The sequence below is a fragment of the Streptomyces gobitricini genome (genome assembly GCF_039532985.1).
GTDB lineage: Bacteria > Actinomycetota > Actinomycetes > Streptomycetales > Streptomycetaceae > Streptomyces > Streptomyces gobitricini.
On the sequence record NZ_BAAASR010000026.1, the window covers coordinates 1 to 91,685 of the forward strand.

85 protein-coding genes, 1 pseudogene and 1 riboswitch are annotated in these 91,685 nt (G+C 72.8%); of the genes and pseudogenes, 48 read left to right on the forward strand and 38 right to left on the reverse strand.

Translation table 11 applies throughout. From position 1 onward, the window contains the following. Nucleotides 1-184: 184 nt before the first annotated feature. From clsA to ABD347_RS22675, 10 genes are all read left to right on the forward strand, one after another. Nucleotides 185-793, forward strand: coding sequence for a cardiolipin synthase ClsA (gene clsA / locus ABD347_RS22630; RefSeq protein WP_344364275.1), 609 nt, complete (start codon nt 185-187; stop codon nt 791-793). Between the two features lie 122 nt (nt 794-915). Continuing rightward, nucleotides 916-3,411, forward strand: a complete 2,496-nt coding sequence (locus ABD347_RS22635) for a sugar phosphate nucleotidyltransferase (protein ID WP_344364277.1) — start codon at nt 916-918, stop codon at nt 3,409-3,411. Nucleotides 3,412-3,514: 103 nt separating this feature from the next. After that, nucleotides 3,515-4,444 (forward strand): DUF881 domain-containing protein, encoded by a 930-nt coding sequence (locus ABD347_RS22640; RefSeq protein WP_344364280.1) that lies wholly within the window; start codon nt 3,515-3,517, stop codon nt 4,442-4,444. After that, the gene (locus ABD347_RS22645; RefSeq protein ID WP_064068997.1) at nt 4,441-4,773 is read left to right on the forward strand and encodes a small basic family protein; all 333 of its coding nucleotides are present in this window, start codon (nt 4,441-4,443) and stop codon (nt 4,771-4,773) included. The genes ABD347_RS22640 and ABD347_RS22645 overlap by 4 nt, the downstream gene beginning before the upstream one ends. 5 nt (nt 4,774-4,778) lie before the next feature. Continuing rightward, nucleotides 4,779-5,621 (forward strand): DUF881 domain-containing protein, encoded by an 843-nt coding sequence (locus tag ABD347_RS22650; protein ID WP_344364283.1) that lies wholly within the window; start codon nt 4,779-4,781, stop codon nt 5,619-5,621. A gap of 172 nt (nt 5,622-5,793) precedes the next feature. Then, nucleotides 5,794-6,735 (forward strand): double zinc ribbon and FHA domain-containing protein, encoded by a 942-nt coding sequence (locus ABD347_RS22655; RefSeq protein ID WP_425575745.1) that lies wholly within the window; start codon nt 5,794-5,796, stop codon nt 6,733-6,735. A gap of 17 nt (nt 6,736-6,752) precedes the next feature. After that, nucleotides 6,753-7,493 carry a transcriptional regulator FtsR gene (gene ftsR, locus ABD347_RS22660; RefSeq protein ID WP_344364285.1) on the forward strand — a complete coding sequence of 247 codons (741 nt, stop codon included), beginning with the start codon at nt 6,753-6,755 and terminating at the stop codon, nt 7,491-7,493. Nucleotides 7,494-7,546: 53 nt separating this feature from the next. After that, nucleotides 7,547-8,020 carry a bifunctional nuclease family protein gene (locus ABD347_RS22665; protein ID WP_026281837.1) on the forward strand — a complete coding sequence of 158 codons (474 nt, stop codon included), beginning with the start codon at nt 7,547-7,549 and terminating at the stop codon, nt 8,018-8,020. A 348-nt stretch (nt 8,021-8,368) separates the two neighbouring features. Next, nucleotides 8,369-9,022 carry a MerR family transcriptional regulator gene (locus tag ABD347_RS22670; protein ID WP_344364295.1) on the forward strand — a complete coding sequence of 218 codons (654 nt, stop codon included), beginning with the start codon at nt 8,369-8,371 and terminating at the stop codon, nt 9,020-9,022. Between the two features lie 56 nt (nt 9,023-9,078). Beyond that, nucleotides 9,079-10,662 (forward strand): DNA polymerase IV, encoded by a 1,584-nt coding sequence (locus ABD347_RS22675; protein WP_344364298.1) that lies wholly within the window; start codon nt 9,079-9,081, stop codon nt 10,660-10,662. Here ABD347_RS22675 and ABD347_RS22680 read toward each other — a convergent pair. After that, nucleotides 10,590-10,955 (reverse strand): PRC-barrel domain-containing protein, encoded by a 366-nt coding sequence (locus ABD347_RS22680; protein WP_344364299.1) that lies wholly within the window; start codon nt 10,953-10,955, stop codon nt 10,590-10,592. The two genes, ABD347_RS22675 and ABD347_RS22680, sit on opposite strands and share 73 nt — an antisense overlap. A 114-nt stretch (nt 10,956-11,069) precedes the next feature. Continuing rightward, a riboswitch (glycine riboswitch) is annotated at nt 11,070-11,169 on the forward strand. Nucleotides 11,170-11,352: 183 nt separating this feature from the next. Between ABD347_RS22680 and gcvP the strand changes: the two genes are divergently transcribed. Further along, complete coding sequence (gene gcvP, locus ABD347_RS22685) at nt 11,353-14,238, forward strand: aminomethyl-transferring glycine dehydrogenase (RefSeq protein WP_344364301.1); 2,886 nt, start codon at nt 11,353-11,355, stop codon at nt 14,236-14,238. Between the two features lie 121 nt (nt 14,239-14,359). On the opposite strand, the gene ABD347_RS22690 is transcribed toward gcvP, so the two are convergent. Further along, nucleotides 14,360-14,566: a DUF5999 family protein gene (locus ABD347_RS22690; RefSeq protein ID WP_344364304.1), complete on the reverse strand. Its 207-nt coding sequence runs from the start codon at nt 14,564-14,566 to the stop codon at nt 14,360-14,362. 249 nt (nt 14,567-14,815) lie between these two features. Further along, nucleotides 14,816-15,409, reverse strand: coding sequence for a hypothetical protein (locus ABD347_RS22695; RefSeq protein ID WP_344364510.1), 594 nt, complete (start codon nt 15,407-15,409; stop codon nt 14,816-14,818). Nucleotides 15,410-15,929: 520 nt separating this feature from the next. On the opposite strand from ABD347_RS22695, the gene ABD347_RS22700 reads away from it, so the two are divergent. Together ABD347_RS22700 and ABD347_RS22705 are read left to right on the forward strand one after the other, a co-directional pair. Beyond that, nucleotides 15,930-17,456: a glutamate-cysteine ligase family protein gene (locus ABD347_RS22700; protein ID WP_344364307.1), complete on the forward strand. Its 1,527-nt coding sequence runs from the start codon at nt 15,930-15,932 to the stop codon at nt 17,454-17,456. A 133-nt stretch (nt 17,457-17,589) separates the two neighbouring features. Next, nucleotides 17,590-18,369 carry a CPBP family intramembrane glutamic endopeptidase gene (locus ABD347_RS22705; protein ID WP_344364310.1) on the forward strand — a complete coding sequence of 260 codons (780 nt, stop codon included), beginning with the start codon at nt 17,590-17,592 and terminating at the stop codon, nt 18,367-18,369. Nucleotides 18,370-18,462: 93 nt separating this feature from the next. On the opposite strand, the gene ABD347_RS22710 is transcribed toward ABD347_RS22705, so the two are convergent. Beyond that, complete coding sequence (locus tag ABD347_RS22710) at nt 18,463-19,272, reverse strand: PhzF family phenazine biosynthesis protein (protein ID WP_344364311.1); 810 nt, start codon at nt 19,270-19,272, stop codon at nt 18,463-18,465. A gap of 260 nt (nt 19,273-19,532) precedes the next feature. Here ABD347_RS22710 and ABD347_RS22715 point away from each other — a divergent pair, with 260 nt between their 5' ends. Beyond that, nucleotides 19,533-20,516: an EamA family transporter gene (locus ABD347_RS22715; protein WP_344364312.1), complete on the forward strand. Its 984-nt coding sequence runs from the start codon at nt 19,533-19,535 to the stop codon at nt 20,514-20,516. A 166-nt stretch (nt 20,517-20,682) separates the two neighbouring features. Beyond that, nucleotides 20,683-21,633, forward strand: a complete 951-nt coding sequence (locus ABD347_RS22720; protein WP_344364315.1) for a DMT family transporter — start codon at nt 20,683-20,685, stop codon at nt 21,631-21,633. A gap of 231 nt (nt 21,634-21,864) precedes the next feature. Here the strand turns inward: ABD347_RS22720 and ABD347_RS22725 are convergent, their stop codons facing one another. Continuing rightward, nucleotides 21,865-22,542 (reverse strand): pyridoxamine 5'-phosphate oxidase family protein, encoded by a 678-nt coding sequence (locus ABD347_RS22725; protein WP_344364317.1) that lies wholly within the window; start codon nt 22,540-22,542, stop codon nt 21,865-21,867. 23 nt (nt 22,543-22,565) lie between these two features. On the opposite strand from ABD347_RS22725, the gene ABD347_RS22730 reads away from it, so the two are divergent. After that, nucleotides 22,566-23,900: an aminotransferase class I/II-fold pyridoxal phosphate-dependent enzyme gene (locus tag ABD347_RS22730; RefSeq protein WP_344364318.1), complete on the forward strand. Its 1,335-nt coding sequence runs from the start codon at nt 22,566-22,568 to the stop codon at nt 23,898-23,900. Here ABD347_RS22730 and ABD347_RS22735 read toward each other — a convergent pair. Further along, on the reverse strand, nt 23,891-24,937 hold the full coding sequence (locus ABD347_RS22735) for a DMT family transporter (RefSeq protein WP_425575741.1): 1,047 nt from the start codon (nt 24,935-24,937) through the stop codon (nt 23,891-23,893). The genes ABD347_RS22730 and ABD347_RS22735 overlap by 10 nt on opposite strands. 26 nt (nt 24,938-24,963) lie before the next feature. Between ABD347_RS22735 and ABD347_RS22740 the strand changes: the two genes are divergently transcribed. Then, a complete protein-coding gene (locus tag ABD347_RS22740) occupies nt 24,964-25,869 on the forward strand; it encodes a LysR family transcriptional regulator (protein WP_344364319.1) in 906 nt (301 codons plus the stop codon). A gap of 234 nt (nt 25,870-26,103) precedes the next feature. On the opposite strand, the gene ABD347_RS22745 is transcribed toward ABD347_RS22740, so the two are convergent. Beyond that, nucleotides 26,104-26,586 carry a Rieske (2Fe-2S) protein gene (locus tag ABD347_RS22745; RefSeq protein WP_344364322.1) on the reverse strand — a complete coding sequence of 161 codons (483 nt, stop codon included), beginning with the start codon at nt 26,584-26,586 and terminating at the stop codon, nt 26,104-26,106. A gap of 319 nt (nt 26,587-26,905) precedes the next feature. On the opposite strand from ABD347_RS22745, the gene ABD347_RS22750 reads away from it, so the two are divergent. Further along, nucleotides 26,906-27,883 carry a DMT family transporter gene (locus ABD347_RS22750; protein ID WP_344364325.1) on the forward strand — a complete coding sequence of 326 codons (978 nt, stop codon included), beginning with the start codon at nt 26,906-26,908 and terminating at the stop codon, nt 27,881-27,883. An 81-nt stretch (nt 27,884-27,964) separates the two neighbouring features. On the opposite strand, the gene ABD347_RS22755 is transcribed toward ABD347_RS22750, so the two are convergent. Both ABD347_RS22755 and ABD347_RS22760 read right to left on the reverse strand, forming a co-directional pair. Continuing rightward, the gene (locus ABD347_RS22755) at nt 27,965-28,099 is read right to left on the reverse strand and encodes a LuxR C-terminal-related transcriptional regulator (RefSeq protein WP_344364513.1); all 135 of its coding nucleotides are present in this window, start codon (nt 28,097-28,099) and stop codon (nt 27,965-27,967) included. Between the two features lie 13 nt (nt 28,100-28,112). Next, the gene (locus ABD347_RS22760) at nt 28,113-28,247 is read right to left on the reverse strand and encodes a hypothetical protein (RefSeq protein ID WP_344364521.1); all 135 of its coding nucleotides are present in this window, start codon (nt 28,245-28,247) and stop codon (nt 28,113-28,115) included. A 368-nt stretch (nt 28,248-28,615) separates the two neighbouring features. Here ABD347_RS22760 and ABD347_RS22765 point away from each other — a divergent pair, with 368 nt between their 5' ends. Continuing rightward, complete coding sequence (locus tag ABD347_RS22765; RefSeq protein ID WP_344364328.1) at nt 28,616-28,930, forward strand: hypothetical protein; 315 nt, start codon at nt 28,616-28,618, stop codon at nt 28,928-28,930. Beyond that, complete coding sequence (locus tag ABD347_RS22770; protein ID WP_344364331.1) at nt 28,927-29,763, forward strand: isocitrate lyase/PEP mutase family protein; 837 nt, start codon at nt 28,927-28,929, stop codon at nt 29,761-29,763. Before ABD347_RS22765 ends, ABD347_RS22770 begins: the two co-directional genes overlap by 4 nt. A gap of 267 nt (nt 29,764-30,030) precedes the next feature. Here the strand turns inward: ABD347_RS22770 and ABD347_RS22775 are convergent, their stop codons facing one another. Then, nucleotides 30,031-30,195 carry a hypothetical protein gene (locus ABD347_RS22775; RefSeq protein WP_344364334.1) on the reverse strand — a complete coding sequence of 55 codons (165 nt, stop codon included), beginning with the start codon at nt 30,193-30,195 and terminating at the stop codon, nt 30,031-30,033. A gap of 308 nt (nt 30,196-30,503) precedes the next feature. Here ABD347_RS22775 and nhaA point away from each other — a divergent pair, with 308 nt between their 5' ends. The 4 genes from nhaA to ABD347_RS22795 all read left to right on the forward strand — a co-directional run bounded on the left by nhaA (nt 30,504) and on the right by ABD347_RS22795 (nt 34,647). Beyond that, the gene (gene nhaA, locus ABD347_RS22780) at nt 30,504-31,901 is read left to right on the forward strand and encodes a Na+/H+ antiporter NhaA (protein ID WP_344364337.1); all 1,398 of its coding nucleotides are present in this window, start codon (nt 30,504-30,506) and stop codon (nt 31,899-31,901) included. Between the two features lie 65 nt (nt 31,902-31,966). Then, nucleotides 31,967-32,989 carry a TerC family protein gene (locus ABD347_RS22785; RefSeq protein WP_344364340.1) on the forward strand — a complete coding sequence of 341 codons (1,023 nt, stop codon included), beginning with the start codon at nt 31,967-31,969 and terminating at the stop codon, nt 32,987-32,989. Nucleotides 32,990-33,318: 329 nt separating this feature from the next. Then, nucleotides 33,319-33,708 (forward strand): BlaI/MecI/CopY family transcriptional regulator, encoded by a 390-nt coding sequence (locus ABD347_RS22790; RefSeq protein WP_344364343.1) that lies wholly within the window; start codon nt 33,319-33,321, stop codon nt 33,706-33,708. Nucleotides 33,709-33,714: 6 nt separating this feature from the next. Further along, entirely contained in the window at nt 33,715-34,647 is a 933-nt protein-coding gene (locus tag ABD347_RS22795; RefSeq protein WP_344364345.1) for a M56 family metallopeptidase, read from the forward strand. Nucleotides 34,648-34,845: 198 nt separating this feature from the next. On the opposite strand, the gene ABD347_RS22800 is transcribed toward ABD347_RS22795, so the two are convergent. The 7 genes from ABD347_RS22800 to ABD347_RS22830 form a co-directional block, all read right to left on the reverse strand. Continuing rightward, nucleotides 34,846-35,064: a hypothetical protein gene (locus ABD347_RS22800; RefSeq protein ID WP_344364346.1), complete on the reverse strand. Its 219-nt coding sequence runs from the start codon at nt 35,062-35,064 to the stop codon at nt 34,846-34,848. 262 nt (nt 35,065-35,326) lie between these two features. Further along, a complete protein-coding gene (locus tag ABD347_RS22805; protein ID WP_344364348.1) occupies nt 35,327-35,617 on the reverse strand; it encodes a barstar family protein in 291 nt (96 codons plus the stop codon). Between the two features lie 5 nt (nt 35,618-35,622). Further along, nucleotides 35,623-40,002 (reverse strand): polymorphic toxin-type HINT domain-containing protein, encoded by a 4,380-nt coding sequence (locus ABD347_RS22810; RefSeq protein WP_344364350.1) that lies wholly within the window; start codon nt 40,000-40,002, stop codon nt 35,623-35,625. Between the two features lie 256 nt (nt 40,003-40,258). Continuing rightward, a complete protein-coding gene (locus ABD347_RS22815; protein WP_344364353.1) occupies nt 40,259-41,365 on the reverse strand; it encodes a hypothetical protein in 1,107 nt (368 codons plus the stop codon). Between the two features lie 145 nt (nt 41,366-41,510). Further along, nucleotides 41,511-42,140 carry an RICIN domain-containing protein gene (locus ABD347_RS22820; protein ID WP_344364354.1) on the reverse strand — a complete coding sequence of 210 codons (630 nt, stop codon included), beginning with the start codon at nt 42,138-42,140 and terminating at the stop codon, nt 41,511-41,513. 33 nt (nt 42,141-42,173) lie between these two features. Continuing rightward, nucleotides 42,174-42,806, reverse strand: a complete 633-nt coding sequence (locus ABD347_RS22825) for an RICIN domain-containing protein (protein WP_344364356.1) — start codon at nt 42,804-42,806, stop codon at nt 42,174-42,176. An 88-nt stretch (nt 42,807-42,894) separates the two neighbouring features. Continuing rightward, a complete protein-coding gene (locus ABD347_RS22830) occupies nt 42,895-44,475 on the reverse strand; it encodes an AbfB domain-containing protein (protein WP_344364359.1) in 1,581 nt (526 codons plus the stop codon). Between the two features lie 883 nt (nt 44,476-45,358). On the opposite strand from ABD347_RS22830, the gene ABD347_RS22835 reads away from it, so the two are divergent. The 7 genes from ABD347_RS22835 (at nt 45,359) to ABD347_RS22865 (ending at nt 51,421) form a co-directional block, all read left to right on the forward strand. Continuing rightward, the gene (locus ABD347_RS22835; RefSeq protein WP_344364361.1) at nt 45,359-46,210 is read left to right on the forward strand and encodes a HipA family kinase; all 852 of its coding nucleotides are present in this window, start codon (nt 45,359-45,361) and stop codon (nt 46,208-46,210) included. Beyond that, nucleotides 46,207-46,590, forward strand: a complete 384-nt coding sequence (locus tag ABD347_RS22840; RefSeq protein ID WP_344364363.1) for a DUF3037 domain-containing protein — start codon at nt 46,207-46,209, stop codon at nt 46,588-46,590. Before ABD347_RS22835 ends, ABD347_RS22840 begins: the two co-directional genes overlap by 4 nt. A gap of 146 nt (nt 46,591-46,736) precedes the next feature. After that, complete coding sequence (fabG, locus tag ABD347_RS22845) at nt 46,737-47,498, forward strand: 3-oxoacyl-ACP reductase FabG (RefSeq protein WP_344364365.1); 762 nt, start codon at nt 46,737-46,739, stop codon at nt 47,496-47,498. A 17-nt stretch (nt 47,499-47,515) separates the two neighbouring features. Then, nucleotides 47,516-48,283, forward strand: a complete 768-nt coding sequence (locus ABD347_RS22850; RefSeq protein ID WP_344364367.1) for an SDR family oxidoreductase — start codon at nt 47,516-47,518, stop codon at nt 48,281-48,283. Between the two features lie 119 nt (nt 48,284-48,402). Then, nucleotides 48,403-49,980 carry an ABC transporter substrate-binding protein gene (locus ABD347_RS22855; RefSeq protein WP_344364370.1) on the forward strand — a complete coding sequence of 526 codons (1,578 nt, stop codon included), beginning with the start codon at nt 48,403-48,405 and terminating at the stop codon, nt 49,978-49,980. A gap of 116 nt (nt 49,981-50,096) precedes the next feature. Continuing rightward, the gene (ung, locus tag ABD347_RS22860; protein ID WP_344364372.1) at nt 50,097-50,780 is read left to right on the forward strand and encodes a uracil-DNA glycosylase; all 684 of its coding nucleotides are present in this window, start codon (nt 50,097-50,099) and stop codon (nt 50,778-50,780) included. A 176-nt stretch (nt 50,781-50,956) separates the two neighbouring features. Further along, a complete protein-coding gene (locus ABD347_RS22865; RefSeq protein WP_425575742.1) occupies nt 50,957-51,421 on the forward strand; it encodes a hypothetical protein in 465 nt (154 codons plus the stop codon). A 296-nt stretch (nt 51,422-51,717) separates the two neighbouring features. Here the strand turns inward: ABD347_RS22865 and ABD347_RS22870 are convergent, their stop codons facing one another. Together ABD347_RS22870 and ABD347_RS22875 are read right to left on the reverse strand one after the other, a co-directional pair. After that, entirely contained in the window at nt 51,718-52,209 is a 492-nt protein-coding gene (locus tag ABD347_RS22870; RefSeq protein WP_344364374.1) for a hypothetical protein, read from the reverse strand. Nucleotides 52,210-52,297: 88 nt separating this feature from the next. Then, on the reverse strand, nt 52,298-52,888 hold the full coding sequence (locus ABD347_RS22875; protein ID WP_344364377.1) for a TetR/AcrR family transcriptional regulator: 591 nt from the start codon (nt 52,886-52,888) through the stop codon (nt 52,298-52,300). Nucleotides 52,889-52,976: 88 nt separating this feature from the next. On the opposite strand from ABD347_RS22875, the gene ABD347_RS22880 reads away from it, so the two are divergent. Further along, nucleotides 52,977-54,224 (forward strand): FAD-dependent monooxygenase, encoded by a 1,248-nt coding sequence (locus ABD347_RS22880; protein WP_344364379.1) that lies wholly within the window; start codon nt 52,977-52,979, stop codon nt 54,222-54,224. Between the two features lie 10 nt (nt 54,225-54,234). Then, nucleotides 54,235-55,143 (forward strand): Gfo/Idh/MocA family protein, encoded by a 909-nt coding sequence (locus tag ABD347_RS22885; RefSeq protein WP_344364380.1) that lies wholly within the window; start codon nt 54,235-54,237, stop codon nt 55,141-55,143. On the opposite strand, the gene lnt is transcribed toward ABD347_RS22885, so the two are convergent. From lnt to ABD347_RS22915, 6 genes are all read right to left on the reverse strand, one after another. Further along, nucleotides 55,064-56,662 (reverse strand): apolipoprotein N-acyltransferase, encoded by a 1,599-nt coding sequence (lnt, locus tag ABD347_RS22890; protein ID WP_344364382.1) that lies wholly within the window; start codon nt 56,660-56,662, stop codon nt 55,064-55,066. The two genes, ABD347_RS22885 and lnt, sit on opposite strands and share 80 nt — an antisense overlap. 56 nt (nt 56,663-56,718) lie before the next feature. Then, on the reverse strand, nt 56,719-57,177 hold the full coding sequence (locus tag ABD347_RS22895; RefSeq protein WP_344364385.1) for a nuclear transport factor 2 family protein: 459 nt from the start codon (nt 57,175-57,177) through the stop codon (nt 56,719-56,721). A 68-nt stretch (nt 57,178-57,245) separates the two neighbouring features. Beyond that, a complete protein-coding gene (locus ABD347_RS22900; protein ID WP_344364387.1) occupies nt 57,246-57,461 on the reverse strand; it encodes a hypothetical protein in 216 nt (71 codons plus the stop codon). 347 nt (nt 57,462-57,808) lie between these two features. Beyond that, nucleotides 57,809-57,988: a hypothetical protein gene (locus ABD347_RS22905; RefSeq protein ID WP_344364390.1), complete on the reverse strand. Its 180-nt coding sequence runs from the start codon at nt 57,986-57,988 to the stop codon at nt 57,809-57,811. Nucleotides 57,989-58,116: 128 nt separating this feature from the next. Further along, nucleotides 58,117-58,992 carry an undecaprenyl-diphosphate phosphatase gene (locus ABD347_RS22910; protein ID WP_344364393.1) on the reverse strand — a complete coding sequence of 292 codons (876 nt, stop codon included), beginning with the start codon at nt 58,990-58,992 and terminating at the stop codon, nt 58,117-58,119. 339 nt (nt 58,993-59,331) lie between these two features. Then, nucleotides 59,332-60,063, reverse strand: coding sequence for a TVP38/TMEM64 family protein (locus tag ABD347_RS22915; protein ID WP_344364395.1), 732 nt, complete (start codon nt 60,061-60,063; stop codon nt 59,332-59,334). A 351-nt stretch (nt 60,064-60,414) separates the two neighbouring features. Between ABD347_RS22915 and tuf the strand changes: the two genes are divergently transcribed. The 3 genes from tuf (at nt 60,415) to ABD347_RS22930 (ending at nt 62,691) form a co-directional block, all read left to right on the forward strand. Further along, the gene (gene tuf, locus ABD347_RS22920) at nt 60,415-61,596 is read left to right on the forward strand and encodes an elongation factor Tu (protein WP_344364397.1); all 1,182 of its coding nucleotides are present in this window, start codon (nt 60,415-60,417) and stop codon (nt 61,594-61,596) included. Next, the gene (locus ABD347_RS22925; protein ID WP_344364400.1) at nt 61,593-61,829 is read left to right on the forward strand and encodes a hypothetical protein; all 237 of its coding nucleotides are present in this window, start codon (nt 61,593-61,595) and stop codon (nt 61,827-61,829) included. Before tuf ends, ABD347_RS22925 begins: the two co-directional genes overlap by 4 nt. Before the next feature lie 70 nt (nt 61,830-61,899). Then, on the forward strand, nt 61,900-62,691 hold the full coding sequence (locus ABD347_RS22930; protein WP_344364518.1) for a spermidine synthase: 792 nt from the start codon (nt 61,900-61,902) through the stop codon (nt 62,689-62,691). Here ABD347_RS22930 and ABD347_RS22935 read toward each other — a convergent pair. Then, entirely contained in the window at nt 62,653-63,969 is a 1,317-nt protein-coding gene (locus ABD347_RS22935; RefSeq protein WP_344364402.1) for an MFS transporter, read from the reverse strand. The two genes, ABD347_RS22930 and ABD347_RS22935, sit on opposite strands and share 39 nt — an antisense overlap. Before the next feature lie 75 nt (nt 63,970-64,044). Next, entirely contained in the window at nt 64,045-65,124 is a 1,080-nt protein-coding gene (locus ABD347_RS22940; protein ID WP_344364403.1) for a DUF8017 domain-containing protein, read from the reverse strand. Between the two features lie 106 nt (nt 65,125-65,230). Here ABD347_RS22940 and ABD347_RS22945 point away from each other — a divergent pair, with 106 nt between their 5' ends. After that, nucleotides 65,231-65,683 (forward strand): DUF4442 domain-containing protein, encoded by a 453-nt coding sequence (locus ABD347_RS22945; RefSeq protein ID WP_344364405.1) that lies wholly within the window; start codon nt 65,231-65,233, stop codon nt 65,681-65,683. A gap of 138 nt (nt 65,684-65,821) precedes the next feature. Further along, nucleotides 65,822-68,287: a beta-glucosidase family protein gene (locus tag ABD347_RS22950; RefSeq protein ID WP_344364407.1), complete on the forward strand. Its 2,466-nt coding sequence runs from the start codon at nt 65,822-65,824 to the stop codon at nt 68,285-68,287. A 184-nt stretch (nt 68,288-68,471) separates the two neighbouring features. Here ABD347_RS22950 and ABD347_RS22955 read toward each other — a convergent pair whose 3' ends face one another. Further along, nucleotides 68,472-69,002, reverse strand: a complete 531-nt coding sequence (locus ABD347_RS22955; RefSeq protein WP_344364409.1) for a gamma carbonic anhydrase family protein — start codon at nt 69,000-69,002, stop codon at nt 68,472-68,474. Between the two features lie 130 nt (nt 69,003-69,132). Between ABD347_RS22955 and ABD347_RS22960 the strand changes: the two genes are divergently transcribed. Both ABD347_RS22960 and ABD347_RS22965 read left to right on the forward strand, forming a co-directional pair. Beyond that, nucleotides 69,133-69,870 carry an acyltransferase gene (locus tag ABD347_RS22960; RefSeq protein ID WP_344364411.1) on the forward strand — a complete coding sequence of 246 codons (738 nt, stop codon included), beginning with the start codon at nt 69,133-69,135 and terminating at the stop codon, nt 69,868-69,870. Nucleotides 69,871-70,039: 169 nt separating this feature from the next. Further along, a complete protein-coding gene (locus tag ABD347_RS22965; protein ID WP_344364413.1) occupies nt 70,040-70,612 on the forward strand; it encodes a helix-turn-helix domain-containing protein in 573 nt (190 codons plus the stop codon). 280 nt (nt 70,613-70,892) lie between these two features. Here the strand turns inward: ABD347_RS22965 and ABD347_RS22970 are convergent, their stop codons facing one another. Then, on the reverse strand, nt 70,893-71,306 hold the full coding sequence (locus tag ABD347_RS22970; RefSeq protein ID WP_344364416.1) for a CoA-binding protein: 414 nt from the start codon (nt 71,304-71,306) through the stop codon (nt 70,893-70,895). Between the two features lie 94 nt (nt 71,307-71,400). Here ABD347_RS22970 and ABD347_RS22975 point away from each other — a divergent pair, with 94 nt between their 5' ends. The 3 genes from ABD347_RS22975 (at nt 71,401) to ABD347_RS22985 (ending at nt 76,460) form a co-directional block, all read left to right on the forward strand. Next, a complete protein-coding gene (locus tag ABD347_RS22975) occupies nt 71,401-72,027 on the forward strand; it encodes a YigZ family protein (protein ID WP_344364418.1) in 627 nt (208 codons plus the stop codon). Between the two features lie 150 nt (nt 72,028-72,177). Then, nucleotides 72,178-73,344, forward strand: coding sequence for an exonuclease SbcCD subunit D (locus ABD347_RS22980; protein ID WP_344364420.1), 1,167 nt, complete (start codon nt 72,178-72,180; stop codon nt 73,342-73,344). Beyond that, complete coding sequence (locus ABD347_RS22985) at nt 73,341-76,460, forward strand: AAA family ATPase (protein WP_344364422.1); 3,120 nt, start codon at nt 73,341-73,343, stop codon at nt 76,458-76,460. The genes ABD347_RS22980 and ABD347_RS22985 overlap by 4 nt, the downstream gene beginning before the upstream one ends. On the opposite strand, the gene ABD347_RS22990 is transcribed toward ABD347_RS22985, so the two are convergent. Beyond that, entirely contained in the window at nt 76,450-76,896 is a 447-nt protein-coding gene (locus tag ABD347_RS22990) for an Lrp/AsnC family transcriptional regulator (RefSeq protein ID WP_344364424.1), read from the reverse strand. The two genes, ABD347_RS22985 and ABD347_RS22990, sit on opposite strands and share 11 nt — an antisense overlap. A 95-nt stretch (nt 76,897-76,991) precedes the next feature. Between ABD347_RS22990 and ABD347_RS22995 the strand changes: the two genes are divergently transcribed. Next, the gene (locus ABD347_RS22995; protein WP_344364426.1) at nt 76,992-77,489 is read left to right on the forward strand and encodes a rhodanese-like domain-containing protein; all 498 of its coding nucleotides are present in this window, start codon (nt 76,992-76,994) and stop codon (nt 77,487-77,489) included. A gap of 98 nt (nt 77,490-77,587) precedes the next feature. On the opposite strand, the gene ABD347_RS23000 is transcribed toward ABD347_RS22995, so the two are convergent. Continuing rightward, nucleotides 77,588-79,279, reverse strand: a complete 1,692-nt coding sequence (locus ABD347_RS23000; protein WP_344364427.1) for a DUF885 domain-containing protein — start codon at nt 79,277-79,279, stop codon at nt 77,588-77,590. Nucleotides 79,280-79,317: 38 nt separating this feature from the next. Beyond that, entirely contained in the window at nt 79,318-79,824 is a 507-nt protein-coding gene (locus ABD347_RS23005; RefSeq protein WP_344364429.1) for an Lrp/AsnC family transcriptional regulator, read from the reverse strand. Nucleotides 79,825-79,884: 60 nt separating this feature from the next. On the opposite strand from ABD347_RS23005, the gene ABD347_RS23010 reads away from it, so the two are divergent. Beyond that, nucleotides 79,885-81,099: a trans-sulfuration enzyme family protein gene (locus tag ABD347_RS23010; protein ID WP_344364431.1), complete on the forward strand. Its 1,215-nt coding sequence runs from the start codon at nt 79,885-79,887 to the stop codon at nt 81,097-81,099. On the opposite strand, the gene ABD347_RS23015 is transcribed toward ABD347_RS23010, so the two are convergent. Together ABD347_RS23015 and pdxR are read right to left on the reverse strand one after the other, a co-directional pair. Then, nucleotides 81,032-82,426 carry a GNAT family N-acetyltransferase gene (locus ABD347_RS23015; RefSeq protein ID WP_344364434.1) on the reverse strand — a complete coding sequence of 465 codons (1,395 nt, stop codon included), beginning with the start codon at nt 82,424-82,426 and terminating at the stop codon, nt 81,032-81,034. The genes ABD347_RS23010 and ABD347_RS23015 overlap by 68 nt on opposite strands. 160 nt (nt 82,427-82,586) lie before the next feature. After that, a pseudogene (pdxR, locus tag ABD347_RS23020) lies at nt 82,587-84,040 on the reverse strand (MocR-like pyridoxine biosynthesis transcription factor PdxR). Nucleotides 84,041-84,780: 740 nt separating this feature from the next. Between pdxR and ABD347_RS23030 the strand changes: the two are divergent. Continuing rightward, the gene (locus ABD347_RS23030; RefSeq protein ID WP_344364437.1) at nt 84,781-85,692 is read left to right on the forward strand and encodes an RNA polymerase sigma-70 factor; all 912 of its coding nucleotides are present in this window, start codon (nt 84,781-84,783) and stop codon (nt 85,690-85,692) included. Nucleotides 85,693-85,939: 247 nt separating this feature from the next. After that, a complete protein-coding gene (locus ABD347_RS23035; protein WP_344364439.1) occupies nt 85,940-86,686 on the forward strand; it encodes a GntR family transcriptional regulator in 747 nt (248 codons plus the stop codon). A 27-nt stretch (nt 86,687-86,713) separates the two neighbouring features. Here the strand turns inward: ABD347_RS23035 and ABD347_RS23040 are convergent, their stop codons facing one another. Continuing rightward, nucleotides 86,714-87,871 (reverse strand): ROK family transcriptional regulator, encoded by a 1,158-nt coding sequence (locus tag ABD347_RS23040; RefSeq protein ID WP_344364442.1) that lies wholly within the window; start codon nt 87,869-87,871, stop codon nt 86,714-86,716. A 279-nt stretch (nt 87,872-88,150) separates the two neighbouring features. Between ABD347_RS23040 and ABD347_RS23045 the strand changes: the two genes are divergently transcribed. Next, nucleotides 88,151-88,588 (forward strand): hypothetical protein, encoded by a 438-nt coding sequence (locus ABD347_RS23045; protein WP_344364444.1) that lies wholly within the window; start codon nt 88,151-88,153, stop codon nt 88,586-88,588. Here ABD347_RS23045 and mug read toward each other — a convergent pair. From mug to ABD347_RS23060, 3 genes are read right to left on the reverse strand one after another with little or no spacing between them, the layout of a single operon-like run. Further along, nucleotides 88,585-89,127 (reverse strand): G/U mismatch-specific DNA glycosylase, encoded by a 543-nt coding sequence (gene mug, locus ABD347_RS23050; RefSeq protein WP_344364447.1) that lies wholly within the window; start codon nt 89,125-89,127, stop codon nt 88,585-88,587. The two genes, ABD347_RS23045 and mug, sit on opposite strands and share 4 nt — an antisense overlap. 20 nt (nt 89,128-89,147) lie before the next feature. Next, entirely contained in the window at nt 89,148-90,581 is a 1,434-nt protein-coding gene (purB, locus tag ABD347_RS23055; RefSeq protein ID WP_344364449.1) for an adenylosuccinate lyase, read from the reverse strand. 59 nt (nt 90,582-90,640) lie between these two features. After that, nucleotides 90,641-91,447, reverse strand: coding sequence for an SGNH/GDSL hydrolase family protein (locus ABD347_RS23060; protein ID WP_344364450.1), 807 nt, complete (start codon nt 91,445-91,447; stop codon nt 90,641-90,643). Between the last annotated feature and the right edge of the window lie 238 nt (nt 91,448-91,685).

Below are 91,685 nucleotides of genomic sequence, written 5' to 3' on the forward strand. Positions count from 1 at the left end.
TACTGCAGGGGGGACCCTGTGGGAGAGTAGGACACCGCCGAACAAGTTTTGGGAAAGCCCCGCACCTTCTGGTGCGGGGCTTTTCTGCGTTCCCGGAGCAGCCGGCACCCCTGTGCCTCGGCCGGTCCGCGCTGACGGTAAAGTCAGGGGGCATCGTTGGCACGTTTCCACAGGAGGCACCCGGGTGGAGGTTCAGGAGACTCGTGTTCAGACGGACCGGGTCCTCACCATCCCCAACATCCTGAGCATGGCTCGCCTTGCCGGCGTGCCACTGTTCCTGTGGCTGATTCTGCGCCCCGAGTTCGGTGGGCCCAAGAGCGACGGCTGGGCGTTGCTCGTCCTCATGCTCAGCGGTGTCAGCGACTACCTCGACGGCAAGCTCGCCCGGCGCTGGAACCAGATCAGCAGCCTGGGGCGGCTCCTCGACCCGGCGGCCGACCGGCTGTACATCCTTTCCACCCTTCTCGGTCTGACATGGCGTGAGATCCTGCCGCTCTGGGTCACCGCAGCCCTTTTGGCCCGTGAGCTGATGCTGCTGGTGATGGTGGGAATCCTCCGTCGGCACGGGTATCCCCCGCCACAGGTCAACTTCCTGGGGAAGGCCGCGACGTTCAACTTGATGTACGCCTTCCCGCTCCTCCTGCTCAGTGACGGTAGCGGTTGGCTTTCGTCACTCGCTGAAGTTTTCGGGTGGGCGTTCGCCGGATGGGGTACAACTCTGTATTGGTGGGCAGGGATCCTCTATGTGGTCCAGGTCCGCCGACTTGTCAAGGCGGATACCGCGGCCGATTGAGCCCGTCTGTCCGGTGCCATGTGGCGAGAGACAGTGTCCGTGTTCGTACCGGAGCACCGTTGTCACGCACGGACGGGTGAAGTCGGCTTGACCCTTATCGCTGCAAGGAGGACGCTTCCGACATGAAGGCCGTCGTAATGGCCGGTGGCGAGGGAACCCGCCTTCGCCCAATGACCTCGAGCATGCCCAAGCCGCTCCTGCCGGTGGCCAACCGGCCGATCATGGAGCATGTGCTGCGGCTGCTCAAGCGGCACGGGCTCAATGAGACCGTGGTGACCGTGCAGTTCCTCGCCTCGCTCGTAAAGAACTACTTCGGTGACGGCGAAGAGCTCGGCATGGAACTCACCTATGCCAATGAGGAGAAGCCACTCGGTACCGCGGGAAGCGTCAAGAATGCCGAGGAGGCACTCAAGGACGACGCCTTCGTCGTCATTTCCGGTGACGCGCTCACTGATTTCGACCTGACCGACCTCATCGCGTTCCACAAGGAAAAGGGCGCGATGGTCACGGTGTGCCTGACCCGTGTACCGAACCCTCTGGAGTTCGGTATCACCATCGTGGACGAGGAAGGAAAGGTGGAGCGCTTCCTGGAGAAGCCCACCTGGGGACAGGTCTTCTCGGACACGGTCAACACCGGCATCTACGTCATGGAGCCCGAGGTCTTCGACTATGTCGAAGCGGACGTTCCGGTCGACTGGTCCGGGGACGTCTTCCCGCAGCTCATGAAGGAGGGCAAGCCGATCTACGGCTATGTCGCCGAGGGCTACTGGGAGGACGTCGGCACCCATGAGAGCTACGTGAAGGCCCAGGCCGACGTGCTCGAGGGCAAGGTCGACGTCGAACTCGACGGTTTCGAGATCTCGCCCGGCGTCTGGGTGGCGGAGGGCGCGGAGGTGCACCCCGACGCGGTGCTTCGCGGGCCCCTCTACATCGGGGACTACGCCAAGGTCGAGGCCGGTGTGGAGATCCGCGAACACACTGTCGTCGGTTCCAACGTGGTCGTGAAGAGCGGCGCGTTCCTGCACAAGGCGGTCGTCCACGACAATGTCTACATCGGACCGCACAGCAATCTCCGCGGCTGTGTGATCGGCAAGAACACCGACATCATGCGGGCCGCTCGGATCGAGGACGGGGCTGTCATCGGTGACGAGTGCCTCGTCGGTGAAGAATCGATCGTCCAGGGCAATGTCCGGGTGTATCCGTTCAAGACCATCGAGGCCGGCGCCTTCGTCAACACCTCGGTGATCTGGGAGTCGCGCGGACAGGCACACCTGTTCGGCGCGCGTGGCGTCTCGGGCATCCTGAACGTGGAGATCACGCCCGAGCTGGCCGTACGGCTGGCCGGGGCGTACGCGACGACGCTGAAGAAGGGTGCCACGGTCACTACGGCACGTGACCACTCCCGAGGCGCGCGAGCGCTCAAGCGAGCGGTGATCTCGGCGCTCCAGGCCAGCGCCATCGATGTCCGCGACCTGGAGAACGTACCGCTGCCCGTCGCGCGGCAGCAGACTGCCCGGGGCAGCGCCGGCGGCATCATGATCCGTACGACGCCGGGCGTGCCGGACTCCGTCGACATCATGTTCTTCGACGAGCGGGGCGCCGACCTGTCCCAGGCGGGGCAGCGGAAGCTCGACCGGGTCTTCGCGCGCCAGGAGTACCGGCGGGCGTTCCCGGGCGAGATCGGTGACCTGAGCTTCCCGTCGAGCGTCTTCGACTCGTACACCGGTTCACTGCTGCGGAACGTCGATACGACGGGCATCGCCGACGCCGGCCTCAAGGTCGTCGTCGACGCGTCGAACGGCAGCGCCGGTCTCGTCCTGCCCAGCCTGTTGGGACGGCTCGGAGTGGACTCGCTGACGATCAACCCCGGCCTGGACGAGTCGCGGCCCACCGAGTCGGCGGAGTCCCGCCGTGCGGGGCTCGTACGCCTCGGCGAGATAGTGGCGTCGGCGCGCGCGGCGTTCGGCGTGCGATTCGACACCGTCGGCGAGCGGCTGTCGCTTGTCGACGAGCGCGGCCGGATCATCGAGGACGACCGGGCGCTCCTCGTGATGCTGGACCTGGTGGCCGCCGAGCGGCGCAGTGGGCGCGTGGCACTGCCCGTGACGACCACGCGGATCGCCGAGCAGGTCGCGGCGTACCACGGAACGCAGGTGGACTGGACGACGACCTCTCCGGACGACCTGACGAGGGTCGGCCGCGAGGAGTCGACGATCTTCGGCGGTGACGGTCGTGGTGGCTTCATCGTGCCGGAGTTCAGCAGCGTCTTCGACGGCACGGCGGCGTTCGTGCGGCTGATCGGCCTGGTGGCGCGTACGCAGCTCACCCTGAGCCAGATCGACGCGCGCATTCCGCGGGCGCACGTGCTCAAGCGGGACCTGGCGACGCCGTGGGCCGTCAAGGGCCTGGTGATGCGCAGGGTCGTGGAGGCGGCCGGTGACCGGCACGTGGACACCACGGACGGCGTGCGCGTGGTGGAGGCCGACGGCCGGTGGGTGATGGTGCTGCCCGACCCCGCCGAGGCCGTCACCCACCTCTGGGCGGAAGGCCCGGACGACGCGTCGGCGCAGGCCCTGCTGGACGAGTGGGCCGCCGTGGTGGACAGCGCGGGCCGCTGACACCGCGCGTGGAGAGCTGAGCCGGGAGGCGTCCTTGGGCGCCTCCCGGCTCACTGGTGGGGCCATTCGGCGGTAGCCGCTCCGACGTGCGACGATGTGCGGCATGTCGCAGCAGCCCCCCGTTCGGAGCACCGGCTCCCCGCCTCCGCGTCCCGATGCGTCCATGTCGCTGCTGACCAATGTGATGGACCACGCGCTCGATGACGGCTACGCGGAGGCCTCGGCCCGCAGGGCCTCCGAGGGCGGCGGCCTGCCCCGTACGCTCCGCGCCAAGCTGGGACTGGCGGCCGGGCTCGTACTGGCCGCGCTCGTGGTCACGCTGGGAGCCGCGCAGGCGCAGATATCGGCACCGGTGGTGGCCAAGGAGCGCGAGGAGCTCATCGACCGCATCGAGTCGGAGACCTCCGCGGCGGACGGTCTCGAGAAGCGGATCGAGTCCCTGCGCGCCGAGGTGGGGGAGCGGCAGCGCAAGGCGCTGGAGCAGCACGGCGGGGACCAGGGGCAGCTCGTCGCGCTCCTCTCGGGGGCGACGCCGGTCCACGGGCCGGGCGTCAAGCTCGTCATCGACGACGCCAAGGACACCGGCGGGGGCGGCGGGGGACCGCGGGAAAGCAGCGGTTTCGCCGACACGGGCCGGGTCCGGGACCGTGACATGCAGCGGGTCGTCAACGGGCTCTGGCAGGCCGGCGCGGAAGCCGTCGCGATCAACGGGCAGCGCCTGACCGCCCTGTCGGCGATCCGGGCGGCGGGCGACGCCATACTGGTCGACAACAAGCCGCTGGTGCCGCCGTACACGGTGCTGGCGGTAGGGGACGGAAAAAAGCTGAGCGCCACGTTCCGGGACAGCGCCGATGGGCAGTACCTGGACGTGCTGCGGGAGAACTTCGGTATCCGCACCAGCATTTCGGCCCAGGGTGAGGTGCGTCTGCCGGCCGCGCCGAGCCTGATCGTACGTACAGCACAGCCGAGCGAGGCCGGAGCCGGGACGGGTGACGGGCGGGGCACGGCCGAAACAGGGAAGGGCACATCTTGATCGCCGTACTGGGCCTCGTCGTGGGAGTCGTGGTCGGACTGTTCATCCGGCCCGAGGTGCCCGCGGTGGTCGAGCCCTATCTCCCGATCGCCGTGGTGGCCGCTCTGGACGCCGTTTTCGGGGGCTTGCGGGCCATGCTCGACGGGATCTTCGTCGACAAGGTCTTCGTCGTCTCCTTCCTGTCGAACGTCGTCGTGGCCGCGCTCATCGTCTTCCTCGGTGACAAGCTGGGCGTCGGCGCTCAGCTGTCCACCGGTGTGGTCGTCGTGCTCGGCATCCGGATCTTCTCCAACGCCGCCGCCATCCGGCGGCACGTGTTCCGGGCGTGAGGCCGATGAGCAACGAAGAGACACCCGAGCCGACTCCCGCACAGTCCCCGCACCGGGATTCCGCCGCGAAGCCGGCCCCGGGCCCGCAGCCGGAACCGACGCCGGGAGCGGAGCCGCAGGCGTCCGCGCCGACCGGCCGGCAGCGGCTGCTGGCGGGGCTGTGGCCGCCGCGCGTCACCCGGGCGCAACTCATCGTGGCCGTCCTGCTGTTCGGCCTGGGGCTGGGCCTGGCCATCCAGGTCCGTTCGACCAGCGACACCGGTGCGCTGCGCGGGGCGCGCCAGGAGGACCTGGTGCGCATCCTCGACGAGCTCGACGACCGTACCCAGCGCCTGGAGGACGAGAAGGCGCGCCTGGAGGCCCAGCGCACGGAGCTGGAGAACAGCTCCGACCAGGCGGAGGAGGCCCGCAGGCAGACGCTGGAGAAGGAGCGGCAGCTGGGGATCCTGGCCGGTACCGTGGCGGCCCAGGGACCCGGCATCACGCTCACCATCGACGACGGCGCCGGAGCGGTCGAGTCGGACATGCTCCTCGACGCGATCCAGGAGCTGCGGGCGGCCGGGGCCGAGGCGATCCAGGTCAATGGCGTCAGGGTCGTCGCCGACTCGTACTTCTCCGGCGACGCCGGGGACATAGAGGTGGACGGCCGGAAGATCAAGGCGCCGTACCGCTTCAAGGTGATCGGCAAACCGCAGGACCTCGAACCGGCGCTGAACATCCCGGGAGGCGTCGTACAGACGCTGGAGAAGGAACAGGCCACCGCCACGGTCACCCGGTCGAAGAAGATCGTCGTGGACGCCTTGCGACCGGCGGAGCGGCCTGACTACGCTCGGTCGTCATCGCAGTGAGGCGGGGGTGCATGGGGGTCACGCGGCAGGAGCCTGTCGTCGGTGGGCGGCCGGAACGGAGCGCGGGAACGGGGTCCGGTGTGTGCGCACGCGTGACGGGAACCGGAAGAGGGGCGCCGGGTCGCGGGGTTGCGGGGGGTCGGCGCATCACATACGTGGTGCGTGATGGAAACTGTCCGGAGGTTACGGACGTTGTGATGATGTCCGGGTCGGCAGGTGTGTTCATTCAGGGTTCGTCCTGCCCCACGGGCGGGTCTGTTTCGTTCAAGGGGAATCGCCCGTGAAGTTGTTTGCGAAGTTGTTCGGCAAGAGCGCACGCGAGGACGGCGGCAACGCCGCCAAGCATCGCGCGCCGCGCCATGACCAGAGCGAGGAGCAGGGTGGCGAGCGCCCGCTCTTCCGTGACGAGGTTGCGCGTCCGGGTGGTGACATTCCGGGGGGCCAGGGCGCGTCTGTTGACCCTGCCGGTTCCGGCCGCATAGGTTTCGGGGACCCATCAACCTCGAGTACGGGTGGAGGGTTTACGCCCGACCCGTACGCGACGAGTGCCCACGCGGGCCAGCCGCGGCAGGAGGATTCGTCCATGCCGGTGTGTACGAGGTGCGGACACCGCAACGCCGAGGCGAGCCGGTTCTGCTCCAACTGCGGTGCGCCGCTGCGCGGAGGTGCTCCGGCGGAGCGCGCGTCGGAGACGACGTCGACGATCTCGATCTCCGGCCTGGAGGCGTACGACTCCGAGGTCACCGGCCAGACGCAGCTGCCGTCGCTGTCCCCGGAGGCGCAGGCGGCGGTCGAGGCGCTGCCGCTGGGTTCGGCGCTCCTGGTGGTTCGGCGCGGTCCGAACTCGGGCAGCCGTTTCCTGCTGGACAGCGATCTCACCACGGCCGGGCGGCACCCGCAGAGCGACATCTTCCTTGACGACGTGACCGTGTCGCGTCGCCACGTGGAGTTCCGCAGGGCGCCCGACGGCAGTTTCACCGTGTCGGACGTCGGCAGTCTCAACGGCACCTACGTCAACCGTGAGCGGATCGACTCGGTTCCGCTGTCGAACGGTGACGAGGTGCAGATCGGCAAGTACCGGCTGGTCTTCTACGCGAGCCAGCGGGGCGTGTGACCCGGCAGGGGAGGCCCATGCTGCGAACCACGACGGGCGGCGCCGGCAACGGCGCCGCCGAGCAGCTGGTGAGCATCGGGACGGTGCTCAACCAGCTGCGCGAGGAGTTTCCCGAAGTTACGATCTCCAAGATCAGGTTTCTGGAGGCGGAGGGGCTCGTCGAGCCGCAGAGGACGGCTTCCGGATACCGGAAGTTCAGCACGCGCGATGTGGAGCGGCTGGCGCGCATTCTGCGGATGCAGAGGGACCACTACCTGCCGCTGAAGGTGATCCGGGAGCATCTGGACGCGGTCGAGCGGGGCGAGCAGGTGGAGCTGCCGACCCCTCCTGGGCCCCAGCGCGACTCGCTGGACGGTGATCCGTGGGACGCGGCGCAGGACCGTCCGACCGCTGCCAGGGTCGGCCGGGCGGAGCTCCTGGCCGCCGCGGGCGCCGGTGAGGAGGAGCTCGCCGAGTGGGAGGCGTACGGCCTTGTGGTGCAGGGTGTCGACGGCGGGTACGACGCCGAGGCGGTGACCGTGGCGAAACTCGTCGCGGATCTGGGAAGATTCGGTCTGGAACCGCGCCATCTGCGGGCGGTGAAGGCCGCCGCCGAGCGTGAGGCGGGACTGGTCGAGCAGGTCGTCGCTCCCTTGCGCAGGCACCGTAATCCGCAGACCAGGGCCCATGCCGAGGCGACCGCGAAGGAGCTGGCGGCACTGTCCGTGCGACTGCACGCGGCGCTGGTCCAGACGGCTCTCGGCGTCCGCTTGCCCTGATCTTGACAGGGCCCGACTATCCAAACCGGTCCGGCACGTCCTAGGGTTGCAATGTGAACGAGCTCGATGTTGTCGGTGTCCGGGTGGAAATGCCGTCCAACCAGCCGATCGTGCTCCTGCGTGAAGTGGGAGGCGACCGGTACCTCCCGATCTGGATCGGTCCGGGTGAGGCGACGGCGATCGCCTTCGCCCAGCAGGGCATGGCTCCCGCCCGGCCGCTCACTCATGACCTTTTCAAGGATGTGCTCGAGGCCGTCGGCCAGGAGCTGACCGAGGTCCGCATCACGGACCTGCGGGAAGGGGTCTTCTACGCGGAGCTGGTCTTCGCCAGCGGTGTGGAGGTGAGCGCCAGGCCCTCCGACGCCATAGCGCTGGCCCTGCGCACCGGGACCCCGATCTACGGGAGCGACGGCGTGCTCGACGACGCCGGAATCGCCATCCCGGACGAGCAGGAGGACGAAGTGGAGAAGTTCCGCGAGTTCCTCGACCAGATCTCGCCCGAGGACTTCGGTTCCAGCAGTCAGTGAGACCGATGGGCCCGTCTGCGGTGGAGCCGCAGGCGGGCACCGTGCTGTCGGTGAGGTCCGCGCACCACGGTCGTCCGGCGAGGAGGGACCGGTGCCGCGCTGTCCGCCTCCGCGGCACTGACTCCGCTTCTCCGCCACTGTCTCCGTGCGGCACCGGGGTCGGCCGTCGTGGAAGACCGTCATAGAAGGGGTGTTTCAGCCCATTCGAGTAGCCTTTCCCGGTTTTGGGATACGGGAAACCACTCTCAGGGTGATTATCACTCGGCGTGCCGAGTGTGGCGATCGTTGACGCACCCCTGGTGACTGCCTACCGTCGAGATGGCAGGTCAAGGACGGAGGGTCGGCGTGATGAGCAGCGGCGACGGTGCGACTGGGGGCCTCCCCGGACGAAGTCTGGGGCAGAGCGGGCCGTATCCGCTTCACGGGGGTGCGGCCGACCCGCTCCACGCGGGCGTGGCCGGTGTGGGTGCCGGCGCGGGGCAGGGGCACGAGGACGATCCGGAGACCGACACGATCGGATACCGGGGGCCCACCGCCTGCGCGGCCGCGGGTATCACGTACCGGCAGCTGGACTACTGGGCGCGGACCGGGCTGGTCGAGCCGAGTGTGCGGCCCGCGTACGGATCCGGGACGCAGCGGCTCTACAGCTTTCGCGACGTGGTCGTCCTGAAGATCGTCAAGCGCTTCCTGGACACGGGTGTCGCGTTGCAGAACATTCGCACGGCCGTCCAGCACCTGCGGGCGCGGGGCTTTCGCGACCTGGAGCGGATGACGCTGATGAGCGACGGCGCGACGGTCTACGAGTGCTCGTCGCCCGCTGAGGTCGTCGATCTGCTCCAGGGCGGCCAGGGGGTCTTCGGGATCGCCGTGGGCGTGGTGTGGCGGGATGTCGAAGCGGCGCTCTCGCAGCTGCACGGGGAACGTGTCGACACCGGAGAGACGCTCGTGGGGCAGAACCCGTCGGACGAGCTGGCGCGCCGGAGGCGTGACAGGGCCGTCTGATGGCCCCGCCCCCGCGTGCGGGGCGATTGTCAGTGGCGTAGGGCAGCATCGATGGTGTGAGAGCCGCGCCGACGATCCTGCATCTGGACATGGATGCCTTCTACGCGGCCGCCGAGCAGGCGGCGAAGCCCAGTCTGCGCGGGAAGCCGGTGGTCGTCGGAGGGCTGGGGCCGCGCGGGGTCGTCGCCACCGCGTCGTACGAGGCGAGGCGTTTCGGGGTGCACTCGGCGATGCCGATGGCGCAGGCGCGGCGGCTGGCGCCGAACGCCGCGTACCTGGTGCCGCGCTTCTCGCTGTACCGGGCGGTGAGCGAACAGGTCATGGAGCTGTTGCGGCGGCTGTCGCCCCTCGTGGAGCCGCTCAGCCTCGACGAGGCCTTCGTGGATCTGGAGGCCGGGGGCTCGGCAACGGACGCGGTCACCGCGCGCGCGGCCGGCGAGCGGCTGCGCGGGGACATCAGGGCGGTCACGGGGCTCACCGGGTCGGTGGGACTGGCCGGCTCCAAGATGATCGCGAAGATCGCGTCCGAGGAGGCCAAGCCGGACGGGCTGGTGCTGATCGAGCCGGGGACGGAGCGGGAGCTGCTGGGCCCCAAGTCGGTACGGATCCTGCCGGGGGTGGGGCCCGCCACGGGTGAGCACCTGAGACGGGCCGGGATGACGACGGTGGCGGACCTGGCCGGGGCGGGTGAGGACGAGCTCGTACGGCTGCTGGGAAAGGCGCACGGGGAGTCGCTGTACCGGATGGCGATGGGGTACGACGACCGGCCGGTGGTGGCGGAGCGGGACGCCAAGTCCGTGTCGGTGGAGGACACCTTCGACGTGGACCTGCACGACCGGGTGCGGGTGCGGATGGAGGTGGAGGGGCTGGCCGAGCGGTGCGTGCAGCGGTTGCGGGGCGCGGGGCGGTCGGGGCGCACGGTGGTGCTGAAGGTGCGGAGGTACGACTTCTCGACGCTGACCCGGTCGGAGACGCTGCGGGGACCGACCGACGACCCCGTGGTGGTGCGGGAGGCGGCGGCGCGGCTGCTGGAGGGGGTGGACACGACCGGTGGCGTGCGGTTGCTGGGCGTCGGTGTCACGGGTCTCGCGGACTACACGCAGGAGGACCTGTTCGCCCAGGCCGCGGCGGAGCGTGCGGATGCGCGGGCGGACGGGGCGGAGGTGGAGCGGCCGGCCGGGGTCGCCGGGGGCGCGGTGTCGGCGGGGCGGGGCGGGGAGGGCGGCTCGGGGGCCGGCGGGCCGGGTGTGCCGGCGGCGGAGGTGGTCGCGCCGGCCGCGCCCGGTGACCGCGAGGGCGGCCGGCTCTGGGCGGGTGGCGCGGAGGGGGCGGCGGGCCCTGCCCGAGGGGTGGCGGGTGCGGCGGAGGCGGGCAGGGAGGAGCGGCGGTGGGTCGCCGGGCAGGACGTGCGGCATGCCGGCTACGGGGCCGGGTGGGTCCAGGGCAGCGGGCTCGGGAGAGTGACCGTGCGCTTCGAGGAGCCCTGGTCGGAGCCCGGGAGGGTGCGGACGTTCCGGTCCGACGACCCGGACCTGGAGCCGTCCGATCCGCTGCCTCTGGTGCCGGATCAGTCCTCCTGGCCGGCGAGCCTGCCGAAGTCCCGGTCGGTGGACGGGGGCGGCGGAATCGCCAGGCCGTAGTGGTGGTAGAGCTGGAGCTCCTGCTCGGGCGAGAGGTGACGGCCGACGCCGAAGTCCGGCGCGTCCTTGATCAGGGCGCGCTCGAAGGGGACGTGCAGGCCGTCCTCGGCCACGTCGCTGGGTTCGAGGGGGACGAAGGCGTCGCGGCTGAACAGGCCCGTCCGTACGGCCGCCCACTCGGGCACGCCCGTCGCGTCGTCCAGGTAGACCTCGTCGATTGTTCCGATCTTGTGGCCGTCGCGGTCGAAGGCCTTGCGGCCGATCAGGCTGCGCGGATCGATGTCGGTCTGCACGGTTCCTCCAGATGGTCGCAACCGCTCCTCACGTACTACCAAAGTGCACATCGGTGACGTCGGCCACTCGAGGGATCGGGCGCGGACCGCGCTGGTAGGCTGGCAGACGGCCGCTGACCCCGTGCGGGAGAGTCCTCCGGAGAATCCTTTCGGAGGCGCCGAAGGAGCAAATCCTCCCCGGAATCTCTCAGGCACCCGGTACCGCACGGACGAGGTCACTCTGGAAAGCAGGGCGGGCGTCGGACGGCATCCGCTCTCACCGACGGTGAAAGCCGGTCCGTCCCGTTCCCGGGAGGTGCCGGTGAAGCTCTCAGGTCGAGATGACAGAGGGGGAGGCCGTCCGGGCACCCGCGCCGTGGTGCCCCTCGCAGGTCGTATCGACCAGGAGGCCTCCGCAATGACCGCCAACCGCATTCCGCTCTCCGTACTCGAACAGGGCATCCCGTTCGAGCAGCGGCACATCGGGCCCGACGAGGAGGCCCGCGCCAAGATGCTGGCGCAGGTCGGCTACGGTTCGCTCGACGAGCTCACGGCCGCCGCGGTGCCGGACGTGATCAAGAGCGCCGAGGCCCTCGGTCTGCCCGACGCGCGTACCGAGGCCGAGGTCCTGGCCGAGCTCCGCTCGCTCGCCGACCGCAACCAGGTGCTCGCCCCCATGATCGGCCTCGGCTACTACGGCACCTTCACGCCGCCGGTCGTCCTGCGCAACGTCATGGAGAACCCCGCCTGGTACACCGCGTACACGCCGTACCAGCCGGAGATCTCGCAGGGCCGCCTGGAGGCGCTGCTCAACTTCCAGACGATGGTCGCCGACCTGACCGGTCTGCCCACGTCCGGCGCCTCGCTGCTCGACGAGGGCACCGCCGCGGCCGAGGCGATGTCGCTGGCCCGTCGCGTCGGCAAGGTCAAGAACGGTGTCTTCCTGGTCGACGCCGACGCCCTGCCGCAGACCATCGCCGTCATCGAGACCCGCGCGGAGCCGACCGGTGTCGAGGTCGTCGTCGCCGACCTGAGCGAGGGCATCCCGGCGGAGGTCGCCGAGCGCGGTGTCTTCGGCGTGCTGTTGCAGTACCCCGGTGCCTCCGGTGCCGTGCGGGACATCAAGGCCGTCATCGACCAGGCGCACGAGCTCGGCGCGGTCGTCACCGTCGCCGCCGACCTGCTGGCGCTGACCCTGCTCACGTCGCCCGGCGAACTGGGTGCCGACATCGCGGTGGGCACCACCCAGCGTTTCGGCGTGCCGATGGGCTTCGGCGGTCCGCACGCCGGTTACATGGCCGTGCGCGACACGTTCGCCCGCAGCCTGCCGGGCCGGCTCGTCGGCGTCTCCGTCGACGCCGACGGCAACAAGGCGTACCGCCTGGCGCTGCAGACCCGTGAGCAGCACATCCGCCGCGAGAAGGCCACCAGCAACATCTGCACCGCACAGGTGCTGCTCGCCGTCATGGCCGGCATGTACGCCGTCTACCACGGTCCCGAGGGACTGCGGCAGATCGCCCGGCGTGTCCACCGCTACGCGGTCGTCCTCGCCGAGGGCCTGCGAGCCGGGGGCGTGGAGGTCGTGCACGGCACGTTCTTCGACACCGTGACCGTACGCGTGCCCGGCAAGGCGGCCCAGGCCGTCGCCGCCGCCCGCGAGAACGGGGTGAACGTGCGCCTCGTCGACGCCGACCACGTCTCCGTGGCCTGCGACGAGACGACCGGCCGCGCCCAGATCGCCGCCGTGTGGGACGCCTTCGGCGCGCGCGGTGACATCGAGGCGCTGGACGCCGCCACCGCCGACGTCCTGCCCGAGGCGTGCCTGCGCTCCGACGAGTACCTCACGCACCCCGTCTTCCACGCGCACCGCTCCGAGACGGCGATGCTGCGCTACCTGCGCAGGCTGGCCGACCGTGACTACGCGCTGGACCGCGGGATGATCCCGCTCGGCTCCTGCACCATGAAGCTGAACGCGACCACCGAGATGGAGCCGGTGACCTGGCCGGAGTTCGGCCACATGCACCCCTTCGCGCCGGTCGACCAGGCGCAGGGCTACCTGACCCTCATCCGTGAGCTGGAGGAGCGCCTCGCCGAGGTGACCGGCTACGACAAGGTCTCCATCCAGCCGAACGCCGGTTCGCAGGGCGAGCTGGCCGGTCTGCTCGCCGTCCGCGCGTACCACCGTGCCAACGGCGACTCGCAGCGCACGGTCTGCCTGATCCCCTCCTCCGCGCACGGCACCAACGCGGCCAGCGCCGTCATGGCCGGGATGAAGGTCGTGGTCGTCAAGACCGCCGACGACGGTGAGATCGACGTCGAGGACCTGCGCGCCAAGATCGAGCAGTACCGCGACGAACTGTCCGTGCTGATGATCACCTACCCGTCCACGCACGGCGTGTTCGAGGAGCACGTCGCGGACATCTGCGCCCAGGTCCACGAGGCCGGCGGTCAGGTGTACGTGGACGGTGCCAACCTCAACGCCCTGGTGGGGCTGGCGAAGCCCGGCCAGTTCGGTGGCGACGTCTCGCACCTGAACCTGCACAAGACGTTCTGCATCCCGCACGGCGGCGGCGGCCCCGGTGTCGGCCCGGTCGGCGTCCGGGAGCACCTCGCCCCGTACCTGCCCAACCACCCGCTCCAGCCCAGCGCGGGACCGGACACGGGCGTCGGCCCGATCTCGGCCGCCCCGTGGGGCTCGGCGGGCATCCTGCCGATCTCCTGGGCGTACGTACGGCTGATGGGTGGCGAGGGCCTCAAGCGGGCGACGCAGGTCGCCGTCCTCGCGGCCAACTACATCGCCAAGCGCCTGGAGCCGCACTACCCCGTGCTCTACACCGGCCCGGCCGGGCTCGTCGCCCACGAGTGCATCGTGGACCTGCGGCCCATCTCCAAGACGACCGGCGTCAGCGTCGACGACATCGCCAAGCGGCTGATCGACTACGGCTTCCATGCCCCGACCATGTCGTTCCCGGTGGCCGGCACGCTGATGATCGAGCCGACCGAGAGCGAGGACCTGGCCGAGCTGGACCGGTTCTGCGACACGATGATCGCCATCCGCGCGGAGATCGAGAAGGTCGCGTCGGGCGAGTGGCCCGCGGACGACAACCCGCTGCGCAACGCCCCCCACACGGCGGCCGCGCTGGGCGGCGAGTGGTCGCACGCGTACAGCCGTGAGGAGGCGGTCTTCCCGGCCGGTGTCTCGGCGGCGGACAAGTACTGGCCGCCGGTGCGCCGCATCGACGGAGCGTTCGGCGACCGCAACCTGGTCTGCTCCTGCCCGCCGCTGGACGAGTACGACAACTGACGGCGACGGCGAAGGGCCGGTGCGGAGGTGATGGACTCCGTACCGGCCCTTCGCCGTGCGGTGGGTGGTTCTGTGCGGTGCGGGTGGTGTTCTCGCGGTGCCGGTGGTGCTGTGCGGTGCCTCAGGCGGCCGTCACGACCTTGGAGGCGCTCAGCGGTCGGTGCGGCGCGATGATCTGGCCGTCCGGCAGCAGTTCACCGGTGTCCTCGAAGAGCAGGACGCCGTTGCACAGCAGGCTCCAGCCCTGTTCCGGGTGGTGAGCCACCAAGCGGGCCGCCTCCCTGTCGGCGGAGTCGGCGGACGGACAGGCTGGCTGGTGCTGGCACATGGGTTGGTTCTTTCGCTGCGGTGTGGTGTGTGTCCTGCGGCTCGATGCGGTGTTCATCGCCGCCCCCCCGTTTGTCGGTCGGTCCGTTCCCAGTGTTGCCCCACCGGCGTCAATCCGCAGGGATTTCGCGGCAGCGCTTCCTACTGCTTAATGACGTGTCACCCGCGCGGATGGTTCAGCTCAACCGCACTGTCCCTTCGGGTGGTTCGGGATGGCCTTACCGGGCTAGTCCGAACGGACCGGCGGGCGTCACGCGGTTGACTCCAGCAGCGGCGGAGGGATCAGCCGCAGTGTCAGGACCGGCAGGAGGTCGGCGACCCGGTACGGCAGGTGCGAGGCGATCCCGGGGGGTGCGGGAGCCAGCGGGATCAGGAGATCCGCCGGGGCCGGCGCGCCGGTGGCCGGATCGGCCTCCGTGTCCCCGTGCAGCCAGAGCGTCAGCATGTACAGGTCGGGTACGGACAGCAGGCGCGGCTGGTGGCGGGTCGCCATGGACTCCGCCTGGCGCACGGCCCGCTCCGTCGAAGCGAGGTACGGCCCTTCGAAGAAGTGGGAGAAGGACCAGCCGCCCGGGGTGAGGACGGTGTCCGCGGCGGCCACCGGGCGGTCGCCGCCGCGGATCAGGAACCGCCAGCCGGCCAGCCGGGTCCGCGGTGAGCCGGCGGGCGGAGCGATCGGGTCACGGACGTCCAGGACGTGCAGGGGCAGCGGGAGTTCCGGGCTCAATGGTCCCTGGACGGACCGGAGAGCGGGGGTGTGGGCCTCGCGGACGGCGGGGGAGCCGAGTGCCGCGAGGACACTGCGCAGGGCAGGCGCGGGGGCAGGGGAGACGTGCAGCGGCATGGTGGGTCGCCTCTCAGTCAAGAGACAGGGTGATGCGGGGGAGGTGCGGACGGCGGTGTCAGCTTCGGGGTCAGAGGGTGCCGGAGGGACCGTTGGGCCGTGGCCGGGCTCGACTCTCTGCCTCGTCCGGAGTTTATACGACACGTGTTCACACAATGTTTCCGCTAGCCGTCGGCGATATTACCGTCAAGGCTGAAACGGGTCTTTGATTTGCGGCGTTTCTGTGTATTTCCCGTGATGGCCGAGCCGCTGCCTGCGGTGTTGCCCGGGGCGCGGTAGGCCGAATGGCGCCACCGTTTCCACCGGCGGGGTGCGGCGCTCCGGGCGGTCGCGGCCGGTGTCGGCCGCCGGTAACTGCGCGCTGCCTCATGCCTCCGGTATGTGCCGGACAAACAATGTATCCAGCCTACCGCCCAAGCCCTTGTCCGCGCGGGCGTTACAGATCAGCCCGGCTGGGCATTATCGTCCGTGACGCGGGCGGACGATGCCGCGCGCCGCCCACTCGAGGAGGGACCCTTCGATGGGGGAGAAGATCGCGGCAGGCGGCTTCGACCTGTCCGATCGGCAGAGGTACCGCAGGAAACTCCAGGAGTGCCTGACGGGACTGGAGCGACTCCTTGCCGACAAGAGGTTCGATCGGCCGCGGAATCTCGTGGGTCTGGAGATCGAGCTGAATCTGGCCGGCGCCGACGGCATGCCCCGGATGATGAATGCCGAGGTGCTGGAGCGCATCGCGAGCCGGGATTTCCAGACGGAACTCGGAATGTTCAATCTGGAAGTGAACATTGCCCCGCACCGGCTCGGCGGGCGGGTCTTCGACCAGCTCGCCGAGGAGCTGCGCACCGGATTGGCGTACGCGCACCGCAAGGCGCAGGAGGTCGACGCCGGCATTGTGATGATCGGAATTCTTCCGACCCTCTCGCAGGAGGACCTGGTCTCCACGAACCTCTCCGACGTCGACCGCTACCGACTGCTGAACGACGAGATCGTGGCCGCGCGGGGCGAGGACTTCACCCTCGACATCGAGGGGGTGGAGCGGCTGAGCTGCACGGCGAGCTCCATCGTCCCCGAAGCGGCGTGCACCTCCGTACAGCTCCACCTCCAGGTGACGCCCGAGCGGTTCGCCGACGTCTGGAACGCCGCGCAGGCCGTCGCGGCCGTACAGATCGCGGTGGGTGCCAACGCGCCCTTCCTCTTCGGCCGCGAGCTGTGGCGCGAGTCGCGTCCACCGCTGTTCACCCAGGCCACGGACACCCGCCCGCCCGAACTGCAGGCGCAGGGGGTGCGGCCGCGTACCTGGTTCGGGGAGCGCTGGGTCTCCTCGGCGTACGAACTCTTCGAGGAGAACGTCCGGTACTTCCCCGCCCTGCTGCCGATCTGCGACGACGAGGAGCCGCTGCGCGTCCTCGACGAGGGCGGGATCCCGAGCCTCGGGGAGCTGGCCCTGCACAACGGCACCGTCTACCGCTGGAACCGGCCGGTGTACGGAGTGGTGGACGGCGTCCCGCACCTGCGCGTCGAGAACCGGGTGCTCCCGGCCGGACCCACGGTCGACGACGTCCTGGCCAACGCCGCCTTCTACTACGGTCTGGTCCGCGCGCTCGCCGAGGAGACCCGGCCGGTGTGGAGGCGGCTGTCGTTCGAGGACGCCGCCGCGAACTTCGACGCGGCCTGCCGGCACGGCATCGACGCGGAGCTGCGCTGGCCGCGCCCAGGGAGGGGCGGCGGGGTCACCACGGTGCCGGCGGTGAAACTGGTCCGGGACGAACTGCTGCCGCTCGCCGCCGCGGGCCTCGACGCCTGGGGCGTGGAGCGCACCGACCGCAAGCGGTACCTCGGCATCATCGAGGAGCGGTGCAAGCGGCGGGTGAACGGAGCGTCCTGGCAGGTGGACACCTTTCACCGGGCGCTGGAGGCGGGACTGGGGAGGGAGGCCGCGCTGGCCGCGACCACCCGCCAGTACTGCCGACTGATGCGCCAGGGCAACCCGGTGCACACCTGGCCGGTCGGGTTCCCGGGACGGCCCGAGGCGCAGCTGGAGGCCTGAGGGGAGCGCCTGGGCGGGGAGCCTGGGCGGGGAGCGCCGGGGCGGGAGCCGTCCGCCCCGGCTGGGTTCCCGGTGCGATCGTCGGGCAAGCTGTGACACCCATGGCGGTCGACCGAGGCAGGTGTGCGCGTACGTGGCCGGATCTCTTCCCGCGGAGGGCGTGGGGACGCGGACCCTGCGGTCCGAGACGCTGCTCGTCCTGGCGCTCTCCCTGGGGGCGAGCGGGGTCTCGGCGCTGATCAGCTTCGTCGGTTCGCTGACGAGACCGGGCGGGCTCAAGGAACAGGCGGCGACGCTCAACGGCTCTTACGCGCCCGGGCGCCCCTGGCTCGACCTGGCCTGGCAGCTCTTCGGGATCGCCTCCGCGCTGGTGCCGGTCCTGCTGGTGGCGCACCTGCTGACGCGCGAGGGCGCGGGGCTGCGGACGATCGGGTTCGACCGCGGCCGCCCGTGGCCGGACCTGGGGCGCGGGGCACTGGTCGCGGCCGGCATCGGCAGCGCGGGGCTCGCCTTCTACCTGGCCGCGCGGGCCGGCGGGGCGAACCTGACGGTGGTGCCGGAGGCGCTGCCCGACGTGTGGTGGAAGTACCCGGTGCTGATCCTGTCGGCGGTGCAGAACTCCGTGCTGGAGGAGGTCATCGTCGTCGGGTACCTGTTGCGCAGACTGGACCAGTTGGGATGGAGCCCCATGGCGGCGCTGGTGACGAGTTCGGTGCTGCGGGGGTCGTACCACCTGTACCAGGGCGTGGGCGGGTTCATCGGGAACATGGTGATGGGCGCGGTCTTCGTGCTGCTATACCGGCGGTGGGGGCGGGTGGGCCCGCTGGTGGTGGCGCACGCGCTGCTCGACATCGTGGCGTTCGTCGGTTACGCGCTGCTCGCGGGCCGGGTGGGGTGGCTGCCCACGGCGTGAGGCGGTCGGGCGGTGAGGCGGTCGGGCGGTGAGGCGGTGAGGACGGCGAAGGGGGCGTACGGGGAGTTCCGTACGCCCCCTTCGCCGTCGTCGTCACGCCAGCAGGTCGCCCTCGATGACCGTCACCGCGTTGCCGGTCAGCAGCGTCCGCCCGCCGGACAGAGCCGTCCGCACCAGCCCGGTGCGGGCGCCGCCCTGGAGACCGGTCAGCCGGTCGCGGCCGAGGCGGGCCGACCAGAAGGGCGCGAGCGCGGTGTGCGCGCTGCCCGTCACCGGGTCCTCGTCGATGCCGAGGGCCGGGAAGAAGCAGCGCGAGACGAAGTCGTACCCGCGCTCCGGGTTCTCGGCGGCGGCGGTGGCGATGACGCCGCGCTCCGACATGGACGCCAGGGCGGCGAGGTCCGGCGCGAGGCACCGTACGGACCGTTCGTCCGGCAGCTCGACCAGAAGGTCGCCGATGTGCGGCGCCGTGTCGTGAACGCCGAGGACGGCGGAGCCGAGTGCCTCGGCGAGGCCGTCGGGGGCCGGGACGGGATCCAGCGTCGAGGTCGGGAAGTCCAGCGTGATGGAGCCGTCCTCGGCCGCGGTGGCGGAGAGGATGCCGCACCGCGCCGTGAAGCGGACGGTGCCGGTCGCGCGTGCGGTGGTGTGCAGGACGTGTGCGGTGGCGAGTGTGGCGTGGCCGCACATGTCGACCTCGGCGACCGGCGTGAGCCAGCGCAGCGCCCAGTCGGCCTCGCCGCCCGGGGGCAGGGGGTGGGCGAAGGCCGTCTCGGAGAGGTTGACCTCCGCGGCGACCTTCTGGAGCCACTGGTCGTCCGGGAAGGCGTCCAGCAGTACGACACCTGCCGGATTGCCGGAGAAGGGACGGTCGGTGAAGGCGTCGACGATTCGAATCCGCATGCCCCGACCGTAGGGGCGGGCGTGTCCCGGGCACCAAGGCCAATTCCGCCCGGCTGGACCGATGACCTGTCGCACCGAGGATTCCGTGGACGCGTGGACGCGTGGACGCGTGGATCCCTGGGTTTTGGCGAACTGCCGGCCGCCGGAGCACCGGCCCGGGCGGGGACCGGAGCACCGTCGTCGGGCGCCCGGACCGGCGAGCCGTCTCAACAGGTGTCACGGGGTTTACGCTCCTGACGGGCCACTGTCATGATGTGCCGATGCACGCGTCTCAGGGGAGAAGCGCCGGCCTGGGACTCGCCCTGGCCTCGGCCTTCGCATTCGGTGGATCAGGTGTAGCGGCCAAGCCGCTGATCGAGGCGGGGCTCGACCCGCTGCACGTGGTGTGGCTGCGGGTGACCGGCGCCGCGCTCCTCATGCTGCCCGTCGCCTGGCGCCACCGCGCGCTGCTGCGCCGCAAGCCCGCACTGCTCGCCGGCTTCGGACTGCTCGCCGTCGCCGGTGTCCAGGCCTGCTACTTCGCGGCCATCTCCCGCATTCCCGTCGGGGTCGCACTCCTCATCGAGTACCTCGCCCCCGCGCTGGTGCTCGGGTGGGTGCGCTTCGTGCAGCGCCGGCCGGTGACGCGCGCCGCCGGGGTCGGGGTGGTCCTCGCCGTCGGTGGACTGGCCTGCGTGGTGGAGGTGTGGTCCGGGCTGAGCTTCGATCTCCTCGGGCTGGCGCTCGCGCTGGGCGCCGCGTGCTGCCAGGTCGGCTACTTCGTCCTCTCCGACCAGGGCAGCGACGAGGCGGAACCGGTCGACCCCTTCGGCGTGATCGCCTACGGGCTGCTCGTCGGCTCCGTCGTCCTCACCGTCGTGGCGCGCCCCTGGGGCATGGACTGGCAGGTCCTCGCCGGCACCGCCGACATGGGGGGCACCACGGCTCCGGCGTGGCTGCTGCTCGGGTGGATCGTGCTGATCGCCACCGTCCTCGCGTACGTCACCGGCATCGTCGCCGTCCGCAGGCTCTCCCCGCAGGTGGCCGGCGTGGTCGCCTGCCTGGAAGCGGTCATCGCGACCGTACTGGCCTGGGTGCTGCTCGCGGAGCACCTCTCCGGGCCGCAGATCCTGGGTGGTGCGGTGGTGCTGGTGGGCGCCTTCATCGCCCAGTCGTCCACGCCCAGGGCTCCGTCGGGGCCGGTGGCCGGGTCGGACCCCGCGCCGGCCGAGGACGAGTTGTCGGCCGGGCGTACCGCCACGTAAGGTCTCGGCCATGCATTCGACCGTACTTCCGCCGCCTGCCGCGTAACGCGGGCGGCGGCACAACTTCTGACGCGGACCGGCTCGGGCAGTCCCCGAGCGGCTCGTGGCTGCCCGCGTGCGCAGTCGAGCGGCCCATCGTCCGTCTGTTGTCGTACGGAGAAGTCACGTGTCGAACGTTTCCGCTGTGCCCGTGGGGCGGAGCCTTTTCTACCTGATCGTCGCCGGGATCGCCTGGGGGACCGCCGGGGCGGCGGCCTCACTGGTGTTCCTGGTCAGCGACCTCGGCCCACTCGCGCTGTCCTTCTGGCGCTGCGTCGGCGGCCTGGTGCTGCTGCTCGGCGCGCTGGCGGTACGCCGTCGCCGCGCCGCGCGGGCGGTCGAGTCCGGCCGGCGGAGGGCGCTGCGCGTCCTCGGTACCGGGGTCGGGCTCGCCCTCTTCCAGAGCGCCTACTTCGCCGCCGTCGACGCGACCGGCCTCGCGGTCGGGACGGTCGTCACCCTGGGCGCCGGGCCGGTGCTCATCGCGCTCGGCGCGCGGCTGACCATGGGCGAGCGGCTCGGACGCGGCGGGGCGGTCGCGGTCGCGGGTGCGCTGGCCGGGCTCGTCGTGCTGGTGCTCGGCGGCGGCGCTGTCTCCGTCCGGCCCGCCGGAGTGGCCCTGGCGGTGCTGTCGGCCGCCGGTTACGCCGGGATCACGCTGCTGACGCGGTGGCTCGGACGGGACGGCGGTGGCGGTGACGCGCTGGCCACGAGCACCTGGGCCTTCGCCGTCGGCGCGGTCGGGTTGCTGCCGATGGCGGCCTTCGAGGGGCTGGTCCCGCACACCGCCGAACTGGCCAAGGTGGTGGGGCTGCTGGTGTACGTGGCGGCCGTGCCGACCGCGCTCGCCTACGCGCTGTACTTCGCCGGTGCTGCCGTGGTGCGCGCCGCGACCGTCTCCGTGATCATGCTTCTGGAGCCGGTGAGCGCGGCCGTCATCGCGGTCACGGTGCTCGGCGAGCGGCTGACCGGTGCGACGGTGTGCGGGACGCTGCTCCTGCTCGCCGCCGTCACCGGGCTGGCGGCCTCGGAGGCGCGGGGCGCGGTGGGCAGGGGCCGGGCGGAGGCGCCGGCCTGAGCGGCCGGGCGCGCCCGTCGCCGGTGCCGGTGCCGGCGACGGGCCCTCGGCCGGTGCCGGGAGCCCCGGGTGCTCCCGGGTGTCGCGGGGTGCTCCAAGGTGCTCCGGGTTCCCGGGTGTTCCCGGAGGGTCGTCCCGAGGCGTTCCCGGGTGTTCCGGGGTGCTCCCGGAGGGGCCGGGGTGCTCCCGGGGGCTCTCGCTCGGCCGGTCGCCGTGTTGCCGCGCCGTTCGTCAGAGTGCGGTGAGGTAGCCGGGTACGGGGATCGACGGCTCCAGGTCCGAGGCGGGGACGGGCGTGCCGTAGGTCGGCCGGACCGGCACGACGCCCGTCCAGTGAGGGAGCCCGAGGTCCTCCGGATCGTCGTTGGGGCCGCCGGTGCGGAGCTTGGCGGACACCTCGTCGAGGTCCAGGCGGAGGACGGCCGTCGCGGCCAGCTCCTTGGCGTTGGCAGGGCGCGAGTCGGCGGAGCGGCCGGGCACGACATGGTCGACGAGGGCGTCGAGCGCCGTGCGCTTCTCGGCGGGGTCGGTCACCTGGTGGGCGACGCCGTGGACGACGACCGAGCGGTAGTTGATGGAGTGGTGGAAGGCGGAACGGGCCAGCACCAGGCCGTCGACGTGGGTGACGGTCAGGCAGACGGGCAGGCCCGGGTCCGCCTGCCCCGCCATGCGCAGCGGGCGGGAGCCGGTGGACCCGTGGACGTAGAGGCGCTCGCCCACCCGGCCGTACAGCGTGGGCAGGACGACCGGCGCGCCGTCGCGGACGAAACCGAGGTGGCAGACGTAGGCCCCGTCGAGTATCGCGTGCACCAGTTCCCGGTCGTAGGCGGCGCGGTCCCGGGAACGGGTCGGCACGGTGCGTTCGGTGGGCTGGTAGGCGGTCTCGGTCACCGACATTGCGTTCTCCATTGCACTAGTGCATAATCTAGTTTGTGCTAGGAGAGTATCGGATCGTGGGGCGTCGCGCATCGGAAATCGCCGCGAGCGTCGAGCGGGGCGTGGGGTCGGGAGAGCTGGTGCCCGGCCAACTGCTGCCGCCCATGAGGGAGTTGGCGACCCGCCTGGGGGTCAACCCCAACACGGTCGCGGCCGCCTACCGCACCCTCCGCGAGCGCGGGGTGATCGAGACAGCCGGGCGCAGGGGCAGCCGGGTGCGTCCGCGCCCGGCCACCACCGCGCGCGGGTCCCTCCGGATCGACGCGCCGGCGGGCGTACGGGACGTGGGGCAGGGCAACCCCGACCCGGCCCTGCTGCCGCCGCTCGGCGAGGCGCTGGCGGCCGCCGCGCGGCGCGAGGCCGAGGGGCCCGGGCTGTACGGGCAGGCGCCGGTGGACCCGGACTTCGCGCGGCTCGCGCGGGCGGCGCTGGACGCGGACGGGGTGCCGGACGGGCCGATCGCCGTCACGTCCGGCTCACTGGACGCCGTCGAGCGCGTGCTCGCCGCCCATCTGCGCCCCGGCGACGCCGTAGCGGTGGAGGACCCCGGCTGGGACGCCTACCTCGACCTCGTACCGGCGCTCGGGCTGAAGCCCGTGCCGGTCGCACTCGACGACGACGGCCCGCTGCCCGGCGCGGTGGAGCGGGCGGTCCGCGATGCCGGGGCGCGGGCCCTGATCGTGACCGGCCGGGCGCAGAACCCGACCGGTGCGGCGGTGGGCGCGGCGCGGGCGGTGGAGCTGCGGCGGGTGCTGGCCGCGCATCCGGACGTCCTGCTGATCGAGGACGACCACGGGCACGGGTTCGTGGACGTGCCGCTGCACCCGCTCGCGGGAGTGACGGACCACTGGGCGCTGGTGCGGTCGGTGGGCAAGGCGTACGGACCCGACCTCCGGGTCGCCGCGCTCACCGGCGACGCGGTCACCATCGACCGGGTGCTGGGCCGGCAGAACCTCGGGCCCGGTTGGGTGAGCCGCCTGCTGCAACGTGCCGTCGCCCACCTGTGGCGGACCGGCGCGGTGGACGCGCGCGCGGTGGCGGCGGCGTACGCGGAGCGGCGCGACACGCTGCTGGCGGCCCTGGTGCGGCGGGGCGTCGAGGCGCACGGGCGCAGCGGCGTGAACGTGTGGGTGCCGGTGGCCGACGAGACCGGGACGGTGGCCCGCCTGCTGCACGCCGGGTGGGCGGTGGCGCCCGGCGCCCGGTTCCGGATGGCTGCCGGACCGGGCGTGCGGATCACCGTCTCGGGACTGCCGCCGGCCGACCTGGAGTCGCTCGCCGACGCGGTGGCGGCGGCCGCCGCCCCGGTGGAGCCGCGCAGCTACGGCTGACGAGCCGCTCCGGCCCTGGGGCGGCTCTGCGTGAGGGCCGCCCCGGCCAGCACGATCAGCGCCCCGGCCGGGGTGTTCCAGGTCAGCGCCTCGTCCAGGAGCGTGACGCCGGCGGCGGTGGCGATGACCGGGATGAAGTAGGTGACCATCTGGCCGGTCGTCGGACCCACCTCGGCGACGATCCCGTACTGGATCAGGACCGCCAGGCCGGTGCCCAGTGCCCCGAGCGCGACCACCGCGAGCAGCGGCACGACCGGGAAGGCGGCCGGCCAGGTGGTGAACAGCGGTGTGACCACGGCGAGTTGCAGCATGGCCAGGAAGAGCTGCGCCCCGGTGAGCGACAGGTGCGACTCGTCGCGGCCCGCGAGCGTACGCCGCACGTAGATCCAGCCGATGGGGTAACTGAGCGAGGCCAGCAGCGCCATCGCGGTGCCCGTGACGTCCAGCCCGGAGAAGCCCTGCCACGCCCCGAGCACGGTGAGGACGCCGATGAAACCGATGCCGAGCCCCGCCACCCGGCGGCGCGTCGGGCGGTCCTCCGACAGCGCGACCAGGGACAGGGCCATGCCCCACAACGGGGACGTGGCGTTGCAGATGCCGGCCAGCGTCGAGGGGATCGTGAGCTCGGCGTACGCGAAGAGGGAGAACGGCAGGGCGTTGAGGAAGAACGCCGCCACCGCGAGGTGTCCCCATGTGCGGGCGCCGCGCGGCGGCTTCACGCGCTTCACCGTCATGGCGACGGCGAGCACCGCCGTACCGAACAGCAGGCGGCCGAAGGTCACTTGGAAGGGGGCGTAGGCCGTGGTGCCCACCTTGATGAGCAGGAAGCTGAAGCCCCAGACGAGGGAGAGCAGGGCGAAGCGGACGCGCCAGTCGACCGCGCGGCGGCGCGCGGGCGTTGGGGCGTCGGCGATGGGAGAGCCGGGGGAGGCGTGAGAGGCCGGCGGAGTGGGGGGCGACTGGTCGGAGGGCGCGGTGGCGGTGCTCATGACGAACACCATGGCTCCCGGAACGTCGTAGAACAAGCGAGATTTCATGGCGGCATTCACTTAGCATTGCTTACATGTTGAACTTGGAGCGTCTGCGGACCCTCGACGCCCTCGCCCGCCACGGCTCGGTGAGCGGTGCGGCGGACGCGCTGCACGTGACGACCTCGGCGGTCTCGCAGCAACTCGCCAAGCTGGAGCGGGAGGTCGGACAGCAGCTCGTCGCCAAGAACGGACGCGGTGTGCGGCTGACCGACGCGGGTGTGCTGCTGGCCGATCACGCGGCGCGGATCCTCTCCCAGGTCGAGCTGGCACAGGCGGACATCGAGGCACAGCGCGGCCAGGTGGTGGGCGAGGTGCGGCTGGCCGGGTTCCCGACGGCGGCGCGCGGACTGTTCCCGGCGGCCATCACCGCACTGCGCAGGGACCACCCCGACCTGGTCGTACGGACCAGTGAGCTGGAGCCCGAGCACGGTGTACGCCAGGTGCTGCGCGGCGACATGGACCTGGCGGTCGTGCTCGACTGGAGCAACAAGCGGCTCCCCGTGCCCGCCGGGCTGGCCGGGGCGGAGCTGCTGGACGACGCCGCCGACGTGGCCATGCCGGCGGACCACCCCCTCGCCGGACGGGCCGAGCTGGACCTCGAGGAGCTCGCGGACGAGGAGTGGGTGTCCTGGCCGGAAGGCGAGTTCTGCTACGAGTGGCTGATGTTCACGCTGCGCTCGAAGGGCGTCGAGCCGCGCATCGCGCACCTGGCGGGGGAGCACCACACGCAGCTGGCGCTCATCCAGGCGGGCCTCGGCGTGTGCGTCACGCCCCGGCTGGGGCGGGGAACCGTGCCGGAGGGCGTCGCCCTCGTGCCCGTACGCCATCAGATGCGGCGGCACATCTACGCGGTCTGGCGCACGGACGCGGATCGCAGGCCCTCGATCCGGGCCGCCGTGGAGGCGCTGCGCGAGGTGGGCCGGACGGTCGGCAGCTGACGGGTGCCGAAAGGGAGCGCGGCGGGGCGGCCGTGTCCGGGAAGGCTCCGGGGGCCGGGAAGGGCGGGGGCGCGGTCGGCCGCTGGCCCGCCACCGCGCTCGTACCGGTCGCCACGATCACCGGCACCGTCACCGTCTCCCGTCACCCGCGCCCCCGTCACCGACGACGTGCCGGGCCGGGCCGGTGAGGCCGACCGCGTCGCACGTCCGTCGGTGCCGGTGCCGGTGCCGGTGTCACGCCAGTTTGATCGCATCACCCTCGACCGTGACAGCGGCGGCCGGGAGCGGGGTGGTGGCCGGGCCCGCCTTGACGCTGCCGTCCCCCGCGTCGAACTTGCTGCCGTGACAGGGGCAGGTGATGATCCCGTCGGCCACGTCCTTGACCGCGCAGCCCGCGTGCGTGCACTTCGACGAGAACGCCTTGAACTCGCCCGCCCTCGGCTGCGTCACGACGACATCGCCGATGACCTTGCCCCCGCCCTCCGGGATGTCCGTCGTCCTCGCCAGCACCTTGCCCCCGCCACCGGCTCCGGACCCGTCACTGCCCCCGGCGGCCGGGCCCGTGGGGCTCCCGCCCGCCGGCGCGTCACCGACGGAGGACGCCGGTGAGCCCGATCCTCCGCAGGCGGTGAGGACGGTGGCCAGACCCGCCCCGCTCGCCGCCGCGACGACGGCCCGGCGCGCCACCGCCCTGCTGGTCCCCTGCGATCCGGTCATTCCGGCACCCCTTCCGTGGCGGTCGACCCGATGTCAACGCCTCGCGGGGGAGTACGGGAGGGCGGCAGGGGGTGTTCAGCTGCTCCGGGCCCTTTCCCGTGGCGCGCCGCCCCTGCGGCGCCGCTCGGCGGCCGGGTGCGGCGCGTCGCCGCTCCTCGCCCTGCTCATACCGCCACAGCCGTGCGCGCGAGCCGGGAACCGGAGCGTTCCCAGGCTCCGTCCCCGCTCCGGCGGACGTACATCAGGAGAGCGGCCGGAAGTCGCTTCTGGTGCTCTGCTTGTCATGTTATGGTCACGGCCGCTCGCTACTGTGCTTGTTATGGATCTTACGACCAACGGTCCCCGAACCGATCGTCGCGCCCTCCTGGCGGCCTCCGTGACCGTGGTGTTGTGGGCGTCGGCGTTCGTCTCCATTCGTGCTTCGGCGGAACACTTCCATCCGGGGGTGCTGGCGCTGGGGCGGCTGCTGACCGCTTCGATCGTTCTCGGCTTCGTCTTCCTGCTCAAGGGCGGCACCCTGCCGGACCGCAGGGCGTGGCCCGGCATCCTCGCCTCCGGCGTGTTGTGGTTCGGCGTCTACATGGTCGCCCTGAACTGGGGTGAGCAGCAGGTGGACGCGGGGACGGCCGCGATGGTGGTCAACATCGGTCCCGTCGTGATCGCGCTGCTCGGCGGCTGGCTGCTGAAGGAGGGCTTCCCCCCGCTGCTGATCGCGGGCATGGGCGTGTCGTTCCTCGGCGCGGCCGTGGTGGGCTGGTCCATGTCGGGTCACGGGGCCTCGTCCGTCACGGGCGTGCTGCTGTGCCTGCTCGCCGCGGTCACGTACGCGGGCGGGGTCGTGGCGCAGAAGCCGGCGCTGCGGTACGCGAGTCCGTTGCAGGTGACGACCTTCGGCTGCTTCGTGGGCACCGTCGCGTGTCTGCCGTTCAGCGGTCTGATGCTGGAGGAGCTGCCGAAGGCCCCGTGGTCGGCGACGCTGAACCTGATCTACCTGGGCGTCTTTCCGACGGCGCTGGCGTTCAGCACCTGGGCGTACGCGCTCGCGCGGACCAGTGCGGGGAAGCTCGGTGCGACGACGTACGCGGTGCCGGCCGTCGTGGTGCTGATCTCCTGGGTGTGGCTGGCCGAGGTGCCGGGCCGGATGACGTTGCTCGGCGGTGTCATCTGCCTGGTGGGCGTGGCCGTTTCCCGGCTGCCGGGGCGGCGCGAGGCCGCACCGGAAGGACCGGAAGGAACCACCGGGGCTGCTCAGCGGCCCGGCAAGGAACGGACACCCTCGGGCACGGCGTCGGACTGAGCGCCGGACACATCCCCGCGGCGACGAGGGCCGGCCGTCCCGCCACGGCCGGCCCCTGCGCGTCGCGGGCACCGGGCTCGCTCAGACGATGTACGTGGTCTTGTTCCGGCCGAGCAGGTAGCCGAGCTGGAGGCGGTTGTGGGCGCCGAGTTCCTGCTTCATGGCGGCGATGTGGGCCTGCAGTGACCGCTCGCTGATACCCATGCGGCGTGCGATCCGCTTGTCGGAGTTAGCCCTCGACGAGGAGTCGGCCGATCGACTCGCGCAGGGCGGGCACGACCTGGTCGGCCGCCTTGGCCGCGTGGACGAGCACGAAGGGGAACGGGCGCGCACGGTCCCAGGCCCGACGTATTCGTCGCCTCATCGAACCGAGTGGTGCGCTGATACAGCGCCCGCATCGCGACCCCGGCCGCGATATGGCGGCGTACGGCTTCGAGCGCGTCTTTCCGTACGGCACCGGGGCGGGGGCAGTCGGGCTGTGCGGTGAGAATCTCCCGCTGGGCTCCGTCGAGCATCTCGTCGATGGCCTCGGAGATGGCCGAGAGCCCGTGGACGTAGCGAATCCCGGAACGGCGGGAGTTTCCTCTTGAGCGGGATCATCGGCCATTGCCCCCTTCTTCATGCTGTGAAGCATTCACGCCGTCGGCTTCTTCGGCGGTCTGCCACCCGAGGTGGCCGCCGACGAGGCCCTGGCCGAGCTGCTGCGGCCCACCCCTACGAGCCGACTTCCGCATGGTCGCTCGCTACGAGTACCGCGAGGACACTCCCCTCACCGTGCCCGTCACCCTGGTCAACGGCGTCGACGACCCGCAGGTCAAGAAGGCGGCCGTAGAGCCCTGGGCGCGGGAGTGCGTCGGCGAGCCCGCCCAACACTGGGTGGACGGCGGCCACTTCTCCTTCGAGGGAGACCCCGGCGCCGTGACCGGTCTTCTCGGATCGCTCGTCCGTGTGTGGCGTGTGGCGACGGCCTCGACACGGCCGGCCACGTTGAACTTATCTGAGCCGGGTCATGCCACCGTCACACGACCACGAGGGGAACCACCATGAGCAACGCCACCGCCGACCAGCGCCGCAAGGCAGAGGAGTTCCGCGCACTGCACGCCGCCGACCGGCCGTTCGTCGTCGCCAACCCCTGGGACGCGGGCACCGCCCGTGTGCTCACGGGGCTCGGCTTCTCCGCGCTCGCCACCACCGGCGCCGGGTTCGCGTACAGCCTGGGCAGGCCGGACGGCCGCGCCGGCCGTGAGGAGATCCTGGGCAACGCGGCGGCGATCGTCGGCGCGACGCATCTGCCGGTCTCCGCCGACCTGGAGAGCGGCTTCGGTGAGACGCCCGACGACGTGGCCGAGACCGTGCGGCTCGCCGCCCGCGCGGGGCTGGTCGGCGGATCGGTCGAGGACTCCACGGGCCGGGCGGACGATCCGATCCGCACGCTGGAGGAGGCCGTCGAGCGGGTGGCGGCCGCCGTCGCCGCCGCGCGCGAGCTGGACTTCCCCTTCATGGTGACCGCGCGCGCCGAGAACTTCTTCCTGGGCCGGCCCGACCTGCCCGACACGATCCGCCGCCTACGGGCCTACGAGGAGGCGGGCGCCGACGTCCTGTACGCGCCCGCGCTGCCCGACGCGAGCGCCGTGCGTGCCGTGTGCTCGTCGGTCGGCCGCCCGGTCAACGTCCTCATGGGCGGCGCCCTGCGGCTGTCCGTCGCGGAGCTCGGCGAGCTGGGCGTACGCCGCGTCAGCGTGGGATCGGCGATGTCCCGCGCCGCGTTCGGCGCCCTCGTCCGCGCCGCCGAGGAGATCCGTGACCAGGGCACCTTCGCGTTCGGGGCGGACGCGCTGCCCTACGCCGACCTCAACAGGATTCTCGACACCGGAGAGTGAGCCGCACCGTGACGCCGTGCTCGCGTATGGCGCGAAGTCGGTGCGCCTGGTCTTCGCGGCGGACGGCACGGTCGAGCTGGGCGGCATAGCGGGCCATGCCCCGGGCACCTGGCACGCCCGCACCGCCGTCCTGCCGACGGCCCGTACCCCACCACGGCCATGGCCTCCTTCGTCATACCCCGGCCCCTGGATCAGGTGGGCGTCCACCACTGGCCCGGATCGCGGAGAACGTTTTCGACTGGTGACCCGGGCGCGGTGGCCGGGCACTCAGCGGTACCGGCGGCCTCCCCGGCGGAACCGCAACGCGGCATAGGCGAGCGCGCAGACGAAGACGACCGCGCCGATCACCAGCAGGTACAGCAGGCCCTCGACCACGGCACCGATGAGGCCCAGGACCACTGCCACCAGGATGAGGAACAGCAACAGAGCCATCGTGACCGCCTTCCGCGACACTTCCGTCCAGATTTAGCCGGTTTATTTTGTATTACCCCTTATTGCCGTTTGATGCCCTTTCCTCGCTCCGCTCGCCGGGGCCGTCAACGCGGGCGGCGGACGCGCGCCGCCTTCCCGCAGCTCGCTCTGGGTGCCCGGGGCCAGGACCCCGCCGTCCGGCGGGGTGCGGGTGCGGCCAGGGGCGATCTCTGTGAAAGTCGAGGCGAGCCGTGGACATCGCCATCGCGAGCGGGATGACGGTGGTGGACAGGAGGGCGACAGAAGGCGTGACTGGTCCGATCAGACGCGTGGCGGCTGCGGTCGCCTCCCCACTACGGGCGTTCCTGCACGCGGAGAGCGCGGGCGGGATCGTCCTGGTCGTTGCCGCGGTGAGCGCGCTGGTGTGGGCGAACAGCCCGGCGGCAGACGGGTACGCGCGGTTCTGGCAGCAGGAGGTCAGCCTCGGCGGCGGGGGCGCGCGGGTGACCCACGACTTGCGGCACTGGGTGAACGACGGGCTGATGGTCCTGTTCTTCTTCGTCATCGGCTTGGAGATCAAGCGTGAGCTGGTCGTGGGGGAGTTGCGCGACCGCCGCGCCGCGACGCTGCCCGCGCTGGCCGCCCTCGGCGGCGCCGTGATCCCGGCGCTGATGTACGTGGCCGTGGCCGGCGGTGGGGAGGCGGGGCGCGGCTGGGGTATCCCCATGGCCACCGACATCGCCTTCGCCGTCGGGGTCCTGGCTTTGCTGGGTCGCCGCGCTTCCAGCGGGGCGAAGCTGTTTCTGCTCAGCGTCGCCATCGTCGACGACATCCTCGCCATCGGCGTCATCGCGATCTTCTACACCGAGCGCCTCAACCTCTGGTGGCTGGCCGGCGCGGTGGCCGGACTGCTGGTCGCCGCCGGTATGCGCGGGCTGGGAGTGAGCCGGCCCTGGACGTACGTTCCCGTCGGGGTGCTGGTCTGGTTCGCCACCCTGGAATCCGGGGTGCACGCCACGCTCGCCGGGGTCGCGCTCGGTCTGCTCACCCCGGCCCGGCCCGTGGCCGGACGGGGCGTCCTGGACGACCTGGAGCGCTCTCTGCATCCGGTCAGCGCGTTCCTGGTGGTGCCGCTTTTCGCCCTGGCCAACGCTGGGATCGACCTGCGCGGTGGCGCGCTCGGCGACGCCTTCGGCCGGACGGTGACCTGGGCGATCATCGCCGGTCTCGTCCTCGGCAAGATCGTCGGCATCGGCGGGGTGACCTACCTGGTGCGCCGGCTGGACTGGGGAGCCCTGCCCGCGGGCATGCACCACCGCGAGGTCCTCGGTGCTGCCGCGCTGGGGGGTATCGGGTTCACCGTCTCGCTGTTCATCACCGACCTCGCCTTCACCGACGCCGGCCTGATCGGCCAGGCCAAGGTGGGCATCCTCACCGCCTCCGTCATCGCCGCCCTGACCGGAGCGGTGCTGCTGTTCACCGCCCCGGCCGGAACCGGCGCCGCCACCCTGTCGCCCCGACCGAACGGGGACCGGACCGGAGACGGGGACCGGACCGGAGACGGGGACCGGACCGGAGACGGGGACCGACCCCGGAACGGAGGCCGCCCCGGAGACCAGGGCCGGCCCGGAGACCAGGGCCGCCCCGGAGACCAGGGCCGGCCCGGAGACAGGGACTGGCCCCGAAACCGGGACCGGCCCCGAAACCGGGACCGGCCCGGAAACTGAGACCGACCCGGAGACCGGGACCGACCCCGGAACTGAGACCGACCCGGAAGCCCAATGGAGGACCGGTGCTGGACATCAGCGCACTGACCTGGGCCGTCACCATCGGCCTGATCCTCGTCCTGCTCGCCGTCGATCTGATCCTGGCCGCCGCGCGCCCGCACCGGGTCGGCTACGGCGAGGCCACGGCGTGGTCGGTGTTCTACGTCCTCGTCGCCATCGGCTTCGGCGTCTGGTTCGCCGTGCGACACGGCGGAGAGTTCGGCACCGAGTACTTCGCCGGCTACATCGTCGAGAAGAGTCTCTCGGTCGACAATCTGTTCGTCTTCGTCATCATCATGACCACCTTCGCCGTGCCGGCGGAACACCAGCACAAGGTGCTCACCTTCGGCATCGTGCTCGCCCTGGTCATGCGTGCGATCTTCATCGTGCTCGGCGCCACCCTGCTGGCGCTGTTCTCGTTCGTGTTCCTGCTGTTCGGTCTGCTGCTGATCTACACGGCCGTGCAGTTGTTCCGGCACCGTGACCAGGACCCCGCCATCGAGGACAACGTCATGGTCAAGGCCGCCCGCCGGCTCCTGCCGGTCACCGCCCACTACGTCGGCGGCAGACTCACCACCCGCGTCGACGGGCGCCGGATGGTCACCCCGCTGTTCATCGTCCTGCTCGCCATCGGCAGCATCGACCTGCTCTTCGCGCTCGACTCCATCCCCGCGGTGTTCGGCGTCACCCGGGAGCCCTACATCGTCTTCACCGCCAACGCCTTCGCCCTGCTCGGCCTGCGCGCCCTGTTCTTCCTCGTCAAGGGACTGCTGGACCGGCTGGTGTATCTGTCCGCCGGGCTCGCGCTGATCCTCGCGTTCATCGGCGTCAAGCTCATCCTGCACTGGGCCCATGTCGACGTGCACGAGGGAGTCCCCGAGATTCCCACCCCGATCAGTCTCGCCGTGATCGGCCTCGTGCTCGCCGTCGTCACCGTGGCAAGCCTGATCAAGACCAGGCGCGACCCGACCGCCAAAGCCCACCCCGGCTCACTGCGCGCGCACCCCCCGAAGCCCGCGGAATCCGATCAGGAAGCCGGACCCTACTGACCCTGCCCCTCCTTGTGGCCAGGCGCGGGCAGAGGCACCTGTACCGGTGCGCCGAGCCCCAGGTCGCGGCGTCGAAGGATTCCCGCTGTACCGGTCGGCCGGGGGACTCCGGCGACAGCCGGCCGCCCGCGAGGGCGCCGGCGGCGCCGATGACCGTCGTACCGGTGCAGTCGCCCGGTTCGCGTCCGGGCGGTCTGGTCTCTCTCCGCGCAAGGGGACGCTGTGATGGTGGGCGGGGCGATGAAGACTTCTCGGGTGACGTGGAGTGCCGCCGGGCGTCTATACGATGTTCGCCCGGGAAACGGGCGGCAGTGGAAGGGAGACAGGGTGTGACGGATCACCGGCAGCGTCCCCGGCGGCGGGGGCAGGGCGAGCTGGAGGCGCTGGTCCTGTCGGCGCTGCGGGAGGCGGATGGCCCGGCGAGCGCCGGATGGGTGCAGGAGCGGTTGGGCGGGGACCTCGCTTATACGACGGTGATCACGATCCTGACCCGCCTGCTGGCCAAGGGGGCGGTCACCCGCGAGCGGGCGGGCCGGTCCTTCGCCTGGACGCCCGCCTCGGACCAGGCGGGTCTGGCCGCCCGGAAGATGCGCAAGGTGCTCGACGCGGAGAACGACCGGGAGGCGGTGCTGGCCAGCTTCGTCACCGGCCTCGCCCCCGACGACGAGCGGCTGTTGCGTGAACTGCTGGGCCGGCCCCCGGGCGAAGGGGAAGACTGACATCTCATGGGGGTCTTCGTCTTTCTGCCGCTGGTGCTGCCGTTGACGGCATGGCCGATCGCGCGTCTGGCCGAGCAGCATCTGCATCCGCGCACCGCGACGAGACTGCTCACCGGCGTCGCCGCGGTGATGGCGGTGTGCAGCACGGTGTGCCTGGGGCTGGTCATGGTGGTCGGCACCGCCCAACTCCCCGGCAACCCGCTCCCCGACGGCTGGTCGGACCCCGAGGTGCGTGAGGCGGTCCCGTACGACGAGGTCGTGGGAAAGGCGGCCATCCCCGCGCTGTGTCTGGTGGTCGTGGCCTGCGGCCGGAACCTCTGGCGGCACGGTCGGGTGCGGCACCGTGCCCACCGTGCGCTGGCGGGGCTGCCGGGTACGGAGGTGGCCGTCCTGCCCGATGCCATCCCGTACGCGTACGCACTGCCCGGGGGCGGCCGGGGCCGGGTGGTGGTGACCACGGCCCTGCTGGACTGCCTGGAACCGGCCGAGCGCAGGGCACTGTTCGCCCACGAGCGGGCGCATCTCGCCGCCCGGCACCACCGCTTCCTGCTCACCGTTCAGCTGGCCGGCCACACCAACGCGTTCCTGCGACCCCTGCGTACGGCGGTGTCGTACACGGCGGAGCGGTGGGCGGACGAGGAGGCGGCGCGTGTGGTGGGCAGCCGACGGGTCGTGGCGGGTGCGATCGGCAAGGCGGCTCTCGTGTCGCGCGGGACGCCGGTGCCCACGCTCGCGGGGTTCGCGGCACCGGGGCCGGTGCCGCGTCGGGTGGCGGCGCTGCTCGGACCCGCTCCGGCGGCGCGCTGCTGGCCGTCGGTGTTCACGTCGGTGGGGCTGGCCACCTGGGGTGCGGCGGCGGGGACGGCCGTGTCGGCGATGTCGTCGGCGAACTCCGCGGTCACCATGTTCTTCATCCTGCACGCGGCCACGCCCCTCTGAGCCGGTGCGGACGGTCCGGCGGGGCGGCTGGTCGGGCGTGGTCCATGAGTACCGTGAGTCCTGCCCATGCCGGGGCCAAAGCGGTGGCACTCGCCCGTACGCCAACGCGGCATCCACTCCTCAAGCGTGCGTGTGTTCCACAGGGGTGGTGCCGCCGCCCCTGCCGGGGCACGCGGCACCACGGCACCTCCGGGCCGGTTACCTGGCCCCGTCCAGAGCGGCGAGTGCCTGCGCCCAGCGGACGTACTTCAGCTCCGCCAGATCCGCTACGGTCTTGACCCCGAACGCCTCCCGGAGCAGCTCGCCGTCACGGTCGGAGACGCCCTTCAGCGCTGCTACCGGGGCGGCCATGATCTCGGACAGACTCTTGTCCGCCCACGCCCTGTCCAGCACTTTGTCCAGGTCGATCGAAGCCATGCGTGTCATCCTCCCAAGGCGCGCGGCCCGCCATGCCGGGCCGACCTTCTACAGACGAGTAGAAGCATAGAGGGGGTCGGGGCGCGGAGAGGCGCGCTTCGGGCGGGGGGGCCGGAAAAGGCCGAAAACGGGTTCCCGAGCCGTCCGGCTCGCGCGCCGGCCCGGCCACCGGCTTCCTCACGGCTCGCGCGGCGCCGTGGACGACGGAAGGCCCCGCCGGGGAAGCCGGCGGGGCCTTCGTCTCACCCTCGTCGCGCGGAGGCTACTCGAACGCCACCGAGAAGCGCTTGGAGGCGTCGTTCGCCCGGTCCTGCTCCTGCACGCGCAGGAGGAGGTCCCGGATCTGGTCGAACGTGGCTTCGCCCAGTGCGGCTCTGCTGAGGCCCGCGTCCTTCCAGACGAGCTCCACCGGCCGCTCGACGTCCGTGGTCAGACGGTCCCACAAGGCGCTCAGGTTGGCCCCGTAATAGGGGCCGAAATCCAGAGCCCGGGACAGGAACCCGTGGAGGTCGGACACGGTGCGGACGGCCGCACCCTCGATGACGACCCTCATGACCCTCACTTCCAGTTGGGGAGCAGGTGGAAGCTCTTGTAGTGGTCGAACGTCACATAAGCGAGCCCGTCGTCCGAGTAGACCAGCCGGGTCCCCGGCTGCTTGGACCGCTTCATCGTATTGGTGAGTCCGATGTCCGCTTCGTACCACGTCCTGCCAGGGTAGTCGGGCAGCAGCCCGTCCTCGTTCCGGAAGGTGTCGCCGCCGATCTGGGCGTCCTTGAGGTGGTTGCCCAGGGCCTTGCCCTCCTCCCAGCCGGCCGCCTTGGCCTGGTCCTTGGTCACGTAGTGGCCGGGCAGCTTGCCCGTCTTCTGCAGGCTCTCGATCAGCTCGTTGGCCATTTCGGCGGTCTTGAGGGCCGCGCCGTAGAGCTTGCACGTGGAGTTGTGCGACAGGACCGGCGCGGTACCCGCCAGCACGTAGTACGTGTGCAGGTCGTCGACCGTCAGGTTGTGGACCCGCAGCGGCTGGTTCCAGGCACGCACTCCGACGAGTTCCCGCGTCGAGCCGTCGGGCGTACGCAGCAGGTCGCCGGCCACGAGGTCGGCGGCGTCCACCCAGTCGTGGCGGTTGACGACCCAGAAGGGGTGCCCGTCCGTGGCCGTGAGGGTGCCGGTGGCGTCGCCGGCCGCACCGTCGGTGTCGACGGTCAGCGTCCGCAGGGACTTCCGCCCCTCGCCGGTGATCAGCCGGGTGACGGCACGCCCACCGGAGTCACCGGTGGCGGGGTCGGTCGCCAGGACCCGTTCCCCGACGCGTATGTCCTTGATCTGCTTGTACGTGCCGTCGGCCATCAGCACCCTGGTGGCCGGCGTGAAGCTGTTGCCGGGGTCCGGGCACGGGGGGTTCTTGCGGAACTTGTCGATCAGCGCCTGGCTCTCGGAGACGAGCTTCTTCGCCGCGGCCGACTTGTCGAGGAAGTCGTCGAGGCCACCCACGATGCGCGTGAGAGCCTTGGCGATCGCCGGGGTCTCCTTGATGACCTTCAGCGCCTTGCCCCAGGGAAGGGCACCGACCACGGCCCAGAAGCAGCTCTCGAAGTTGCCCTCGGTGAAGCACTTCTTGATGTCCTCGAAGAGCAGGTCGACGATGATCTGGCCGCCGTTCTCGAGCAGGAAGTCGAGAATGTCCTTGTCCGCGAGGGCGCGGGCCTTCTCGAAGTCCTCCGGCGATTTCCCGGCGGCCTTGAGCGCCTCGATCTCCCAAGGGGTCAGCTTCGTGGTGCTGCCCTTCTGCTCGGCCGCCTTCGCCGCCGCCTCTCGGGCCTTGCGTTCTTGCTCGCGCTGGTACTCCTCGGCCTTCTTCGCCGCCGCGTCGGCCTCGCGGGCGTACGTGTTGGCGTTCTTCGCGGCGGCCTCGGCAGACTTGGCGTGGCCCTCGGCGGACTCGGCGAACTTGTTCGCGTCGGCGGCGTCCTTCTCGGCCTGGGCGGCGGCACCCTGGGCGACGCTCGCCTCGTGCTCGGCCAGGTTCGCGGCGCTGTTGGCGGCCACCGCGTGGCTGTCGGCCTCGGCCGCGGCGCCCCGGGCACGGGCCGCCTCCGCCTCCGCCTGGTTGGCGGCGTTGCGGGCGGCGGTCGCGTCCGCGTACGCCTGGTTGGCGGCCGAGCGGGCGAGTTTCGCGTCGGCCTGTGCCTGTGCGTCCGCCTGGTTGGCGCGGGCCGCGGCCGCGCGGGCCTTGGCGCCTTCCTCGGCGGCCTGCGCCGCCGACTTCATGGCCGCGGCGGCGGAGCGCGCGGCGTCCGCGGACGAACGCGCCGCATCCGCAGCCGCCTTGAACGCCGGGGCGACCTGGGCGTTCGCCCGCTTGGCCGCGGCCTCGGCGGCCTCGGCGGCCATGACGGCCTCCGCGGCCTTCGCCTCGGCCGAGGCGACCTGCTCCGCGCCCATCTCCTCCGCCGCGGCGCCGAGCGCGGCGGCGAAGTCGGCGTCGACGTCCTTGCCGGCGAACGGCGCGGTCAGCACGATGGCCGTGTTGGCCGGCTCGGCGATGCCGGCGGCCGTGCTGCGGGCCGCGGCGGCGGCCGTGACGGCGATCGTGGACTGGACCCGCGCCATGGCCGCCTCGCGGACGGCGCCCTGGGCCTCGTCCTTAGTGCGGTTGGCGGCCTGGAGGGAGTTGTTCGCCTCCATGGCGGCGAGCCCGGCGAGACGGGCGGCCTCGTGCGCGGCGATGCCGGCGCGGGCCTCCTGCGCCGTGGCCTCGGCGGCCTTCTGGTTGGCGCGCTGGGCGGCGGCGCGCGTGAGAGCGGCCTCGGCCTCTGCCTTGTTGGCGGCGGCGTTGGCGGCGGCGGCAGCTGCCTCGGCCTTGTTCGCCGCGGCGTTGGCTCGCGCGGCGTGGGCGGTGGCCTCGGCGGCGGCGGCCCGTGCGCGGGCGGCAGCGCCCGCGGCCTCCGTCGCGGCGGAGCGGGCACGTACGGCCGCGCCGCTCGCGGTGTCGGCGGCGCTCCGGGCCTGACCGGCGGCGGCGCTCGCGGTGTCGGCGTCGGCGCGGGCCGCGTCCGCGGCGGCGCGGGCGACACCCGCGTCGATGGTGCCGCGGCCGGCGGCGGCGAGCGCCTCGGTGGCCTTGGCGCGGGCCTCCTTGGCCTGGTGGTTCTGTTCCGCCTTGAAGGCGGCGTTGCGGGCGTTGCGGGCGTTGGTCTCCTCGGTCCGCGCCCGGCGGTCGGCCTCGGCGGCGACGCCGTCCTGGTGGGCGGCGTCCGCCCGCGCGGCGGCGGCCGTCGCGGCGGCCGCCTGTGCCTGGGCACGGGCGGCGGAGGCGGTACGGGCCTCGGCCTCGGCGCGCGCGCGTGCCGCCGCGGCGATGTCCCGCTCCCGCTCGGCCCGTGCCCGGGCGGCGGCGGCGAGGTCGCGCTCGCGTTCCGCGATCACGCGCTGCTCGGCCGCGATCTTGGCCTGGCGCTGCGCCTCGATACGGGCGTCACGGGTCTTGCGGGCGTGCTCCCACGCCTCGCGCTCCGCCTGCTCGGCCGCCAGGCGTGCCGTCTTGGCACGCGCGGCGGCGGTCGCGGCGATCTTCGCCTGGGTCCCGGCGGCCGCGGCCAGCCGGGCCGCGGCCTTGGCGTGCTCCTCGGCGTTGGCGCGCCACTTGGCGGCCTGCTGCGCGTGCAGTTCGGCCTGGTTCTTGGCGTTGAGGCCGGCGGCGTCGGCGGCGGTGGCGTCCACCGCGTGCCGGGCGGTGGCGGCGGCCTTCGCGGCGGCGTCCGCCGCACCGGCGATGCCCGTGGCGACCTCGGACCACTGGGTGCCGTGCTCCAGGCCGGTCTCCACCAGCACGTCGGCCTGCACCTTGGCCTGCGCCGCGGCGACCTGCGCCGCCCTGGCGGCGTCCTCGGCGTACCCGACCTGACGTGACACCTCGGTCTTGACCGGGCCGTAGTCCGACAGGCGCTTGCCGGCCCGGTCGGCCGCCAGCATCCGGTCCGCCTCGCGTGCGGCCGCCGCTGCCGACGACATGGCGTTGGAGGCGTTCTTCAGCGCCTTGACGGCGTCACCGTGAGCCGCGATCAGTTTGGTGCGGGCCTCGGCGGCGGCGGCGGCCTTGCGGGCCAGTTCGCGCAGCTTCTCCGCGGCCTCCAGGGCCTCTTTCTGCGCCTTCTCGTGCGCGGCCCGGTCGTCGGCGTCCTGCGTGGCCGCGACCTGGTAGCCCTTCTCCAGGAACTCCGCGATCACCGCGTCGTCCTTGGAGTCCAGCGCGGCCTGTGCGGCGCGCTTCACCGCGGGCCCGCCCACCGATGCCAGCATCTCGACGCGCTTGCGGTTCTCCTCCGCCCGCTTCGCGGCGTTCTGCTTGTCCGCCTCATCACGCTGCTTGGCGATGTCGGCGCCGAAGGCCAGGAAGTCGGCGCGGTCCTGCGCCGTGCCCTTCAGAACCCGCTCGACCTCGGAGTTGAAGACGGAGCCGCCGGTGCCGCGCAGCGCCTCGATCTTCCGGCGGTTCTCCACGTCGACGCCGGCGCGCTTGTCCTTGGCGCGCTGCCGTGCCTCGGCCTCCCCGTGCTGCAGGAAGGCGCGGATGGCGTTCGGGTCGGTGCTCGCCAGCGCCGCCTTCGCGGCCTCGCGGACCTCTTCCTCCTCGTCGAACTCCGCGAAGTCCTCGACCAGTTGACGGTCCCGCTCGGCGCTGATCCGGTCGAGCTCGGACGTGGCGGCGGGTGCGGGCGCGGTGTCGCTCTGCGGCTTCACCGCTTCCGCGAGCCGGTCCAGCGACTGGAGCGTCCGCGTCAGCGACATCTGCTCGGTGCGTACGGAGGTCGCGGCGGCGGCCTCACCGGTGACGGTGCCGAGCACCGCCACGGCGATCGCCGCGGACACCGCCTTCCGTACGTGCGCGGCCACGCCGACGCGCAGCCTTCCGGCCCTGGGCCGGATTCTTCCCCTCACGGGAATCCCCCTAGACGAATGATCGAGAAAATCCCGCCCCGGTCATGGGCGGGCGGTCGTTGGCCGGCCGGAGTTCCGGGTTCGGCCCCGGTCACGGGCCGGCCGGAGTTCCGGGTTCGGCCCCGGTCACGGGCCGGCCGGAGTTCCGGGTTCGGCCCCGGTCACGGGCCGGCCGGAGTTCCGGGTTCGGCCCCGGTCACAGGCCGGCCGGCTCCCCGGCTCCGGCCCGGGCGACGGGCCTGCCGGACTTCCTGATTCAGCCGCGGGCACGGCTCTCACCGTCCTGGGCGCGGTCGAACATGGACTTCCAGAACGCCGCCGCCTCGTCCGCCGAGGCCCGCTCCCCGGACCAGGCGGCCTCGTGGGCGCCGGCGGTGCCGGAGATCGCCTGCCAGAGGCGTTCGGCGGACTCACGGGACAGCTGGGCGACGGTCCGCCAGTTCTCCGCCTGGGCGGCAGCGGCGGCCTGTTCGGCCTGCCAGGCGCGCTGCGCCGCACCGGCGTGCTCGGACACCGCCTGCCAGGCGCGCTCGGCCTCGGCGCGGGCGCGGGCGGCGTCCGCCGCGCCGGCGACGGCCGCCTCGGCCGCCGTCGCCTCCGCGATCAGGTGGGTCAGCGTGTGATGGCGGACCGCCTCCGCGTCGGCCACCCGGGTGCGGTGGGCCGTCAGGTCCAGCGTGGCGCCGGTGGCCCAGCCGTAGCCGAAGAACTCCGCCACGTCGTCGTCCGTGGCCCCCGGCCGCAGCGCCCACTGGGCCGCGACCCGCACCTGCTCGCCCGGGTCCTGCGCGCCGAGAACGCGGACGAACTCGCGGTCGGCGCCGGCGACGTCCAGCCGCTGCTGCTCGCCGGCCTCGCGCGCGGCGCGGTCGCGGCGCTGGGCCTCGGCGTACCCGGAGGCGACGAACGCGGCCTGCTCGGTGACGCTGCCCTTGAGCGCCCGTGTCGCGGCGGCCCGCACGTGCGGGGAGAACTCCGCCGTGTGGGTGGCGATCACCCGCTGGCAGAACGCCTTGTTGCGGGCGCGGGTGTCCCGTGCCCGCTGTTTCGCGGCGTCGAAGCCGCCACCGGGGGCGAGCCACTCCAGGAGTGCCTGGTCACCCCGGGAACTGCGCAGCGCGTTCCACGCCGAGGTCCGCACCTCGGCGGCCGGGTGGGTCTTCGCCATCGACGTCACCCGCTTCCGCGCCTCCTCGACGGCCGCGGCCAGCTCCGGCGACAGCTCCTGCGCCTGCGTCGGCAGGCCGGCCGGTACGGCGCCGGCCGTGTAGGCCACCCTCTGCGGTCCCGCGGCCGGGGCGCCGGCCCACGCCGGTACGCCACCCGCGAGGGCGATCGCTCCTGCCAGTGCGCCGACGGTCACCGCCCGCGCGCATCTCCACTGACGACTCAACTCAAGGCCCCCTCGGGAAGTGAAGTACGGTTCACGGCCGCCGGGGCGGCGCCGCGGGTGCGGCTCCGCCCCTTCGCGGCGTTCAACGGGCGCACGCGTGCGCCGTCAGGCCGAGTCACGCGACCGGCCGGACCTGCCACAGCTGGGCGTCGGTGCGGTTGCAGGTGTAGAGCTGGGCGTCGACGCCGTTGTCCTGCTTGGCGCTGGGAACGTCGACGCACATCTCCTCGGCGTGCGCGGGCTGGAGCTCGTACAGCTTGCGTACGGGGTCCACCAGCAGCATCCGCCAGCGCTGGTGCGTCCCCTGGCCGCAGGCGAACTGCTGGACGGCCGCGCCGGCCTTGACGCTCTTGCCCTGGATCTCGAGGCACTTGCCGCTCTTGACGGAGCGCATCTCGAAGGTTCCGCCGGTGTGGGCGACGGCGTTCCACTTCTGCGAGTCGGTGCTGTTGCAGGCGTACTGCTGGACGTTGATGCCGTCCGTGGTCTTGCCGCCCTCGATCTCGAGGCACTTGCCGCTGTGGGCGGCGGTGAAGGTGACGACCTGCTGGGCCATTTTGGCGCGGGCGAGGGCCTCCGCCCGCGCTGCGACGGCGACGGCCGACGCCTCGCGCGCCGCCTCGGCGGCGGTGCCGGCGGCGGTGGGCGTGCCGGGGTCACCGTCGGCCTGGACGGCGGTGGCCGTACCGGCGAGGACGGCGACGGCCGCGCCCGCGGTCAGGACGGCCCGGAAGATCCGAGACATGTGGGGATCCGTTTCTCTCGCGTGTACGGGGGCTCAGGCGGCCGTGACGGGGTGGACGCGCCACTGCTGGGCGGGCGTGCCGTTGCAGGCCCACAGCCGCGTGACGGCACCGTCCGCCTTGCTCGCGGACTCGACGTCCAGGCAGCGGTTCGTGCCGAGGGCCGTGTGGGCGGGCCTCAGCTCGTACAGTTCCTTGGCGATGTCGACCATGACGAGGCGCCAGCGCTGGTTCTGCTTTCCCACACACCACCACTGCTGGACGGCCGTGCCGGTCGTGGTGCCGGCGGCCTCCACGTCCAGGCACTTGCCGCTGTGCCCGAAGCGCAGTTCGAAGGTGCCGGCGCCGCTGGGGACCATGTCGACGCGCTGGTTCTCGGCGTCCGCGACGCAGGTCGACTGGACGCTGTTGACGCCGTTGCGGAGGCTGGCGTTGGGGGTCGTGAGGCACTTGTCGCTGTGGACGGCCCTGAGCTGTACGGCCGAGGGCGTCGAGGCCGCGGTGGCGGCGGCCCTGACGTCACCGGCGTCCACGGAGGCCGTGGACACGGTGGTGGCGGTGGGGGTCGGCTGGGGGCGCGCCTCGTCGGCGACGGCCACGGTCACGCCGACGGCGAGCGCGGCGACACCGGCCGCGACGGCCAGGGCGGATCGGACGATCCGGGACATGGGGTGCTTCCGTTCTTCTCAGGTCTGAAGGGGGAGGGCCTGGCGGGCGGGTGGCCGGCGCGCGAGCGGGTGGCCACCGCCCGCGCGGTCAGCGCGCGAGCGGGGTGACGATCTTCCAGGAGGCGTCCTGGGCGAAGTCCTTCTCGACGTCGAAGCGGTTCTTGGCGGACTTGTCGGCCACGAAGAGGTCGCCGTAGTACTCGCGCAGGAAGCGGCCGGGCCGGCCGGCCGACTCGAAGGAGGTGCCGGAGCCGCTCAGCCCCTTCTTGGCGCACCAGGTGGCGTCCTTGCGGAACTGCGCGCTGTTGTCGCTCGCGGCCATCCGGACCCGGAGGTCCTTGTGCGTGAGGTAGTGGCCGAGCTTGCGGGAGGACTCGAAGGAGTAGCAGCCCGGGGAGCCGTTGAGGGCGGGGACGACGACCCAGGTGCCGTCCTCCCGGTCGGCCTGCTTGGAGCCCGTGGACAGCGGGGCGATGAACGCCTCCCCGGCGTCGGGCGTGGACTGCCGGACGTAGAAGCCCGCCGGCTTGCCGCTCGCCGGCTGGAACGACTGGCGCTTCGCCCGGTACTGGCTCTCCGCGGTGAGGAACTTGGCAATGTCCTCGTCGGTGCCGGCCAGCGCCTTCTTCGCGGTGGTGACCAGGTGAGGGTTGACGCCGGTCTTCTCGGCGGCGGCCTGGATCTGGATGGCGAGCCGGCGGTTGGCGTCGGCGATCTGCTTGCGGCGCGCCGCGTCGTCCTTCTTGTACGCCTCTTCGGCGCCGGTGTGGATGAACTGCTTCCACACGGCCGGGTCGGGGCTGAGCACCGCGCGCTGCGCCGCCGCGTACAGCTCGCCGCTCTTGGTGTCGGCCGGTGCGACGCGCAGCAGTTCGCGGATGAAGTTGTCGTCGCTGAGGGCGAGCATGGCCTCGGACGGCGTGATGCGGAACAGTGCCGCCGCGTTGGTGCGGGCGGCGAGCTCCTTGCGGCGCTCGGCCTCCGCGCGGTCCCTCTCCTCCAGCTCCTTCAGCTCGTTGGCCACGTCGCGCCGGTGGGCCTCGCGGGCGCCGTTGGCGATGAACTCCCGCCAGGCGGCGGCGTCTCCGGCGAGGGCCGTCGCGGCGGCGGCGCGGACCTCGGGGCCGGCGGCATCGTGCCGCAACACGGCGCGGATGAAGTTGTCGTCGCTCAGGTCGAGCAGGTCGGGGCTGTTCGGGATGCCGATGGCGATCAACGCCTGGGACTTGGCGAGCCGGGCGGCGCGCGCGGCGTCGGCCTCGTCCTTCTCCCGCTGCTTGTCCACGGCGTACGCCTCGTGGATGCCGGTGACGATGAACTGCACGTGGTCGTCGGCCGATTCGCTCATCATGGCGGCCTCGGCGGCCTGGCGCACCGCGTCGAAGGTCTCCCCGCCGTCGTGGGCCTTCTGCCAGAGGGCGTGGATGAAGTCGTGGTCGCTGAGCAGCAGTACGTCCGGGCTCGGCTCGAGGCGCACCACGGCGGCGGCGTCGACCCGCTGCGTGTCGGTGGTGCCGATGCCGGCCGTCGCGGCCGGGGCGGCCGGCGGGGCTGCGACGGCGGCCTGCGGCGCGGCGACGCCGGTGACGGAGGCGAGCGCGGTGGCGGTCACGAGTCCGCGCGTGACGGCTCTCCGCACGCGGGCGGAGTTCGTGTTGCTGTTCTTCATTCTGGTTCTGGTCCCCCTGCTAGGTCCCGCACGCGGTTCCCGAACGCGTGCCAGGTGGTCGGGGCGCAGTCTTGGAGATCACCCGGGGGGAGTCAAAGTGGAATTGACAGCTCCTGTCCGATCACCTGCCGGTATGGCTGCTTAATGGGCCCCTTGGCGCCAATTTTTGACTGAAAGGCGACTTGTGCGAACCGGCTCAGAACTCACGGGTAACACGGAAGGTGTTGCTCCATTTGATGCGCCACCAGGGAGTACGACCACGCGCGGCATGCACCGAACGGTTCTGTCCCAAGCGGCATACGGCTCGACCCGGTCCGCCGCCCGACCGGATTGCGTCGGTCCGCATTCGTGCGGGACATGTGAGGAAAAAATGTGGGCCGGTACACATCAACAAAGTCACCCTTGCTGATGCCTTACCATTCGCCGCCCAGGCTCCGCTTCGGCCGCCGCCCACCGACCGGGCGAGAGTGCCGCCATGACCGATCCCCCGACTTCCCAGGCTCTTCCGGCCGCCCCCACCACCCCGGCCGTCCATGTCACGCGCGATGGTCCCGCGCTCTGGACGGAAGGCCTGGGTCGGTGCCGGGAGTTCGGCGGTGCCGCTCGGCGTTGGTGATGAGCTCGCTGAGTCCGTCGTGACGTCGGCGCGACGGCTCGGGCTCTCCTCACTCGCGATCACCCTCGGTTACTATGCTCACTTCATGCCGGAAGCCGGCGGCAAGAGGCACGGCACCGCCGACGGACTCCTCGGGGGCGGGGGGACCGGCTTGCCGGCCGGGACTCCCCGGATTCTCCCCGGCGTCGTCGACCGCGGCCCCCGCCTCTGCGCCCCGACGAAGCCGTCCGTGGATGGTAAGGCTGAAGAGATGGGTGGCCTGGAAAAGTGTTGGAAGAGGTCGTAGCGACCCGCTATGTCACGCCCCTGCGTGAGGGCGGCTCGCTCCCCGGGATCGTCGAGGCCGACGATCTGGGCACGTACGTCATGAAGTTCACCGGCGCGGGGCAGGGTCGCAAGACCCTCGTGGCCGAAGTCGTCTGCGGGCAGCTCGGCCGTCGGCTCGGCCTGCGCGTGCCCGAGCTGGTCACCATCCAGCTGGACCCCGTCATCGGCCTCGGAGAGCCCGACCAGGAGGTGCAGGAACTGCTCAAGGCGAGCGGCGGACTGAACCTCGGCATGGACTACCTGCCGGGCTCCATCGGGTTCGACCCGCTCGCCTACGCGATGGACCCGGCCGAGGCCGGCCGCGTCGTCTGGTTCGACGCCCTGATCAACAACGTCGACCGCTCCTGGCGCAACCCCAACATGCTGGTCTGGCACGGCGAACCGTGGCTGATCGACCACGGCGCCACCATGATCTGGCACCACAACTGGCCGGGCGTCCAGGCCTCCGCCGCCAAGCCGTACGACGCCTCCGACCACGTCCTCGCCTCCTTCCGGCCCGACATCGACGCGGCCGCCGCCGAGCTCGCCCCCCTGGTCACCGAGGAACTGCTGACCGAGGTCGCCGCCGACGTCCCCGACGAGTGGCTGGCCGGCGAGCCGGGCTTCGACACGGCCGACGCGCTGCGCCGCGCCTACGTCGAAGCACTGCTGCCGCGCGCCGCCACCATCCACGAGCGGATCACCCTCGGGAAGCGGACCGAGGGGGGACCGTCCCGGGCGCCCGGGTGGCTCACCGATCACCTGGCCCCCTGGCCGCACCCCACCAAGAACGGCAAGGACGGCAGCGAGTGAACGACCGGGACGTCTTCGAGTACGCGCTGCTGCGCGTCGTACCGCGTGTCGAGCGCGGCGAGTGCTTCAACGCCGGCGTGGTGGTCTACTGCCGCGCCAAGGCCTTCGTGTGCGCCCGCACGCACCTGGACGAGGTCAAGCTGCGGGCGCTGGATCCCGCGGCCGACGTGACCGGCGTACGGGCCGCCCTGCGCGCCGTGGAGGGCGTCTGCGAAGGCGGCGAGCAGGCGGGGCAGGCCGCGCGCGACGACGCCGGGCGGCGCTTCCGGTGGCTGATCGCGCCGCGCTCCACGGTCGTCCAGCCGGGGCCGGTGCACACAGGGCTGACCGCCGATCCGGAGCGCGAGGCGGAGCGGCTGCTCGACCTGCTGGTGCGCTGAGTGACCGGGCGCACCCGGTGGGCCGTTGACACCGGGTGCCAGGGTCTCTAGCGTCTCGTCTGCTGAAGGTACTAAGCGGTCGCTCACCGGCGTGGACGTCGCCGGCCGAGCCGCTTATCCGGGATCCAAGGGCGAGGAGAACCAGCATGTCCACCACCGAGCAGCGCGTCGCCGTCGTGACCGGGGCCGCGCGGGGCATTGGCGCCGCCACCGCGGTCCGGCTCGCGGCCGAGGGTCGCGCCGTCGCCGTACTCGACCTCGACGAGGCAGCCTGCAAGGACACCGTCGAGAAGATCACCGCGGCGGGCGGCAAGGCCATCGCCGTCGGCTGCGACGTCTCCGACGGCGCCCAGGTGGAGGCCGCCGTCGCGCGCGTCGCCGCCGAGCTCGGAGCGCCGACGATCCTCGTCAACAACGCGGGCGTGCTGCGCGACAACCTGCTCTTCAAGATGAGCGAGTCCGACTGGGACATGGTCATGAACGTGCACCTCAAGGGCGCGTTCCTGATGGCCAAGGCCTGCCAGAAGCACATGGTCGACGCCGGTTTCGGCCGGATCGTCAGCCTCTCCTCGTCCTCCGCGCTCGGCAACCGCGGCCAGGCCAACTACTCCGCCGTCAAGGCGGGCCTGCAGGGCTTCACCAAGACCCTCGCCAAGGAGCTCGGCAAGTTCGGCGTCACGGCCAACGCCGTGGCGCCCGGCTTCATCGTCACCGAGATGACCGCGCAGACCGCCGAGCGTGTGGGCATGGGCTTCGAGGAGTTCCAGGCCGCCGCCGCCACCCAGATCCCCGTCCAGCGCGTCGGCAGGCCCGAGGACGTCGCCAACGCGATCGCCTTCTTCACGGGCGACGACGCCGGCTTCATCTCGGGCCAGGTCATGTACGTGGCCGGCGGCCCGCTCAACTGAACGGAAGGGTGACGGACATGACCGCACAGGAACTGCCCCCGCTGTCCGGCAAGGCCGCGCTCGTCACGGGCGCCAGCCGCGGCATCGGCTACGGCGTCGCGGAGGCGCTCGTCGCCCGCGGCGACCGCGTCTGCATCACCGGCCGTGGTGAGGAGGCGCTCAAGGAGGCCGTGGAGAAGCTGGGCGCCGACCGCGTGATCGGTGTCGCCGGCAAGGCCCACGACGAGGCGCACCAGGCCCTCGCCGTGGAGCGCGCCATGGAGGCGTTCGGCCGCGTCGACTTCCTGATCAACAACGCGGGTACCAACCCCGTCTTCGGGCCCATGGCCGACATGGACCTGAACGTCGCGCGCAAGGTCTTCGAGACCAACGTCATCTCGGCGCTCGGGTTCGCCCAGCAGACGTGGAAGGCGTGGCAGAAGGAGAACGGCGGTGCGATCGTGAACATCGCGTCGGTCGCCGGAATCGCGCCCTCCCCGTTCATCGGCGCCTATGGCATGAGCAAGGCGGCCATGGTCAACCTGACCCTCCAGCTGGCGCACGAATTCTCCCCCGGGGTCCGCGTCAACGCGATCGCCCCGGCCGTCGTGAAGACGAAATTCGCCCAGGCCCTCTACGAGGGGCGGGAGGCCGAGGCGGCGGCCGCCTATCCGCTGGGCAGGCTCGGGGTGCCCGAGGACATCGGCGGGGCCGCGGCTTTCCTCACCTCCGACCAGTCGGACTGGATCACCGGTCAGACACTGGTCGTCGACGGCGGAATCTTCCTCAATGCCGGAGTCGGATGATCCGGTTTCCCCCGGTTGACCGCTGAATGCCGCGAGTGCCCCGCCCGGCCACCACATTGACCCGGCGGGGCGCTGCGGTATGGTCGGCCGACTCATGGCTGAACGAGGAGCGTGCGCACGTGTTCAACCGGACCAGTCTGCAGGCGGCTGCAGCCCTTGCGTCCATATCCCTGCTGGCGGGATGCGGTCTTTTCTCGGGGGATGACGCCGACGGGGAGAACAAGATCGTCGTCGGTACGACGAGCGAGCCGAGCACGCTCGACCCCGCCGCCGCCTGGGACGGCTCCTGGGAGCTGTACCGGAACGTGTTCCAGACCCTCCTGAGCTTCCCGACCGGCAGCGCTACCCCTCAGCCGGACGCGGCCGAGTGCAAATTCAGCGACACCGTGAGCAAGGTCTACGAATGCCGGCTCAAGGACGGGCTGGCGTTCTCCGACGGGGGCAAGCTCGACGCCCGCGCCGTGAAGCACTCCATCGACCGGATCCGCACGATCGACGCCGAGGGAGGCCCCGGCCCGCTCCTCGGGTCCCTCGACAAGATCGTGACCAGTGGCGACCGGACGGTCACTTTCCACCTGAAGGAATCGGACGCCACGTTCCCGTTCATCCTGGCCACGCCCGCGATGTCCATCGTCCCACCGGACAAGTACCCGGCGGACGCGCTCCGTGAGGACGGCAAGCTCACCGGTTCCGGCCCCTACGTGCTGAACAGCTACGAGGTGGGCGCCAAGGCGGAGCTGGCCAAGAACCCCACGTACAAGGGGTTCGCCAACCGCAAGAACGACGCCGTCACCATCCGGTACTTCAAGGAGTCCGAGGCGATGGTCGGCGCTCTGCGGAAGAAGGAGATCGACGCCACCTACCGCGGTCTGACCGCCGAGGAAGTCGTCCAGCTGCAGGAGAAGAAGCCGGAGAACGAGGGGCTCCAGCTGGTCGAGTCGACCGGCGCGGACATCCGCTACCTGGTGTTCAACGCCAAGGACCCGTCCGTGAGCAAGCTCGCCGTCCGCCAGGCGATCGCCCAGGTCATCGACCGTGACGCGCTGGTCGCCAAGGTGTACCAGGGCACCGCCGAACCGCTGTACTCGATGGTGCCCAAGGGCATCGCCGGACACACCACCGCCTTCTTCGACCGGTACGGCGACCCCGACATCGACAAGGCGGGCGAGCTCCTGGACGAGGCGGGTGTCGACGCGCCGGTCGAGCTGACGCTCTGGTACACCACCGACCGCTACGGCTCCGGTACCGAGGAGGAGTTCAAGGAGCTCAAGCGGCAGCTGGAGGCCTCCAAGCTGTTCCGCGTCACCTTGCAGGGCAAGCCGTGGAAGGAGTTCCAGGCGGGCTACCAGAAGGGCCAGTACCCCGTCTTCGGCCGTGGCTGGTTCCCGGACTTCCCGGACCCCGACAACTTCATCGCCCCCTTCGTCGGCAAGGACAACGTGCTGTCCACGCCGTACGTCCGGCCGGAGATCACCGACCAGTTGCTGCCCAAGTCGCGCAAGGTCAGCGACCGGGGAGCGGTCACGAAGGAGTTCGAGCGGGCGCAGGAGATCCTCGTCGACGACGTCCGGCTGCTGCCGCTGTGGCAGGGCAAGCTCTACATCGCGGCGAGCGAGGAGATCGCCGGCGGTGAGCGTGCGCTGGACCCGCAGACGGTCATGCAGATGTGGGAGCTGCAGCGCAAGACCAGTTGGTGACCGAGTGGGTGGGTGACTGAGGCGGGGCGCGGGCGGCCGGCCGGGGGACCGTTGTCAGTGGTCACCGGTAAGTTCGGTGAACAGACAAGGCGATCACCCCACCGGAGGTTGTTGACGTGACCGACACCGACATGCTGCCCGAGTCCTGGCGCGGCGTACTCGGAGACGAGCTGCAGAAGCCGTACTTCAAGCAGCTCACCGAGTTCGTCGAGGAGGAGCGGGCGAAGGGGCCGGTCTACCCGCCGCGCGAAGAGGTGTTCGCCGCTCTCGACGCCACTCCGTACGACAAGGTCAAGGTCCTCATCCTCGGCCAGGACCCGTACCACGGCGAGGGGCAGGGGCACGGGCTGTGCTTCTCCGTGCGGCCGGGCGTCAAGACCCCGCCCTCGCTGCGCAACATCTACAAGGAGATGCGGGAGGAGCTCGGGCATCCGGTGCCGGACAACGGCTATCTGATGCCGTGGGCCGAGCAGGGGGTCCTGCTCCTCAACGCGGTGCTGACGGTCCGGGCCGGCGAGCCGAACTCCCACAAGGGCAAGGGCTGGGAGAAGTTCACGGACGCGGTGATCCGCGCGGTGGACGCGCGGCCCGACCCCGCCGTCTTCGTCCTGTGGGGCAATTACGCGCAGAAGAAGCTGCCGCTGATCGACGAGACCCGCCATGTGGTGGTGAAGGGCGCGCACCCCTCGCCGCTCTCCGCGAAGAAGTTCTTCGGCTCCCGCCCCTTCACACAGATCGACAAGGCCGTCGCCGACCAGGGGCACGACCCCATCGACTGGCGCATCCCCGACCTGGGCTGATCCGGCCCCCGCGCTCGTCCCCCGTGCTCGTCCCCGGCGTGGTTCCCCGACGGCGCCCTCCTCGCTGTGCGCCCAGCCTGAGCGGGAACGCGGGTGACTGCGGATAGCGTCGGAACACCGACCCCCCATGCCTCGCCGGCCGGGGCCGGGTCGCCGACGGACGAGTGGAGGCCGCAGTGCGGGAGCAGCAGCAGGACGCGTCGGACGCGCCGGAGGACGCCGTTCTGACCAGGATCGGGCAGACGATGATGCTGCTCCACGGAGGGGACCGGGAGGAGGCCCGCAACCGCTTCGGCCGGCTGTGGGAGCAGCTCGGTGCGGACGGCGACCCCCTCCAGCGTTGTACCCTCGCGCACTGCATGGCCGATGCCCAGGACGACCCCTACGACGAGCTGGCCTGGGACCTGCGGGCACTGACCGTCGCGGAAGAGGTCGGCGGCCATCACGTGGCGATGCGGGCCCTGTACCCCTCGCTGCACCTCAACCTCGCCGCCGACTACGTCAAGCTTCGGCGCCCGGATGCCGCGCGGATCCACCTGGACCGTGCCCGTGAGGCCTCGGACACCCTGGACGACGACCGGTACGGGGCCGGCGTCCGCGCCGCGATCGCCCGTCTGGCGAAGCGCCTGGCGGCCGAGTGACCCCTCCGGCGGGCGGGCCCGCCGCTGTGACCACGCTCCGCGGGCGCGGAAATGCCCGCCCAGGGCGTGGGACCGCCCCGGGCGGGGCGCGCCGCCCGCCGGGCGGTCCCGGGGGCGCGGGACCGCGCGAGGTGCGGGCGGGGGGCGTCGGCCCCGGGGCGGGGTGCGGGCCGGGGGCGGGGCCCTGCGAGGTCCGGGCCGGGGCGGGACCGTGCGGGGGCGGAAGCGGTGGCGGTCCCGCCGGGCCGGGGCTGTCCGCCCCGGGAGCGGGGGACCGGAGCGGACCGCCCGCCCGGTCAGTGGCCGTAGGCCTCCCGGCACAGCCGGGCCTCGCGGCTGTGGGGGTCCCAGCCGCCGTGGCTCCGGCCCAGCGCGCAGATGTCGGGGACGGTCCCCGTGACCGGCACGGACGGCACGGGCGGCACGGCCGGGGGAGGGACCCCGGGCAGCTGCTCGTGCAGCCGTTCGGGTGCCGGCAGCCGGGGCGGCCGGTCGGCGGGCGGTGCGGAGCGGGAGGCGTCCGGCGGCGCGGCGGCAGGCGCGCCGCCGGACCCGGTCCCGGCCGGGGGCCGCGGCGCGGGCTTTGCCGCGGGCGGCGGCAGCGCGGCCTCCAGGGCCTCCCGGGCGGGGCCCTCGACGATCTGGGGCGCGACGTCCTGCTCGGCCGGGCGGCTCGCCTCGGGGGCGGCCGGTAAGGGAGCGGGGCCCGAATCCACCGCCACGCAGCCGGACACGGCCGCCACGGCCACGGTCGCCAGGGCCCTCGCTGTGATTCTGGTTCGATGCACCCCGCAACTCTGGTCGGTCACCAGCCCCTTGGGGATCGCTACTCGCGGTTATTGCTCCGCAAGGGTGATGGGTGTGACCGGCGGATGATCAGTCCCCGGGCGTATGGCGGCCGCCGAGCATGCCGTCGAGCAACTCCCCGAAGCCGACGCGCAGTTCCTCCGCGCTCGGTACGGCGGAGTGGAAGGACCCCACCGCACAGGAGAACATCAGCCCCTCGCACCAGGCCACCAGGGACAGCGTGTGCCATTCCGGCCGGGGCGAGCCCGCCCCCCTCATCAGCGCGGTCAGCGGCTCCCTGAACCGGCGGCCGGTCTCGTCGTAGAACGCGCGCAGCTCGGGGCGGCGGGTGGCCTCCAGGCCCAGCTCGTAACGGGCGACGAGCAGCTCGCGGTGGCCGGTCAGGTAGCGGTGGAGCGCCAGGGACAGGGCGTCCAGCAGTCCGTCCAGGCCGGCGGCCGGTACCGGCATCTCCTCGACGGTCAGGACCTGCGCCTCCCGGTCCGCGAGGCGCCGGACCGCCGTCTCCAGCAGCGCCTGCCGGGTGCGGGCGTAGTTCGACGTCGAGCCCTGGGGGAGCCCCGCGGCCTCGTCCACCGCGCGGTGGGTCAGTCCGCGCATGCCCCGCTCGGCGAGCAGGGTCAGGGCGGCGTCGGCGATCAGGTCGGCACGTGCGGTCATACGGACAACCTACCGCCCGCACTACATCCGTAGTACGGTGCAGGGACAACTACAGCTGTAGTTACGTTCTCGGTATACCGGAGGAGCCATGGACAACCGGACCGCCACGCCCCACGCCGTCGTCATCGGCAGCGGCATCGGCGGACTCACCGCCGCCGTCGCCCTGCACGCCCGCGGCTGGCACGTCACCGTCCTCGAGCGCGCCGCGTCGCTCCAACCGGTCGGCGCCGGTATCGGTCTCGCGCCCAACTCGCTGCGCGCCCTCGACGTCATAGGCGTCGGTGACGAGATCCGCGCCCTCGCGACCTGGCAGGGCGACGGCGGGATGCGCACGCCGAGCGGCCGCTGGCTCGCCCGTACGAGCGCGAAGGCGGCCGTCGAACGGTTCGGCGACCTGCTGGTCCCGGTCCACCGGGCCACGCTCATCGACGCCCTCGCCTCCCGCCTGCCGGACGGAGTCGTGCGCACCGGGTCCCCCGCCACGCTCACCGACCCGGGAGCGGCCACCGAGGGCCGCCGCGCCCAGGTCACCACCCCGGACGGCGACATCGAGGCCGATCTCGTGATCGGCGCCGACGGCATCAACTCCGCCGTGCGCCCCGCCCTGTTCCCCGGGCACCCCGGTCCCTCGTACGCGGGCCTCACCACCTGGCGCGTCGTCGCCCCCACCCCCGACGGGCCCTTCGACCCGCACGAGACCTGGGGCCGCGGAGCCCTGTGGGGGACCCAGCCGCTCACGGGCGGCCGCGTCTACGCCTACGCGGCGGCCGCCGCCCCCGCCGGCGCCGCCGCCCCGGACGACGAACGGGCCGAACTGCTGCGCCGCTTCGGGACCTGGCACGACCCGATCCCCGCCATCATCGACTCCGTCGCCCCCGACCAGGTCCTCCGCCACGACGTCCGCCACCTCACCACCCCGCTCCCCGCCTTCCACCGCGGCCGGACCGCCCTGCTCGGCGACGCCGCCCACCCGATGGCGCCCACCCTCGGCCAGGGCGGCAACCAGGCCATCGAGGACGGCGTCGTCCTCGCCCACCATCTGCCGCCCCACGGCGACCTCGCCGCCGGGCTCGCCGCCTACTCCGCCGCCCGCGTCCCACGCACCACCGGCATCGTCCGCGCGTCGGCCCGCGTCGCCCGGCTGCTGACGCTCACCAGCGCCCCGGTCGTGGCCCTGCGAGAGGCCCTGATGACCCTGTCGCGCTTCGGCCCCGGCCTCGCGCTGCGCACCTTCGACGGCATCGCCGACTGGCGGCCGCCCCAGCACACGTATTCTGACCAGGCGCAGGCGCAGGCGCAGGCGCAGGGGCACGAAGGCGGGCGCGTACGGCGATAGGGAGAGCACTGTGAAGATCGGCTGCATCGGACTCGGCGACATCGCGCAGAAGGCCTACCTGCCGGTGCTCGCCACCGTCCCGGGCGCCGAACTGCACCTCCAGACCCGCACCCCGGCCACCCTCACCCGGGTCGGCGAGACCTTCCACGTGCCCGTCGGCCGACGCCACACCGACCTGGACTCGCTGCTCGCGGCCGGGCTCGACGCCGCGTTCGTGCACGCCCCGACCTCCGTGCACGCCGAGATCGTCACCCGGCTGCTGGACGCGGGCGTGCCCACGTACGTCGACAAGCCCCTGGCGTACGAACTCGACGACTCCCGCCGCCTGGTGGAGCTCGCCGAGCGGCGTGGCGTCGGCCTCGCGGTCGGCTTCAACCGCCGCCTCGCGCCCGGCTACGCGCAGTGCCTGGACCACCCGCGCGAGCTCATCCTGATGCAGAAGAACCGGATCGGCCTCCCGGAGGACCCGCGCACCCTGGTGCTGGACGACTTCATCCACGTCGTCGACACCCTGCGCTTCCTGCTGCCCGGCCAGGTCGAGCACACCGACGTACGGGCCCGGGTCCGCGACGGCCTGCTCCATCACGTCGTGCTCCAGCTGTCCGGCGACGGCTTCACCGCCATCGGCATGATGAACCGGATGAACGGCTCCACCGAGGAGATCCTCGAAGTGTCCGGGCAGGACACCAAGCGCCAGGTCCTCAACCTCGCCGACGTCATCGACCACAAGGGGCAGCCCAGCGTCCGGCGGCGCGGCGACTGGGTGCCGGTCGCCCGCCAGCGCGGCATCGAGCAGGCCGTGCACGCCTTCCTCGACGACGTACGGGCCGGGAGAACGCTCAGCGCCCGGGACGCACTCGCGACCCACGAGCTGTGCGAGCGGGTGGTACGGGAGTGCCTGGAGCAGTCCGCCGCCTGACCGCCCGGCCGCCCTCGACGGCACACAGCGCGACCAGCACCGCCACGGCCCCGTACACCGCCCAGTCACCGAACCGGATGTAAGGGGTCGTCGCACCCGCGAGCGGAACGTCGTACACCGCGGCCGCGCTGCGGTCCGTACCGAGCGGTGCGCCGACGCGGCCGCCGTCCGGGCCGTACACCGCGCTCACGCCGGTGAGCGTCGCGTGCACCATCGGCCGTCCCGTCTCGGCGGCCCGCAGCGCCGCCAGCGAGGCATGCTGCCCGGGCGCCCAGCTGTCCTGGAACGTCGACGTAGCCGACTGCGCCACCAGCAGCTGCGCGCCCGCCCGGACCAGGTGCCGGCTCATGTCGGGGAACGCCGTCTCGAAGCAGACCAGCGGGCCCAGCCGCAGCCCCTGCTCACCGACCGTCATCACCACCGGCCGGTCCCCGCGCCGGCGGTCCTCGGTCGCCGCCTTGCCGACCGAGGTGGCCCACCCCAGCGCCGAGCGGAAGGGGACGTACTCGCCGAACGGCACCAGCCGCATCTTGTCGTACCGGTCGCCGGTGGTGCCCTCGGGGCCCACCAGGACGCTGCTCTTGTAGATGCCCGGCCGGTCGGCGCGGCGCGCGTCCACGTTGACCAGCACCTCGGCGCCGACCTGCCGCGACAGCGCCGAGAGCCGGTCGGCGTACGCGGGCCGCGCCGTCAGGTCCGCGCCGACGCTGCTCTCGCCCCACACCACCAGGTCCACGTCATCCCGCCCGGCCAGCTCCCGCGTCAGCTCCTCGCCCCGCGCGAACCGCCGCTCCGCCCCGCCCACCCCGTTGATGACCCCGGGCTGGACGACGGCGACCCGGACCTGCCCGGTCGGCTGTGGGGCCGGAGCCCACCACGCCGCCGCTCCCACGGCGACCGCGCACACCACCACCCCGGCGACGGCCGTCGCACGCAGGGTACGAACGGACACCAGCAGGGTCACCGCCGTGTTGACCGCCACCACGAGCAGACTCACCAGCCAGACACCGCCCAGCGACGCCACCCGCAGCGAGGGCGGCACCTGCCACTGGCTGGCACCCATCAGGCCCCAGGGGCCGCCCAGTCCCTCCCACGAGCGGACAAGCTCGATCATCAGCCAGCCGGACGGCACCACGGCGAGAGCGGCCGCCGCACGCGCGCGTGACGGCGTCCCGGCCAGCATCAGCCTCACCAGCAGCCCCCACGGTGCCCACAACAGCCCCAGCAGCGCGGCCAGGAGCAGGATGAACACATGAAGGCTCGGTGTCAGCCAGTGGTGTACGGCGAGTGTGAAGCCGATGCCGCCCAGCCAGCCGTCCAGCGCCGCACGACGCCCGGTGGGGGCGGTGCGGATGAGCAGCATCCACGGCACCAGCGCGAGGTACGCCCACCACCACAGCGACGGCGCGGGAAAGGCGAGCGCGGGCAGCGCCCCCACCACCACCGCGGCCGCGCCCCGCCACCACGGCGACGTCACCAGCCGCGCCGCGGCGCCCCGCCGGCCGACCGCGATCCGCATCCCGCGCCTCCTCGCGCAGTGGGGCTCTCCTGATGCCTCCAGTGTGCGGGAGCCGCTCATTCCGCCGACAGTGCGCCTCGGGCGCGCCGCCACTTCTCGTGCGCCACCACCGTGCGCAACCGCCAGCCGCCCTCCGTGCGCGCCAGGACGAACGTGTACCGCCCGCCGGAGACGGAGCCGTCCCCCGCCTCCGTCCGCATGGGGCGCAGGTAGTCGGCCAGCGCCTCGGCGCTGTCGCCGGGGTAGCCGCCCAGGTCCTCGATCGAGACGCGCCGGTTGACGACGAGGAGCTGGCGTACGGGGAAGGACCGCAGCGTCTGCGCCAGCCAGTCCGCCACCTCACCGGCGCGCCCGGCGACACCGCCCGCATCCCGGTAGTCGGCCCGCCCGTCCGTCGTGAACAGCCCCCGGTAGGCCGCCCAGTCCGCGTCGTCCACGGCCACCGCGTACCGGGTGATCAGTTCGTCGATGGCGAGCCGGTCCATCAGGGTCGCGAGGTCCACACGCTGCGTCATCGCCTCAGTGTCGGACAGCGGAAGCCGGGTGGCCAAGAGCCGTGCACGCCCGTCCCCGGCACCTCCGGTCAGGCCGCTTCCCAGTGGTGGGCCCGGCCGCCCCGCCACTCGACGAGGTGCGGGTCGTCCAGCGAGATGTCGGCCTCGTCCAGCCCCGCGCGCCGCAGGAACTCCATGAGGTCCGCGTCGTTGTGGGCGAGCCCCGCGATCCGCCCGCGAATGGTGACGCGCCGCCCGCCCCCGGGGGAGGGGCGGTGCACGACGACGGGTGCCTGCCAAGCCATGGGACCAGGGTGCGCCGCGCGGCGCGTGATCGCAGCACGAGCCGACCGCCCCGGCCCCGGCGACGGTCCGTTCACACGGGGTGTGAATGAAGTACGTGCATATATGCGCCGCGCGCCCTCGCACCGGGCTCCACCGCGCGGGAGGCTCATGGGGCGTGTTCGGGACGGAGGACCCGGGCATCGGGCCGCCGGTCACCCCCCTGCCGGCGGCCCCCGCCCATGCGCTGCGGCGATCCGCGAGCCGGACCAGTCAGGGCGCCGGCGACCGCCCGGAAGGGCGGGGCGGGCTAAAGGGCGGGGCGGGCAGAAGGGCGGGGCTGGCTAAAGGGCGGGGGCCGCCAGCGGGCCTACGCGGCTTCGGTGACGTCCCCCTGCTGCGACGTCCGCGCCCACTGGAGCACCAGGGCGCTGTAGATGCGCTGCTCGTCCGGCGACAACCGCCCCCCGGCGCGCACCCACAACTCACGGATCGCCGCGTTCAGGGCATCGGCGTCCGGGGTGGGCAGGTCGGCAGGGTAGGGGGTCATGGCACCCAGCGTAGGCGGACGGCCGGGGCGCCTGGCTACTTCCCGGGGCGCTTTGTGACGAACCTCCCCCGGCGCGGGCTCGTGTGGGCGAACTCTCATCGCCCCGAGCCCGGCCGGGTTCCGCACGGTCAGCCGCCCGACTCACCGGCGTGGGGGCTGAGGACACCCATCCCGACCAGCGCGAACAGCACCAGGCCGAGCACGATCCGGTAGATCACGAACGGCATGAAGCTCTTGGTCGTGATGAACTTCATGAACCAGGCGATGACCGCGTACCCGACGCCGAAGGCGACGACCGTCGCGAAGATGGTCGGGCCCCACGACACGTGCCCGCCCTCGGTCGCGTCCTTGAGTTCGAAGAGACCCGACGCCAGTACCGCCGGGATGGCGAGGAGGAACGAGTACCGGGCCGCCGCCTCACGGGTGTAGCTCATCAGCAGACCACCGCTGATCGTGGCTCCGGACCGGGACACGCCCGGGATCAGCGCCATCGCCTGGCACATGCCGAAGATCAGACCGTCCTTGACGCCCAGGTCCTTGAGTGTCTTCGGCTCCGGCGCGGCGCGGTGGCGGCCGCCCTCCTCCACGCGGGCCGCCAGCCGGTCGGCGATGCCGAGGACGATGCCCATCACGATCAAGGTGGTGGCGATCAGGCGCAGGTCCCGGAAGGGCCCCTCGATGTGGTCCTTGAGCGTGACGCCCAGCACACCGATCGGGATGGAGCCGACGATGACCAGCCAGCCCATCTGGGCGTCGTGGTCGCCGCGCATCGCCTTGTTCGTCAACGAACGGGACCAGGCGGAGACGATCCGCGAGATGTCCTTGCGGAAGTAGATGAGTACGGCCGTCTCCGTACCGATCTGGGTGATCGCCGTGAAGGCCGCGCCGGGGTCGTGCCAGCCCGCGAAGGCCGCGGTGAGGCGCAGGTGCGCGCTGGATGAAATGGGGAGGAACTCCGTCAGCCCCTGGACGAGCCCGAGGATGAGTGATTCGAACCAATTCATGGGGCTACGGCCGTCCCGAATGTGCTCGTGCGGTCAATGGGGGGCGGCCGTTGATCGACGGCCGGTCGGTGCGCAGCGTACAGCCCTTAAGTGAATGAACCGGTCCCGGACCCGATCGGCCCCGGCACCGTCCACGACGGCGCCACCGCGCAGGGCAACCCGCGGGGCGCCGACGGGGCCCGGCCGACAGCCACCGGGATCCACGCCGCGCGCATGCGGAGGGGCCGCACCCGCCCGGTGGGGGGCCGGTGGGGGCGGCGGCCGGGGAGCCGGCGGAAGGAGCACCGGACGCGCCGCACCCCGACGCGCCTCGCCGGGCACGCCTCACCCGGACGGCGTTCACGGCCTGTGGTTCACCGGCTGGGGTTCACGGCTGCGCAGGCGGTGCCGCTTGCGCCAGGCGACCACCGCCGCGCACAGCCCGCTCAGCACGATGAACCCCATCGCGAACAGGAAAGCGGGCGAGGTCGGTGACGCCGCCTCGCTCCCCGCCACCACGTAGGCCGCCGTGTTCGGGATGGACCCGAGCCCCGTCGCCAGCAGGAACGGCAGGTACCCCATGCGCGACACGGCTGCGCAGTAGTTGGCGGCGGCGAACGGCACCCCCGGGAACAGCCGGATCGCCAGCATCGAACGGAACCCGTGCCGGCTCAACTGGCCGTCCGCCGCCTTCAGCCAGCGCCCGCGTACCAGCGGCCGCAGCGCGTCCCGCCCCAGCAGCCGGCCGAGTGTGAACGCGATCCCGGCGCCCAGCACCGTCCCGGCGACCGCCGCCACGAGCCCCGCCTGCGAGCCGAACAGCGCGCCCGCCGCCAGGTTCAGGACCGGCCTCGGTACGAAGGCGGCGGTGCACAGCCCGTACGCCAGCGCGAACAGCACCACCGCGCCCACGCCGCCCACCTGCGGTGGCCACCCCGCCGACAGCAGTCGCTGGGGCTCGTACAGCACCACCGTCACCGCGGCGGACGCGAGGACGGCGAAGAGCAACGACAGCCGCGACCACGGCGACAGAAGAGCGCGGGAGCAGCGGACGGCGAGACCGGCCTGAGGCCTGGCGACGGGGTCGAGCATCCGGGGAGACTAACCGACGGGGCCCGGTGATCGCCGTAACGTCCGCCTCACGCGGGCTGCACGGGCCCCGGCGGCCACATCGGCACCACACGCCCCGCCGGTACCGAAATTCGGTCGACGCGCCCACCCGTCTCAGCCATGATCGGCACATGTTCCGGTACGCCTTCCTCGCAGCGTCGTCCGCGGTCGCGGACGCGCCGAAGGCTGCCGTCACCCCGGCGCTCCTGATCCTCGACGGCGCCCGAAGCTGACCCTCCCCGGATCGTCCGGCGGACCCCGCAGGGGGAGGGTCGGCAAGGCCGCGGGGTCCCCTCAAACGCTTCGAGTTCCGGGAAGGAACCGCCAACAGCCATGTCCAGGACGGCATACGTGCGGACCAAGCCGCACCTCAACATCGGCACCATGGGCCATGTCGACCATGGCAAGACCACCCTGACCGCCGCCATCACCAAGGTCCTCAGCGAGCGCGGGACCGGCACCTTCGTGCCGTTCGACCGGATCGACCGGGCACCGGAGGAGGCGCGGCGCGGTATCACCATCAACGTCGCGCACGTCGAGTACGAGACGGACACCCGCCACTACGCGCATGTCGACATGCCGGGCCACGCCGACTACGTCAAGAACATGGTCACCGGCGCGGCCCAGCTCGACGGGGCGATCCTCGTGGTCTCCGCGCTCGACGGGATCATGCCGCAGACCACGGAGCACGTCCTGCTCGCCCGCCAGGTAGGCGTCGACCACATCGTCGTCGCCCTCAACAAGGCCGACGCCGTCGACGACGGCGAGGACGCGGTGCTGGCCGACCTGGTGGAGCTGGAGGTGCGGGAGCTGCTCACCGCGCACGGCTACGGCGGCGACGCCGTCCCCGTCGTACGGGTCTCCGGGCTGAAGGCCCTGGAGGGCGACCCGCGCTGGACCGGTGCCATCGAGGCGCTGCTGGACGCGGTGGACACCTATGTGCCGATGCCCGTGCGGTACGTGGACGCGCCGTTCCTGCTGCCCGTGGAGAACGTGCTCACCATCACCGGTCGCGGCACGGTCGTCACCGGTGCCGTCGAGCGCGGGACGGTACGGGTCGGCGACCGTGTGGAAGTGCTGGGCGCGGACACGGAGACGGTCGTCACCGGACTGGAGACCTTCGGCAAGCCGATGGAGTCCGCCCAGGCGGGCGACAACGTGGCGCTGCTGCTGCGCGGTGTACCGCGCGACGCGGTCCGGCGCGGCCACGTGGTGGCGGCCCCCGGCAGCGTCGAGCCGCGCCGCCGCTTCACCGCGCGGGTCTACGTCCTGTCCGGGCGCGAGGGCGGGCGTACCACGCCCGTCACGACCGGCTACCGGCCGCAGTTCTACGTCCGTACCGCGGACGTCGTCGGTGACGTCGACCTCGGGGAGGTGGCCGTCGCGCGCCCCGGCGACACGGTCACCATGACCGTCGAGCTGGGCCGGGACGTCCCGCTGGAGCCGGGCCTCGGGTTCGCGATCCGCGAGGGTGGCCGCACCGTCGGCGCCGGGACGGTGACCGAGGTGCTGTGAGCGCCGCCGCCCGTCTCCCCCGGAGCGACACCCGGGTGGAGGCGGGCAGCCGGCCCCCGTCCGGCGGGGCGCGGGTGCGGCGGGCGAGATGGCCGGTGACGTACCGCGGGTACGGCGGTGCGGCGGGCGAGGAGGCCGGCGGCGGGCCACTCCTCACCCTGTCCGTCGCCGTGAGCCGCGCGACCGCCGGGCACCCGGCCGCCCGGGGCGTCGGCGCCGTACGGGCACAATGAGGCGGTGAACCGCCCCCGGCCCGAGCCCCTGCCCGTACTCCGTGACGTCGACCACGGCACCGCCAAGCTCATGCCCGACGTGGACCGCGACCGGGCGTGGCTGCTGACGATCGACGGGGCGCCCCAGTCGTACGTCGACCTCGACGACCCGACGCACCTGGAATTCGAGTACGCCCGCCGGCTCGCCCACGCCGTCGACTGCGCGGCACCCGACGGCGAGCCGCTCGACGTCCTGCACCTGGGCGGCGGGGCCCTCACCCTGCCCCGGCGGCTGGCCGTCACCCGGCCCGGGTCCCGGCAGGACGTCGTCGAGGCCGACCGGGGTCTCGTCGCGCTCGTGGGGGAGCACCTGCCGCTGCCGCCCGGCAGCGGGATCACCGTGCACGGCGCGGACGCCCGGGCCTGGCTCGAGGCGGCGCCCGCGCGGTCCGCCGACGTGCTGATCGCGGATGTGTTCGGCGGGTCGCGGGTGCCCGCGCACCTGACGTCCCTGGCGTACGCGCGGGCCGCGGAGCGGGTGCTGCGACCGGGCGGGACCTATGCGGCGAATTTGGCGGACGGTGCGCCCTTCGCCTTCCTCCGCTCCCAGCTGGTCACCTTCGCCGCCGTGTTCGCGCACCTCGCGCTTATCGCCGAGCCCGCCGTGCTGCGCGGCCGGCGGTTCGGGAACGCGGTGCTCGTCGCCTCGCACCGGGAGATCGACACCGTGTGTCTGGCCCGGCGGGCCGCCGCCGACGCCTTCCCCGCGCGCGTGGAGCACGGTGAGTCGCTGGCCCGGTTCATGGGCGACGCGCGGGTGGTGCGGGACGAGGACGCCGTGGCGTCACCCGAGCCGCCCGGCGGGGCCTTCGGCATCGGATGAGGGCACGGGAACGACCGCCTGCGCGGTGACCTCCTTCGTACGCCGCGTCAGGTTCCGTACGTCGGGCACCAGCAGCACCAGCGCCGTCACCAGCACCACCAGGGCCGCGCACCCCCACAGCGCCTGGGACCGCCCGAACACGCTCTCCGCCGGTCCGGCCAGCGCCGTCGACAGAGGCAGCATGGCGGTCGAACCGAACCAGTCGTACGCCGAGACCCGCGACAGCTTGTCCTCCGGGATCTCCTGGTGCAGCGCGGTCATCCAGGCGACACCGAAGATCTCCAGCGAGACGCCGCAGACGAACATGGCCGCGATCAGACCGCCCACCGGGAGCGGCACGGCCAGCGCGGCCGACGGCAGCGCCAGCGGGAAGACGCACACGGTGCCGACCAGGAGCATCCGGCGCGGCTTCCAGCGCATCGCCAGCAGCGCGCCGCCGACCGTCCCGACCCCGAACGCGGCGAGCGCCAGGCCCCAGGGGCGCGCCCCGCCCAGCTCGTCCGCGGCGACCAGCGGCCCGTACACCGACTCGGCGGCCCCGACCACCGCCACCACGACCGAGAACTGCGCCACGATCGCCCAGAGCCACGGGCGCCCCGCGAACTCCTGCCAGCCCTCCCGCAGATCGGCCAGCAGCCCGCCCCCGGCCTCCCGCTCCCGGATGTGGCCGACGTCGAGGAAGGCGCGCAGCGCGCCCGCCACCGCGAACGCCGCCGCGTCGACCGCGAGCACCCAGCCCGGGCCGAACGCCGCGATCATCGCGCCGCCGAGCGCGGCGCCGCCGATGCCCGCGCCGTTCATGGCCATCCGGAAGAGCGCGAAGGCGCGGTTGGCCTGTTCGCCGCTGACGCTGGACATCAGCATGCCCTCGGCGGCCGGGTTGAAGAACGCCTGCCCGGTGCCGCACAGGGCGGTGAGCAGCATCATCTGCCACAGCTGCGGGTCGCCCGCCAGTACGAGGGCGGCGAACACCGCCTGGGAGGCGCAGTTGAGGGCGTTGGCCGCGACCATGACCCGGTGGCGGGGGATCCGGTCGGCCACCGCCCCGCCGATGAGCAGGAACAGCACGAGGGGGAGGGTGCGGGCCGCGGCGACGAGGCCCACGTCGCCGCCGTCACCGCCCGACTCCAGCACCGCGAACGCCGCCGCGATCAGGGCACCGTGGGTGCCCAGATTGGTGATGATCGCGGCGGCGGTCAGCAGGGTGTAGTTGCGACCGGCCCACTCGGGGCGCCGGGGGCTCGGGCGCCTTCGGGGCGCGGGCACGCGTGTACTCACCAGGGGACTATCCCCGCCCGCTCGCCCCGGTGCCAAACCGATATCGGTTGCCAAACCGATATCGGTCCGGGCAGGTCAGGACGTCCCCGCGGGCAGCCGCACGGTCGCGAGGATCTTCTGGATGGTCGCGTCCGCCAGCTCGTCCGGGATGCCGGTGTTGGCGTACATGACCCAGCTGACGTAATCACCCTTGTCGTTCTTGAAGGAGAAGGCGATGGACTTGCCGTCCGTGTCGCACTTGCTCTCCTTCTTGGTCTTGAGCGCGGTCGCCGTGGCGACGTGTCCGGTGAGACCGGAGGCGGTGGTGTACGGCACGGCCTTGGTGACCTTGACGGTGCCCTTGGGCTCCGTCTGGGCGTAGCCCGCCCACACCCAGTTGCCGGCCTCGTTGTAGGCCGCCTCGGCGGTGTTCTTGGCGCCCTGGCCGCCCTTGGTACCGACCACGGCCAGGCCGTGCTCCTCCTGGCGGCCGTCCTTGTTGGCGTCCTCCACGCACCACTTGCTCTTGAACTCGGCCGGGGCGGACATCATGACGACGGAGCTGCCGTCGCCCTTCTTCTTGTCCTCGAAGCCGACACTGGTGCCCGCGCCGATGACCTCCCAGTCGGCGGGGACGTCGAACTGGGCGCTGCGCTTGGGGTTGTAGACGACCTTCCAGCCCGGGACGGTGGGCTTGGCCGCGCCGGAGCCGTCGCGCGGGTTGTCGGTCGGCGCCGGGGCGGGACCGGAGGACGTGGACGCGCTCCGCGTGGGCTTGGGGTCCCCGCCGGCGCTGGTCTTCTTGTCGTCGTCCTTCAGCACCAGGAACCCGGTGACACCGGCGGCCACGACGACGGCGGTCACCGCGACGACGGCGACGATGGTCGTCTTCCTCTTGTCGTCGGCGTCCCGCGGCGGCGGCACGGGCGGGCCGGGAGGCTGCCCCGGGACCCCGTACTGGACGGTGGGCTGCTGGTACGGGTTGGGCTGCTGGTACGTGGGGTGCTGGCCGGGCTGCTGCGGGTAGCCGTATCCGGGCTGCTGCGGTGGAGCGCTCGGCGGCGGCGGAGTGCCGGGCTGCTGGTACGGGTTGGGCTGCTGGTACCCCGGCTGCTGGTACGGGTTCTGGTCCTGCGGGTTCTGCTCGCCCCCGGGCGGCTGCTGTCCTGGCCACATGGCGAGTAACCATAGAGGGGCGTGGTGACGGGTGCCACGCCCGCCCCCATGACCATGACCCTGACACACCTTCCCGCACTTGCTACTGCCTGGTAACTTCGGGGCCATGTCCGAGACCCCGCCGAACATCGGCGACATGCTGCTGGCCACTGTTCCCATGGCCAAGACCCTGAACCTGGAGGTCGTCGAAGCGACCGCCGAGCGGGCCGTGCTCCGCCTCCCCGACCAGGGCGCCTTCCACAACCACGTCGGCGGCCCGCACGCGGGCGCGATGTTCACACTGGGCGAGTCCGCCAGCGGCGCCATCGTCATCGGCGCCTTCGGCGACCAGACGAACCGCGCCGTGCCGCTCGCCGTCAAGGCGGAGATCGGCTACAAGAAGCTCGCCATGGGCCCCGTCACCGCCACCGCGACGCTCGGCCGCGCCAAGGCCGAGGTCGTGGCCGAACTGGACGCCGGGCAGCGCCCCGAGTTCCCGGTGAACATCGCGATCACCCGCGAGGACGGTGCCGTCACGGGCGAGATGACCATCATCTGGACGCTGCGCCCCCACTCCTGACGCGCGCGGCCCCGTCGCACGCGCGCGTGGTCGGACGCGCGCGTGAAAGCCGCCCCCGCACCCCTCTTCGGGTACGGGGGCGGCCGTGTCCGACGCCATGTCGCACGGAACGCCCGCCTTCTTGCGCATAGTGCGCCTATGTCACGAAACGTCTCCCGCAGGACCACGCTCCGCCTCCTCACCGGAGCGGCCGCCGTCGCGGCGTCCACCTCCGGCCCCCTCCCCGCCCCGGCCCACGCCGCCGCACCCCCCGCCACCGGCGGCCGCGTCGACGACCTGCTCGCGCGGCTCACCCTCGACGAGAAGCTCACCTTCCTGCACGGCGCCAAGGACCCCGGCAGCCTCGGCCAGGCCGGCTGGATCCCCGGCGTACCGAGGCTCGGCATCCCGCCCCTGCGGCTCGCCGACGGCCCCGCCGGTGTCCGCGTCCGGGCCCGCGCCACCGCCCTGCCCGCCCCCGTGATGCTGGCGAGCGCCTTCGACCCGGACCTCGCCCACGAGTACGGCCGCGTCATCGGCCACGAAGGCCGGGCGCTCGGCCAGGACGTCCTGCTGTCGCCCATGGTGAACCTGATCCGCACCCCCTACGCCGGCCGGAACTTCGAGACGTTCAGCGAGGATCCCCTCCTCACCGCCGACCTCGTCGCCGAGGAGATCCGCGGCATCCAGGGCGAGGGCCTGATCGCCACCGTCAAGCACTTCGCGCTCAACAACCAGGAGAAGGACCGCACCACCGTCGACGTACGCATCGGCGAACAGGCCCTGCACGAGACGGAACTGCGCGGCTTCGAGGCCGCCGTCGCCGCCGGCACCGGGGCGGTGATGGGCGCCTACAACAAGGTCGACGGCCGCCACGCCTGCGAGAACCGGGACCTGCTCACCGGAGTGCTGCGCGAGCAGTGGGGCTTCGACGGCTGGGTGATGAGCGACTGGGACGCCACCCACAGCACCGTCCCGTCCCTCACGGCCGGCCTCGACATGGAGATGCCCGTCGGCCGCTGGTTCGGCGACGCCCTCCGCCGCGCCGTACGGGACGGCACCGTCACCGAGGACGCCGTCGACCGCTCCGTACGCCGGATCCTCACCATCATGGGCCGCTTCGGGCTCCTCGACGACACCGCGCCCGCCCGTCCCGCGGCCCGCGACCGGGACGCCGGGGCGCGCCTCGCGTACCGGGTCGCCGTCGCCGGCGCCACCCTGCTGCGCAACGAGCACGCCACCCTGCCGCTCGCCGGGCCCGCCGCCCGCTCCCTCGCCGTCATCGGCCCCACCGCGGCGGTCCCGTTCGCCAGCGGCGGCGGCAGCGCCCACGTCGTCCCCGACCACGCCGCCGGCCCGCTCGACACCATCACCGCACGCGCGGGCGAGGGTGCCACGGTCACCCACGCCCTGGGCGAGGACCTGTACGGCAAGCCCCTCCCCGTCCACGGGGCGGCCTTCGAAGGACAGCGCGTCCGCGCCGGGAAGACCTACACCTACGAGGGCACGCTCACCCTCGACGAAGCCGACGAGTGGACCTTCGTCGTCCACTACAACGGCACGCGCCCCAAGGTCTTCGTGGACGGCGCCGAGCTCTTCGCCCTCCAGGACCGCGAGGCCGAACTCTTCGCCGGCTTCGGCCTGGTCTCCACCGCCCCCGACGGCCTGAACGTCCGCCGCCGCACGCTCCCCCTCACCGCCGGGCGCCACACCCTGCGCGTCACCGCGGACGGCGGTGCCCAGGGGCAGCTCTTCCGGCTGCGCCGCATCACCACCGCCACCCGCGCGGCGGACGTCGCCGAAGCGGTACGCGCCGCCCGCGCCGCGCACAGCGTGGTGCTGTTCGCCTACGAGGACGCCGCGGAGGGCCGCGACCGGACCACCCTCGCCCTGCCCGGCCACCAGGAGGCGCTGATCGACGCGGTGACCGCCGCCAACCCGCGTACGACCGTGGTCCTCAACACCTCGTCCGCCGTCACCATGCCGTGGCTGGACCGTACCGGCGCCGTGCTCCAGATGTACTACCCCGGCCAGGAGGGCGCCGCCGCGACCACCGCCGTGCTCTTCGGGGACACCGACCCCGGCGGCCGCCTGACCCAGACCTTCCCGGTCTCCGACACCCGCCACCCCATGGCCGGCGACCCGCGCCGCTACCCCGGCACCGGCGGCGTCCAGGAGTACTCCGAGGGCATCCGCACCGGCTACCGCTGGTACGACGCGGAGGGCGTCGAGCCGCTGTTCCCCTTCGGCCACGGGCTGTCGTACACCACCTTCGCGTACTCCGGCCTGGTCGTGACCCCCGCGCGGGGCGGCGGCCTCACGGCGCGCTTCACCGTCCGCAACACCGGGCGGCGCACCGGCGTCACCGTCGCCCAGCTGTACGTCGGACCGTCGCCGCATCTGACGCTGGACCAGCCGGCGCGCGTTCTGGCCGGCTACCGGCGCGTCGAGCTGCGGCCGGGCCAGGTCCGCCACGTCTCCGTGCCGATCGCCGCCCGGACGCTCTCCTCCTGGGACCCGGAACGCCACGCCTGGACGCTCGGCACCGGTACCAGGACCGTCCGGCTGGGGACGTCCTCGCGCGACCTGAGGCTCACCGCTCGGGCGGCGGTCCTCCCGGTCTGAGGAGGCAGGCTGCCCGGCGTGCGGCCCCGCACGCCGGGCAGCGCGCATCGACGACGGAGTAACCGGCCCTGCACGTCCAGGAGAGGCGAGGCCGCCCACCACCGGAGACCGGACCGTCACGCGAGCGGCCCGCCCCCGGCAGGCGCCGCCGGCGGGGGAGCCGCGTGCCGGCCGGGGCGGGGAGTCAGGCGGAGTGGGCCTCGCCGTGGGCCTTGGCCAGCTCCGAGTACATCGCGGCGTTCAGTCTGATGCCCTCGCGCTCCTCGGCCGTCAGCTCCCGCTTGACCTTGGCCGGCACGCCCGCGACCAGGGAGCCGGGCGGGACGCGCATGCCCTGCGGCACCAGCGCCTGCGCGGCGATCAGCGAGCCGGCGCCGATGTGGGCGCCGTTGAGGACCGTGGCGCCCATGCCGACCAGGACGTCGTCCTCGACGGTGCACCCGTGCAGGACCGCGTTGTGGCCGACCGACACGCGTTCACCGACCGTGACGGGGAAGCCGGGGTCGACGTGCACGGTGCAGTTGTCCTGGACGTTGCTGTCGGCACCCAGGACGATCGGCCCGCAGTCGGCGCGCAGCACGGTGTGGTACCAGACGCTCGAACCCGCCGCCATGGTCACCTCGCCGATCACCACGGCGGTCGGCGCGGCGAACGCCTCCGGATGCACGTCCGGTTCCTTGCCGCCCACCCCGGTGATCAACGCCCGCTCTGCCATCGCCTGCTCCTCGTGTTGCGAAGTCGCGCCAGGGGAACGTTAGGCGACGGCCGCCCCGGCGGCGACGGTGGGGCGAACATCACAGGGCGTCACGCCGGTAGGCCGGTACCCGGGCGACTACCGTGTCCGGGTGCCGAAGAACAGAAACACGTTCTCATCCCTGGCCGCCTGGCGGCGCCGGGTGCTCAGCCGGGCCGTGCACGGCGGCTGGCGATGGGTGCAGGAGACGGGTGCCGTGACCGCGGACCGTCCCGGGCGGCTGCGTTTCCGGCGCCTGGGCCCCGGTACACGGCTGGCGTTCCCTCAGGGCACCGTCTTCGGCGAGGAGTGGATCGAGCTGGGCGACCACTGCATCATCGCCGAGCAGGTGACGCTCACCGCCGGGATGATGCCGGGGCTCGACCTGGGGCCCGACCCGGTCCTGACCCTCGGCAACGGTGTCGTCCTCGGGCGCGGCAGTCACGTCGTCGCCGACGCGGCGGTGACCATCGGCGCGGACACCTTCTGCGGGCCGTACGTCTACATCACCTCGACCAACCACAGCTACGACGACCCCGACGAGCCGGTCGGCCGGCAGTGGCCGCGTTCCGCACCGGTGGAGGTGGGCCCGGGCTGCTGGCTCGGGACCGGCGCGGTGATCCTCCCCGGCGCCCGGCTCGGCCGCAACGTCGTCGTCGCCGCGGGAGCCGTCGTGCGGGGCGAGGTGCCCGACCACGCGGTGGTCGCCGGGGCGCCGGCCCGTGTCGTACGCCGCTGGGACGCCGAGAGCGGCTGGCAGCCCCCGCTGCGTACACCCGCTCCCGTGCCCGTGCCCGAGGGCGTGACGTCCCAGCAGCTGGCCGCGCTGGCCGAACTCGACAAGACCTGACCGGCCGCCCGCCGGCAGCGCCGCGCGCATCAGCGCCAGGCCCACCCGCACCCGGGGGCCTTCCTCAGCCGCTCGTCGACGAGCCGCGCAGTACAGTGCGGTGAACAGCGCGGTGCGGCAACCGCAGCGCACTGCGCTGAACCAGGCCATTGCCGATATTGGACGGAACGTGTCGGACCTCGACCAGCTCACGCAGTCGCTCGCCCGCAACCTCAGGCGCTGGCGCGGCGAGCGCGGCTTCACTCTCGACGCGCTCGCCGCCCGCGCCGGTGTCAGCCGAGGCATGATCATCCAGATCGAGCAGGCCCGTACGAACCCGAGCGTCGGCACCACCGTGAAACTCGCCGACGCGCTCGGCGTCTCCATCACCACGCTTCTCGACCACGAGCAGGGCCCCCACGTCCGCCTGGTGCCCCAGGAGCAGGCGGTACGGATGTGGTCCACCGACAAGGGCAGCAGCACCACCCTCCTCGTCGGCGCCGAGGCCCGCGGCCCGCTCGAACTGTGGTCCTGGACGCTGGTGCCCGGCGACGCCAGCGCCTCCGACCCGCACCCGGACGGCACCACCGAGCTGCTCCACGTCACGGCGGGGGAACTCACCCTCGTCGTCGACGGGGCGGAACACCGGGTAGCGGCCGGGACCTCGGCCGTGTTCGAGTCCAACGTCCCGCACGCGTACCGCAACGACGGCGCCGAGACGGTCGAGATGACCATGGCGGTCTCCATCCCGCCCGTACGCTGAGACGGCCGACCTCCCGCCCGCCGACCGCTGTTGGCGTGGCCGCACGCGCGCACCCGCCAAAGACTCCGACGACGCCCGCCCGGCCCCCGACCGGCTCGCCACGCCGACCGGGCTGCCCGCCGGCCGGCCCTTCCCGCCCACGGCGGCGCCGTCGGCACCGAGTGGGACCCGACCGGCGGCCGGCGGCGCCGGGGCGGGCTCGCCGTGCCCGGCAGGATTGCCGCGGAACCGCCGGGCGCGGCCGTCCTCGGAGGACTCGTCGCCCTCGAAGGCCTCGGGGTCAGCCCCGGCCGAGCCGCGGGATCTCGATGGCGGGGCAGCGGTCCATGACCATGTCGAGCCCGGCCGCCCTGGTCCGCTCGTACGCCGCCTCGTCGATCACCCCGAGCTGGAACCACACCGCCTTGGCGCCCTTGGCCACCGCCTCGTCCGCGACGGCCCCCGCCAAGTGGCTGTTGACGAACACGTCCACCACGTCCACCGGGAACGGGATCTCCCCGAGCGAGGCGTACCCCTTCTCCCCGTGGACCGTCTCCGCCTTGGGATGGACCGGCACGACGCGCTTGCCGAAGCGCTGGAGGACGGCGGCCACGCCGTACGCGGCCCGGGCCCGGTTGCTGGACAGGCCCACCACCGCCCAGGTGTCCCCGGACTCGGTCAGGATCTTCTCAACGGTGTCCGTCTCGCCCGTCACGCTCCGCCTCCTGTGCGTCAGATCGTCGTCTCCCTGCGCCAACCGCCACCCACCGCCGGAGATTCCCCGCCACGCCTCCGCATAGGGTGGCGGCATGCAGGAGCAGTACCGGACGGTCGCCCGCGAGGGCGTGCACGAGACCGAGATCAACCGATCGCGCTTCATCTGCGCCCTCGCGCCCGCCGCGACCGAACAGGAGGCGCAGGACTTCGTCGCACGCGTCCGCAAGGCGCACCCCACCGCCAGCCACAACTGCTTCGCGTACGTCATCGGCGCCGACGCCGCCGTACAGAAGGCGAGCGACGACGGAGAGCCGGGCGGCACGGCGGGAGTACCCATGCTCCAGATGCTGCTGCGCCGCGAGGTCCGGTACGTCGCCGCCGTCGTCACCCGCTACTACGGCGGTGTGAAACTCGGCGCGGGCGGGCTCATCCGCGCCTACGGCGGTGCGGTCGGCGAGGCCCTCGACACCCTCGGCACCCTCACCCGGCAGCGCTTCCGGCTCGTCACCGTCACGGTCGACCACCAGCGGGCCGGGAAGCTGGAGAACGACCTGCGGGCCACCGGGCGGGCGGTGCGCGACGTGCGGTACGCGGAGGCGGTCACGATGGAGATCGGCCTGCCCGACTCCCACGTCGGCACCTTCCGGGCCTGGCTCGCCGACGCCACGGCAGGGACCGCCCGGCTGGAGCTGGGCGGCGAAGCGTACGGCGACACCTGACGTGCCCGCCCGCCTGACCGCACGCCGGTGAAAAAAGAGGTCCGTGACGAACCGGGGGCCGGGCACCGTTAGCGTGTACGGGGTTCACGACGGTACCCGCGCGGGTCCTGGGGGCGGAGGAGCGGTACACATGCAGGTCGGAGCGGCACCGTGAGAATGCTGCACACATCGGACTGGCACCTGGGGCGCTCGTTCCACCGGGTGAGCCTGCTGGAGGCGCAGTCCGCGTTCCTCGACCACCTCCTGGCGACGGTCCACGAGCACGACGTGGACGTCGTCCTCGTGGCGGGTGACATCTACGACCGCGCGGTGCCGCCGCTGACCGCCGTGGAACTCTTCGACGCCGCGCTGCACCGGCTCGCCGAGGCCGGCGTACCCACCGTCATGATCTCCGGCAACCACGACTCCGGCCGCCGCCTGGGCGTCGGCGCCGGGCTCATCGAGCGCGCCGGGATCCACCTGCGGACGGACCCGGCCGGCGTCGGCACCCCCGTCCTGCTCGCGGACGCGCACGGCGACGTGGCGTTCTACGGGCTTCCCTACCTCGAACCCGCCCTCGTCCGCGATGAGCTCGGGGCCACGAAGACCGGACACGAGGCCGTCCTGACGGCCGCCATGGAGCGGGTACGCGCCGACCTCGCCCGCCGTACACCCGGAACCCGCTCCGTCGTCCTCGCCCACGCCTTCGTCGCGGGCGGCACACCGAGCGACAGCGAACGCGACATCACCGTCGGTGGCGTGGCCGCCGTACCGGCCGGGGTCTTCGCCGGCGCCGACTACGTCGCCCTCGGTCACCTGCACGGCAGCCAGGCGCTCACCGAGCGGATCCGCTACTCCGGTTCCCCGCTCGCGTACTCCTTCTCCGAGAGCGACCACCGCAAGACGATGTGGCTCGTCGACCTGGACGGCGACGGGACGGTCCGCGCCGAGCGGATCGCCTGCCCGGTGCCCCGCCCCCTCGCCCGCGTCCGGGGCCGGCTCGACGACCTGCTCGCCGACCCCGCGCTCGACCGGCACGAGGACTCCTGGGTCGAGGTCACCCTCACCGACCCGGTCCGCCCCGCCGAACCCATGGCACGCCTCGTCGAGCGCTTCCCCCACACCCTCAGTCTCCTCTTCGCCCCCGAGCTGCCCGGCGACGAGCCCCTCGCCTCCTACGCCCAGCGCCTCCGTGACCGTGACGACCAGCAGATCGCCCAGGACTTCGTCGCCCACGTACGCGGCGGCAACGGCCCCGACGACCGGGAGCGCACGGCCCTCCTGCGGGCCTTCGACGACGTACGGGTGGACATGGCGCGGCGCGAGGTGACCGGATGAGACTCCACCGGCTCGACATCACCGGCTTCGGCCCGTTCGGCACCACCCAGACCGTCGACTTCGACACCCTGTCCCGGGCCGGTCTCTTCCTGCTCCACGGACCGACCGGCGCGGGCAAGACCTCCGTCCTCGACGCCGTCTGCTACGCCCTGTACGGGGCGGTGCCCGGCGCCCGGCAGAGTCCCGGCACCTCGCTGCGCAGCGACCACGCCCCGGCCGGCACGTACACCGAGGTCGTGCTCGACCTGACCGTGTCCGGCCGGCGGTTGGAGATCACCCGGCGGCCCGCCCAGCCGCGCCCCAAGAAGCGGGGCGGCGGCTTCACCACCGAGAAGGCGCAGTCGTGGCTGCGCGAGTACGACGCGCACAGCCGCACCTGGAAGGGCCTCAGCCGCTCCCACCAGGAGATCGGCGAAGAGGTCACCCAGCTGCTCGGTATGAGCCGGGACCAGTTCTGCCAGGTGGTCCTGCTGCCGCAGGGCGACTTCGCACGGTTCCTGCGCGCCGACGCGGAGGCGCGTGGCAAGCTCCTCGGCCGGCTCTTCGACACCCGGCGCTTCGCCGCCGTCGAGGAGCGCCTCGCCGAACTGCGCCGCGCCGCCGAGCAGCAGGTGAAGGACGGCGACGAACGGCTCCTCGCGCTCGCCCACCGGATGGCCCAGGCAGCCGGGGACGCGGCCGACGGCTGGCCCGCCCCGGAGGGCAGGCCCGGCGACCCGGGCCTCGCCGGGGCCGTACTCTCCTGGGCGGCCGTCGCCCGGTCGGGCGCCCGTGAGGCACTGGACGTCGCGGAGTCGGCGCTCGCCGCCGCCGAGAGCCGGCAGGCCGCCGCCCGCCGCGCACTCGACGAGGAACGGGAACTGGCCGCGAGGCAGCACCGGTACGAGGACGCCCGTCGGCGCGCCGCCGAGCTGGACACCCGGCGGGCCGAGCGCGACGGGTGGGAGGCCCGGCTGGAGCGCGGCCGCAAGGCCGAGCGGGTGGCCGGCCCGCTGAGCCTGCGCGGGGACGCCGAGCGGGAGCACCGCGCGGCGCTCGCGGCGTACGAGCGGGCGGTGGCCGGTCTGCCGCCGGACCTCGTCGACGCGGGTGCCGAGCACCTGGCCGCGCTGGCCGGCCGGCTGCGGGAGGACCTCGGCGGCCTGGACGCCGCCCGCCGGGCCGAGCGGCGCGCCGGCGAACTCGTCCGCGAGCGCGACGAACTGGACCGGCAGGCCCGTGCCGACGAGGACGCCCTCCAGGACGCGGACATGTGGCTGGCCGGCTGGGATGGCACCCGCCGCGCCCTCCAGGACCGGGTGGAGGCCGCCCAGGAGGCCGCCACCCGTGCCGAACACCTCGCGGGCCGTCTGGAACCCGCCCGCCGCCGGCTGTCCGCCGCCCGCCGCCGCGACGCGCTGGCGGGAGAGGTCCATGCCGCCTCCGCCCGTCTGGCCGACGCCCGCGAGCAGGCCAACGCCGCCCATGAGACCTGGCTCGACCTGCGGGAACGTCGCCTGCGCGGTATCGCCGCGGAACTCGCGGCCGCCCTGGCGGACGGTGAGCCCTGCGCGGTCTGCGGCTCGCCCGACCACCCGGCCCCCGCCCGCGCCGACGCCGACCACGTGGACCGTACGACGGAGGACGCGGCCTACGCGGCCCACGCGCGGGCGGAGGAGGCGCGCTCGGCGGCCGAGCGGGACCTCGCGGTCGCCCGGGAGGCCCTGACCGCGGCCCGGGCGGAGGTCGCCGCCGCCCCGGAGCACGGCGACCGGCGCGTGGCGGATGACCGTGCGGTGGACGGCCCCGTGGCGGGGGGCCGCGCGCTGGACGACCGCGTGGCGGACGGCCCCGCGGCCGTCGACCGGCCGTCGGTGGCCGGCCTCGCCGACGAGGTCGCCCGGCTGGAGAGCGCGTACGCCGAGGCGCGTGCCCTGGCGGGGGGCGCGCACGCCGCGCGGGAGGAACTCGACCGGGCCGAGGGCGAGCACCGGCGCAGGCTCGACGTGCGGCAGCAGGCCGAGCGCCGTGCCGCCGCGCGGACCTCGCGGCGCGAGGCGCTCGACCGGGAGCAGGCGACGGTGGACGCCGAACTCGCCCGCGTCCCGGGCGGGGCCGTCGCGGAGCACGCCGCGTCCCTGGAGCACCGCATCGTCCGCCTCACCGAGGCCGCCGAGGCCGTACGTACCGTCGAGGACACGGCCCGACGTCTCAAGGAGGCCGACGACCGGCTCGCCGACGCCGCGTTCCGGGCCGGGTTCGACACCCCGGCCGCCGCGGCCGCCGCGCTGCTCGACGACGGAGCCCACCGTGACCTCCAGCGGCGGCTGGACGCCTGGCAGGCCGAGGCGGCGGCCGTCGCCGACCGGCTCCGCGAGCCGGAGACGCGGACCGCCGCGGGGCGCCCGCCCGCCGACCCGGACCGCGCCCGGGCCGCCCACGCCGCCGCCGACCGCGCCGCCCGTGACGCGGACTCCGCGCTGGCCGCCCACCGCGAGCGGTGCGACGAGCTGGCCCGGCTGTCCCGGCAGGCCGCCACCGAGGTACGGCGTCTGGGGCCGCTGCGCGAGGAGTACGAGCGGGTGGCGCGGCTGGCCGGGCTGACCGCCGGCACGTCCGCGGACAACGAACGCAAGATGCGGCTGGAGTCCTACGTGCTGGCGGCCCGGCTCGAACAGGTCGCCGCCGCCGCGACGGCGCGCCTGGCCCGTATGTCGGCCGGCCGCTACACGCTCGTCCACTCCGACGCCCGGGCGGGCGGGAAACGCGCCGGTCTCGGTCTGCACGTCGTGGACGCCTGGACGGGCCGCGAGCGCGACACGGCGACCCTCTCGGGCGGTGAGACGTTCTTCGCGTCGCTGGCGCTGGCGCTGGGCCTCGCCGACGTCGTGACCGACGAAGCGGGTGGCGTGCGACTCGACACGCTCTTCATCGACGAGGGCTTCGGCAGCCTCGACGACCAGACCCTCGACGAGGTGCTGGACGTCCTGGACTCGCTGCGCGAACGGGATCGCAGCGTCGGCATCGTCAGCCACGTCGGCGACCTGCGCCGTCGCATCCCCGCCCAGTTGGAGGTCGTCAAGGAGCGCGGCGGCTCGGCGGTCAGGCTGCGCGGCGGGGGAGCACTCAGCGGCTGACCGGCCGGCGCGGCAGCGGCGAGGAGTAGACGACGCTCGTGGTCACCGAGCCCAGCACGCCGACCTTCCCGGCGATCTCCTCAAGGTGCCGCATCGAACGGGCGGCGACCTTCATCACGAAGCAGTCGTCGCCCGTCACGTGGTGCGCCTCCAGGATCTCCGGCGTCGTGTCCAGCAAGTCGTGGAACGGCTTGTAGTTGCCGTTGGGGTAGCGCAGCCGTACGAAGGCGAGAATGGGCAGCCCGATACGTTCCTGGTCGACCACCGCGGTGTAACCGGCGATCACCCCGGCCTCCTCCAGCCTGCGGACCCGCTCGGTGACGGCGCTCGCGGACATGGAGACGGTACGGGCGAGTTCGGCGAAGGACGCCCGGCCCCGGTCCTGGAGGGCGGCCAGTATGCGCCAGTCCGTGGCGTCCGGTGAATATCCCGTCATGCACGAGGAATAGCAGGGGAATCCACGGCCGGACAAGCCGACGACCGGGATTCCCCACTTCACCGGGGTGATCAACAGGCCGTAGATTTCCGGACATGACGACCACGCCGATCACCAGCGCCCCCGCCGCCGCCCACCCCGTCCTGCGCGTCCCGCCCGCCCCGCCGGCGGCCGCCGCCGCGTACTTCTCGGCGAGCCTCGCCTTCCACGCGGACGTCTCGGACGTCGCCTCCGCGCTCGCCGCCGGCGGCGACCCGGGGTTCGTCGTCCTCGACTCCCGGTCGACCGAGTCCTGGGACCAGGGTCACGTCCCGGGCGCGGTCCACCTGCCGACGGCGCTCATCCCCGAGCAGGCGGAGCACCTGCTGGACAAGTCGGTGCCCGTCGTCACGTACTGCTGGGGGCCGGGCTGCAACGGCGCCACGCGCGCGGCCCTCGCCCTCGCGGAACTCGGCTACCAGGTCAAGGAGATGCTCGGCGGATTCGAGTACTGGGCCCGCGAGGGCTTCGCGTTCGAGACCCGGGAGGGTGTCCGCACGCGTGACGCCGACCCCCTCACCGCCCCGGTCGACACGGACGACTGCGGCTGCTGACGACGCGGAGGGGGACCGGAGCCGGGCCCCCGGACCACATCGCGCCGGATCGCGCCGGCCGTGCACCGGGGAGCGGCCGCCGACCGTCGTGGGGGGCCTCACAGCCGGGCCAGTTCCTCCACCAGGTCGTCCAGCCCCAGCGGGCCCTGTGACAGCGCGGCCATGTGCCACTTCTTCGCGTCGAAGGCGTCACCGTGCGCCCGGCGGGCCCTCTCCCGGCCCAGCAGCCAGGCGCGCTCGCCCAGCTTGTAGCCGATCGCCTGCCCGGGCATCGACAGGTAGCGGGTCAGCTCGCTCTCGACGAACGCCGGCGGGCGGCTGGTGTGCCGCTGGAAGAACTCCTGCGCCAGCTCCGGTGTCCACCGCTCACCGGGGCGGAACGGCGAGTCCGCCGGGATCCGCAGGCCGAGGTGCATGCCGATGTCCACGATCACCCGGCAGGCCCGCATCATCTGGCAGTCCAGGTACCCCAGGCGCCGCTCCGGGTCGGGCAGGAAGCCGAGCTCGTCCATGAGCCGTTCCGCGTACAGCGCCCAGCCCTCCGCGTTGGCGCTGACCCCGCCGATGGTCGCCTGGTACCGCGACAACCGGTCGGCGACGTGCACCCACTGCGCGATCTGGAGGTGATGGCCGGGCACGCCCTCGTGGTACCACGTCGACACCAGGTCGTAGACCGGGAACCGTGTCTCGCCGTCGACGGGCAGCCAGGTGCGGCCGGGGCGGGAGAAGTCCTCGGACGGGCCGGTGTAGTACGGGGCCGCCGCGCCACCCGGCGGGGCGATCCGCGACTCCACCCTCCGTACCCGCTCGGCGAGTTCGAAGTGCGTGCCGTCCAGCGCCTCGATCGCCTCGTCCATCAGCCGCTGGAGCCAGACCCGCACCTCCTCGACGCCCTCGATGTGGGTGCCGTGCTCGTCGAGATGGGCGAGCGCCTCCCACGGCCCGGCGCCGGGCAGGATCTTCTCCGCCTCGGCCCGCATCTCGGCGAGGAGCCGGTGGTACTCGCCCCAGCCGTACGCGTACGCCTCGTCCAGGTCGCAGTCGCTGCCGTTGAAGTAGCGCGACCATCGGGCGTACCGTTCACGGCCCACCGTGTCCGGCGTGTCCTTCACCGCCGGGGCGTACACGTCGCGCATCCAGTCGCGCAGCGACTCCAGCGCCCGGGTGGCGCCGCCCGCCGCCGCGTCCAGCTCCGGGCGCAGCCGGGCCGGGGCGGCCGTCACGAACTCCTCGAACCAGCCGCGTCCCGCGCCGTCGTTGCCCGTCCACCCGGTGAGCTGCCCGACGAACGTCGCCGTGGCGCGCGGACCGGCCAGCAGTCCGCGTTCCAGGCCCAGTTCGAGGGACGCGCGGTACCCCGCGATCGCCGCCGGCACGGCCCGCAGCCGCTCGGCGACCGCCGCCCAGTCGCCGTCCGTGTCGGTGGGCATCACCGTGAACACGATGCGCACGCTGTGCGCCGGCGAGCGCATGTTGCCGACCGTGCGCAGTCCCTCGCCCGCCTCGTGGACGGCCAGCCCGGCGGTGAGCCGCTCCCGCAGGAGGCGCCCGCAGCGCCGTTCGGCGTCGCTGTCGGCGCCGGGCAGGCGCTCGGCCTCGTCGAGCCGGGCGAGCGTCTCACGGGCGAGTCGGGCGATCTCTTCCTGACCGGCGGGCGAGAAGTCCGGAAGGAGTCCGGCGCTCTTCTGGACGCCCAGGTAGGTGCCGGTGATCGGGTCGAGTTCGATGAGCGCGTCGACATAGGCGTCGGCGACCATGCGGGGGAGCGCGCTGCTGGAGGTGTCTGGCATGAGGCCATCCTGGTATGCCGAGGACCCCGCGTCACCCCTCATCCGTCACGGTCGGCTGACAAATGAGCGGGTGCGCCGGGCGGCAGGAGCGGCCCGCACTCCCACTGCTGGAAGATCAGCCGGGTCTCCACCCGGGCGACCTCGCGCTGCGAGGTGAACTCGTCCAGCACGAGTCGTTGCAGGTCGGAAGGGTCCGATACGGCCACGTGCACCAGGTAGTCGTCCGGACCGGTCAGGTGGAACAGAGCCCGTGACTCCGGCAGGGCGCGGATGCGTTCGACGAACGGACCGATCAGCTCACGCCGGTGCGGACGCACCTGCACCAGCAGCAGCGCCTCCAGGCCACGGCCGATTTTGGCCGGATCGATTCGCAACCGGTTACCGAGGACGACGCCCGTGCGCCGCAGCCGCGCCACCCGGTCCAGGCAGGTGGAGGGCGCGACCCCGACCTCGGCGGCCAGGTCGCGGTACGTGGTCCGGGCGTCGTTCTGCAAAAGGCGAAGTATGTGCAGGTCGACCGTGTCAAGGACGACAGAATCATTCATTCGCCGAACGTAACACGGCGTTCTACCGCTACTCCCCGGTATCTGTTCACAGTGCCGTCCATGGACACCGCGCCTTTCGACGCCTCGCCCGCCCTCCCCACCCCGAGGGCGCTGGCCACCGAAGCCGTGCACGCCGGACGCGACGACCTCGCCGCCCTGGGCCTGCACGCCGTGCCGCTCGACCTGTCGACCACGTACCCGTCCCACGACGCGAGAGCCGAGGCGGATCGCATCGACGCGTTCGCCACCACCGGAGCCCGGCCGGACGGCCCGCCCGTCTACGCCCGGCTCGACAACCCCACCACCGCCCGGTTCGAGACCGCGCTCGCCCGGCTGGAGGGCACCGAGAGCGCCGTCGCGTTCGCCAGCGGCATGGCCGCCCTGACCGCCGTCCTGCTCGTCCGGGCGAGCATGGGCCTCCGGCACGTGGTGGCGGTCCGCCCCCTGTACGGGTGCAGCGACCACCTGCTGACCGCCGGGCTGCTCGGTACGGAGGTGACGTGGACCGACCCGGCGGGGATCGCGGACGCCATCCGCCCCGACACCGGCCTGGTGATGGTCGAGACCCCCGCCAACCCCACGCTCGCCGAGGTGGACGTCCGGGCCGTCGCCGCCGCCTGCGGCTCGGTGCCGCTCCTCGTCGACTCGACGTTCGCCACGCCGGTGCTCCAGCGCCCCGTGGAGCACGGGGCGCGGATCGTGCTGCACAGCGCCACCAAGTACCTCGGCGGGCACGGGGACGTCCTCGCCGGCGTGGTGGCCTGCGACGAGGAGTTCGCCGGCAGGCTGCGCCAGGTGCGGTTCGCCACCGGCGGTGTCCTGCACCCGCTGGCGAGCTACCTGCTGCTGCGCGGACTGTCCACGCTCCCGGTGCGGATGCGGGCCGCCGCCACGACCGCCGCAGACCTGGCGCTCCGGCTCTCGGAGGACCCCAGGGTCGCCCGTGTGTACTACCCGGAGATCGGCGGGGCCATGGTCTCCTTCGAGGTGTACGGCGACCCGCACGACGTGATCGCCGGAGTGCGGCTGATCACGCCCGCGGTCAGCCTCGGCAGCGTCGACACCCTGATCCAGCACCCCGCGTCCATCAGCCACCGCATCGTCGACGAGGACGACCGCCGGTCGTCGGGCGTCAGCGACCGGTTGCTGCGGATGTCGGTCGGCCTGGAGGACGTCGAGGACTTGTGGCGCGACCTGTCGGAGGCGCTCAGTGCTCGGCCTGACCGGCCCGCCGCCGAGGATGGCGTACGGGAATCCCGTTCAGTCGCGCGGTGATCACCAGGGTGCCCTCCTCGATCTGGTAGTCGAGCGGCAGGTTCAGCCCGCGCATCGCCGCGACCATCCCCGTGTTGGACGACTGCGTCACGGCGTACACGCTCTCGCAGCCGGCCTCGAGCGCCAGGCCGACCAGACGGCGCAGCAGCTCCGAGCCGATACCGCGGCGCTGCCAGTCGTCCTCGACGAGCAGCGCCACCTCGGTCTCGTCGCCGTCCCACAGCAGGTGGCCGAGGGCGACGAGCCGGCCGGACGCCGTCTCGACGGCGAGCGTACGGCCGAACCGGGGGCTCAGAAGGTGGTTCAGGTAGCTGCCGGCGTCCCCGACCGGACCGTGGTAGCGCAGTCCGAGGGTCCGCTCCGAGCAGCGGTCGTGCATGGCGCGGGCGGCCTCCAGGTCACCCCGGTCGGCGCGGCGGACCGTGATCTCGTTGCCCTCCGGGAGGGTCAGCACGTCCTGGCTGCGCGGGATGCGCGGCCCCAGGCGGGCGTCCAGCTCCACGAGGGCGCGGGCACGGGCGAACTCGGTGGGCGTGAACGGCAGGTACGGCCGCTCGATGGCGATGGCGCCCCCGTGGGGGTCGCGCAGCCGCATCACGGTGTCCCCGTCCTCCAGGGCGCCCTCGACCGGGGCGGTCGCGCCGGTGGGCCGGCCGGCCGGGGAGACGGCGGGCAGTGAGTGGATGGTGCACCGGCCGAGCAACTGGCGCAGCGCCAGCGGCAGTTCGGCGGCGTCCAGCGCGGTACGGGTGGCCAGCCCCAGCACCCGCGTCGGGGTGTCCACCAGATCGTGCGCGTCGGCACGCTCGGTCCAGGTGCGGGTGCCGCCCGCCGCCGCGACCTCCCGCGTCAGCGTCGCCGCCTGGAGCGAGGCGGGCGCCCGCAGCAGGAACTCGTCGACCGTTCCGTCGGCCAGCGGGTGCGTCTGCAGCGTCAGGATGTCCACGTGCAGGTGCGCCAGCGCCGTGCACAGCGCGGCCAGGCTGCCGGGCTCGTCGCGGACGGTGGTCCGCATGCGCCACAGCGTCGTCCCGCTCGTCGCGTCCCGGCCGGTGGCGGCCGTCGCCGGGCCGCCGCCGGTATCGGGGACGGCCGGCGGTGCATGGCTGTGGCGCCGTGCCCACCAGGTGTGGAACGCCGCCGTGGCGATCAGGACGAGCGCCGACACCGCGAGGAGGTACGGGCCGTCGGGGCCGTGCGCGATGGTGTTCGCCACCGCGTCCGCGACGGCCACCGCGGTGAACAGGGCCGCCAGTTCGACGAGGTCACGCCGCCAGTGGTGGGGTCGGCGGGGGTTCTTCACGGGGGTCGCTGTCGCGTCGGTCATGGCTTCACTGTGACTCAGTGGTGTTGCGCGATCACGAACGCTTTGTGACTGATGGGTTAAGCGTGCATCTGGTGGCTTAAGTCCGATTTTCAAGAGTTCCTCTGTGGCGAGGGTCCCAGGCTCACCTCCCGGCCCGTGTCACCTCGCCGCCCGGCCCGGCTCACCTTCCGACCCGGTCCCTGGCTCGCTGGGCGTCCGCGACCAACCGCACGCCCAACGCGATGTCGCCGGGCGGCAGATGGGCGTACCCCAGGACCAACCGGACGTCCCCGTCGTCCGGGCGCGCCGACCCGTACTCGTACTCGCTGAGCGGCCGCAGCGCCACCCCGGCCCCGGCCGCCCGTTGCAGGAACACGCCCTCCGACGCCCCGCGCGCGTGCCGCCCCGGCACGCCGCGATGACGTGGAGACCGGCCGCGATGCCACTGACCTCCGTACCGCCGAAGTGCTCCGCCAGGGCGGTGATCAGGGCGTCCCGCCGCTCCCGGTAGGCGCGGCGACAGCGGCGCAGGTGGCGGTCGTAGCCGCCGCTCGTGATGAAGTGGGCGAGAACGGCCTGGTCGAGCGACGGGTTGCCCAGGTCCATGGTGCGCTTGCGCTCGACGACCTCGTCGGCGAGGGACTCCGGTACGAGCATCCAGCCGAGGCGCAGTCCGGGGGCGAGCGACTTGCTGACGGAGCCGGTGTACACGACACGCTCGGGGTCGAGGCCCTGGAGCGCGCCCACGGGAGCGCGGTCGTAGCGGAAGTCACCGTCGTAGTCGTCCTCGACGAGGTACCCGTCCACCGTACGGGCCCGGTCCAGAAGGCCCGCCCGGCGCCGGGCGGAGTAGCCGATGCCCGCGGGGAACTGGTGGGCGGGCGTGGTGACCACGGCCCGCAGACCGGACGCGGCCAGGGGCGCCGGTGCGAGCCCTTCCGCGTCCAGCGGCAGGGGTACGGTCCGCAGCCCCGCCGACGCGAAGAGGGCCGCGGGTCCCGGGCTGCCCGGGTCCTCGACGCCGAGGGCGTGCAGACCTCGGGCGCGGAGGACGAAACCGAGGAGCGTCATCGCCTGCGACACACCCGAGCACACCACCACCCGCTCCGGATCGGCCACCACGCCGCGACGCCGGGCCAGCAGGGCGGCGAGCGCCGTCCGCAGCTCCGGCAGCCCACGCGGGTCGGGGTACCCGAGCGCCCGGTGCGGCAGCCGGGACAGGACGGTTCTGTGCGCGGCCCCCCAGGCGGTACGGGGGAACAGCGACAGGTCCGGTGTGCCGGGGCGGAAGTCCACCCGGGCGCCCGCCGCCCCCGGGGCCAGGGCCCGCGCGGCGGGCGCGGCCCGGCGCACCGCGTCGCCCACCCAGGTGCCGGCGCCCCGGTCGCTCCGCAGATACCCCTCGGCCGTCAACTGCTCGTACGTCTCCGTCATGAGCCCGCGCGAGACCCCGAGATCGGCCGCCAGCTCCCGGCTGGACGGCAGTCGTGTCCCGGCCGCGAGCCGCCCCGACCTGACGGCGTCACGCAGCGCGGACTGGAGCATCCGACCGCGCCGCCTCGGCGGTGCCGCCACCGCGTACATGGGCGTCCAGCGGATCGGGGCCGAGCGGGCGACGTTGTTCTGCGGGCTCATCCCGGTGTCCGCGGCGATGACCGCGCCCCTCGTCGCCACCGGTTCCTACGGGCCGGCCCAGGCGGTCGGCAGCGCGCTGGTCGGCGCGGGCGTCGCGCTCGGTTCGGGAGTCCTGGGGAGGCGCGCCCCGGCCCCCTCGGCGCCGGCTCCCGGTGAGGAGCACGCGCGCGACCAGGGCGGGGCCGTCGTTCACCGGCACGTGGCCGGAGCCGGGCAGGCGCACCTGGCCGCGCCGCGGGGAGGGCCGTCTTAGCGCGGACGCCCTGTCGGCGTGGCAGCGTTCGGCCGTGCGCGCCCCACGTGATGGTGACGGGCAGCCCGGGGACGATCGCCCGTGAACAGCACCGCACGCCCGAAATCCGACGCCGCCGCCCGCGGCCTCACACCCGGTGCCCGGCGAGAACCGACGCCCGGCGAGAACCGGCGCCCGTCCCGCGCGGCACGAGCACCTCCGCGACCACCGCCTGCGACGGACGCCACCCCGGCCGGGCACAGATGGTGCCGTCCGTAGGCGGTCCGCCCGGCGGGCGACCGGGCAGCCATGCGATCACCGGCAGGGGAAGGGCGCGCCCCCAGGCGCAGAGCGAGCAGCGTCCCGAAGGCGTACCGGCTCGCTCTCCGGCCGGAAACCGGCGGGGGACGAGAGCACCGTCACCGAGCGCAGTGGACGAGTACCCGCCGGCGGGCCCGAGTCGAGGGGCGGACCGGCGCGGGTGCGGCGCGTACCGCATGATGGGGCGATGGCGACCGACACAGAGACAGGACCCGGTACCGACGCCGACACCATCGCCCGGGTCTTCGAGGAGCACCGGCCGGTGCTGACAGGAGTGGCCTACCGGATGCTCGGCCGCGTCGCCGACGCCGAGGACGTGGTCCAGGAGGCCTGGCTGCGCTGGTCCGCCGCGGACCGCGCGGACGTCCGCGAGCCCCGCGCCTACCTCGTACGCGTCACCACTCGGCTCGCCGTCGACCGGCTCCGCCAGGCGCAGGCGCGCCGCGAGGCGTACGTCGGCCCCTGGCTTCCCGAGCCGGTCGTGACCGACTTCGGCCCGACCGTCCCCGACACGGCCGAGCGCGCGGTGCTCGCCGACTCCGTGTCCCTCGCCGTGCTGGTCGTGCTCGAGACCCTGTCACCGCTGGAGCGGGCGGTGTTCGTGCTCCGCGAGGCCTTCGGCTTCCCGTACGCGGAGATCGCGGCCACCCTCGACCGGTCGCAGGCCGCGGTACGGCAGCTCGCGGGGCGGGCCCGCCGCCATGTCGACGAGGGCAGGCCCCGCTACGACGTCGACCCCGCCGAACGCCGCGACCTGACCGCCCGCTTCCTCGCCGCGGCGGCCGACGGCGACCTGGAGGAGCTGCTCGCCCTGCTCGCCCCCGACGTACGGCTCATCGGCGACAGCGGCGGCAAGGCCAAGGCGCCGCTGCGCGTCATGGAGACCGCCGGCAAGGTCGGCCGGTTCCTGTGTGCCGTCGCCCGGAACGCGGCCGCGAACGCCGATTTCCGTACCGTCGAGATCAATGGCGCGCCCGCGGTGCTCGTCCTCGTCGACGGGGAGCCCGACACGGTGTTCCAGGTGGACGTCGTGGACGGCCGGATCCGGTGCGTCTACCTCGTACGCAATCCGGACAAGCTCGTGTCCCTGAAGCCCTGACCGGCACCCATGAGCGCTGCCAGGCCCCGTGTCCGCCGTGGACGCGGGGCCTTCCGCCGTACGCCCACCGCTCGCGCGAACAGCCTGTGAACGCTCCACGACAGGGCTCGACTCCGCAGCGTGACCGGCCGACGATTGGTCTTGACCAAGGATGTGTGCCGTCCTATGGTCGCAGGGATAGTGCAGGAACCTTTAATAAACAAGGCGCGGAAAGCCGCCGGGAGTCCGGCGATTGCGGAGGATCAGGGTGGGGACCACGCAGCTGGAATCGGTGCCGGAGCCCAAGTACTGGCACCTGAAGACCGTGCTCGGCGAAGCGCTGGACACGGATTTCTCGGTGGGGGAGATCCTGCCCAACGAGCGTGAGCTGGCCGCCCGTTTCGGCGTCGCCCGGGCCACGCTCCGCCAGGCGCTGGAACAGCTGGAGCTGGAGGGCCGCCTCCAGCGACGCCGCGGCGTCGGCACCACCGTCGCACCGCCCCGCGTGGGCGTGGACGTCTCCACCACACAGGCGCAGTGGCCCGGCTCCGGCGAGGAGGCCTGGAACCCCGTCGACTGCACGCTCGTCGTCCCGCCCGCCGCCGTGGCCCGCCTCCTCGACCCCGACCGGGGCGCCGACGAGCCGGTCCACACCGTACGGCGCCTGCGCATGACGCACGGTCAGGCCGTCGCGGCCGAGCAGCTGTACGTCCCCGCCCGCTCCGTGCCGGACCTCACCGCCATCGACGCCCCGTCCGGAGCCGCCCGCGCCCGCGGCGTGCTGCGCGAACTCCAGCGGCTGACCCTGGAGGGCCAGGACCGCGCCGTGGAGCTCGGCTCCGCCCGCGCGGACGACGCCAAGGAGCTCGACCGGCTGCCCGGCGCGCCCGTCCTCCTCGTCACCACCCGGTACCTGACGGACGGCCGCACCGCCGCCGTCTCCGTCGCCACCTACCGCGCGGACACCTGCCGCCTCACCTTCGGCGACGCGGGGGACTTCGGCATCGCCTCCTGACCTCCGGCCCGCCGCCCGGCCCGTCGCTCAGCGGCGGGCCGTCACCGTTCCCTCGACGGCGAACAACTGTTCCTCCACATGGTCGAGCGCCAGCCGCAGCGCACCCGTCGCCACCGCCGCCTCACCCAGCAGCGACAACGCCACCCGGGGCGGCCGCAGACAGAACCGCGCCAGTTCCTCCCGCAACGGCTGGAGCACCCCGTCCAGACCGGCCGCCCAGCCGCCGACCACCACCAGCTCCGGATCGAGCGCCAGCACCAGCGCCGCCACGTCGTGCACCAGCCGCTGGATGAAACGGTCCACCGCCGCCCGTGCCCGTACGTCGCCCTCCCGGGCCAGCGCGAAGACCTCCGCCACCGCCTGCTCGTCCAGCGGGTGGAGAGGCTCGTCCGTGGTCGACAGCAGGGTCTCCGGGGTCGCCCCCTGCCCCAGCAGGTGCAGCGCGCCGATCTCCCCGGCCGCCCCGCCGAACCCCCGGTGCAGCCGCCCGCCGATCAGCGACCCGGCCCCGGGGCTCAGCCCCGCGAGGACGAAGACGATGTCGTCCGAGTCGGTCGCCGCGCCCTTCCACTGCTCGGCCACGGCCGCCGCGTTGGCGTCGTTCTCGACCAGCACCGGGCACCGGAACGACCGTCGCAGCCGCTCGCCCAGCGCCAGCCCCGTCCAGCCGGGGAGCGCCGTACCGAGCCGTACCGTCCCGTCCGCCTCCACGATCCCCGGTGTCCCGACGCCCACCGCCCGCAGACTGCCGCGCGCGACACCGGTGCGGCGCAGCACGTCCGCGACCACGGCCCGCACCCGCTCCAGCCGCTCGTCCGCCGACGCCGTCTCCGAGACCTCCCGGGAACCAGCGCCGATGATCCGCCCGTCCAGCCCCGACATCAGCGCGGCCACCCGGTGCGGACCGATCTCGATGCCCAGCAGATGACCCGCCTCCGCACGGAACCGGAACCGCCGCGCCGGCCGCCCCTGGCGTCTGGCCTCACCCTCCTCGGGCGCCGCCTCGACCACCAGACCCGTACCGATGAGCCCCTCGACCACACCCTCGACGGTCGGCCGGGACAGCCCCGTGATCCGGGTGAGGTCGGTGAGGGTGCGCGCGTCGGCGCCCCGCAGCGCATGGAGCACCACCGCGGAGTTGATCCTTCGCAGCAGCGACGGATCTCCGCCGGTCAGCCGGCTCACGGTGTGTCCTCCCAGCTAGAACGCGTGTCTGCCGGATGGTACTCAATGACCCGACCCCGTTGTCAGGCCCCTCGCCCGGGGCGGCCCCGGAACCCGCTCCAGCTGCTCGACAGCTCCGCCGTCGCCTCCGCCGTCGCCTCCGCCTCCGAGGCGAGCGCCGGTGCCCGTGGGATCGCCGCCGTCGTCCCCGGACACCCCTGCCGGCCGCCCGGAACGCGGCACGCCTCGGGGCTGCCTGACGGAACGCCAGTTGTCAGTGGTGGGGGCTTTACTGGAGCCATGACCACCGCACGGCATCTGGCGACCATCGATCAGCTGCGCTTCCTGCCCTTCCCCGGGAAGTTCAGCAGAACGGACAGGGGCTACAGCGGCGTCGGTTACCACCTGGTGGACCTCGCCACGAGCGAGGACTTCTGGGACGACGACGGCACCCGGCGCGAGATCGTCGAGGACCAGTACGAGGCGGAGCGTGACGCGCTCGCGGTGCTGCTGACGGCCCGCTGGGGCGAACCGCAGGTCTTCAGCCTGTGGTCGGTGTTCGACCGTGGCATGGCCGGCGAGGAGATACCCGACCCGTGGGACGCGCTCAGCCAGTCCGTGCCGGACGTGCACAGCTGGCGGGTGGACGGGCGCTGGATAGTCGTCGGCGTCGCGCACTGGGACAAGGAGCTGCCCTTCCAGCTGGTCGCCGCCGTCACGGAGACAGACCCTCCCTAGGGCCCCTTCTGCGCGGCGGCGCGCAGCCTCGCGAACTCCTCCGCCATCGTGTCCAGCGTCCAGTGCGCGTTCAGCCCACTGGGGTTGGGCAGCGCCCAGATCCGGGTGTCGCCGATGACCCGGTCCTGCGGCCCGATCTGCGCCCTGGGCTCCTGGAACGCCGTGCGGTACGCGGTGATCCCCGCCACCGCCAGCCAGCGCGGGCGCAACCGCTCCACCTTGAGGGCCAGCAGGCGGCCACCCTCGCGGAACTCCTCGTCACCCAGTTCGTCGGCCCGGGCGCTCGCCCGCGTGACGACGTTGGTGATACCGAGCCCGTACGTCAGGAGCTCCTCCTGCTCGGAGGGCCTGAGCTGTCGCGGGGTGAAGCCGGACCGGTGCAGCACGGGCCAGAAGCGGTTGCCGGGCCGGGCGAAGTGGTGGCCCGTCGCAGCCGACATCAGGCCCGGGTTGATGCCGCAGAACAGTACGGACAGGCCGCTCGCGATCACATCGGGGACGATGCGGTCGCGAGCGGCCTGGAGTTCCTGAGGTGTCATACGGGTCGTGTGCCCAATGATCAGAGGATGGCACCCGGCACGTAACCGGCGGCCTCCGGGTGCTGCTTGGCGATCTCCTCGATCCGGGCGACGACCACACCGACCTGGTCGGCGGCGGCACCGGTGAACGACAGCTTGTCCGCCATCGCGGCGTCCAGCTGCGCCCGGTCCAGCGGGAGGCGGTTGTCGGCGGCGAGCTTGTCGAGGAGCTCGTTGCGCTCGGCGCCCCGCTCCCGCATCGCCAGTGCGGACGCCACCGCGTTCTCCTTGATGGCCTCGTGCGCGACCTCGCGGCCCACCCCGGCACGCACCGCCGCCATCAGCACCTTGGTGGTGGCCAGGAACGGCAGGTAGCGGTCCAGCTCGCGGGCGACGACGGCCGGGAACGCGCCGAACTCGTCGAGCACGGTGAGGAACGTCTCGAGCAGTCCGTCCAGCGCGAAGAACGCGTCGGGCAGCGCCACCCGGCGGACCACCGAGCACGACACGTCGCCCTCGTTCCACTGGTCGCCCGCCAGCTCGCCGGTCATCGACGCGTAGCCGCGCAGGATGACCATGAGGCCGTTGACGCGCTCGCAGGAGCGGGTGTTCATCTTGTGCGGCATGGCGGAGGAGCCGACCTGGCCGGGCTTGAAGCCCTCGGTGACCAGCTCGTGCCCGGCCATCAGCCGGATCGTCTTCGCCAGCGACGAGGGCGCGGCCGCCAGCTGCACCAGCGCGGTGACGACCTCGTAGTCGAGGGAGCGCGGATAGACCTGGCCCACCGAGGTGAAGGCGTCGGCGAAGCCGAGGTGTCCGGCGATCCGCCGCTCCAGCTCCGCCAGCTTCGCCGCGTCACCGCCCAGCAGGTCGAGCATGTCCTGCGCGGTGCCGACCGGGCCCTTGATACCGCGCAGCGGGTAACGGCCCAGCAGCTCCTCCAGCCGCGCGTACGCCACCAGCAGCTCGTCCGCCGCGGTCGCGAAGCGCTTGCCGAGCGTCGTGGCCTGCGCGGCGACATTGTGCGAACGCCCCGCCATGACCAGCTCGCCGTACTCGCCCGCCAGCTTGCCCAGCCGGGCCAGCACCGCGACCGTGCGGTCGCGCATCAGCTCCAGCGACAGCCGGATCTGCAGCTGCTCGACGTTCTCCGTCAGGTCGCGCGAGGTCATGCCCTTGTGGACCTGCTCGTGGCCCGCGAGCGCGTTGAACTCCTCGATCCGCGCCTTCACGTCATGGCGCGTGACCTTCTCCCGCTCCGCGATCGACGCCAGGTCGACCCGGTCCAGCACCCGCTCGTAGTCGGCGAGCGCGGCCTCCGGCACCTCGATCCCGAGGTCCCTCTGGGCACGCAGTACGGCGAGCCACAGTTGCCGCTCCAGCTTCACCTTCTGCTCGGGGGACCAGAGGACGGCGAGCTCCGCGGAGGCGTAGCGGCCGGCCAGGACGTTGGGGATGCGAGGCTTGGCAGTCACGTGACCAGATTCTACTGGCGGTTTCTGCAGGTCGGCGCCGCGGTCCGGATTGTGGGTTGCTACGAGGGACTCGGCCGCGAGGGCGAGGTCTCGCCGTCGAGGAGGTACGGCAGCAGCTCCGGCCGCTTGGCCGGCCGGCCGTCGCCGGAGGACCGGCCGGTCAGCCGCCGCGCGATCCAGGGGCCCAGGTGCTGCCGGGCGAACCGGACGTCGCCGATCCGCCGGGCCGACCAGGCGGCCGGCACCGCCGGCGGCAGCGGCGCCAGCCAGTCCTCCCGCGGCTCCAGGCCCAGGGCCTGCCACACGGCCTCGGCCACCCGCCGGTGACCCTCCGAGGTCAGGTGCAGCCGGTCCAGGTCCCACAGCCGCGGGTCGCCCATCACCTCGGCGCCGTACAGGTCGACGACCAGGGCGCCGTGCCGGGCGGCCAGTTCGTCGACGTACCGGAACAGCTCCTCCATGCGCGGCCGGAAGCGTTTCATGACGGGGCCGTTGCGGCCCGGGCTGCGCATCAGCACCAGCTGTCCGCACGCCGGGGCCAGCCGCTCCACGGCCTCCTCCAGCAACCCTCGCACCCGGCCCATGTCGCACTTCGGGCGCAGGGTGTCGTTCAGCCCGCCGACCAGGGTCACGACGTCCGCCTTCATGGCGGCCGCCAGGTCCACCTGCTCGTCGACGATCTGGCCGATCAGCTTGCCGCGCACGGCGAGGTTCGCGTACCGGAAATCGGGCGTGAGGGCGGCGAGGCGGGCCGCCAGCAGATCGGCCCAGCCCCGGTAGGAGCCGTCGGGGAGCAGGTCCGACATGCCCTCGGTGAAACTGTCGCCCACCGCGACAAAACTGTTGTAGGTGGCATTCATCTCCATGGCGGAGTGATCGTACCGCGTGGGGCCGACCGGTCCCCGGGGGAGGGGAAGGGAGGCCGGGCGCCGGTGGGCGAGGCACGGGAACAGCCGCCGGCCGAGGCCCTCGCCCGCCGGCCGGTCACCCTCGAACCCGTGCGACGACGAGGTGCCCGGCCCCGGCACCCCGACACGTGGACGGAGCACACGGCGTACGCCCCGGGCGCTGCCGGCCCTCCACCGGCGGTACGGCGCCGGGGAG

Coding starts and splice junctions, on each gene's coding strand:
- ABD347_RS22635 (WP_344364277.1), top strand. CDS start 916: ATGAAGGCCGTCGTAATGGCCGGTGGCGAGGGAACCCGCCTTCGCCCA.
- ABD347_RS22640 (WP_344364280.1), top strand. CDS start 3,515: ATGTCGCAGCAGCCCCCCGTTCGGAGCACCGGCTCCCCGCCTCCGCGT.
- ABD347_RS22650 (WP_344364283.1), top strand. CDS start 4,779: ATGAGCAACGAAGAGACACCCGAGCCGACTCCCGCACAGTCCCCGCAC.
- ftsR (WP_344364285.1), top strand. CDS start 6,753: ATGCTGCGAACCACGACGGGCGGCGCCGGCAACGGCGCCGCCGAGCAG.
- ABD347_RS22670 (WP_344364295.1), top strand. CDS start 8,369: ATGAGCAGCGGCGACGGTGCGACTGGGGGCCTCCCCGGACGAAGTCTG.
- gcvP (WP_344364301.1), top strand. CDS start 11,353: ATGACCGCCAACCGCATTCCGCTCTCCGTACTCGAACAGGGCATCCCG.
- ABD347_RS22690 (WP_344364304.1), bottom strand. CDS start 14,566: ATGTGCCAGCACCAGCCAGCCTGTCCGTCCGCCGACTCCGCCGACAGG.
- ABD347_RS22695 (WP_344364510.1), bottom strand. CDS start 15,409: ATGCCGCTGCACGTCTCCCCTGCCCCCGCGCCTGCCCTGCGCAGTGTC.
- ABD347_RS22700 (WP_344364307.1), top strand. CDS start 15,930: ATGGGGGAGAAGATCGCGGCAGGCGGCTTCGACCTGTCCGATCGGCAG.
- ABD347_RS22710 (WP_344364311.1), bottom strand. CDS start 19,272: ATGCGGATTCGAATCGTCGACGCCTTCACCGACCGTCCCTTCTCCGGC.
- ABD347_RS22715 (WP_344364312.1), top strand. CDS start 19,533: ATGCACGCGTCTCAGGGGAGAAGCGCCGGCCTGGGACTCGCCCTGGCC.
- ABD347_RS22725 (WP_344364317.1), bottom strand. CDS start 22,542: ATGGAGAACGCAATGTCGGTGACCGAGACCGCCTACCAGCCCACCGAA.
- ABD347_RS22735 (WP_425575741.1), bottom strand. CDS start 24,937: ATGAAATCTCGCTTGTTCTACGACGTTCCGGGAGCCATGGTGTTCGTC.
- ABD347_RS22740 (WP_344364319.1), top strand. CDS start 24,964: ATGTTGAACTTGGAGCGTCTGCGGACCCTCGACGCCCTCGCCCGCCAC.
- ABD347_RS22745 (WP_344364322.1), bottom strand. CDS start 26,586: ATGACCGGATCGCAGGGGACCAGCAGGGCGGTGGCGCGCCGGGCCGTC.
- ABD347_RS22750 (WP_344364325.1), top strand. CDS start 26,906: ATGGATCTTACGACCAACGGTCCCCGAACCGATCGTCGCGCCCTCCTG.
- ABD347_RS22760 (WP_344364521.1), bottom strand. CDS start 28,247: ATGAGGCGACGAATACGTCGGGCCTGGGACCGTGCGCGCCCGTTCCCC.
- ABD347_RS22765 (WP_344364328.1), top strand. CDS start 28,616: ATGGTCGCTCGCTACGAGTACCGCGAGGACACTCCCCTCACCGTGCCC.
- ABD347_RS22770 (WP_344364331.1), top strand. CDS start 28,927: ATGAGCAACGCCACCGCCGACCAGCGCCGCAAGGCAGAGGAGTTCCGC.
- ABD347_RS22775 (WP_344364334.1), bottom strand. CDS start 30,195: ATGGCTCTGTTGCTGTTCCTCATCCTGGTGGCAGTGGTCCTGGGCCTC.
- ABD347_RS22795 (WP_344364345.1), top strand. CDS start 33,715: ATGGGGGTCTTCGTCTTTCTGCCGCTGGTGCTGCCGTTGACGGCATGG.
- ABD347_RS22800 (WP_344364346.1), bottom strand. CDS start 35,064: ATGGCTTCGATCGACCTGGACAAAGTGCTGGACAGGGCGTGGGCGGAC.
- ABD347_RS22805 (WP_344364348.1), bottom strand. CDS start 35,617: ATGAGGGTCGTCATCGAGGGTGCGGCCGTCCGCACCGTGTCCGACCTC.
- ABD347_RS22820 (WP_344364354.1), bottom strand. CDS start 42,140: ATGTCTCGGATCTTCCGGGCCGTCCTGACCGCGGGCGCGGCCGTCGCC.
- ABD347_RS22825 (WP_344364356.1), bottom strand. CDS start 42,806: ATGTCCCGGATCGTCCGATCCGCCCTGGCCGTCGCGGCCGGTGTCGCC.
- ABD347_RS22830 (WP_344364359.1), bottom strand. CDS start 44,475: ATGAAGAACAGCAACACGAACTCCGCCCGCGTGCGGAGAGCCGTCACG.
- fabG (WP_344364365.1), top strand. CDS start 46,737: ATGTCCACCACCGAGCAGCGCGTCGCCGTCGTGACCGGGGCCGCGCGG.
- ABD347_RS22850 (WP_344364367.1), top strand. CDS start 47,516: ATGACCGCACAGGAACTGCCCCCGCTGTCCGGCAAGGCCGCGCTCGTC.
- ABD347_RS22875 (WP_344364377.1), bottom strand. CDS start 52,888: ATGACCGCACGTGCCGACCTGATCGCCGACGCCGCCCTGACCCTGCTC.
- ABD347_RS22880 (WP_344364379.1), top strand. CDS start 52,977: ATGGACAACCGGACCGCCACGCCCCACGCCGTCGTCATCGGCAGCGGC.
- lnt (WP_344364382.1), bottom strand. CDS start 56,662: ATGCGGATCGCGGTCGGCCGGCGGGGCGCCGCGGCGCGGCTGGTGACG.
- ABD347_RS22895 (WP_344364385.1), bottom strand. CDS start 57,177: ATGACGCAGCGTGTGGACCTCGCGACCCTGATGGACCGGCTCGCCATC.
- ABD347_RS22900 (WP_344364387.1), bottom strand. CDS start 57,461: ATGGCTTGGCAGGCACCCGTCGTCGTGCACCGCCCCTCCCCCGGGGGC.
- ABD347_RS22905 (WP_344364390.1), bottom strand. CDS start 57,988: ATGACCCCCTACCCTGCCGACCTGCCCACCCCGGACGCCGATGCCCTG.
- ABD347_RS22910 (WP_344364393.1), bottom strand. CDS start 58,992: ATGAATTGGTTCGAATCACTCATCCTCGGGCTCGTCCAGGGGCTGACG.
- ABD347_RS22915 (WP_344364395.1), bottom strand. CDS start 60,063: ATGCTCGACCCCGTCGCCAGGCCTCAGGCCGGTCTCGCCGTCCGCTGC.
- tuf (WP_344364397.1), top strand. CDS start 60,415: ATGTCCAGGACGGCATACGTGCGGACCAAGCCGCACCTCAACATCGGC.
- ABD347_RS22930 (WP_344364518.1), top strand. CDS start 61,900: ATGCCCGACGTGGACCGCGACCGGGCGTGGCTGCTGACGATCGACGGG.
- ABD347_RS22940 (WP_344364403.1), bottom strand. CDS start 65,124: ATGTGGCCAGGACAGCAGCCGCCCGGGGGCGAGCAGAACCCGCAGGAC.
- ABD347_RS22945 (WP_344364405.1), top strand. CDS start 65,231: ATGTCCGAGACCCCGCCGAACATCGGCGACATGCTGCTGGCCACTGTT.
- ABD347_RS22950 (WP_344364407.1), top strand. CDS start 65,822: ATGTCACGAAACGTCTCCCGCAGGACCACGCTCCGCCTCCTCACCGGA.
- ABD347_RS22955 (WP_344364409.1), bottom strand. CDS start 69,002: ATGGCAGAGCGGGCGTTGATCACCGGGGTGGGCGGCAAGGAACCGGAC.
- ABD347_RS22975 (WP_344364418.1), top strand. CDS start 71,401: ATGCAGGAGCAGTACCGGACGGTCGCCCGCGAGGGCGTGCACGAGACC.
- ABD347_RS22985 (WP_344364422.1), top strand. CDS start 73,341: ATGAGACTCCACCGGCTCGACATCACCGGCTTCGGCCCGTTCGGCACC.
- ABD347_RS22990 (WP_344364424.1), bottom strand. CDS start 76,896: ATGACGGGATATTCACCGGACGCCACGGACTGGCGCATACTGGCCGCC.
- ABD347_RS22995 (WP_344364426.1), top strand. CDS start 76,992: ATGACGACCACGCCGATCACCAGCGCCCCCGCCGCCGCCCACCCCGTC.
- ABD347_RS23000 (WP_344364427.1), bottom strand. CDS start 79,279: ATGCCAGACACCTCCAGCAGCGCGCTCCCCCGCATGGTCGCCGACGCC.
- ABD347_RS23005 (WP_344364429.1), bottom strand. CDS start 79,824: ATGAATGATTCTGTCGTCCTTGACACGGTCGACCTGCACATACTTCGC.
- ABD347_RS23010 (WP_344364431.1), top strand. CDS start 79,885: ATGGACACCGCGCCTTTCGACGCCTCGCCCGCCCTCCCCACCCCGAGG.
- ABD347_RS23015 (WP_344364434.1), bottom strand. CDS start 82,426: ATGACCGACGCGACAGCGACCCCCGTGAAGAACCCCCGCCGACCCCAC.
- ABD347_RS23030 (WP_344364437.1), top strand. CDS start 84,781: ATGGCGACCGACACAGAGACAGGACCCGGTACCGACGCCGACACCATC.
- ABD347_RS23045 (WP_344364444.1), top strand. CDS start 88,151: ATGACCACCGCACGGCATCTGGCGACCATCGATCAGCTGCGCTTCCTG.
- mug (WP_344364447.1), bottom strand. CDS start 89,127: ATGACACCTCAGGAACTCCAGGCCGCTCGCGACCGCATCGTCCCCGAT.
- ABD347_RS23060 (WP_344364450.1), bottom strand. CDS start 91,447: ATGGAGATGAATGCCACCTACAACAGTTTTGTCGCGGTGGGCGACAGT.